Raw genomic sequence first — 81,840 nt, forward strand, 5'->3', positions numbered from 1 at the left:
CTCGCACGCCTGCAGGACCATCCGGCCAAACGCATCGACGAACTCATGCCCTGGAACTGGAGACAACAGCAGGATCAGCGCGCTGCTGCTTGATCTCTCCGCGTCAACTCCTCAGGCCGCGGCCTTCACCGGATGCGTACGTCTTACGCAAGTTCGGTGCGCCGTTGACCGTGGTTAAGTGACCTGCCGTCCGGTTTCCGGCCCAGTATAATATTGATTTGTCTGCGATTTTACCCAGCACGAGCAGGGAGATCATCCATGGACACAATCGTCGGCTTCATTCTTGCCGGCCTCCTTGTCGCACTCTGTGTCGGATTCGGGTCAGCCGTGTCGACGGGGGTTACGAGGCTTCTGAGCGAGGAGGATCCTGGCGATAAAGGGGCGCCGGATTAGACGCTAGCTCCTCACAAGATAGTGCCCCAGCGAGCCGAGGGGGTATCCAGAGAACCGTAGACCGTTCGATTATTGTAGGCTTCGTCGCGTTCGCGATTTGCACTACTTGCGAGAGCGTACATACCCCAAGTACTTTTAGAAAGAACTGCATGGGGTTGCCTCTGAGGAGCTAGTCCTACGCAAGCCAAGCTCTCGTCATACAGTTCGCCATGTTGCAGCCGTGAGCCACCGTGCAATCGCCACTTAACATCCATCATTAGAGCCGCCGGAGCCTCTCTTCCAAATAGACCTGATCTGTCTCAAATGTTCTGACGACGGACACGCGGCACTCGAGCAATGTCTCGAAACGGCCACGCCATTTCCGTTCATCGTTGACGATCTGTTCGTCAATTTTGACGATGCGAGATCCTTGGCCGGCTTCAAAATCCTAGCACAAGTGGCCCGTAAGACGCAGGTAGTCTTTCTTACGCATCACGAGCACCTCTTGGAGGCGGCTCGCACAGCGATGCCCGAGCACCCGGCTCCCATCCGACTTGCGTGAGGGCGTCCTATCCAGTGACGAAGCGGACTTCGGATTGGGCCGGCCGGCGACGAACGGTACTGCTGGTCAGTTCGGTGTCTTTGTCAGAGGTGATCATCTCCGGTCTGCCACACCACGCGGCACTGACATATAGCTCGCGGAAGACGTTCAACTACCACATACGTAAGTTCGGCACGGTTGCCATGTACTCGCCGTTGAAGACGTCGATCACGTTTGGGAGCCGGATCCTGCGACCATTGACGAAGCTGATCGCTCATGAAGTCTAGCGACCAGCTCGATCTGTCTCTTGGGATTCAACCGCACCGCGATGCATACCGGTCACGGTGCGAGCGCACTATTCGAGAAGAATCGCCACTGAAAGCCGCCAATCTGCCTAACGAGGCCGCCGTCTGCCGTAAATAGTCCGACACAATAGAGGAGATCGGTCAGATGGCCTATAGATGGACGGTCCGGGACGTGGATGCAGACGCTCTGGAGATGATTCGATTGGTTCGGGCGCATTGTGGTCTCTCGATGGGAGTGCTCCTGTCAGACGCCATTCGCGTTTGGTACGACGCGCTCCCAGAGATCGATGACGATCAATGACTCTCCGCACAGACGTCGGAGGCACCAATGAGTTCATCGTCCTGGATCTCCACCAATAACTCTTCGAGCGTCATCCCCGCCGGCAGATGCTTTGTAAGGAGGGCATCGTTCACAAGACCCATGACTATCGTTTCGACACAACTGGATGTGCGAGCAGCTAAAGCCATTAGCCCAAGCGCTTGCTCATCATTGAGTTCGAGCGTCAACTTAGTCGACATTTAGTCCTCCTACGTTCAGGTCGATCACCGTGACCGCGACGGGTTTGAGTACGTGAACGATTAAGCACTCTGATCCCCGTACCGGACGACTTAGCTCTTGGGCTTCGCGAACCAGCACCAAGTCCCCGGTGCGGTTTAGCTCTCATTGCCGCCACTCGCCAAGGGGCCCACCCACCCGACGCGCCCCGATAGCAGCGCCGTGGCTGCCTTGATCCCGAACGACGAGACCGATGCTGTTCCGGGTGATGTGGCGCATCAGCGAATGCGATAGCGTCGGCTGTGGACGTTCGAATCTAGTCGCCGATGGCCGCGGGGTGCCAACCGGGGCTGCGCCTCCACCCGCAAGGGCTCCAACGCGCCCTCGATGCCGACGAGCGGCTCGTTCTTTGTCATGCTGTCGAGGAACCCGGTCCGATAGATCGGACGCAGCACGGCCTCGCCATTCTTCCATCCCGGGAGTGCACCCCACAGGACCGGCGCTCCAAATCGAAATGGGTCGGAGAACTCCTCTAGCTCGCCGAAGTCAAACATAACGAGCTTCTGACTATTCTCCCATTTGCGCAGTAGCTCGCTGCTTCCCGTGGGCACAATGTACGTTCTGAAACTACCCGGTACTAACCGTCCAAGGTGCAGCGCCGTAACGAACTTCTTCCTGTCATTCTTCGACCGCATGCCGTCTACGACCCAGCACATCTGGCCGTAAATCGCCTCACGCGAAGAACGTTCGTCGTCCGAAATGTTTGAATGCTGAAACTCCAGCACCTGCCCATGTGCAGTCTTCACGTCTGCCAGATGGCGCTCACCGTTCTCGGCACGGTGGCCGACTTCCTGCCACTCCTTCGGAAACGCGTTTTTCCAATTGCGGTGCCATTCGGTCTCTGGCTCCCAACGGTGTTCAAAGTGTCCCGGTGGGTGAGACCAATATGGCACTCGGATTCTGCCACATTTCGGCTTCAGCGGAACTTCGCATATCGGACATTGTCCAATAAGGCCGCGCTCGGCTTCCCGCCGTTCGCCGTTGCTCATTGCGTACTTCAATTCTCGTCTCTCATAGTTGCCGCGAAGCATCTCCGCTAGACTACTTCGATCCTCCCGTGAGGGCTTCGATCAAATCCGGGTATCGCTCCTAATGACGGCGCATCCGTCTCCACCAGCCCATCAGAGTTGATGTTCGTGTAGGAACAGGTCCAACACACTCGATCAGGCACGCTTGTGTACTCCAACAAGAATTAGGGTCACCTCATGCGCCTGAAAAGGGAACGTGACAGCGTCATCGATAAGAAGATCGCGCAATACCACACCGAGTTCACTACCGATGCCAAGGGCAATGAACGAGGCAGCCTGCCGTACTCTCGAATGGAAGAGCGTCATATTCGCGACATCCGCGACGAGAAATCGGATTTTCCGGAAGCCGCAAACGGTCGGCTCAAGGCTCTGCGCCAGCTATTTCGGTGGGCGAAGACCACCGGCCGTATTGCTACGAATCCAGCCGCATCGGTCGAACGACTGGGAAGCTCGTCAGAGGGCTTCCACACTTGGACCGAGGAGGAGGTCGCACAGTTCGAGGCTCGTCACCCCGTCGGCACCAAGGCTCGTTTGGCCTTCGCGCTGCTGCGGTATACCGGCGTCCGCCGCTCCGACGTGATCAAGCTTGGACCGGGTATGGAGAAGGATGGCGCTCTCGTATTCACGATTACTAAGGGGTCCAAGCGCAAGGGACGACCCGGCGAAGCAGCCCCGGGGCCAAAGCGGCTGGCGCTGCCGATCCTGCCCCAGCTACGTGCGATCCTCGACCAGACCCCGAGCAAGCACATGACCTATCTGATCACCGAGTGGGGGAAGCCCTTCACGGCTCCCGGTTTCGGCAACAAGTTTCGTGACTGGTGCAACGAAGCTGGCCTCCGACATTGCTCGGCGCACGGCGTCAGAAAATTTGACGCGACAACCGCTGCGGAGAACGGCGCTACCGAGCACCAGCTTATGGCGATGTTCGGTTGGGACAGCCCCAAGCAGGCCGGTGTGTACACGCGCAAGGCGAATCGTTCGAAGCTCGCGAAGGGAGCGATGCATCTGCTCGTACCCGAGAATGAGAACGAAAAAGTCTGAGAAGTGTCCCACTTTCGAGAAGTGGGACACTTCGCGAAAAATTCCGACGTCAAATCAATGACTTGCGCGGTGGAAAAAAGGTGATGGTGCCCCGAGACGGAATCGAACACCCTGCTATCTCATTGAAATTAATTGTATTTTCTAGAAGAGCACCTTTTTGTGTACCCATCAATGTACCCAGCGCTTAGCCGCCATTCGGCGAGAGCGGTGCGCCGACAGACCACGGGCAGGCGGTCTTGAGGCGGCGGAGGAGCGGAAGCCGTCGCATACAACCGCTGCGTCCGGTGGCCAACGGGCCGTCCGACCGGCGATTCCACTCGCGCGTTCGCACGGCGAGTTGGAGAGTTTAGGTCGAAAGCGCTGGACGGGCTCATACTTGAGAGCCGGGCGACAGGAGTAGAGGACTCGCTGGCCGCGGACGCGAACACCCTGTCCCGGCGTTGGCTTAGTTTGAAACTAGGGGATGACGCGGCCCCCACAGAATGATGGCGGCGCCAACAAGGCAGAAACACGCCCCAATGACATCCCAGTGGTCGGGCCGCACGCCTTCCGCCAGCCAAAGCCAGAACAGAGCGGCGACGATGTAGACGCCGCCATAGGTCGCGTAACTCCTGCCGGCATGCTCCGCGTCAACGAGCGTGAGGAAGTAGGCGAACAGCGCCAGCGAGATCATGCCCGGGACCAGCCACCAGATTGATCTTCCCATTCGGCGCCAAGCCCAGAACGCGAAGCAGCCGATGATTTCGGTACTCGCGGCGCTGACGAACGCAACAAGTGACCAATGCATGCAACGCGCTCCGGATAGTTTACCCGGCCGAAGTAACGCGCTTCTTGTAAGGGCCGCGCTTCTTCGGCGCTGGCGTCAATCAGCGCCACGACATCGTCCATGGTTCACAGGTCTTGGACGCGCCAGCGGCCATACGAGCCTCGTCGATGACACCCAAACCTTGCCGCTAGTACTTTGCAGTTGGCTCTTCCAACCGCAAGTTCACGGCCGCTGGACTTGAGCCTCCTCGGTCTTCCACATCGAAGTGCCATCGCTGGCCCTTCTCTATCGTGTCCAATCCCGCTTTATTCACCTCACTGATGTGGAGAAAGACTTTTGGTTGCTTGTCGTCTCGGGAGATAATGCCGAATCCTCGATCGGCATTGACATACTTGACAGTTCCCGACGGCATTCCAACCTCCCGAATATTTGCGCGCATTCAACGCGGGCAGCATCTGCGCAATCAAACGCAAACCGGAGCCAAGACGTCCTCCATCACACGTGGTCTCCGACGTCGCCATCTGGCGTAAGATCCGGGCATAACGCAGGCTACTGCCGAGTTACGGCAGCAGGAGTGTGCTTTGGTTTGCGACAAATCGAGCATTGCACCGACGGCACAAATATTGCATTCAAAATCTCCGATGTCACCGCCCTGACTGTTGCACTTTTTCGCCGACCTGCTCCGCCCGCATTGCGAGCAGGGTTGGCATGTGCGTCGGCCCATTATTCGACCCAAATCAATCTTCGTTGAATCGTTGCTGCGGCTATGCCCGTAACACGACTGGAGACTATTTCTTGTTCAAGTTTTCTTTCTCCCGCTTGCGTATCGACTGGCTCGGCAACATCAAGGGCGACATCCTTGCAGGCCTCGTGGTCGCTCTAGCCCTGATCCCAGAAGCCATCGCCTTCTCGATCATCGCCGGCGTCGACCCCAAGGTCGGGCTCTATGCTTCATTCTCAATCGCCGTCATTACCGCCATCGTAGGTGGCCGACCCGGCATGATCTCGGCCGCGACGGCGGCAACCGCGGTACTCATGGTGACGCTGGTCAAGGAACACGGACTGCAATACCTGCTGGTCGCCACGGTCCTGGCGGGCGTCCTGCAGGTCGCGGCGGGCTTTCTTCGCCTGGGCTACGTCATGCGATTCGTGTCGAAGTCGGTGATGACCGGCTTCGTCAACGCACTGGCGATCCTGATTTTCATGGCCCAGCTTCCCGAGCTGATCGGCGTGACCTGGATGACCTATGTGTTGGTGGCCGCCGGCCTCGCCATCATTTACGGCTTTCCCCTCCTCACCAAGGCCGTGCCCTCGCCGCTCGTCTGCATCGTCGTGCTCACAGTCGCGGCCATCGTGCTGGGCATCGACGTCCGTACAGTGGGCGACATGGGCGAGCTGCCGTCGACGCTGCCGGTGTTCCTGCTGCCCGACGTGCCACTCACCCTCGAGACGTTCCTGATCGTACTGCCCTACTCGGTGCCCGTCGCCGCCGTCGGCCTGCTCGAATCGCTGATGACGGCGCAGATCGTTGACGAGTTGACCGACACGACCAGCGACAAGAACCGCGAATGCGTCGGCCAGGGCGTCGCCAACATGGCCACCGGCTTCATCGGCGGCATGGCCGGATGCGCCATGATCGGCCAGTCTGTCATCAACGTGAAGGCCGGCGGTCGCGGGCGACTCTCCACCTTCTGCTCGGGCATTTTCTTATTGTTCCTGATCGTCGTGCTGGGAGCCTGGGTCCAAAAGATACCGATGCCCGCCCTAGTGGCAATCATGATCATGGTCTCGATCGGCACCTTCAGCTGGGTTTCGATCCGGAACCTCCAAACCCATCCGCGGTCGTCGAGCATCGTCATGCTGGCGACCGTTGCCGGTGTCGTCCTCACTCACAATCTCGCGGTAGGCGTCGTTCTCGGTGTGTTGCTGTCGGGCATCTTCTTCGCTTGGAAGATTTCCCAGCTCTTCCGCGTCACCTCCGTCGCGTCGCCCGACACCTCCTCGCGCACCTACAAGGTCGAGGGCCAACTCTTCTTCGCTTCGGCTGAGGACTTTGCCAGCGCCTTCGACTTCAAGGAAGCGCTAGAGAAGGTCACGATCGACCTGAGTGCCGCCCATATCTGGGACATCTCCAGCGTCGCCGCGCTCGACATGGTCGTGCTGAAGTTCCGGCGCGAAGGCGCCGAGGTGGAGTTGATCGGTCTCAACAAGGCCAGCGAAACCATCGTCGACAGGCTTGCCATACATGACGAACCCGGGGCGCTCGACAAGCTCCAGGCGCATTGAAGGGGGACCGCACATGACCACAATCGTCGCCTGCATCGACGGCTCGATCTATTCGCAAAGCGTCGCCGACCACGCGGCCTGGGCGGCCGCGCGGCTGCCGGGAACTGTCGAACTGCTGCAGGTGCTGGGACGCCGCGAGGCTTCCTCGCGCGATTTCAGCAGCAACTTCACCATCGACATGCAGGAAAGCCTGCTGACCGAACTGGCAACGCTGGATGCGCAGCGCGCAAAACTGCTGCAGAAACGCGGCCGCCTGGTGCTGGACGAGGCAAAGGCACGTGTTCAGGCGGCCGGTGTCGCCAACGTCACGGTCAGCCTGCGCAATGGCGATCTTCTGGAGACGCTGGCCGAGCGCGAAGCGACGGTCGACCTCATCGTGATCGGCAAGCGCGGCGAGGCCGCCGATTTCGCGAAACTGCACCTCGGCTCCAACATCGAGCGCGTTGTACGCAGTCTCGAGCGACCGATCCTCGTCGCCTCGCGCGCCTTCCGGCCGATCTCGAAGGTACTGATCGCCTTCGACGGTGGCCCCAGCGCGCTCAAGGCGGTCGATCACGTCTCGCGCTCGCCGATGTTTGCGGGCCTCTCCGTCTCTCTGGTGACGGCGGGACGCGACGAGCCGGCGGTGCGCAGTCGGCTCGACGCCGCTGCGGCGCAGTTGCGCGGCGGCGGCCTTGCCGTCGACACGACGATCGAGCCCGGGCCTTCGGAGAAAGCGATCTCGTCCGTGATCGAGCGAAACGGCATCGACCTTCTTGTAATGGGTGCCTACGGCCATTCGCGGGTACGCAGCCTCATCATCGGCTCGACGACAACGGAGATGATCCGGGCGTGCCGGATTCCGGTGCTGTTGTTTCGCTAAACTCGTCCTCAGATTCGCGCTCCGGGTCACTTCTCCCTGATTGAGGCAGCTGCGCGCCGATCATTTTTGGCTACAAACTGGCGTCCAAAAACGCTAAGGAGCTTGTGACGCAGTTGCTTTCTCTAGTCTCCCGCGGTCGATTGCCGACCCTGGGAACGAACCTCCTCAACGGAACGAGGGGGCGGGGCAGCCCTGCTCGATCGCACTGATGCGAGCGCAGTGGTTACGCAGGGGCAAGCTGAGCTTGAGCCCATTCCGCCGCGCCGTTGTGCCGGGAAAGAAATAGCCCTGTACGATCGGCTGGCGTTGGTAATGGTCCCAGTCTCCCAATGCCTGGTTCAGGAAAGCCCTGATCTGCGAAGTTTGCGCCCCGCGTCGACGGACGAGAGGAGCAAGAGCCATGGCAAAGGTTAGACGACGCGATTGCTGTAGGCGCGAAGCCTTATACGAATCTGACGTGGAGAACGATGGATGGATCACGGTCCATCCGAATCTGGCCTCTTCAACGCCGCCGGAGCCGCGCGACGCAGGTTCAAAGTTTCGACATCCTGCGGAGCCGACGACGAAAGGCCCTGCAAAATGAGAGATGCCCATACCCTAAGAGACAGCCTTGAGCGATTGGGCCGTTGCGCGACTGCAGCCCTTCGAACGCCAGTCTGCGACGGAGCATGGCAGGAGTTGGTTCGGACCATCGTGTCCGAAAAAGCCGTTCTCAATGTCCCCCTCGAATCCGTCACGACGGACGCTTTGCGGAGCCAAGTCATCGCCGACGCTGAGTGCATTTCTGCCAGTCTCGTTGCAACCCGTTGCCAAGGGACGCGTCTCGCAGTCACGGCAGAGCGCCATCTCGTGAATTATTGTCAGAACATGAAGAGCGGTATCGAGGCACTTCTGTCAGAGCTTCGACCTCGAACGGGGTCCTCGCCGAACGCCCAGATAGTCAGACCTTCGAGGCAGATCTGATGAATAGGTCCGGCGACGAACCGAATATCTCGCGTCAGCTTCTTCTCGATCGCCTTACCGCGTTGAGCGATCTGCAGGAAAGCGCGGCCGAAAGTCGCCGACCCGTCGAGCTCGATCAGACATCGGTCGGTCGCCTGTCACGAGTGGACGCTATGCAGCACCAGGCCATGGCCCTCGAAATAGAGCGAAGGCGCGGCAATGAGAAGCTTCGTATCGAGGCTGCGTTACGCCGCATGGATACCGGGGACTTTGGTTACTGCATCTCGTGCGGTGAGGAAATCGCGAGCCAGCGACTCGCGGTCGACCCGACCATACCAACTTGCATCCGATGCGCCTCCGAGGCATCCCGTTGAGACCGCACTCAGGCAACTCGCCGGCGAGCGGCATGACTGAGTGCTTGACCCAGAAAGCACACGCAGTCACCCCGCGCGCTACGCCCCTTTGGGGGCGATCGAATAAGATGCTGATCACGGCGACGGACGAGTTCCTTCCACCCTGAAGCGCGCCCCTCCAGAGGACGCGCTTCCGCTCCATGCATCGGCACCTGCGTTTGTCTGGATGCGGAAGAGCGCCGTCCCGCCACGCCGACAGCGCGCATGCGCGTCGCGTGACACTGGTCGTAACTGGCCAGCACGCACTTCATGTATTCCATCGAGCAATTTCCATGACGCCACTGAACGAGGGCCCTACCCGGGTGGAACGCTCCGTCGCACACCAGCGACGCACCTTCGCCATCATCTCTCATCCCGACGCAGGAAAGACAACGCTTACCGAGAAGCTGCTTCTGGTCGGCGGCGCCATCCGGCTCGCTGGACAGGTAAAGGCCCGTGGCGATCGGCGTCGAACGCAGTCGGACTGGATGGAGATGGAGCGTGCTCGCGGGATTTCGATCACGAGCTCGGTCATGACGTTCGAGCATAGCGGCATCACGTTCAACCTCCTCGATACGCCCGGTCATCAGGACTTCAGCGAAGATACCTATCGCACGCTCACCGCCGTCGACTCGGCGATCATGGTGATCGACGCCGCCAAGGGTATCGAGATTCAGACCAGAAAATTGTTCGAAGTCTGTCGGCTTCGCGACATTCCAATCATCACCTTCATCAACAAGGTCGATCGCGAGGGGCGAGACCCGTTCGAATTGCTGGATGAGATCGGGAGTACGCTCGCCCTCGACACTTGTCCGATCGTCTGGCCGATCGGAATGGGCAGTGACTTTCATGGCTGCTACGACCTCCGCCAGAATATGTACCTGACTTCGCGTGAAGGCCGCCGCGGCGCCTTCAACGAATCCCTTGCCTGCAACAGCATCGACGACGGCAAGCTCGAGGATCGCGTTCCCGGACATGTCCTCGGGTCTTTCCGGGAATCCGCGGCTCTGGCCACTTCCGCATTCCCGGAACTCGATCGCGAGGCCTATCTAGAAGGTAGCCTGACGCCGGTCATCTTCGGCAGTGCCCTGCGGGACTTCGGCATAGACGCACTAATCAAGTTGCTGACCGAGATCGCGCCGCCACCCCGCCGGCAACCCGCGAGCCCGCGCGACGTGGATCCCGAAGAGCGCAAAGTCACCGGCTTTGTATTCAAGGTCCAGGCAAACATGGACCCCAATCACCGCGATCGGATCGCCTTCCTCCGGGTCTGCTCGGGACAGTTTCGGCGCGGCATGAAGCTTCTGCAGGTGAGAACCGGCCGCACGATCGCCGTACAGAACCCGATTTTCTTCTTCGCGCAGGAGCGGACGATCGCCGATGAGGCTTTGCCCGGCGACATCATCGGTATTCCCAATCACGGAACGCTGCGTGTCGGCGATGCGCTCACAGAAGGCGAGCTGCTGGCCTTTACCGGCATTCCGAACTTCGCCCCCGAAGTTCTCCGCCGCGTGCGGCTAGACGACCCAATGCGTGCGAAGCAATTGCGCACGGCCCTGGAGGATCTTGCCGAAGAAGGAATCACGCAGGTGTTGCGTCCGATTTCGGGAGGGCAGTCAATCGTGGGCGTTGTCGGCCAGCTCCAATTGGATGTCCTCACCTCGCGGATTGGCGCCGAATACGGCATCCACGTCGGTTTCGAGGCCGCGCCCTATGAAACCGCGCGGTGGGTTTCGAGCGCTGACGCTTCGCAGCTAAAGAGGTTTGTCGAGCGCAGCCGCGTCAGTATCGCCGAAGACCGTGACGGTGCGGCGGTCTTTCTGGCCCGCAACGCTTGGGAACTCGGCCAAACGATCGAAGAATGGCCCGATATCAAGTTCAGCGCGACCCGGGAGCGCTCCTGATCGCGCGGGTCAGCCCCTCTGACCCGCATGGTCGATCGCTCACAACTTCGCGAAGCAAGGAGTCCAATGATGAAGCCAAAACCCGACCGACACAGCAAAGCGATCGAGCGCACCGAGGTAACGCATGGAATCTACCACATCATCGCCGGCCACCAGGCCGACACCGGGCGTGCTATCGCTTACTTGGGAGGCAGACCAATCCATGTCGCGACGGCAACTTCCGTAGAGACAGCCGTAGCTGCGACGACAGCGGCGCTGGACCTGAGGAAGCAGAACCTGAGAAACCAGCGGCAGGACGATGTTCCGAGCGTCGCGGAATTTCAGGAAGCCCTCAATGCCCTGGATCCCCGCACTTTTGCGACGATAGCCCCGCTGTTGCGAATTCATCGGCACCTGCCCCGGCAGGCAGCGTCCATAGCCGACGTGGCACGTGTCAGTGGATTGGAGGAAAGTGCCGCCTTGGCGCTGTACCTGAAACTCGGCAAGGCGATGGCCTCGACCCTGGACATCGTGCCTGAAGGTAATGGTCTCGCCCGCCGGATATTGCCGCTTCTCGTCTTTGCCACGGTCGAACCCGGCGACGGGAGAAAAATCCTTTTGCAGCTTCGCCCCACGTTCGTGGACGCGCTGGATGAATGTGCGGGCCCATTTCGACGGACCGCCGCATGACGGACCTTGACAGCTTCGCGGACATCGAGGCCTTCCACAAATTTGGTCGCGAGGTCGCGCTTTGCAGACGTTACCTGCGCTCACCGGCCAGCGAGCAGTTTCTTCGCGCCGTGGGGGCAACCTGCAAAAACCGACTGCGAACGCTTCGGACGGGCGAGACGTTCTGGCGGGCCCAAATCGGACACAACTGGGTGCTGGACGCCGTCGGGGGCAGCCGAACACCAGGCCCACATCTGGAAACACGTATGAAGCCCCTTCCTGACAGGGCATCCGAAGGACGCATCAACCCCAAGGGAATTCCATGCCTCTACTTCGCCACCAGCCGCGACGTGGCTATGTCGGAAGTGAGACCCTGGATCGGCTCCTACGTGTCAGTCGGCCGCTTTCGCATCACGCGTGATCTCGCCGTCGCCGACTGTTCGCTCCTGCACGATCATGAAATGCCCAAAGTCGAGAATCCATCGGCTGAGGAAATCGAGAAGTTCGTCTGGGCAAGCATCGATCGAGCGTTTTCCCGGCCCATTACCCGAAGCGACAACACCGCCGATTACGCGGCGACCCAAGTCCTGGCCGAGATGTTTCGCGCCGAGGGCTATGACGGCGTCATGTACCAGAGCGCCTTGTCATCGGACGGCAAGAACGTCGCTCTCTTCGATCTCGATTGTGCGGAGCAGGTCGACTCGGCGGTCTTTACGGTTTGCCGTGCCTTTTTCGAGTTCGAGCAGGTGATTACATGACCATTTCGTGAAGGCGCTGCCGTCCAGTCCTTGCAGCTATGGCTATCATCATCCGGAGGCTGGCGATTTGTCGGTCTGCGCATCGTCATCGGCCCACCATGGACCTGTAGGAGGAGTAGATGACTCGCAAGATATCGTCGGTGAAGGTCGACGACGTTTTCGTCAATGTCGCACAGCCGCAGCGGGAGTGGCGCGTTATCCAGTATGACGGCGAGACGTTTACTCTGGAACGCGTCGACCGTCCCAGATCGCTGCGGTTCGTCCAAATCAACGAGCTATTGGATTCCACCCGCTATCTGTCCAGCAGACCGGTTGGCGCGTGACTTGCGACGTAGCGTGCACTTTGGTCGGGCCGAAATCCAATTTTCGGAGGCCTGCTGATTTGTCCTTACTTCCGGCTGTCGCCACAACCGCCTGGAGGATCAAGTGACGATGGAGCCCTCAAGCATTCTGGTCGGTAGATGTTACCAAGACCGCTTTGGTGCGATCTTCAAGGTTACGGGCTACGATGCCCTCCAGATCTCGTTCACGGCTTATATGATGTCGAAAAGTGGCAAACGCACGGAGTTCTCCGGGCGCGAACCGTTACCCCTGTTCATTCGTGACCTCGAGAAGGAAATTCGCTGCCCTTCGTTCGCGGCGTCTCACGTGGAGGCACGCCCGTCTGCAGGGAAGCATCGGTGAACAGAGGGAGGTCCGGCATCAAAGTCTTCGGCCGACCAAGGGGTCGCAACCGGAAAAGTGCGGGTGAATCGTGACCTGGCTTCACGATCAGCGACTCGACGCCGTCAGCCTCGCGCTTCGTCGCAGCGGTTCGCGCACGGTGATGGATCTCGGATGCGGAGAGGGCCCTCTCCTGCGCCGCCTGGCGCGCCAGCCGGATGTGTTGCGGATCGTAGGGCTGGATCGATCGATGGTCGCACTGGAGGCCTTGCGGGCGACCCTGGAGGAGGAGCCACAGTCGATTCGGAAGAAGGTCGAATTGATCCACTCGTTCACGCTTCCGCACAGGTCGCTGATGGGGTTGGACGCCGCCATCCTCGTCGAGACGATCGAACATATCGATCCGGAGAAGCTCTATGCAGTTGAGCGCGTGCTGTTTTTTGACCTGGCGCCGCCTACAGTCGTAGTGACCACGCCGAACAAGGAGTTCAACGCCCTCCTCGGCGTGCCGCGGCATCGGCACCGCCATCCGGACCACCGCTTCGAGTGGGCACGGCCAAAATTTCGCTCTTGGGCAACGCGGCTAGCGCGGCCGAATAATTACGAGGTCGAGTTTGAGGATGTTGGTGGAAACCACCCTCTGTACGGCGGAGCGACCCAGATGGCGAAATTCCAATGGGTTGCCGGCCGCCGAAGGTAACATCCGAAAGCTTCAGCCACGATTCCCGCTCCAGACTTCCGGGCTACGGAGTGCCGTGTTTCATCCCGATCTTCGCCAGCGCGGCAGACGAGAAGCCATAAGCAATGAGGGTGCCGCAGATGGCGCCCACTGTAGTGCCGGAATCTAGCAGGGCACCAACCGCCACGGGGCCGAGAGCGGTTCCGACCACCATCAGCGTGGTGGCAAAGCTGCGGATCGTACCCAAGCGGGTAACCCCATAGACTTCCGCCCAAACCGCCGTGACTGTCGCCTGGGCGAGGCCGGAGGACACTCCCATCAGACCGAGAAACAGCAGCATGGCACCTGGCTGATTCGACATGCCCAGTGCTGCGAGGCCAAAGAGCATTGGGAAAATCATCACAGGCAACAAGGCCTTGGCCCCGAACCGATCGACGAGTCCGCCAAGGAGCAACAATGTGGACGCGTGGCTGACGGCATAGGCGACGAAGCCGAGAGCGACAAGCTCGTGCGACCACCCTTTGGCGCTAGCAATTGCCTGAATATGAAAGACGAGCGCGGTGGAGGCGAAAGGCATGTAGAGCAGTAGAGGCAGCGCAAACCAGAAGAACCGAGAACGCGCCACTATTCGCAGGCCGTCAAGCACCGGCGAGCGGGTGCCGCTCCCGATATCCGTCGGCCGGGTAAAAGTGGGCAGTGATCGAATCAGAATCATCAAAACCGGCAATGCTACGAATACAACACCAAGGCCTATCAGGCCGTAACTACGCCGCCAGTCATCGGTTGCCCTCACTAGGACGACTGCCGAGGGGAGTATGCCCTGGGAGAGCGGGAAGCCCATGGCGATCAGCGAAAGGGCGCGGCCGCGCTGGCGGTGGAAATAGCGGGCAATCGACGTGACGGCGACATGGGTCGTCAGCCCTTGCCCGGTGAGCCGCAGCAACAGGAACCCGAGAATTATACTTGCCGGGCCGCTCGCGACGGACATGACTCCGCACGACACGGCCAGGCCGGCCATCACGAGTATCGTATAGAGCCGCAGATCAAGGCGGTCGATCCAGTGGCCGGTCAATGGCAGCAGGCCGGCAGCACCGATTGTTCCGACCATGTAGAGCGATCCCAACTCGGTGGCGCCCGAACCCATGTCGATCGCCATGCGGCTGATAAAAAGCGAAATGAAAAAAGTCTGGCCGGGACTCGACAAGAAGGCGCAGAGGAGACCGAACGCGAGCGGCCGCCAGTCACCGCGTACCAAGGTGATGTAGGAACGGATCACGTGGCAACGCTCCCAGCGGTCAGCTTAGCCTCACGTTCCCTGCTGCGCGGCGCGGGCGACATAGACTGTATTCGCAGCCTCCCGATCCTGCAGCGGATTGTGGAAGGCCACGACGTGCGCGTCGACATTGGCAAAGACGGTGGCAAGCGTTGCGACGAACGCTGCATCGGGCGGATCGTCCGACCAGAGCGCGAAGACGCCGCCGGGGTACAAGTGTGTCGCCAGGGTATGCAATCCGTCGACCTCATAGAACGGAGCGTGATCGGGGTGCAGCACCTTCGTCGGCGAATGATCGATGTCCACCAATATTGCGTGGACCCGACGCTTGTCGCCGAATGAGAGAGCCGCGTTCATGAGCACAAAAAAATCACCATGGACGAGCCGACAGCGTGGTTCGTTTGTCAGGCGCGTGCCAAGCGGAAGCAATCCTCGTTTGTGCCATTCGATAACCGGCGACAACGCTTCGACTACGGTGAGCGAGCGCACGTTGGCATGATTGAGAACGGCCTGCGCGGTGTATCCGAGCCCCAGACCACCGACCATGACGTCGATGTCCTTGTCAGCATGAGCCGCGAGCCCCAGATCGGCCAACGCAATCTCGGCCACCGTAAACAGGCTCGACATGAGAAAATCATCGTCGAGCTTTATTTCATAAACGTCGTACTCCAAGCTTGGTGGCCTTCGTCGCCGAAGGCTCAATGTACCGATTGGGGTCGAACAATAATCGAGTTCCTCGAAAGCCAAGCTCATGGGTAAACGCCTATTCGAGTGCAATGCGACCTGCAGACACTAGAGACTTGTCCGTCCCGAAGACCTCCCGGCATCTGCTCGTCTGAAATCCGTCTTAGCGAGGCAAGGCATCGTGGAGGTTCTCGATAACACGCTCTTTTGCGCTTCATACCAAGTGTGATTTCTGTCTTAATCCACCTGTATCCACGCTACGTTTGATCGGAATCACTTCGCGATTCCTGGCGGTAGCCTCCGTTGTTGACATCGGGGTGGTGGGAGAAATCAAGGAAGACTGTGCGCGGCGCCCGCTTTTGTACGGGCGTTCTCGACATGCGCGAACATCAGGAAGCAGGACAGACGATGGTTCACATTTGGGGCCCCGTGATTTCGCCGACTAAAATCGCACACGACGACCCGCTCAGGCGCGTGGTGGCGGCACGGCCCATCCTCGACGTCGACGCAGCGCCGCGCCCCGCTTCCGAGATCCGAGCCATCCCTGGCCACTATTTGAAGGGGCTGATCGTTGCTATCAGGCGCTTCGGAAGCAGTCTTTTCAAAACATCGACGAAGCCCGGATAGTCGCAGTCCCGTGCACGGCAGTCGCCCGCCAATGCCGCGCTCGCTGCCGATCGAAGCAGTCGAAGTCCGACGGTTCCGCCATTGGAAATCCTTCTACGGCGTGAGGTGCACGGGCTGCTGCGCAACAGCGCGTATGCCGAGACGCTTGCGCCATTGGATCGGTCGTTTACCTTCGGCGAGGGGGATGGCGGGAAACCGCACAAGGATGCGTTCGAATGCGATCGTCATTTCGAGACGCGCCAGCTGGAAGCCCGGGCAAAAGTGCGCTCCCGTACCGAACGAAAGCTGCGGATTGGGGTGGCGCGCGATGTCGCGGTCGTCGGGCATATCGAACTTGGCGGGATCGCAGTTCACCGCCTCAAGAATTCCGCAAGCATGTCGCCACAGTGGAATAGGCGGACCCTGCCCGACCAGATCGCGGACCGCGAAGCGCGGTTTAGTCAATTGGACGGGCGAAACATCGCGCAGGCACACCTCAACACAAGCCCACATCAGCCCGGATTCGTCGTCTTCGTTGGGGCCATTCCTTCTGTTTCAACGTCGCGCAGAGTGGCGATCAACGCCCCCGCCAACGCGCCGCCCCCCGCCCAGAGACGCGGCCGCGGGGCTAGTCGCACTTCCGGCGTAACGGCCACAATGCGAGCGTAAATTTGCTTGATGCTCCGTCGAAGCACGGTCCGTCTGAACTCACAGGTGGAGGCTAGCCATCACGACCCATCGTTGCAATGTCCTCCTGGTGTCGCCGCAGTTTCCTGTGGCCACCTTCTGGAACAACAAGGGCCTCTGCGAAGTCGGAGGTGCGCGCCATACCGCGATTCCGCTCGGACTGCTGACGGTTGCGGCACTGCTGCCGGCCGAGTGGAGCTCCCGGCTGGTCGATCGGAACGTGGCAGACGTCACCGACGCCGATTTCGCCTGGGCCGATCTCGTCATGACCGGCGGCATGAACGTGCAGCGTCCCGATTGCCTCAACTTGGTCGCGCGCGCTCAGCACCTGGGCAAGCCGGTAGCGGTCGGCGGGCCTGACGTCACCTCGGAGCCGCATGTCTATGCCCAGGCCGACTTTGTCGTGGTCGGCGAGGCCGAGACGATCATCCTGGATTTCGTCGCCGCCTGGAACGCCGGCCAGCGTCGCGGCACGTTTACTGCGGAGAAGTTCAAGGTCGACGTCACCACGACGCCGGTACCGCGCTATGACCTGCTGAAGCGCAGCGACTATTTGTATCTCGCCGTCCAGTTCTCGCGCGGCTGTCCGTTCAACTGCGAGTTCTGCGACATCATCGAACTCTACGGCCGCCGGCCTCGCGTGAAGACGGCGGAGCAGATGTTGACCGAGCTGGAGGCGATCCGTCGCAGCGGCTATCGTGGCCACATCGATTTCGTCGACGACAATTTCATCGGCAACAAGAAGGCGGTGAAGGCCTTCCTGCCCGAGCTCATCGCCTGGCAGAAGGTGCACAACTACCCGTTTGCATTCTCGACCGAGGCGTCGGTGAACCTGGCCGATGACGACGCGCTGTTGGCGCTGATGCGCGAGGCCGGCTTCTTCGTCGTGTTCGTGGGGATCGAGAGTCCGGACAGCGACACGCTGGTGGCCATGCAGAAGAAGCAGAACACCCGACGCAGCCTGACCGACAGCATCTACAAAATCCATCGCGCCGGCATGTTCGTCATCGCGGGCTTCATCGTGGGGTTCGACACAGAGAAGGACGGTATCGCCGATGGCATGGTCGACTGCATTGAGGACGCGGGCATCGCGATCTGCATGGCAGGGCTTCTAACAGCACTGGCGAACACGCAGCTCGCGACTCGGCTTAAACGGGAGAACCGCATGTTCCCCGAAGACTGGACGATGCGGAAGCTCGCCGAGGGCGGCGATCAATGTATCCTCGGGCTCAACTTCGAGACGCTGCGGCGCCGACGTGACGTACTGGCTGACTACAAGAACGTGATCGACCGGATCTATGCGCCGGAGGCCTATTTTGGACGGGTGAGTCGCGCGGCGCGGCAGCTGAACCGCTACTGGCCCGACAAGAAGCCGGAGGTCAAGCCGCCGCGCCGCATCGCGGGGCTGTCATCCAACGATTGGCGCCAGCTGTTCCGTCTCCTGAAAGCAGCGCTCTTCAAACATCCTCTGCTGATCGGTCACTACCTCAAGGCGCTTGTCTCCTGCGCGCGCGAGAATCCCGCCTCGCTCGAGGCGGTGGGAACGATGGCCGCCTTCTACCTCCACCTCGGTCCGTTCTCGCGCGTCGTCTCGAAGGAGATGGCGCGGCAGATCAAGGAGATCGACAGCGGAGAATGGCGATCCCCCGTGGTTGCGAACCAGTCGGTGCAGCCGAAGGCGGCTCCCGAGATGGTCTCTATCGGGAAGCGCGAATTGGTCCCGTTTACCGAGCCGATCCGGTTAAAGGCGAACCTCAGCTCGACCCGAGAACAGAAATAAATCGCAAATCCCGCTGCAGATTCACTTCTGGGGTTAGCGGCGGCAGAAGTCGACGACATCTCGCTTGCCGCACATGTGGAGGCGCTATCACCACCGCTCCTTCGTGCAAGGCCGCCGCATGGGTCCCCCGTCGCAATCACCGTCGCGCTCGAATTGCGCCGCAGCAGCGCCATCTTGTTGCGTGCATGCTGCGGTTCTGGCGTCGTGGGGCGCCGTTGAGACGGGGATACAAATGCTTTCGGTTCGAACCTTTGCCACGCTGTTCGGCGCGACCGTGCTCGCTTCCGTATCGCTATCCGGCGCGGCGGCCCCGGCCCTGTCGCAAAGCGCCATGACGCCCGGTGGCGGGGCGATGGCCCCTCAGCCTCGTGTAGCGCCGACCGTCGCACCCCCGGCAGCCCCGCAGGCTCCCGTCATGACGCCCCAAGCTCCCCTCGTTGCACCGCAAATGCCGGTGGCGACCCAGCCGATCCCTCAGCCCTCGACCCGAAGCACGACCAGCTCAAGCAATCGCGATCACATCGATCAGGACGCACAAACAGACATCAAGAAGTGACGAGCCCTCTCATCCTTACCAATCGGCCTCGTCGGCGCCCCGGGAAGCTTAGCCGCGGGCAAAGGCACGACCGACGCAAGCGGTAACGTGACTTTCAAGGAGCTGAAGCCCGGGAACTACAGCGTCGAGCTGCCGAACGCGGGAGCCCCGGGGCGTGGTGAGCATGACGACGTTCGTTAATGGCAAGCTTGCCTCGCGCACCGTCTTTCCGGTCGCCAGCTCGGTCGGCACCTTTGCGGTCGCCAGCGCCCGGGACACCATCACCCTCAAGTTCGAACGCAGCATTGGCTCTACCCCGGTCAACGGCATTGGCGGCACGGGCGGCGGCAGATAGACCGGCAATCTCGGCCCAGCGCCGCGGCCGCCGATCCATCGTCCCGACTTGCGCGCGCGTCGGCGGGGCGCTTGAAGGCGAGGTCAAGGTATCCGACGAGGATGCGAGGGCTAAGACCCTTCGCCTGCGGATCTCGGCCGACGTCTCAACCTTGCGCGTACGGTAATCTTAGGGAAGCCCGCCTCGATCACGGGCTGCGAGAACGAGTGGACTTCGCGCCACTTCGCCTGGGCTGTTAACTTGCCGCACATGGTGGAACGCTATCATTTGCGCTCCTCCTCCTCATCATCGCTTCGAGCACAATGGTCTGACCGAACAGAACAGCTCGCACCTAGTGCGACGGCGTTGACTAGCTATTGGCCGGATTTGGGAGAGGGCGGGCGGGCAACTTGGCGGGCGCGGCCTAGCTGTTTGATCCCGGGATTTGATAGTGCACCCTTGTCGGGCGATTTGAGGGATGCGCTATGGGACAGGTTCTTCACGGCTGCGCCACAACGACAGCGGCGATCCGTCGAGTGATACAGCATAGTCAAGAGAGCCTGAGGAGCCTTTCCAAACGATACGGCATCAATCCCAAGACCGTTGCCAAGTGGAGGAAGCGCGGCTCTGTCGCCGATCTGAAGATGGGGCCGAAGGAAGCGAAGTCGACAGTGCTGTCGATCGAGGACGAGGCGATCATCGTCGCCTTCCGCAGGCACACGCTCCTGCCCCCTCGACGATTGCCTCTACGCCCTTCAGGCCACGATACCACACCTGACCCGTTCATCCTTGCACCGCTGCCTCCAGCGCCACGGCATCTCGCGGCTGCCGGATGTCGAAGACGGCAAGGTCGAGAAGCGCAAGTTCAAGGCCTATCCCATCGGCTACTTCCACATCGATATCGCCGTTCTCTACGTCCAAGAAGACGCAAATCATTTCTGGCCAAGTCCGTTTCCACCGTCGCCTTCCCTCTAAGACTTCGACAGAACTATTCGAAAAGGTTCCTCAATCGAGTGAGATCATATTAGACAACCGTTTGTACTTGGGGCGGTACAACGCGCGGCTGACGCCCCTCTGGATTGGGCGCACACAATCATCTCGGCAGTAACGACGTCGAAATCGGTCGTCGAGCTCGTATTCTATATCACCATGTTGACCCTGTGCTGGCTGCCGCGGGCTCGGATTGACCACCGGACGGAGTTACTTTCATGGCCCTGCGATCGATCAACCACCGGCTCACCCGGTGGCTATCAGATAGCATGGGGTAAAGATGGCATCGTGCGACGCTATTCGGCGACAAGTCGAGATTGCAGGAATGTGTATTGGGCGCAATCGGCTAGCCACCATTCAAGCCCTAAAAGAGCTTACGCCACTCTCGGCAGCAGCCCTGCAACCGCCCGGCCGGAACATGAACCTCGATCTGAGTTCCTTGCGGAGCGTAATTGCGGCGGCCGAGCACGGAAGCTTCCGGCAAGCCGCGACTGCCCTTAACATCAAGCAGTCTGCACTTAGCCGCCGCATACGACAGCTTGAAGAGCAGCTTGGCGCCTCCTTATTCGAGCGATCCAGCGGAGGAGTGCGCCTTACCCCGGCCGGTGCGAGCATGGCCCAAGCAGGCCGCCGTCTGTTCGAAGAAATAGACGACATGATCAAGGCTTCGCAGCTGGCCGGCCGAGGGGAAGCCGGTGTCCTCAAAGTAGGTTTCGGGACGGCGGTATCGACCAGCAAGGTACGTACCATCATAGCAGATCACATCAGGTCATTTCCCGAAGTCGCCATACAGGTTACCGAACGATCTCCGGCTCACCTGATGACGGCCCTTGGGACAGGAGATGTGGACCTCGCCATCATTGCAGGCGAGGCACGGCAACATAACGGACCTTCGATGTCCTTATGGTCGGAGCGCATTGTTGCGGCTTTGTCTTCGCGGCACCCGCTCTTCAACAACGAGGTCATCGATTGGAGTGATCTCAAAAACGAGACATTTCTTCTAAGCCAGTGGGACCCGGGTCTTGATCTTCGCAATCTGATCCTCAGGAAACTCGCAGCGCCGGGTGATACCCCCAGGATCGAGACCTGGGACGCCAGCAATGAGAAGGTTCTCGGGATGGTGGAAGCAGGACTTCATGTCAGCGTTCATTTCGAGTCATGGACCAGTCTTGCCTATACCGGCGTCCGCTTTCGCGAGCTTCGCGATGCGTCGGGTCCGAGCCACATCACGTTCACGGCGTGCTGGGAGGAGCAGAACCGAAACCCTGCGCTCGCCCGGTTCCTGGACACGCTCCGACAAACACACCATCCAACCACCCTCACCTAGCGTCCACTTTCTGCGCCGACACTTTTGCCGAACGCCGCGCTTTGGCAAAGGCTCGATCAGCCGACATGAACCGGGCCAACATCGGCCCGACGAGCTTTGCCGGATCGATGGTCTGCCCCGTTTCACGGCCGAGCGTCTCCGCGTAAACAATGAGATCCCGGTGGATGGCCGCCGGCAAGTCCACCGTCAGCTTTACAGGCTTCTCGTCCAGGATGGCGCCAAGTTTGAGCTTGGACATGACGTTTCTCCTATCCTCGATAAGGCTGAAGCACGAGATCGCGGGTCACGATGACCCGGACCGGGTAACCAGGACGGATGGTCAGGGTCGGCTGGATGTTGAGGTTGCGCCGCACCACTTGCTGCCCAGCCTGATTCAGCGTGTCGCCCGCACCACGGCGTAGGGCGCGCACCAGATCGCTGTCGTTCTCATCCGAGCCCAGTTCGGTGCCAACCGCGAGGATGGTCGACAGAAGCGCGGCCTTGAACAGGGATCCCCAGTGGTGGTCGACGCCGTCTTCCAGACCGGCCTGCCCGCTAGAATCGGCCCCGGGCTGGCGCTCGAGCACGATCGAAAAGCCATTGGGCAGAAGCAATCGCGTCCAGACCAGAAGAAGACGCGACTGACCGAAGGTGACCTGGCTGTCGTAGATGCCGATCAGCCGTGCCCCTTGAGGGATCAGCAACGCGCCGCCAGTTGGCGTGTCGTAGACGTTCTCCGTCACCTGCGCGGTGATCTGTCCCGGTAGATCGGACCGTAGGCCGGTAATGAGGGCCGCGGGAATGACGGCGCCGGCCTGCAGCACAAACGGTGAACCGGGCCGCACCAGACGATCGGGACTCGTCGTCTTCCGATCGACAGGCGCATTCATGAAGGCGACTTTGCGGTCCTGTCCGTTCTGGATCGAGGCTTCATCTGTCGCCGACGCCGCTGCCGACATTGAATGCTGAGACGGGGGAATACTTGCGGCGCCAGGCTGTGTCTGACGATTGCCGGGAGCGAACAGGCGGCTGACGCGGGCGGCTTCCGTCTCCTGAGCCCGGCGCTGCTGCTCGGCGTCGGGCGACGATGGGGCGGCTTGACCTTGGGCTGCTACGATCGGTCGGCCGAGGTCGCCCGGCAGCGGCGGTCCGAGAACCGGCACATCCCGAGGAACGCCGGTGTAATCTCGCGGCAGTGCCGCCAGACCGTCGGCCATGCGCGGCCGGTCGGTCGTGTAGAGTTCTTGCGGCGTGACGCCAAGCAGCCGGTCTCTTTGCAAAGCCCACAGCACGGCGCCGCAGACTAGGATAAGGCCTAGCGCCGTTCCGCCAATCAGCACAGTGCGCGACAGACGGGTGACGCGAGGCCCCTCCGATCGCAGCCGGAAGGGCTGAGCGGTCGTCGAGGGTGTGGAATCTGACAGCGACTGATCGGTCATCGCGGCGGCCTTCCATCCGTGCGGACGATCCGGACGATCTGCTGGCTCTCGCCCCCCAACCGTAATTCGGCCGCAGCAAACAGGCGGTCGACGATCAGGACGTTGCCGTATGCACGGGAGTTGACGAGCTCCGGCTTGCCATCCGTGCCGACGACGAAGAGAGGCGGCATCTCGCCCTGCACGATGCCGGGCGAGAACTCGACATAGACCTTGCGTCCATCGTCGTAGGCATTGACCGGTCTCCAGGGCGGCTTGTCGCCCTCGATCGAGTAACGATAACGGCGCTGCGCAATCTCGGGGAGGACCGGCACCGGCGGCAGAGCGCGAGGGCTCTTGCCTCGGCTCTCCGGGTAGAACCACGCGACCGACGGCATATAGGGCCGCTCGTGAGCTCGCAACTCAATGAGATAGGTGCGCCGGTCGGTGTTGACCACAAGGTTCGTCTCGATGGCCGGCCGGGTCGGCTTGACCAGAATATGCACGCGACGCGTCTCGCCGTTACCGCTCTCTGTGTCGCCAATGATCCAGCGCACCGTGTCGCCAGCCGCCACCGGGCCTGAGCCGGTCAGTTGCTCGCCGGGCTCCAGGGCGATGTCGGTGACCTGTCCCGGCGCGACGTAGACCTGATAGAGGGCCCCCGGGCTATACGGAAACACCTGCACGGCGTTGAAGTAGCCCTCACGGCGCGGCTCCACCCGCGCGGCGCCATTGGCGGCCTCGACGCGCGCCACCGGATCCCTCGCGTCGCCCGGGCCTCCGCGCGCCGGCGTCCAGGCCGGTGGAACATGCAGAGGCCGCGGCGGTGGATCCTCGGCAGGCGCCGAGGACACCGGGAGCGGCGGCACGCTCTCGTCGTAACTGATCTGCGGCGGCTTGGTGGATGCGCATCCGGTTATCGCCAGCAGGGAAATGAAGAGGGCTGGCCGCATGCTGCGGTACTTCATTGTGCGAGCTCCTTCGACCAGTTGATGGCGTTGACGAAGACGCCGAGCGGATTCTTGCGCAAGCGATCTGCATCGCGTGGCGGCTCGATCACGATGGTGAGAATGGCGGTCCAGCGCTCAGTGGCAGCAAGCTGGCCGCTTTCGTAGCGTCGCTCGGTCCACGCCACCCGGAAGCTGTCCAACGATGCCCTGATGACGCTCGAGACCTCGACGGAGATCTGCATCTTGCCGAGTCTGGCGAAAGGATCGGCGCGGCGGGCATAGTCGTTCAAGGCTGCGGCGCCGCGATCGGTCGTGAACTCGTATGCCCGTAGCCAGCCCTGGCGCAGCACGACCGCGTCGGACGGCAGCCCGCGCACGTCCTCGATGAAGCGCGCAAGATGAAAGGCGATCTGCGGATCGGTCGGCCGATAGGAAGCATCGGCCGGGGCGATCGCCTGCGCCTGGCCCAGCCTGTCGACCTGGACGACCCAGGGCGTGATCGTCCCCCGCGCCGCTTGCCAGACGAGTCCACCGGCAAGACCGGCGGCAAGTGCCAGGCAACCGAACGCCATCAGGCGCCAGCTCCTGGCCTGCACGCGCGCGGAGCCAATCCGGTCGTCCCAGACCTGCGCGGCCTTCTGGTAGGGCGTCTCCGGCACAGGTGTGTGGCCGTAACGGACGGACGAACGCTTGAACATCAATGGTTCCCTTCAGAAAGGTCGATGGAGGAGCCGCCACCAGCGTGATCGCCGGAACGGATGGCGTGCGTAGCCGCGGAAGCGCCGTGGCTGGCGGCCTGGCTCCGCCTCATGCGCCGCGCCCAGGCGGGCGGTGCGTCCGGCGGAGCCGCCGCAGTGCCGGGCTCGGCACCGCCGGCAGCGGCGCGCCCGCCGGCCGCAAAGCTGCTCGTAAAGCTTTCTGCCGCCCGGCGGAGCGGGCTGGCCGCCGCAGATGCGCCCGCCCCGGCCACGCCGGACAGACCACCGGCGCGGTAAGCAGTAGCGGCGCCACCTGCCAGGGCGGCAGTTCCCCGGGCGGCTGCGCCCGCTGCACCGGCCAGCGCACTTGCACCACCGGTCGCGAGGGCTCCGCCTGCGGCGGCAAGCCCACCGGCTGCCAACCCGGTCCCTACGGCCGCACCGGCCCCCAGCTGGGGTCCGCCCGAGACGATGCCGTTGGCGATGCCTGGTCCGAAGATGCCAAGGCCCAGCAGGGCCAGGGAGGCCAGCACCAGCGACATGGCATCCTCGATGGAGGGCTGAGCACCGGTGCCCGAGGTGAACTGAGAGAAGAGCGTCGAGCCGATCCCGACGATGACCGCCAGCACCAGCACCTTCACGCCGGAGGACACGACATTGCCCAGAACGCGCTCGGCCAGGAAGGCCGTCTTGCTGAACAGTCCGAAGGGGATCAGCACGAAACCGGCGAGTGTCGTCAGCTTGAACTCGATCAGGGTGATGAAGAGCTGGACGGCGAGGATAAAGAAGGCGAGCAGCACCACGACCCAGGCGAATAGCAGCACCACGATCTGGATGAAGTTCTCGAAGAAGCTGATGTAGCCCATCAGTCCCGAAACCGACTCCAGGAGCGGCCGTCCGGCATCGAGACCGACCTGGGCAACCCGCCCCGGTCGCAGAAAATCCGCCGCCGACAGGCCGGTGCCGGAGGCCTTGAGCCCCAGGCCTGCGAAGCTCTCGAACACGATGCGGGCGAGGCTGTTCCAGTTGCCGATGAGATAGGCGAAGACGCCGATGAACAGGGTCTTCTTGACGAGCCGGGCAATGACATCCTCGTCCCGGCCCCACGCCCAGAACAGCGCGGCCAGCGTCAGGTCGATGGCGGCCAGGGTGGCGGCCAGGAAGCCCACTTCGCTGCCCAGCAACCCGAAGCCGCTGTCGATGTAGCTGGTAAAGACTTCGAGGAACCGGTCGATAACGCCTGTGCCGCCCATCGGCCTTCACTCCGTTCCTCTTGCCCACGCGGCGGCGGGCTTATTCATGGAACATGCGGACGGTGGACGGCTGATAGCCCGTGTTGGGCGCGAGGAAGCGGCGGAGCTGCTCCCTCGCCTGGTCCTGGGCGGCCACCCGCGCGGCCGCCTCGAGGCTCTGGGCCCTGCCCTGAGCAGCGACCGTCGCTGTGAGATCGGCAAGCTGCTGCGCTTGTAGGGCGACCAGCTGGTTACCGGCCTGCGCCGCCTCCAGTGCCCCTGCAGCGCCCTGGCTGGCATCGACGAGCGCGGACAGTTCTGAACGGTTGGTGTCGAGGTTACCGACAACGGTCGCCTGGATGCGCAGCGCATCCTGCAGGCCCGCGACGGAGTTCTCCCAACGTGTCCGGGCATTGGCGATCAACGACTGGGCCGACTGGTTCTCCGACGCCGGCGCATAGGTCGTCGAGAACGCCCGATCGATCTGCTGGACGTCGTAGGCGATGTTCTGGGCCTGACCCAGGAGTTGCCGAGTCCGCCCGATCGACTGCTGAAGCTGCTGCAGCGAGGAGTATGGGAGGCTCGTGAGATGACGCGCCTGGTTGATCAGCATCTGCGCTTCGTTCTGCAGCGACAGGATCTGATTGTTGACCTGCTCGAGCGTGCGCGCCGCGGTCAGCAGGTTTTGCGAATAATTGGTGGGATCGAACACGTGCATCTGCGCCGAAGCCGGGAGCGCGCTGCCGGAGAGGGCGAGAATGGCTGCGAGCGTAACGCCGTAACCACGGAGAGAGGTCATGACGATTCTCCTGTGCTGAGGTCGGGGATGAGATCGGCAGCCCACGGCACGCCGCGCGCCTGAAGCCAGCCGGCCAGGAAAGCCTTACGGCCGTGCTCGCCCAGAACGCGTTCGATCAGGGCCTGGTCCGCCTTCGACGAAGCCGCCGTGAGGGCAATCGTGACCTCGCCAAGGCCGAGCTCGAACAGGCGATTGCCGCGGCGGGACTGGCAGTAGTAGTCACGCTTGGGCGTCGCCCGGGCGAGAATCTCGATCTGACGGTCATTGAGACCGAAGCGGCGATAGATCTCTGTGATCTGCGGCTCGATCGCCCGCTCGTTCGGCAGGAAGAGCCGGGTGGGGCAGCTCTCGATGATGGCCGGCGCGATGGCGGAGCCGTCGATGTCCGAGAGCGACTGGGTCGCGAAGACGACGGAGGCGTTCTTCTTGCGCAAGGTCTTCAGCCATTCGCGCAGCTGGCCGGCGAAGCCCTCGTCGTCCAGGGCGAGCCAGCCCTCGTCCACGATCAGCAGGGTCGGGCTGCCGTCCAAACGGGCCTCGATCCGATGGAAGAGATAGGCGAGCACGGCAGCCGCGGCGCCGGTGCCGATCAGCCCCTCGGTCTCGAAGACCTGCACCGACGTACTGCCGAGCCGTTCGGCCTCCGCATCCAGCAGACGGCCATAGGTCCCTCCCAGGCAATAAGGCTGGAGGGCCCGCTTGAGGGCGGCCGACTGCAACAGGACCGACAGGCCCGTCAGGGTGCGCTCTTCCAGCGGTGCGGAGGCCAGCGACCCGAGAGCCGACCATAGATGGTCCTTCACCTCGGGCGTGAGGACGATCTTCTCCCGGGCCAGGAGAGCTGCAATCCAGTCAGTGGCCCAGCCCCGCTCCGCGACATCGTCGATGCCGGCCAGCGGCTGGAGGGCAACGGGCTCCCTCTCCTCTTCGCCGAGCGCGCTTCCGAGGTCGTGCCAATCCCCACCCATCGCGAGCGCCGCGGCGCGGATGGAACCGCCGAAGTCGAAGGCGAATACCTGCGCCTTGTCGTAGCGCCGGAACTGCAACGCCATGAGGGCCAGCAGCACGGACTTGCCCGAGCCCGTCGGGCCGACAACGAGCGTATGGCCGACATCTCCGACATGCAGGGAGAACCGGAACGGCGTCGCCCCCTCGGTCCTGCCGAAGAACAGCGGCGGCGCACCGAAGTGCTCGTCCGTCGCGGGACCGGCCCAGACCGCCGACAGCGGGATCATGTGCGCCAGGTTGAGCGTCGAGACCGGCGGCTGGCGCACATTGGCGTAGGCATGCCCGGGAAGGGAGCCCAGCCACGCATCGACGGCGTTGACCTTCTCGACCATGCAGGTGAAGTCGCGGCCCTGGATCACCTTCTCGACCAGACGAAGCCGCTCGTCGGCGACTCGCGGATCCTCGTCCCATACCGTGACGGTCACCGTGCAGTAGGCCGCGCCGACCGCGTCCGAACCGAGTTCCTGCAACGCCACATCGGCGTCGATCGCCTTGTTGTGCGCATCGGTGTCGACGAGCGTCGACGCCTCGTTGGTCATCACCTCCTTGAGGATGGCCGCGATGGACTTCCTCTTGGCGAACCACTGACGGCGGATGCGCGTCAGAAGTCGGGTGGCGTCGGTCTTGTCGAGCAGGATCGCCCGCGTCGACCAGCGGTAGGCGAAGGCCAGGCGATTGAGTTCGTCGAGCAGTCCGGGCGTGGTGGTTCCCGGGAAGCCGACGATCGTGAGCACCCGCAGGTGGCAGTCGCCGAGCTTCAGCTCCAGGCCACCCGTCAAGGGTTGATCGGCCAGCACCGGAGTAGCGTGCCGACGTCGGGGGCCATGCTGAATGATGCTGGAAACGATGTTGGATCGTCGGCAGGAATGCGATCGATAACGGTGAGTCGGGTCTCGACCGCGGTACCGTGGCGTGCGTAGACACGCCCATCGATGGCGGCGGAGAACACGACACGGCCGCGTTCCTGGAGGCGGACGAAGGCCTCGCGCCATGACGGATGGTCCGGCGAGAGGCTGGCGCCGGTGATCGCGACCAGGCGCCCGCCGTCGGCGAGCCGCGCGAGCGCAGACGAGATGTGGCGAAGGGCGGCGCCAGCGACGGTGCCGTCGACATGTGCAGCAGCCGAGAATGGCGGATTCATCAGCACGACGCTCGGACGCACGGCATCGTCCAGATGGTCGTGGATGTGAGCCGCGTCGTAGCGTGTCGTCGCAGCACTAGGAAAGAGTTGCCGGAGCAAGGCCGCGCGGGTTTCCGCCAGCTCGTTCAGGACGAGTCGGCTGCGAGCGAGCTCCGCGAAGATGGCGAGTAGCCCCGTCCCTGCTGAGGGCTCGAGCACGAGATCGGCCGGGCTGATCGCGGCAGCGCTGGCGGCGACAAACCCGAGCGCGAGCGGCGTCGAGAATTGCTGCAGTGTCTGGCTCTCTTCGGAACGGCGCGTATGGGTGGGAAGAAGTGCTGCGATCCTGCCGAGCAGGGACTGCTCGGCAGCCGATGACTCCGCCCGCTTCCGAATGGCCGGGCCGAACTTGCGCATGAACAGCACGGTCGCCGCCTCGCAGGCGTCGTAGGCGGTCTTCCAGTCCCAGGCGCCCGCTGCGTCGGAGCCGCCGAAGGCGTGCTCCATGGCAGCGCGCAGGATGACCGCGTCGATGCGGTTGCCACGCTCGAGGTGAGGAAGAAGAAGGTGTGCCGCGGCGGCAATGCCGGTAGACGGATCCGCAGGAGCGCCGGTGAGCGAGCGTAGCGCTGGCGCCGCCGCCGAGAAGAGGACGTCCGACATGGAAGAGACCTCGGAGAGCGGGAACGGTTCCGAACCGGAAGGCGCTCTCTCTGGACCTCGCCGGCTCAAACCCGTCCCGGCCGTCCTCTCCCTCTCGCTTACGCCTCGGAGGTGAGGAAGCCCTCGATGGAAAAAGCCCGGCACGGCGCCGGGCTTAACCAGGGATTGGCGGCGAGAACGCGGGGCGGCCGAGGCCACTCCGCTATTTTCCTGCTACTCAGCGGCAATCGCAGCCGGCTCAGACTCGTCCGTCGCGGCATCCCCGCCGGCGCCGACGAGGAAAGCGGGAAGCTCTCCGGCCGGCTCGGCGGGCGTGACCGGCACCTCCTCGCCGTCGGCGAGCCGCAGCGGATCTGGCAGCCACCCCGTGCCGTCGAGCAGCCGCTCGGCCTCCTTTGCCATCTCGGCCTTCTTGAGGTGGTCGATAAGCTGCGCTGCCTGATCGCCCTTGGCCTCGCGCACGGCCTCCAGGATGCGGGGCTTGGTGACGCGTCCAAGGTAGTTGTCGACCGTCGGCCGCCAGCCGGCTTCCACCATGTCGAGGTGGACGGCACGGGCCAGCCGGTCGGCCTGGGCGATGCGCTGCTGCATGCCGTGCGCCGAGACACCCGGCCCACCGTAGCGGTCGCCCTTCTCGTAAAGCGCATTCACCCCGAACGACACGCAATGCGCCAGCAGCGCAGCACGACGGGAATCGCCGAGGGAGACGAGCCAGTCCCACAGTGCGGCTTCGTCTTTGGGCAGCTCGGCGTTCCAGGCGTCATGCCGGTCGGCGACCGCCCGGGCGGAAGGACTGTCCTTCAGGTCGGCCGCCTGGACGGGAAAGAACACATGCCGCACCGAGGCCTCCAGGCACGCGCCGGGCGCGCTGTGCTGGAAGGTGTCGCGGCAGAGCTTGTGCAGCAACGCCGTGAGGGCGACCTGCGGGTTGTTCGCCACCGCGTCCCGCAGCGCCAGCGTGCGATGAGCCGTCAGCTCACTCACGAGCCGTTCTGGCAGAGGCTTGATCGCATCGTCGTCGCCGTCGTCCTCCGGCTGGTCGCCTCCGATGGTGATGACGGTGCGGTGGGCGGGAACAGCAGGCGCCATCTCATTCGCCCCGCCGATCTCGTCTTGTGTCGGATCTTCGCGGCCCGCCGGCACCGGCTCGTCTTCCGGCCGGACATAGCCGCGATCCGCCGCAAGGCGTCCGTCGACGCCGATGCTGACGAACACACCGGCACGGGCGGTCTCGGCCGGCTCGTAGCGGACCGGACGATTCTCGAAGGCGGCAAGCGCTTTCTCGATCTCGCCCAGCCTCGCATCGATCTCGTCGGGCAGCTCGTCGGCGCCTTCGTACTCGCTCTCGAGCTTGGCCTGCTCGGCGGTCAGGGAGTCGAACGTCGCCTGTTCGTCGGGCATGAGCTCGACCACCACGCCGTCGAGCCGCCGAAGCTGATGGGCATGGCCGTACCGCAAATCGACCGCCACCTCGATCCACTTCCAGCCTTCGACAGCGATCTTATCCGCCTCGGCTGCCAGCTTCTCGCTGGCCAGGCGATCGAGCAGGGCAACGTCCTGAAGCCAGCCTCCCCCGTCCTCCTCGAACAGGTCGCGCAGGACCATACCACCTGCTGCCTCATAGGCATCGAGCCCGACAAACCGCGCACGGCGCTCCGACGTGCGCACGGCGCTCTCGGTGAGCTGGCGGCGGATCAGGTAAGGCTCCTTGTTGTAGGACTGCTGCAATGCCTCCCAGACCTGCTCCTGCCGCGCAGGGTCGGCGCTGACGGTAAAGGCCATGAGTTGCTCCAGGGTCATGCCGTCCTCGGCATAGATCTCGAGCAGCTTCTCGGAGACCGAGGCCAGCCGCAGCCGCTGCTTAACCACGGTCGGCGCAACGAAGAAGCGGGCGGCGATCTCCTCCTCGCCGGCGCCCTGCTCGCGTAGCGCCTTGAAGGCGCGGAATTGATCGAGCGGATGCAGGGCGACACGCTGGAAATTCTCGGCCAGCGAATCCTCCTCTGCCGAGATCTCCGTCCCGAGATTGCGCACGATGCACGGGATCGGCGCCGTTTTCGACAGGCGCTTCTGCTTCACCAGCCGCTGGAGGGCCCGGTAGCGGCGACCGCCGGCCGGGATCTCAAACTGGCCGGCCTCGGCGCCATCGACGTCGAGGACCGGCCGGACGTTAAGGCTCTGCAACAGCCCACGCCGGGCGATGTCCTCGGCCAAGTCCTCGATCGAGATGCCGGCCTTCACGCGCCGGACGTTGGACTGGCTGAGCGCCAGCTTGTTGAAGGGAATGTCGCGCGATGCGCTGAGGGTGATCTTCTGAAAGGCCTTTGCCATGAGTGGACTCCGAGACGGACAATCGAGAGCCGCTCTCTCGATTTCCAATCCGTCACGAACTCCAGCGGAGCCCTCTTACTCTGTCATTAGAGAGCTAATGCCCTCACGAATGCATCACGACGGCAAGACCTCGGAGACGCTAAGGGTCGCGCATGCAGGCCCCGCCTTCCGCCCGAAGGGGTTGGCCTTGGCGCGAAAGGGGCGGCACGCCCCTCCTCAAGAAATCAATGTCAGCCAGCAGGCTGTCACTGTGTCATCTGCGCGAGAGATCGTTACCCGAAGGGTGAAGACGCCTTCGTGAGGCCGCTCGACTAGGCGACCCGAGTAGAGCCCGGTCCGGATTAGCCGGACGCGCCCATATAGAAGCTGCACATTTTACAAAGAATGCAATTTCAGTCCAGAAGCGGGCGTCCCTCCTCGCACAACCACTGTCTTGCGCATATCGCGGTGCCGCTATGTTGCACCGGAGCGGGAATCCCATCAGGCGACCCCTGGCGGGCTCCCCGCGTGGAACACCGGCAATCGCTCGGGATCTGCCGTTTCGAGAGCCGTTCTGCGCGAGGTCCTAGACTAGGCGGCATTGGAGCTCTCAATACCTTGTGGCGGCAAGAGCTCGAAGTTATCGAAGAACATAGATAACTCTCTTTCTTGGTGAGTCAAAGTGATGCACTCTGTTGCAATTCGACTCACAAGCCGCCAAGGTGAACAATAAGAGAACATTTAGCAGGTCTGCCATGAGTGATCGATCAAAAAAGCTCGGCCCCCGCGTCACCGTCAGCGTCACGCCCGGAGACTACGACACGCTTAATGCGCTCGCGGACAAGGATGATGTGTCCGTTTCGTGGGTCATACGGCGCGCAATCCACGAATATCTGCAGCGGCATTATCAGCCGGCGCGGCCACTGCGGCAGCCGGCCTCCGAAAGGCGACCGGTGGCGCCGGAGCGCGCATGACACAAATGAAAATGCCGGGGAAGTTCGATCGCATGCCATACAATCAGCCCAGGCCGCGTAAATCCGCGCCCTCGATGCCGGAAACGTCTCTGAACGCGCTGTATCGACGGCCGCTGGCCGCAAAGCGCACCGGTGCCCTTTATGGGGCCTTTCCGTATCCGACAAAAATTTCGCCCGAGGCGATTGCCCTCTATATCGCCGCCCACACAAAACCCGGCGACACGGTGTTCGACGGATTTGGAGGCAGCGGGACCACTGGCCTCGCCGCATTGCTTTGCGAAAAGCCGACAGCCGAACTGCGCGCCGAAGCGATCCGGTTGGGCCTGAATGTACAATGGGGCGCCCGCAATGCCGTATTGTACGAACTGGGTGCGCTCGGCGCATTTGTGGGGCGGACACTGACCAATCCGCCCGATCCCATCGCCTTCAGGAAGGCCGCCGAAGAGGTGTTGGCCGCCTCCGAGAGCGAAGACGGCTGGATGTACGAGGCGCGTGACCCGTCCGGTGCGAAGGGCTCTATCCGGCATCTGATCTGGAGTGACAACCTGCGCTGCCCCGGCTGCAACCGCGTCGTCGCGTTGTGGGATGCCTGCGTTTCACTCGACCCGGCGGAAATTTCCTCGACCTTTGCTTGCCCGAAATGCCGTCATGAAAGCCCGATGGATGAGGTGCAGCGGGTCACTGTGCAGGAGCGCGACGATGTTCTGGGCGACAACCGCGCCCTGCGCGGACGCACTATGGCTCGTGTGTATGGTGCAACCGGGAAAAAACGCTGGTCGCGTCCGGCCACACCCGCCGACCTGGCCCTCCTGAAAAAGATAGATGCCGAACCGATCCCGTCTTCCGTGCCGCAGGCGCTCATTCCTTGGGGTGACCTCTACCGGAAAGGCTACCATCAGGGGATCACGCACGTTCATCATTTCTACACGCGGCGCAATCTCATCATTTTCGCCCGTATGTGGGATCGCGTGGAATCGTATCGCGGCGCGCTCCGCGAAGGGTTGCGGTTCTGGCTGCTGAGCTACAACGCGGCCCACGGCACGATCATGACGCGCGTCGTGGCAAAATCCGATCAGAAAGACCTGGTCGTCACCAGTGCGCAGCCCGGTGTTCTCTATGTTAGCGGTCTGCCGGTTGAGAAGAATTTCTTTGCCGGATTGCGGCGTAAGCTGACAACGATTTCGCAGGCGTTTGAGATCATTCACGGCAGCAGCGGAAAGGTCGAAGTCGTTCAGGGCTCAAGCTGCAAAGTCGGGCTGCCTTCCGGGAGCATCGACTATGTGTTCACTGACCCGCCCTTTGGGGCCAATATACCGTATGCGGAACTCAGTTTCATAAACGAAGCATGGCTCAAGAGATTCACTGACCGGACGGACGAGGCCATTGTCAGTCCCGACCAAGACAAATCTATCAACGAATACCAGGAGCTGCTTACCCGGTCATTCAGCGAGGCGCGCCGGATATTAAAGCCCTCGGGCAAGGCCACAATGGTCTTCCATTCCGCCTCCGCCGACGTGTGGAATGCGTTGCAACGCGCCTATCAGGATGCCGGTTTCGATGTCGAGTATGCGGGGGTTCTTGACAAGAAGCAGGGCAGCTTCAAGCAAGTCACGACGCAAGGGGCCGTGCGTGGTGATCCCGTGCTTCTGCTGGGGCCGCGCCGCAAGGCCGTGAAGAAGGCCGAGGGGGACGATTGTGTCTGGACGGTTGCCACAGCCCTGCATCGCGCCGCGTCCGCCGCGCATGACCCGGACGAAGTGACCGCACAGAGGCTTTACTCGCGACTCGTGACGCACTTCCTCAGCCGTCACAAGCAAGTGCCGCTCGACGCTGATGTCTTCTACCGCTGGTACGCGGAACAATCGATGCCGGGAGTTTTATGCAGTGTCGGCGACTGACGCTGTCGGCGCGATCAGGTCCTCCGCCCGGTCCTTTGAAGAAAGCCTGCCGCCGGCCCAGCGGAAACGTCTGGGGCAGTTTTTCACCGGCCTGCCGCTAGGGACGCTTCTGGCGCACCTTGCGGTTGATCAGGATTGCCGCACCGTGATCGACCCGATGGCCGGTCACGGCGACCTTCTCGACGCTACCGCCATGGCGGTACGGTCGCTGGGATTTCAGATCGACCGGCTGGACGGCATAGAGCTCGATCCCAATACAGCCGCCTTCTGCGAACGCAGGATGACAGTCTTGCAGGAAGATGGCGCTGTCACCGGCTCCCGCATCGTCACGGGCGGCGCTTTCGATCCTTCAAATGTGGCCGCGTTGCATGCTCCCGGCTACGATCTCGTCATTACCAATCCTCCCTACGTGCGCTATCAGTCGCAAAACGGCGACGGCGCGGGCGTTGATGACGTGCGCCGGGGCCTTTCCGCTATCGTGGACGCGCGCGTATCAGGCGACGAGCGCGCGCTCTGGCAGACGCTCGTTGAAGGTTATTCCGGCCTTGCCGATCTCTCGGTGCCGTCCTGGCTCCTGTCCGCCCTGCTGACGCGGCCCGGCGGCCGCTTGGCTCTAGTCGTTCCCGCCACATGGCGTTCGCGAGATTACGCCGATGTCGTGCGTTACCTGCTGCTGCGCCTCTTTCGCCTTGAGTTCATCGTCGCCGATACGCAGCCGGGCTGGTTTTCCGATGCGCTGGTACGCACGCATCTTGTAGTCGCGCGGCGGCTGCCGTGGGATGAAGCGGCAGCGCCGCTGGTTGGCCGCACGTCATGGCCGTCCGCTTGCTGGCTGCAAGTTGCGCCGGAGGCGGCCAGCGGGGCGTCTCTTGTCGGCGGCGCTTTTCCCGGACCGGAACCAGAGCGGGACTTCGCAGAGTGGACGGTCGCGATGACCCGGGAGGTGCAGGGCATCGAGAGCCGTCCGTTCGCGCTGCAAGAGGAATGGCGCACACTGGAACAACGGCTGGGGCGCAAAGGCTGGTTTCAAAAAGCAGAGGACCGGCGCGACACGCTGCCGCTTTTTTCATCTGGCGCTGCGAGACCGGCGGCGGTGCCAGAAGGGTTGCGGGACATGCTGCCCACCGGCGCTGCCCCTGCACATCTCCAGACGCTCGAACAAGCAGGCATCCGGGTCAGTCAGGGCCTGCGTTCGGGATGCAACCGATTTTTCTATGTGACGCTTGCCAGCGATGATGATGGCAAGACCGTTGCCGTTGAAGCATCCGACAGCTTCCAGAATGTGCGGTTCCGGGTTCCTGCGGAAGCGTTACGGCCCGTTCTCCATCGCCAGGCCGATATGCCGGCCTTTATACGCGGTCACTTGCCGCCGACCCGTGCGCTTGATCTGTCGCAGTGGGTTCTGCCGGAAGACCAGACCATGGTCGCGCGTGCGGCAGAGACATACCGCAAGCGTGGCGAATCCGCGCCCCGTGTCATGCCCGCCGAATTGGCGGCCTTCGTCACGCGGGCGGCCCGCCTTGCACCGGACCCGAAAGAGCCCGCGCATTTCATCCCCGATCTATCCGCCGTTCGCACCAATATCCGCCAGCGGGTCAACGGACGCGATATCCCCCGTTTCTGGTACATGCTGCCGGCTTTCACCCCCCGCCATCTGCCCGCGATCTACACGCCGCGGATCAATCACGGGACGCCGGTGGTCGGGCTCAATACGCAGCCGCCGATCCTGATTGACGCCAATTTCTCGACGATGTGGCCGGAGCAGAAGCGGTGGACGCGTCACGCGCTCTACGCCTTGTTCAACAGCAGCTGGTGCCGCGCGGCCATGGAATCTGCAGGAACGCCGCTTGGCGGCGGCGCGCTCAAACTGGAAGCGACGCACATCCGTCAGGTCCCGGTTCCCGCATTGTCTGACAGCGACTGCCAGATGCTTGACGCGCTCGGACAGCAACTGGCGGCATCCGCGCCGTCAGCCCAGCACCAGATCGACATGTTCATCCTGGGCACGGTGCTGCCCGGCCTCAATGAAAAAGACCTGAAAACGGCGGCGCGGCATATCCAGGCCCGCCTCCAGGCCGCCTGTGCTGCCCGCCAAAGGATCGCGTCATGACCGCTGATATCGCCCGCATAAGTGAAACGATCGGACGTTGCCGCATGCTGCGCGACGCGGGTCGTGTCGAAGCGGTACTGCGCGCGGAATTCCAGGGCAGGTTGCGGCAGATGTTTCCAGACACCGCCCATGAAAACTGGATCAACAACTATACAGAAGGCGCGGAAGCGCACACCAAGGTCGGCATGGCCTCCGGTAAGGCGGCCTCCCGATTCATCGATAACCTCGTGGGTTCAACCACGATCGAATACGAATCCGACCTGCGCAACAATGTGAAACGCGACACCGGATACGCGCAGGTGCAGGAGCAGGCCGCAGGGCTCGTACGCGCCGGCATGCCGGTTTCGACGGTGCGGGGCGTGCTGTCCGATACCGTCGAATGGTACGCCTATGATGCCGTGCTGACGCCCGGCGTCGATGCGTCCGCCTGTACGGCCGCCGATATTTCGCTGGTCGTTATTGATGAGCTGAAGCTGGCCGATGACAGCGCCGTCTCCGCCGAACGGCTCGGCGCTTTCATCCGAAAGCACCTGGCGCGCGAACAGTCCCGGCCTTTGCGCGCTGAATTCCTCGCTTCCGATCTTGGCATGGACTCGGTCGCGTACAAAAGCAGTGCCGCGCCCTTATCGGCGCTGGTGGACGAGGGGCGGACGGCCGAGCCGTCAGCCAGTCTGGCCACCGAACTCTGGTCCCGGTTTGTCGATCACCTTGAGGGGCCGACGGGCACCTTCCGCACGGCCGCGTATGTCGACGAAGCCTACGTGACCATTCTGGCGCGGCTCCTGAGCGCGAACGTCCTGACGGGAAAGGCTGTGCTGAGCACGGACGACGAGCTGCGCGCGATTCTCAACGGCGACTTCTTCCGCCACAATTTCCAGCTCGAGAATGTCGTCGAGCAGGATTATTTCGGTTGGCTTTTAGGGTCTGCCTACATGGACCGGCTTGTGGCAGTGGCCCGCGACCTCCAGCGTGACCTCTATGCATATGATTTCAGCTGGTATCCTGAAGAAGATTTGTTTGGCCGCCTTATGGCGCAACTCGCCCGTCGCAGCCAACGCAAGCTGCTCGGTCAGGAATGGACGCCGCACTGGCTCGCCCGGCTGCTTGCCGATCGCTGCCTCGACGGCCTTCCCGAGGGCGAGAGCCCGCGCATCGTCGATATGTGCTGCGGGTCCGGCACGATGCTCGCCGAAATCATCAAGGCCACAAAGGCGCGTTTCGGGTTTTCCACCATCGACAAGCTGGAAGATGTCGCGACCGGCTTTGATATTGACCCGCTGGCCGTCAGCCTGGCCAAGACCACGTGGGTTGTCAGCCTGTCGGCCGAGATCAAGGCGGCGACGAAACCGATTGTGATCCCGGTCTATCATGCGGATTCGCTGTTCGCCGTTACGCCGGTTTCAGCCTCAGTGCCGCTGGTCGGCGAGAGCGATATGATTCCCGTGTCGCTTGACGGTACGACGATTCAGCTGCCGACGGCGCTGGTGCAGCCGGCATATCGCGACTTTTTCGACCGTATCGTTGACTGGGCCTACGACGAAGCGCGCGAAGCGCAGCGGCGTGGCACGGTTGCGGGTTTCAGCAAGGCGGACGCCGACAGCTTTCTCGACGGCGCCATCGCGGCTTTCAGCGTCAGCCTGTCGCCGGAGCTTCACAAACAACTCTCTGCCGCGCTTTACCCGCTGGCGCATCGCATGGCCGAACTGGCCGTCGCCGGGCGCAACGGCATTTGGGCCTTCATCCTGCGGAATACATACAGGCCGGGTCTTTTGACCGGCCACTTTAACGGGCTTGTTTCCAATCCGCCGTGGCTGGCGATGAGCGGGCTGGCCGATAATCCATACAGGAACCTGCTCAAAGGCAGAGCCAAGCTCTACGGAATCCAGCCTGCGGGGCAGTCATTTCTCCATCTTGAGCTGGGAACGATGCATCTGCTTCATGCCATCGACCGGTATCTCGGGCCGGATGCCTCCGTCGCCTGCCTTGTGCCGGGTACGGTGCTGAACGGAAATCATCACGAGCGACTGCGGCAGCACGAATTCCTGAACAGCGAACGCCCCGTGCCATTCGACATTGCCGAGGTGTGGCAGGTCGCGCCCGGAACCTTCAAATATCCCGGTGCGGCGCTGATCGGCCGTAAGAGGATGGACACGACCGGGCTTCCACGACCTGCCTTTGCCGGTCTCGTCGCGACAGGCGCGGGACTGGACAGCGCCGATCTTTCTATCCGCAATATTGGCACGGCCCGAAGCGCATGGGTGCTCGAAAAGGGCGGCAGTCCGGCGGCGACCGGTGGCGGAGGACGTTTGCCGCAGCAGGGGGCCGATCTCATGCCGCGCACAGCCGTGTGCGTCGACATCATCCAGGATTCAGGAGCGGAGTACCGTGTCGATACGCCGACACGCGCGTCCCCCTGGGGTTTTACGATCAAATCAGCCAAGGAAATGGCCGCCGAACGCTTTCCGGGCCATGTCGCCCCCCGCTTCATCTTCCGTATGGCGCAGTCGGAAAACTTGCTTCCGTTTGTTCTCGGCGTCCATCGTGCTCGCCTGGCCCTGCCGGCGCTGCGCGCGCCAGATGGTACGTGGAGCATTCTCGACGAGTCTGAAATCCGGCGGCTGGGATTTACTCAGACCGCGCGGCGCTTCGCGGCGATAAATGCGAAGCTCAAGACGGTCGGAAAAGGGAAATCGCTGCAAGAGCGCGTCGATGAGAGGGGCAAGCTGTCCAAGCAGGTCTTCGGTGCGGACGGGTATCTCATACTGGCCGGTGCCGGCGGCAAGATCATATGTGCCGCGTGCGCTCCGCTCGCGCAGGCGCAGGATATTGTCGTTGACCAGACCCTCTACTGGAAGGTCGTCACGGATGAGCGGGAAGCGTGGTTCCAGGTCGGCATGCTCAACAGCGTGGCCTTGACCAACGCCACCCTCGCGTTCAACCCGAAGGGGGATTTCGGCGAACGGCATCTCCATACGCTGCCATACCGAATGATGCCCGCTTACGACTCCGGCAATGACGATCATAAGAAGATCGCCGATCTGGCACAGGACCTTGCTGCGCTTGCCGCCGGTCATTGCACGACAGACGCTTATTTGAGCGATCCCGCAAAGGCCCTGCCGGCCCGCCGCCGGAAATTGCGCGCGCTGCTCGAAGCGTCGCCGCTGTTGCCGCAGCTTGAAACAATCGCTGCGCTTGTATTGGACGCGACTCCGACGGCAACGATCGATTCAGATGTGATCGAGGAAGGGTGACGCGTGCTGATCGTACAGAATGCCGCGACGCCTGCCAATATTCGCAATGCCGTTGTCGATATGATCGCGGGGGGCGCGACCGACGTGCGCGTGGCATCAGCCTATGTCACGCTCGGCGGCGCCAGTATCCTGCTTAACGCGCTCGCCGATTCCGTCACCCCTGCGGCGTTTGCCGCCATGCCAAAGTCGCTGGTAACATCATTCGACTTCGGCCTCACCGAGCCGCAAGCCCTGCGCCGTTGGCAGGAGTCAGGAAATGCGACCGTGTATGTCTCGGGGGCACAAAGGCTTGCCCAGGGATCATTGATGCCGCTGCGGGCCTTTCACTCCAAGCTCTACACGTTCGGCAGGAACGCGCAGAGCTGTAGCGCGCTGATCGGATCTGCGAATCTCACCAGTCGCGGGTTCAGCGTGAACACGGAGGCCGCGTGGCTTCAGCAGGATGTTCCGCGCGCATCTATCGATGCCGCTATGGCGAGCGCGCGTTTTGATACGACGCCGCTGACTGAGGAATTGCTACAGGCGTATGCGGCGCTGCGGCAGGCGCAACCGCCGCCGGCAGAAATAGAACAGGAAGCGCAGCCCGTAGCGCCGCCCACACCGATAGATGTTGGCCGGCTACCCTTGTTCAGGGTCGCCATAGAAACAGGCGCTGTTAATCCCGCAAACTACAGCGCGATGTGGATTCACGGCGAAGACCTGCAAGGCGGGTCACGCAACCAGCTTGAACTGCCGCGCGGCGGTCACAGGTTTTTCGGTTTCGTGTTCACGCAATACGACTACCCCCACAATTTGACGATCGGGGAGCCGGTTCTTCGCAGCGGTGCGCGCGCATGGAACGACCGCCGTCTGACATGGCACGGCAATAATCGTATGGAGCGCATCAATTTGCCGACCGCTGCACAGGGCGGCTTCGAGTATGCTGACACGGCTGTTATGTTTCGCCGTCTGGCGGACGGCTCATTCGAGTTGATTGTCACGCCGTGGGATTCAGACTTGGCGCGTTCGTGGCGGCAGGCTTCGGCACAGCGGCAAGCCTTGTTCCGGCTCGGCACAGTCGCGACGAGCCGGATCGTCGGGCTGTTGTAGGAATAGGGCGCGCCGAGCGCGTCTCCGGTCTTCGTCGAAGATCCCGGGTCCGCCCTTCTGTCCGCCTCCGCCTTCACGGCGAACACCTGTTTTGCGAAGGCTATCAAGCAAGGGCATTCTGCCTTGTCCTGATCGATTCCGCCCAGTCGGCGAGGATATTGACATCGGCGAGAATATCATCGGGTGGAGGGACGGACCCGTCTCGCGCGCGCGACGGGTCATGAGCCTCCACCAAGTCGCTGCATTTCTTGAAGTTCTTGCGGAAGGTTTCCACATCCGCGCCTTCAATGACCGTGACCCTTTTCAGGTTCTTGGTGTCGATGTAGTCCCGGTGCCGGTGGATGACCCCGGCAAAGGCCACGTCTTCGAGCCCGCGCTCCCACGTTGCCCGGAGCCGGTCGTAAATCTTCACGGCGCTGTCGCGATATCCTTCTTCATCGTTCGCGTCATAGAGCTTGCGCGCTTCCCTTGCCGCCTTTTCCAGCTTGTCGATCCGGTCGCGGATGCTGGCATGCTGCCAGGGCAATCCCTCGCTGACGATGCCTGTGCCGGCAGGGCCGCGTGCCAGGCTGACAAGCTTCATGGGAAGGCCCTCGCGGACACCCTTGTCGTGCAGGTCGTTCACAAACACCATGTCGTGGGTAAAGACTATGATCTGGCGCGCCTTGGATTCCTCGACCAGCCGTTCCGCCACTTTTTCGCGCCAGCGATGATCGAGCGATGTCACCGGGTCATCAAAGACGAGCGCGGATTTATGGGACGCCGTTGCCAGTTCGGTGAGGAACGCAGCGAGGGCGACGCATGTTTGCTCACCCTCGCTCAGGACCATGTGGACCTTGGCTTTCGGGTTGGCAAAGAGGCGCACCTGATAATTGGGCGAGCCGTACCGCCCGCCTGACCGCACGATTTCCACGCGCACTTTTTCGGCCGCGAGACGGACGATTTCCGACTGGAACTGGTCGCGCATCTTCGGGGTGATGACGTTGTCAGCGATGTCATTCCCGAGCTTGGTGATGGCGTTTGTCGCTGTGTCCGCGATGCAGGCGCGCAGAATCCGCAGATCGTCGAGGCGCTTTATTTCTTTCTTTGCGGTTTCAAGCATGTCAGGGACGGCGGCTCGGTCCTTCAGAGCGTCGCGTTCCAGAAACAATTTATTGCGGCCTTCCATGCCGGCAGCTTCATCAAGCTCCACGGCATAGGCTTCAAGCGTGCCCGCCAGCGTCTCCAGTTCGGCCTTCGGCGAAGGCGCGAGCGGCGGTAGCACGAGCGCGTCAGGAGACGAAAGCGCGCGGAGGCATTTAAGGCGCCGCAAATCCGCGCTGGCAACGAGGCGCAGGACGTTGCGGGCGAGGTTCGCATGTTGAAGCGCTATGCGCTGCCGCGCCTGCGCCATCACGCGCACATCCAGCTTGCGCGTTTGGAACGCTGCAAGCGCGTCGCAAAATTCCTGCTCGGCGCTGGCCGCCTGCGACTCGGCATCAGCCTGGATGAACGCCTCGAAACCGCCCATGCGGCTCTTGGCTTCGGCGCTGAGCGCCTGATGGCAAAGGATGCACGCTTCATCCCCCGCAGGCGGGAAAGGAGAGCCGGGATAAGCTGTTTGTTCAGAATAGCAGCGCGCCGCTTCCCACAAGGTCCGCCACGTTTCCGCGCCGACGCCGGGAATGGCAAGGCCGTCGAACGTATCGCGCGCGGCGAGATTGGCCGCTGCCCGCTTAGCTCTTGCCGCGTCGGCCAGTGCCTTAAGTCCGACCAGCGGCTTGTCGGCATAGGTGGTGGCGATCCTGTCCAAGGTCGCTATCAGTTGCCGCACGTTGCCGGCAAAGAGCCGCTGTTCGGCGGCGGCGTCCGCCGGGTTCTTCAGAAGGTCCTCATCAAGGCGCGCTAGCCTTGCGCGTTCATCGGCGGTCATCTCGCCAAGTTTCTCGAACGCCGCCAAGTCGGTGTTATGGCTCAGGGCCGACATGATCGTGCCCACCGGCGTGGACGTGTTCCACGTCGGCTTTTCAAACGCCGGGTCACGCACAGCCTGAAGCTGCGCTTCTTCAACGCCTAGCTTTTGCTTGAGCGCCTGGCACACACCCGCGAGGTCGTCGGGAATATCTAGCCCGAAGGGCCTGAAAGCCACTTCGTTCTTTTCCTGCACATGCACCGATCCGCAGTCCCGATCAAAGACACTGACTGCCGACAGCACCGCGTCCGGCTTGCCGTCATCCGTCCAGCTGACTGGCGGCTCGGCTGTTCCGTCCTTAAGGATTGTGAAGGTGCCTGTAGCCTTACCCGCCGCCGGCGGGTTGTAGGCATCGGGCATGATCTCGCCGGCTTTGCGGGCGCGGCAGGCCCGCTTGAGCACGCGCCCATAACCGGATTTGCCGGACCCGTTCGGCCCGTAGACGATAGTGAGCCCGACCGGTTCAAACGACAAAGTCTGGCCAGGGGCAAGCTGATTCACACCGGCAATGTCGCCGACACTCACGAGAGCTATCGCTTCACCGCCCACGAGGGTTGCCGGCAGATGTGCCGCTTCGAGCGGCGCCGCTTCCAACGTGATGCCAGCGGTCCCATGCTCTTTTTTGCACAAGGCCAGTACGTCGGTGACAGCCGCGTCATCGGCAGTCCCACCGATCACGATCCGGCGCAGCGCATCCCTTTGCCAGAGAGGACGTTCACCCGACCAGTCAAGTATGGCTTCGAGCACTGTCTTGTTTGCTTTAATGTTCACCCTTAGCCCCCAAGATGAATCAACACTTGATGCAGTGAAGTTAGCGCATGTAAGCCTCAATCTGGCGAACGATAGATGTTCTCTCTCTGTCAGCTCTACCAGTTCCGCCCCACCGTCTCGCGGCAATGAGTCGGCCTTAGGCGGTCGATCCGTCCGAATTGCACTCTATAACACGCTGGAGTTAGCGTCGGCATCTCAGGCTCTTGGCTCGGTAAGCATCGAAGCATAGATCGATAAAAACTAGGCGATGGGAGCCGTTTCGATGACGTCAAGACAACATCGGCCGGAGCGCGATCAACGTCACCCCGGACGCCGTCTGTCCAGCGGGTGCACTTCAACACCTTGTCGCGAGATGGAAAAGTCCGCTGGTGCAGCTCGGCCTGATCATCCGATCATGGCAGAAATTCTCGACGCACTTGCGCGAACCGTGATTAACAATGACATCGGTAAGCAGCGTCGTCTCGTCGAATTCAAGGACGGTTGCCGCTATGGAAAATTCGGAAAGACCAAGGCTTACGAATTGATCGCCCAGGAGCGGATCAAGGCCTATAAATTGGGAGGCAAGACCATGATCGACCTGGACAGCGTGGACCAATTTCACGCCTCGCTGCCCAGGGTCGAATCAAGAGCAAGCTAGGCCGCGGACCCGCTTAGCAAGACGGAGCGCCGCCCGTCGCGAAGGCTGTCGAGCCGATCAGCCCAATACTGCATCAAACGCACACGCTCGGACCAATAAGCCGCGCGGTTATAGATGCCGCGAATCCTATTCTTGTCGCCCTTGCCAAGTTGGCGCCGCACCACCTCGTCGCGTCGCCGCCGCTTTTTTTCTTCCGTGGAATGGGCAAGCTGGGATTCAACGACATCGCCGTCGAACGCGCCCTCCTCGTTGAGCAAGGTCGACGCGGTCGAGCGGAAGCCGTGCGCGCAGTGGTCGCCCCCGGGAGCAGTATCGTAGCCCATGATCCGTAGAGCCTTGTTGAGCGTGTTGTCGGACATAGGCACATCATCATCGTAGGAGAACAAGTAACGGCATCGGCTGCTCAACGGCCGCAGCTTCGAAAGGATAGCAAGCGCCTGGCGGGAAAGTGGCACTTCGTGATCATCGCGCATCTTCATCTTCTCGGCGGGGATCAGCCATATCCGGTTCGCCTCGTCGAATTCGGTCCACTCCGCTAGCCGAAGCTCGCCCGGCCGCACCATGGTCAAGGCGATCAGCTTGAGCGCATAGCGCACTAGTCCGCCGTTCTTGGCGTCGTAAACTTCAATCCGGCGCATCAGGTCGCCAACGTCGTCCGGGTCGGTCAGGGCCGGGCGCGGGTTCGCCTTGGGGGCCTTGGTGAGCGCGTGCTTCAAGTCGCGGGTCGGGTCGCTGCTGCAATACGATGCTCCAATACCAAATTGGAAGACCCGCGAGGCCGTCGAGCGCAACCGGCCAACTGTATAGTAGCGGCCGCGGGCTTCGACGCGTCGCATCGCCGTCAGCAAATCGGGTGGCTCGATCTCGCACAACCGTCGATCGCCGATCTCGCGATTGAGCTGGCCGAGATTCCAGCGTTCCCGCTTGATCGTCGCTTTGGCCTTGTTTTCCTTCTCGAGCTTCTTGCTCACCCATTCCTCGCCGACGGTTCGAAAGGTGTGCTTGTGATTCTCATCGTCCTTTCGCTGCGCCTCGCGCGCTGCGGCCGGATCGTGCCCCTGGTCGAGCAATTTATCTGCGTCGTGGCGCTTTTCCCGAGCGGACTTCAGTCCGACGCCGGGGAAGGTGCCAAAGGACATGTTCTTGCGTTTGCCGCCGAAACGGTAGCGGTAAAGCCACAGCTTGGTCCCATTGGGTCGCACCACAACGCTTAGGCCCTGGCCGTCAGCGAGCGTGTATTCTTTGTCGGCCGGCTTGGCATTGCGGATTTTGGTGTCGCTCAGTTCATCCATGGGAGAGGTCCCTCGTAAACTGCGAAGCGCCAGTGTACCCGGCCTTTCAGGCGTACCCACAGTGTACCCAGAGAAGCCGGATTCCCTCGGACGGCCGCGAACGGCGTCGAGCGCAAATATACGCTCAAATCCTGATTTTACGAGCGTTCTGAGTGGTCGGCGAACGAGCGCGGACGACAAAGAACCAGGCCGGATGGAAAATGGTGCCCCGAGACGGAATCGAACCGCCGACCCCATCATTACGAATGACGTGCTCTACCAGCTGAGCTATCGGGGCAATGGCGGCGGGTTTAAGGGAAAGGGGGCGCGGGCGCAAGGCGCCGTTTCGCCCCCGGCCGCCCCGACCGGCGCCACCTTTCGGCCGAAACCGAAGCATGCGGCGCGCGGGAAGGCTATAGAACGGCCGCCATGACCACGCTGCTCTCGCTCCTGCCCCTCCTCCTCGTGCTGGGCCTGCTGGCCTCGGGCCGCGCCAGCGCGCTGGTCGCGGGCCTGGCGGGGCTGGCGGCCACCCTCGCCGCCTCGGCGACGCTCGTCCTGCAGGCGGAGGGACCGGCCGCGGTGGCGCTGCTGTTCCGCCGCGAGGTGCCGGCGGGCCTGTGGCTGTCCTGGCACGTGATCGCCATCATCGTCACCGGCGTCTTCTTCCATCGCGCCACCCTGGCCCGCGGCGGGGCGCTGGGCGCCGGCACGCTCGAGGCCTCGCCGCGCCGCCTGTTCTCGGTCTGCTTCCTGCTGGCGCCCTTCGCCGAATCGGTGACCGGCTTCGGCGTGGGCTACATCATCGCGCTGGCGGCGCTGCGGCGGCTGGGGATCGGCGGCATGCCCGCCCTGCTGCTGGGCCTCTACAGCCAGTCGCTGGTGCCGTGGGGCGCGCTGGCCATCGGCACCACCGTGGGCGCCACCCTGGCCGGCCTGACGCCCGGGCAGCTCGGCCTCAGCTCGGCGGTGCTGCAGGTGCCGATCCACGCGATGTACCTCCTGCTCTACTGGCGCTTCGCGCGCGAGGCCGGCGTCGCGGTGCCGGCGCTGCAGAAGCTCGACGATCTCCTGTGGACGGCGGCGCTGCTGGCGCTGGTCTGGCTCGCCAACCGCTTCAGCGACGTGGAAATCGCCGCCGCCGCGCCGACCGCCCTGCTGCTGGCCGTGCGCTTCTGGCGCGACGAGCGGCCCGACGGCGCGCGGCTGCGCACCACCCTGCGCACCGCCGCGCCCTATGTGGCGCTGACCCTGGCGCTCTGCGCCACCCGCCTGGTGGCGCCGCTGCGCGACCTGCTGAAGCCCTTGTGGGCGATGCGCCCGTTCGACAACCAGCCGGCCTTCGCGCCCTTCTACGCGCCGGGCTTCTGGCTGCTGGCGATCGGCCTCGCCGTGGTGCTGATGGCGCGCGCCCCGTTGGCCAAGGTCGCGGCCGAAGCGGCGCGCGGCGCCTGGCGCGCCTGTGCCGTGACCCTCGCCTTCGTGGTGATGGCCGAATTCTATGTCGGCTCCGGCATGGCGACCTCGATCGCCGAGGCGCTGCGGGCGGTCGCGGGACGCGGCGCGGCGCTGGGCGTGCCGCTGTTCGCCGCGGTCGGCGGCTTCCTGACCGGCAGTGGTGCTGCGGCCAACGCCATGCTGATGCCGATGGAGACCGCGCTGGCCCATGCCCTCGCCCTCGACCCGGCCTGGATCGCCGCGGTCCAGAACAGCGTCACCGCCAACCTCACCATGCTGTCGCCGATCCGCGTCTCGATGGGCGCCGCGATCCTCGCCCTCTCGACCTCCGACGCCGTACTCTACCGTCGCGCGTGGCCGCTGGCCCTGCCGCCGCTGCTGACCGGCGTCGCGGCGGTGCTGGTGCTGCTGGCCCTCGGAACGTGAAGGAACCCATGCACCGCCTCGCCCTGTCTCTCGCCCTCGCCCTTTCCTTCGCGACGACCGCCCTGGCCCAGGCGGACAGCCCCTCCTTCGACTGCACCAAGGCGCGCGACGGCAGCATCGAGAAGCTGGTCTGCTCGGATGCCGCCCTGTCGTCGCTCGATCGCAAGCTGGCCGAGGTCTATGCGGCGGCGACCCGGAAGGCCGTCAACGAACACCCGCCTACCCTGAAGGCCGAGCAGATCGGCTGGATCCGGGGGCGCAACGACTGCTGGAAGAGCAACGACAAGCGGTCCTGCGTCGAAGCCGAGTACCGGCAGCGAATTGCCTCGCTCCAGGCCCGCTATCGACTGGTGGCCGGCAGCGGTCCGGCAACCTTCTTCTGCGACGGCGACCGCCGCAACGAGCTCGTCGTGACGTTCTTCCCGACGGACCCGAAGACGCTGATCGCCGAGCGCGGCGACGCGACGTCGCTGATGTTCCGCCAGTCCGCCGGACCGGAGGCGGGATATGTCGGCCGGAACGAAACCTTCACCGAGAAGGAGGGCACGGCCGTGGTGACGTGGGGATACGGCGCCCCGCCGATGCGGTGCACCCGGGCACCCTGAACGGTCCTGCGGGCCCTCGGGAAGTGAAGGAAATCATGCGCCGACTCGCCCTGTCTCTCTCCCTCGCCTTTTCGGTCGCGACGACCGCCCTAGCCCAGGAGGCGAAGCCCGTCGATCCGGCAGCGCTGGCCCAGGCCCGGATCGTCTTCGAAAGGTCCAACGCCTCCGAACTCGGTCTGCAGGTCGCGAAGGCCGTCGAGGAGCAGCAAAGGGCCGCCCTGGAGAGGTTCAATCCCGCCCGTGCGGCGCAGATCGGCGAAGTGGTCGATCTCATGCGCGCGGAGTACGCCAAGTATCTGCCGGCGCTGATGGATGCCATCGTCTCTCTCTATGCGCAGCGCTTCACGGCCGAGGAACTGGCCCAGATCGCCGCGTTCTACGACACACCGGTGGGACGCAAGGTGATCCGGGAAATGCCGACCCTCCTGTCCGAGACCATGAGCGTGGCGCAGACGATGGCGCTCAAGGCGGCGACGGAGGTGATGATCAAGCTCCGGCCCGAGATCGAGAATCGCAACCTGAAGCTCGGCCCGGGCCCGAACTGAGAAACAGCCACGAGAAGCCCTCGCTTCCGGGTGGGCGGCGAGCCACCGACGCCGCGCTCTACCGCCGCGCCTGGCCGCTCGCTCCGCCGCCGCTGCTGACCGGCGTCGCGGCGGTGCTGGTGCTATTCGTCCGCGCTTGAAGCTCATTTGGCTGGCGCGGAGACGCCAGCACTGCTGGCCACTAGATGATGCTGACGATACCGGCATGCTTCCGGACGACATTACACACGCATGAAATCACGGTACGCTGTACGGCACATGACGTTGGGAACATTCTTCCTAGACGCACTAGCGTCGTCAGCACTGGCCGCCGCCATACTGGCGTGTATTGCTTTCGCCTTCCGCCACTATGCTGCGCGGTGGGTGAACCACCAGTTCGACGAACGCTTAGAAGCGGCAAAGGCCGAATACAAACGGCAAGAGGAGGTGCTTAAGGACGCCCTCACCCAGCATCGTCTTAAGATTGAAGCACTGCAATCGGGGGCGCTGTCTGGCATGGCCGCACGCCATGTGTTGTTGGACAAAAAACGTATTGAGGCGCTGGAAAGCGTATGGGCCGCCGTAGCGTACATGCACGCGTATCATAATCTTTCCGTAATGTGCGCCGCTATTGGCTTTGACACATTGTCCAAGGTGGCAAGAGACAGCCCCAATGGAGCGGCGATCATCGACTCGTTCCTTAATATGGCACCCCCTTTTGCTGAACTTAGTGAGCCGGACAACCCCCACTATCGGATCGAGAGGCAACAATTGTTCGTGCCGCCACTCGTGTGGGCCATGTTCGACGCCTATCGAAGCATCATCTTCCTTCCAATGATGATGTTGATCGCAGTAAAGGGAGGCATGGATGTTTCGGGTATGTGGGACGCAGCGCGTGTGCAAAACCTAATCAAGGTTGCACTACCCGACGCTCAATTCGACTTGGGAAGTCGAGGCGCGGCCGATCTTGCCAAGGTCGCGGGACCGCTTAAGAATCGACTGCTTGCGGTCGCCTTAGAATCTCTGGAAAACCCGGCTACGGATACAAAGAGCGTCGAGCAGGCAGGGAAAATCCTGCGCTCCGCCGAAGAGCTGCAGCTAGCAATAGCTGCCGCTGGGAACTCTTCGGTTGCAGTACTTGCTCAGAAGGGCCTGTAGGTCACCGTAAGCGGACGATCGGTAGGCCGGCTCCCGTGACGCTCGAAAGGGGAAGGGTCGATCACGTGGCAAAGGTGGCTATCAGCACATGCCCCGGAAAGCGGGAGTGGAGGGAGAACAATCATGACCGATAAAGTCGTCAAGGGACCGGCCTCCTACTTTCCGTCGATCGAAAAGAAGTACGGGCGTCCTATCCACGAGTGGCAGGCCCTGGTCCGTCAGGCACTTCCCGCGAAGCATATGGAACTGGTCGCGATGCTGAAGAACGACCACGGAATGGGCCACGGGCATGCCAACGCCATCGTGGCGCAGACGCTGGCAGAGGACGCGAAGTAGCCCGCCGGACGGCGGCTGGATCCCGCTAACGACTGCGGTCCCTTCCGCCCCCCACTTCACACCCTCTGGCATGGCCCCATTTTGCCTCTATGATCGCCGCCGCCCCTCGGACGGGGCGGATTTCGCGGGAGGGAACGATGGCCAAGGTGGCATTTCTGGGACTGGGCGTGATGGGCTTCCCGATGGCGGGGCATCTCGCCGCCAAGGGCCACGAGGTCACGGTCTACAATCGCACCTTCGCCAAGGCCGAGGCCTGGACGCAGAAGCACAAGGGCAAGGCCGCTCGCACGCCGAAGGAGGCCGCCGCCGGCCAGGAAATCGTGTTCTGCTGCGTCGGCAACGACGACGATCTGCGCTCGGTCGTGCTGGGGCCCGACGGCGCGTTTGCCGGCATGGGCAAGGGCACCATCTTCTTCGACAACACCACCGCCTCGGCCGACATCGCGCGCGAGCTCCATGAAGCGGGCCGGAAGCTCGGCATCGACTTCATCGATGCGCCGGTCTCGGGTGGCCAGGCGGGCGCCGAGAACGGCCAGCTCACCGTGATGTGCGGCGGCGATGCCGCGCCGTTCGAGCGCGCCAAGCCGGTGGCCGACGCCTTCTCCAAGGCGGTCACGCTGATCGGCCCGTCGGGCTCGGGCCAGATCACCAAGATGATGAACCAGATGTGCATCGCCGGCATCGTGCAGGGCCTGGCCGAGGCGCTGAACCTCGGCCAGCGCGCCGGGCTCGACATGGAGAAGGCGCTGGGCGCCATCTCCAAGGGCGCGGCGCAGAGCTGGCAGATGGAGAATCGCTGGCAGAACATGGTCGCCGGCAAGTTCGACTACGGCTTCGCCGTCGACTGGATGCGCAAGGACCTGGGCATCGCGCTGGCCGAGGGCAAGCGCCAGAAGGCCGGCATGCCGCTGGTCGCGCTGGTCGACCAGTTCTACGAGCGGGTGCAGGCGCGCGGCGGCGGCCGCTGGGACACCTCGTCCCTGATCCAGCCGCTGCAGAAGCCGTAGGGCCGGGTCGGTGAGCGGCGGCTACACGCTGTGGGGCCGGCCGGGCTGGGGCTCGGCCCTGGTCGAGGCGCAGCTCGACTGGTACGGGCTGCCCCTCGCCTATGAGACGGTCGGGGATCTGTTCAAGGACCCCGACGCCAAGGCCCGGCTGCAGAAGGTCAATCCGCTGGCGCAGGTGCCGACCCTGGTGATGCCCGACGGCAGCGTGATGAGCGAGAGCGCGGCGATCACCCTGCTGCTGGCCGACGTCACCGGCAGCGAGCAGCTGGTGCCGGGGCCGGGCGCGCCGGAGCGGCAGAAGTTCCTGCGCTGGCTGGTGTTCCTGGTGGCCAACATCTATCCCACCTTCACCTATGCCGACGATCCGGCGCGCTTCGTCGCGGTGAACGCCGCGCGCGATCCGTTCCGCGCCGCCGCCGACGCCTATGCCCAGCGCCTGTGGCGCCAGGTCGAGAGCGAGGCCGGCGCGCCGTGGTTCCTGGGCGAGCGCTTCTCCGCCCTCGACATCTACATCAACGTCATGACCCGCTGGCGCCCCAAGCGCGGCTGGTTCGAAGGCGAAGCGCCCCGGCTCTTCGCCATCGCCCGCAGGGCCGACCAACGGCCGGAACTCAAGCAAACCTGGAGGAGGAACTACCCATGAAACGCCCCATGAGACGCCGCAGCTTCGTCGCCCTCGCGACCACTGGCCTCGCCACGACCGCCCTCGCCGGCACCGCTTTTGCCCAAGCCAACTATCCCGACAAGCCGATCACCATGGTGATCCCGGCGCCGCCGGGCGGCGGCACCGATCTCGTCGCGCGGCTCTATTCCGACCTGCTGAGCCAGGAGCTGGGCGTGCAGGTCCTCGTCGACAACAAGGGCGGCGGCAACGGCAATATCGGCACGGCCCTCGTCGCCCGCGCCAAGCCCGACGGCTACACGCTGCTGATGCAGTATTCGGCCTACCATTCGGCCAACCCGGCGCTGATCAAGGACCTCAACTGGAAGCCCGACGATTTCGTGGGCGTGGCCATGGGCGCAATGGCGCCGCACGTCATCGTGGTCGCCAAGAAGGTGCCGGTCGACGATCTCAAGAGCTTCATCGCCTACGCCAAGGCCAATCCCGGCAAGCTGAACTACGCCTCGGTGGGCGCGGGCTCGGTGCCGCATCTCGGCGGCGTGCTGCTGAACAAGGCGGCCGGCCTCGATCTGGTGCACGTGCCCTACAAGGGGTCGGGACCGGCGACCGCCGACATCGTGGCGGGCCAGGTCGAACTGCTGATCGTGACGCCGCCCGCCGTCTCCGGCCACATCCGCAACGGCAACCTGAAGGCGCTGGCGCTGGCCAGCGACACGCGCCTGCCGGCCTTTCCCGACATCCCGACGACCGCCGAAGCGGGCCTGCCGGGCTTCATCCTCGACGGCTGGTTCGCCCTGTTCGCGCCGGCCGGCACGCCGCAGCCGATCGTCGACAAGCTCAACGCCGCGATGCGCAAGGTCGGCAAGATGGAAGCCGTCGTCGCCCGTGCCAACCAGCTCGGCATCGTGCTGAAGGACTGGACCCCGGGCCAGATGAACGACTTCGCCAAGGGCGAGGTCGAGACCTGGGGCAAGGTGATCCGCGACAACAAGATCACGTTCACGGAGTGAAGCGACCGCCGGCTCAGCCTCGCCCCACCTCATCCTGAGGAGGCCGCGCAGCGGCCGTCTCGAAGGATTGGCCGCATGCGTGGTGCTCGTGCCCACCCTTCGAGACGCGCTCCTGCGGAGCGCTCCTCAGGGTGAGGTCGTGTCTGCGAAGACCGACGGAGTTCCAGTTCAGAACACGTGCCGCACGCCGACGATCTGGCCGAGCGAGCGGCCGACATGTTCGGCGACGGCCGGCTCCAGCCCTTCCACTTCGATCTCGACGGTGAGTCCGTCACCGTCGGCCTGGGCGAAGACGCGGGCCGGGACGAGGCCGCGCTTGGCGATCAGCTCGAGCGCGCGCGGCAGCACGCCGGGCTCGGCGTCGGCCTCGAAACAGTAACGGACGGCGGAATTGCTACGCTTGAGGGAGAGAACGGCAGACATCGGATGAATCCTTGGACGAATGACAGGCGAACGCGGCAACGCAACGGTTTGCAGTGCAAACCGTGGTGCTAATTCGCCGTCCAAGGAGGTCCGTGCGGGCCATCTCGCCACTATAGCGCCGGAGCCGGCCGGCGCGCTAGGGTCCCGCCAACGAACCCGCCGGGAAGGAAACAAAGATGCGTTCGACGCCGATCTACGAGGTGCATGCGGTCAAGTATGCCCACCTGCCGCGCAAGGCATGGGAAGTGCAGATCAACCCCGACCCGCACGACGCCGACTTCCCGATGGACTATTTCGTCTGGGTCGCCATCCCCCTCGACGAGAGCGGCCACCGCACGATCGGCGGCAAGCCGATCGTCATCGACACCGGCTTCAACGCCACGGTGGGCAAGCAGCGCGGCCGCGAGGTGAAGAAGAATCCCGCCGACCTGCTGAGTGAGATCGGCATCGACGCGAAGGAGATCGAGGACGTCATCGTCACCCACCTCCACTACGACCATATCGGCAACTGGGACCGCTTCCCCAAGGCGCGCTTCCATCTCCAGGACAAGGAGATGAACTTCGCCACCGGCCGCCACATGTGCAAGGGACCGTTCCGCCACGCCTACGAGTGCGAGGACATCGTCGGCATGGTGCGCGCGCTGTACGGCGGCCGCCTGGTGTTCCACGACGGCGACGAGGAGCTGCAGCCCGGCATCTCGCTGCACCTGATCGGCGGCCACACCGCGGGCATCCAGTCGGTGCGCATCAACACGCGCAACGGCTGGCTCGTGCTGGCCTCCGACGCCAGCCACTATTTCTGGGGCGTCAACAACGACAAGCTGTTCTCGATCGTCTACTCGGTCGCCGACATGCTGGCGGGCTACGACAAGCTGAAGAAGCTGGCCGACGGCCGGGTCGAGATGGTGATCCCCGGCCACGATGCCGAGGTGATGGTGCGCTATCCCGCGTCGGGCAAGGGACTGGAAGGCATCAGCGTCCGGCTCGACTAGGGATCGCGGCAACGAACAAGGCGCCCTCCGAACGAGATCGAATCGCCCGATGACCTCGCCATACGCCGACCTCCCTGCCAGAAATTTCTGGAAGGGAGCCGTGTCCCGGCGGTCTCCCGAGACCGTCTCCGGATTATGGCAGCCAAAGTTCAGTTTCGCCCGGGAAACGCGTATTGCGACCGCGGGCAGTTGCTTCGCCCAGCATATTTCCCGATATCTGCGCGCAAGGAAGGCCATCGTCGTCGACCTCGAGCGGGGCCCTCCCGGCCTGTCCGCGGCCAACGCCGCCAAATACGGCTACGGCATCTATTCGGCCCGATACGGCAACATCTATACGGTTCGCCATCTCCTGCAACTCACCGAGGAAGCCCTTGGCCGGTTCGCGCCGTCCGATGCCGTCTGGGAACGGGACGGCCGCTTCTTCGATGCGATGCGGATCGGGGTCGAACCCGCAGGATTGCCTTCCGCCGAGGCTGTGAGGCGACACCGCGTGCAGCATCTCGCCCGGGTGCGAACCCTGTTCTCCAAGGCAGATGTCTTCGTCTTCACGCTCGGCCTTACGGAAGCCTGGACCCACAGGGAGTCGGGCACGGTGTATCCGACCGCACCGGGTACGATTGCCGGCTCCTATCAACCCGAAGTGCACGCCTTCAGGAACTTCGATTTCCTCGAGGTGTACCAGGACTTCGTGAAGTTCCGCCGGTTCGCGATGAAGCGGAATCCCGGGCTGAAGTTCCTGCTCACCGTCTCGCCGGTTCCGCTCGCGGCCACGGCCAGCGACAAACACGTCCTCGTCGCGACGACCTATTCGAAGTCGGTGCTGCGTGCGGTGGCCGGAAAGCTGGCCGAGGCGTTCGAGAACGTCGACTATTTTCCGTCCTTCGACCTCCTCTCCAGCGCCTCCACGCGGGGCGCGTTCCATTCGGATGACGCACGACAGATCACCGAGCCGGGCGTGGAGGCGGTGATGCGGATCTTCTTCGAGGCGCAACCGGGCCTCGCGCAAGCGTCCGTCGCTGCCGTTGCGGACGCTCCGGGCGGGCCCGCCAGCGAGAAGGGCGAGGGCCGCGCGGAGGGACGTACGCCCGGGGCCCCGGCTTCCGACGCGGTTTGCGAGGACATCCTTCTCGATGCCTTCTCCCGATGATCCGCATTGCCCTGCTGGGCAACTCTCATCTTTTCAACTGGAAGCGCGCCTGGAATTCACTCGGCAAGGCCTATCCCGACGTCGATCTCGTTTTCTTCGGCGCACCGGGAGGGCACCTGGAGTGCTGCGAACCGCAGGGCGACCGGCTCGTCTTCAAGAGCGAGGAGGTCGCGCGATGGGTCGAGATCACCTCTGGCGGCCGGCGCGAGCTGGTCGCAGCCGACTACGACGCGCTTTGTGTCGTGGGCCTGGGATGCGGGGTGAGGACCGTCGCCGGACTCTACTCAAGATGGCGGGCCGATGCTCACACGGGAGAGGGAGGCAGGTTTCACCTGGTTTCCGACGCCTGTTTCCAGGATACCATTGTCGACCTGTTGAACGCCTCACTGGCAATGGCCACCGTCGGCAAGCTCCGCCAGATCACCGACAAGGTGATCTGGCTGGCGCCCACCCCTGCCCCCTCCGAAATCATCCTGACGTTGGACAATTCCCCGGAGGGCGTTGAAATGGCCGCTGCAGCGACCGATGCACCGTCTCTTCGCGCAGCCTATGACGAGGCATGCCGCCGCCTGGCCGCTGAAAATGTGATGGTGCTGGAGCAGCCCAAGGCGACTCTCGCCTCGCCCCTTCTGTCGAAGAAGGAATATCGCCACCCGACCTGGACGACGCCCGACTGGGATCATCTGAACGACGCCTACGGCAAGATTGTCATTCGGGAATTCCTGTCTCGTCTCGACCCCTCTCTCGGCGGCCGAAGCGACGGCGATTCTTCCGGCAGCCTTCTGCGTCTTGCCGACCCGCTCCTGGGGGCGCTGCGGAACAAGGTTTTGCAATTGTCGATTCGCAGAAGCTCGAAACGCTGAATGCCGAGAGGTGAAGGGCATCAGCGTCAGGCTGGATTGACGGCACACGCTCGAGGAAAGGAAACGGAGTGGCCAGACTCGTCTTCGGCATGAACCAGTCGCTGGACGGCTATGTCGACCATATGTCGTTCGGGCCGAGCCCGGCGCTCTTCCGCCATTTCATCGAAGAGGCGGAGGCGCAGGCGGGCAGTGTCTACGGCCGCCACGTGTACGAGCTGATGCGCTACTGGGACGACGATCAGCCGGACTGGGATGACGATCGACGCGCCTTTGCGGCGGCGTGGCGGCGGCAGCCGAAATGGGTGGTCTCGCGCTCGCTGGACTCGGTCGGCCCCAACGCCACGCTCATCCGGGGCGATCTCGAGCACGCGATCCCCAGGCTGAAGGCCGAGCACGAGGGCGAGATCGAAGTCGCCGGCCCGACCCTGGCGCAAAGCCTCACCGGACTCGGCCTGATCGACGAGTACCGGATCTACCTGCACCCGGTCGTGCTCGGGCACGGCACACCCTACTTTGGTGGCCCCCGGCCGCCGCTTCGCCTCATGACCCACGACCGGATCGGCGAGGACGTGATCCGGCTGGCCTACGTTCCCGCCTGATCTACCGTCGGCCGCCTACGCCGCGATGGAAGCGCGGGCTTTGCCGATCATCAGCGCGGCGCGCGCGGCTTCGCGGCCCTTCTCGACGAAGTGCGCGCGGAAGATCTGAGTGTGGTGGTCGGTCTCCTGGTAGTGATGCGGTGTCAGCGACACCGACAGGACGGGCACGCCCGTGTCCATCCCGGCGCGCATCAGCCCATCGACGACCGCCTGGGCCACGAAGTCGTGGCGATAGATTCCGCCATCGACCACGAAGGCGGCAGCAGCGACGGCGGCATACCGGCCCGTTGCCGCGAGGTCGCGCGAGAACAGCGGCAGCTCGAACGCGCCCGGCACGTCGAACACGTCGACCTGCTCCGCGGGAATCAGTTCGAGGAATCCGTCGAGCGCACGGTCGACGATGTCGGCGTGCCACCTGGCTTTGACGAAGGCGTAGCGGGCTTGTGTCATGGCAATCTCCTTTGGCGAACAGACACGTCACCCAAGGCGATCACGCGCGGACCCGCTGCTCGGCGCGAAGCAGCGGGACACACGTTCTCTTTCATCCGGACTATGACCGTCGGCTCAGGCCTCGCACCTGATCTGCTGACCCTTCCCTGCGGAAGGCGCTCGCGGGCTCGCAGCTCGCGCTGCATACCGCCGGTAGGGAGTTTCACCCTGCCCTGAGAACACGAAAACCATAAGGGCAGGGTCGGGAGCTGGCAATCTTCGGGTCGCGGTCACTTCTTCTCGACGTTCCACAGCGCCAGGGCGGGCGACGGCAGCAGGCCGGAGGCCTTGCGACCGACGGCGGTCGGCGTGGTGAACTGGCCGAGGGGGGCGTGCGTCGGATACACGGCGGCGCGCGCCTGGACCTCGGCGGCGATTTCCTTCTGCTTCGCCGGGTCGGTCTCCTTGGCGAAGGCGTCGCGCAGCTTCTCGAGCTCGGGATCGCACGGCCAGCCGAACGTCGCCTTGTCGCAGGACGCGTTGAGGAATGCCGCCGCCACCGGATCGAGCACGTCGACGGCGGCCCAGGAGGTGAAGAAGGCGCTCCAGCCGCCGGCGCTCAGCGGATCCTTCTTGGCGCGGCGCCCGACCAGCGTCTGCCAGTCCATCGACTGCAGATCGACCTTGAAGCCGGCCTTCTCGAGCTGCGGCTTGGCCACGGTGGCGAGGTTGTTGTGTCCGGCGATGTCGGTCTGGTGCATCAGCACGATCGGCGTTCCATCGTAGCCGGCTTCCGTCAGCAGCTGTTTGGCCTTGACGGCGTTGCCCGCGAGCTTGTCTTCCCAGCCCCGCGTCGTCTCCAGCGGCGAGCCGCAGGGGAACAGCGACTTGCACTCCTTGTAGAACTCGGGATTGCCGACATTGGCGTCGAGGAAATCCTTCTGGTTCAGCGCATAGAGCACGGCCTGCCGGATCCTGGCGTTGTCGAACGGCTTGTGCAGCACGTTAAAGCGCATCGCGTACTGGCGGCCGGCCTGGTTCACGACCTGGATCTTGATGCCCTTCTCCTTCTGGATCAGCGGCAGCAGGTCGGGCGGCACGATCTCGATGAGATCGACCTCGTCGTTCAGCAGCGCGTTGACCTGCGTCTGCGTGTCGGGGATCCAGACCCATTCGACGCGATCGACCTTCGCCACCTTGCCGCCCGCGAGGCCGGCCGACGGCTCGGCGCGCGGCTTGTAGTTGGCGTTCTTCAGGTAGACCGCCTTCTCGCCGGGCTTCCACTCGTCCTTCTTGAAGACGAACGGGCCTGACCCCGTGGTGTCGGTGATCTGCGTGTTGGGATCGGTGTCGGCAACGCGCTTGGGCATCATGAACGGCACGTTGGAGCCGGGCTTGCCCAGCGTGTTGAGCACCAGCCCGTACGGCTCCTTCAGCACCATCCTGATGGTCTTGTCGTCGGGCGCCGACAGCTCGGTCACATAGGACATCAGCTTCTGGCCCATCGCGTCCTTGGCGCCCCAGCGCTTGAGCGAGGCCACGCAATCCGCCGCCGTCACCGGCTTGCCGTCGTGCCAGGCGAGCCCGTCGCGCAGGGTGAACGTCCAGGTGAGCTTGTCGGCCGAGGTGTCCCACTTCTCCACCATCTGCGGCTTGACCTGCAGCTTGTCGTCGAGCGCAAACAGCGTGTCGTAGATGAGATAGCCGTGGTGCTGGGTGATCAGCGCCGTGGTCCAGACCGGATCGATGATCTTGAGATCCGAATGCAGCGCCGCCTTGAGCGTGGACGGCGCGGGTTGCGCCGAGGCGGGCAGGGCGAACGGCACCACCGCGGCGGCGGCGACGAGCGCGCCCATGAAACGACGACCGAACTTCATCATGGAAACTCCTGTACTCTTTGACCTTCCCCGTAGGGCGCAAGGTATAGAGCCGCGGAGGGTCACGCGCGACAGGCGAAATGCCCGCGCCCCGCGAGGAACGATCAGTCGCCCTGCGCGATGTCGAGGAGCGCCTGCCACTCCACGAACTTCACCCGAGGCCGGCCCTGCACGGCGCCGGCCGCGACCTCGGCCTTGTCGATGCGGCGCCAGCCCTCGGCATCGACGCAGAGCGGCAGGATGTCGGGGCCGCTCTTGGGGTCGCGGTCCTCGAGGAACTCGATCACCTGCTTCGCCACGGCGTGACTGTCGGCGCGATTGGTCGGGATGGTGCCGCTGGGACCGCGGCGTGCCCAGCCCACCGGGAACACGCCCTCGGCCTGCGGGAAGGCCTCGCTGGTATAGCCGATGCAGGTGACGACCAGGTCGGCGGCAAGGGTTCCCGTCGAAAGTTCGACCTCCCCCGGGCGGATCGCCGTCGGCACGGCATGGAAGCGGAAATGCACCGTCACCGGCTTCTCGCCCGGCGTCTGCGCGGCGAAGCGCTTCAGCGTCTCGATGTTCTTGGCCTTGCGCAGCCGCTCCGGCGTCGGATCGGCGGCCGGCGCCTCGGCGGTCAGCACGCTCGCATCGGCAACCGACACGGCGCGCGCCAGCCGGCCCATCTCGGCCAGCTCATTGGTGGTGAAGGAGGCCTCCCCGGCGCCACGGCGGCCGATCACGTGGATGTCGGTGAGCGGCGCCGCGGCGATCGCGGCGCCCGCCTCGGGCAGGATGTCGGACTTGGTCATTTCCTCAGGGCTCTTGGCCAGCAGCCGCGCCACGTCGAGCGCCACGTTGCCGTTGCCGATCACCGCGACGGATTTCACGCCCGAGAGATCCGGGCCCGTGCGGAAATCGGGATGGCCGTTCAGCCAGCCCACGAAGCGCCACGAGCCCCAGACATGCGGCAGATCCTCGCCGGGAATGCCGAGCTTGCGGTCGACCACCATGCCGGTGGCAACGACCACTGCGTCGTAGGACTGGACGACCTCGTCCCAGGACAGGTCGCGCCCGATCTCGATGTTCCCCGCGAAGCGCAGGTCGGGCTGGGCGAGCAGCCGGTCGAACTGGCGGACCACGGCCTTGGTCCCCTGGTGGTCGGGGGCGACGCCCGCCCTCACCAGGCCGAACGGCGTCGGCAGACGGTCGATGATGTCGATGCGAAGGTCGGGCCGGCCGCGCAGCAGCCCGTCCGCGGCGTAGAAGCCGGAAGGCCCGGCGCCCACGATGGCAACCCTGTGAGTCATGGCGGCCCGCTTAGCATATGATGGGCGCATGGCTAAATATGCAAAACTCCGACAGCTCGGGCACGAGACGCCCGTCCCCGCCTCCCCCGCCGAGGCTCTCCTCGAGACGGTGCCCAACCCGCACCCGGGTACGCTCTATCTTGCACGCTTCACGCAGCCGGAATTCACCTCGCTTTGCCCGGTGACCGGCCAGCCCGATTTCGCACACCTCGTGATCGACTACGTCCCGCGCGCCAGGCTGGTCGAGAGCAAGTCGCTGAAGCTCTATCTCAACAGCTTCCGCAACGAGGCCGCCTTCCACGAGGATTGCACCGTGGGCATCGGCAAGCGGCTGGTGAAGGAGCTGGCGCCGCGCTGGCTGCGCATCGCCGGCTACTGGTATCCGCGCGGCGGCATGCCGATCGACGTGTTCTGGCAGACCGCCTCGCCGCCCAAGGGCCTGTGGCTGCCCGACACCGGCGTGGCGCCCTATCGCGGCCGGGGTTGATGGCCGGACTGCCGCCCCGCCCCAAGCGTCCGCCGAAGCCGGCAACGCCGCGCGAGCTGCGCGACGCGATTGCCGCCAAGGCGCTGGAGCTCGGCTTCGACGCCGTGGCCTTCGCACCGGCCCAGCTTTCGCCCGAGGCCCGGCAGCTGCGACGGGAACGGATGGAAGCGTTCCTGGCGCGCGGCTTCCAGGGCGACATGGGCTGGCTGGTCGACCGCGCCGAGCAGCGCATCGATCCCTCGACCCTGTGGCCCGAGGCGCGCACGGTCGTATCGGTCGCGCTCAATTACGGGCCGGCCGGTGACCCGCGCTTCACGCTCGAGGAGCGCGAGCGCGGGGCGGTCTCGGTCTATGCCCAGGGACGCGACTATCACGACGTGATGAAGAGCCGGCTGAAGCAACTCGGCCGCTTCATCTGGGACACCTATCACCACAGTCTGAAGGTCTTCGTCGACACCGCGCCGCTGATGGAGAAGCTCGCCGCGCAGCAGGCGGGCCATGGCTGGCAGGGCAAGCACACCAACCTCGTCTCGCGCCGCTTCGGCTCGTGGCTGTTCCTGGGCGAGCTGCTCCTGTCGATCGAGTTGCCGCCCGACGAGCCCGAGACCGATCACTGTGGCCAGTGCCGCGCCTGCCTAGACTCCTGCCCGACCAATGCCTTCCCGGCGCCCTACCAGCTCGATGCGCGGCGCTGCATCTCCTATCTCACCATCGAGCATGCCGGCCCGATCGATCGCGAGTTCCGGAGTGCGCTGGGCAACCGCATCTATGGCTGCGACGACTGCCTCGCGGCCTGCCCGTGGAACAAGTTTGCACAAAACGCACGCGAGGCCGCCTTCACGCCGCGCGCCGAACTGCAGGCGCCGCTGCTGGCCGAGCTGGCGGGCCTCGATGACGCGACCTTTCGCACGCGCTTCTCGGGCACGGCGGTGAAGCGCATCGGCCGCGACCGCTTCCTGCGCAACGTCGCCTATGCGCTGGGCAACAGCGCCGCGCCCGCCACCGCCTTGCCCGCCGTCGAACGCCTGCTGACCGACGCCTCGCCCCTGGTGCGCGGCGCCGCCGTCTGGGCCCTGGCGCAGCTCGCCCCCGACGCGGCCGCGCGCCGCGGCCCGCCGGCGGACGAACCGGATGACGGCGTCCGCCGCGAATGGGCGCAGGCGATGATGGGCCTGGTGTCTACAGACTCGGCAGATTGAGGCCCTTCTCGCGGGCGCAGTCGATGGCGTCCGGGTAGCCGGCATCGGCGTGGCGCATGACGCCGGTCGCCGGGTCGTTCCACAGGACGCGCTCGATGCGCTTGCCCGCTTCGGGCGTGCCGTCGCAGACGATCACCATGCCGGCATGCTGGGAAAAGCCCATGCCGACGCCACCGCCGTGATGCAGCGACACCCAGGTCGCACCCGAGGCGCAGTTGAGCAGGGCATTGAGCAATGGCCAGTCGGACACCGCATCCGAGCCGTCGCGCATCGCCTCGGTCTCGCGGTTGGGACTGGCGACCGAGCCCGAATCGAGATGGTCGCGGCCGATCACGATCGGCGCCTTGAGTTCGCCCTTGGCGACCATCTCGTTGAAGGCGAGGCCCAGCCGATGGCGGTCGCCCAGCCCGACCCAGCAGATGCGCGCCGGCAGGCCCTGGAACTTGATCTTCTCGCGGGCCATGTCGAGCCAGTTGTGGAGATGCTTGTTGTCCGGCAGCAGCTCCTTCACCTTCGCGTCGGTGCGGTAGATGTCCTCGGGATCGCCCGACAGCGCGGCCCAGCGGAACGGCCCGACGCCGCGACAGAACAGCGGGCGGATGTAGGCCGGCACGAAGCCCGGGAAGCTGAAGGCGTCGGCGACACCCTCTTCAAGCGCCATCTGGCGGATGTTGTTGCCGTAGTCGACCGTGGGCACGCCGAGCTTGTGGAACTCCAGCATGGCCCGCACGTGGCCGGCCATCGACTGCTTCGCCGCCTTCGCGACGCCGGCCGGGTCGCTGGCGCGCCTGGTTTCCCAGTCGGCCAGGGTCCAGCCCCTGGGCAGGTAGCCGTTGACCGGATCGTGGGCCGAGGTCTGGTCGGTGACGCAGTCGGGCCGCACGCCGCGCCGCAGCAGCTCAGGCAGGACGTCCGCAGCGTTGCCCAGCAGGCCGACCGAGACCGCCTTCTTCTCCGCCACCGCCTTGCCGATGATCGCCAGCGCATCGTCGAGATCCTTGGCCTGGACGTCGAGATAGCCGGTGCGCAGGCGGAACTCGATGCTGCTGGGGCGGCACTCGATGGCAAGGCACGAGGCGCCGGCCATCGTTGCCGCCAGCGTTTGCGCGCCGCCCATGCCGCCCAGGCCCGCGGTCAGGATCCAGCGGCCGGCGAGGCTGCCGCCGTAATGCTGGCGCGCCATCTCGACGAAGGTTTCGTAGGTGCCCTGAACGATGCCCTGGCTGCCGATGTAGATCCACGAGCCGGCCGTCATCTGGCCGTACATCATGAGCCCCTTGCGATCGAGCTCGTTGAAATGCTCCCAGGTCGCCCAGCGCGGCACGAGGTTGGAGTTGGCGATCAGCACGCGCGGCGCATCGACATGGGTGCGGAACACGCCGACCGGCTTGCCCGACTGCACCAGCAGCGTCTCGTCGGCTTCGAGCTTGCGCAGCGACGCCACGATGCGGTCGAAGCTCTCCCAGTCGCGCGCCGCGCGGCCGATGCCGCCATAGACGACCAACTCGCCCGGTTTCTCGGCGACGTCGGGATCGACGTTGTTCATCAGCATGCGCAGCGGCGCCTCGGTGAGCCAGCTCTTGGCCGTGAGCTCGGTGCCGTGCGGCGCCCGGATGGTGCGGGCATTGTCGATGCGATTCATGGTGTCTCCTGAAGGGCGGGCAGGAAGCCGGGGCCGACGGTTGCGACGAGGGTGCCATCGGCGACGAGAGAAGTGGCCTTCTCCATGTCGGGATGGAAATGACGGTCGTCTTCGAGAGGCGGCACGTCGCGGCGAAGCAAGGTGCGCACCGCTTCGAGCGGCGGGCTGGAGGCCAGCGGCCGGTGGAAGTCGCAGCCCTGCGCCGCCGCCAGCAGCTCGATGCCGATGACGGACGAGACATTGGCCGCCATGTCGAGCAGGCGGCGCGCGCCGTGCGCGGCCATCGAGACATGGTCTTCCTGGTTGGCCGAGGTCGGAATCGAATCGACGCTGGCGGGATAGGCGCGCTGCTTGTTCTCGGACACCAGCGCCGCCGCCGTCACCTGCGGGATCATGAAGCCCGAGTTGAGGCCCGGCCGTGGCGTCAGGAAGGCCGGCAGCCCCGACAGCGCCGGATCGACCAGCATGGCGATGCGGCGCTCGGCCAGGGAGCCGATCTCGCACAGCGCCAGCGCGATGATGTCGGCGGCGAAGGCCACCGGCTCGGCGTGGAAGTTGCCGCCGGACAGCGCCTCGTCGGGATCGGTGAAGATCAGCGGATTGTCGGTGACGCCGTTGGCTTCGGTCGCCAGCGTGGCCGCCGCCTGGCGCAGGATGTCGAGCACGGCGCCCATCACCTGGGGCTGACAGCGCAGGCAGTAGGGATCCTGCACCCTTTCGTCGCCCACCAGATGCGAGGCGCGGATCGACGAGCCCGCCATCAGGCCACGCAACGCCTCCGCCGTCGCGATCTGGCCGGCGTGGCGCCGCAGCTGATGGATGCGCGGATCGAAGGGTGCGTCCGAGCCGCGCGCGGCATCGGTCGAGAGGGCGCCGGTGACCAGCGCCGCGCCATAGAGATTTTCGGCCTCGAACAGGCCCGCCAGCGCATAGGCAGTCGAGAACTGTGTGCCGTTCAGCAGGGCGAGACCTTCCTTGGCGCCCAGCACCAGCGGCTTCAGACCGGCATCGCCCAGCGCCTGGGCGGCCGGCACGACCTCGCCGTCGACGATGAACGAGCCAACGCCGATCATCGCCGCGCTCATATGCGCGAGCGGCGCCAGGTCGCCCGACGCGCCGACCGAGCCCTGGCAGGGCACGACGGGCGTCAGCCCTTCCGCGAGCATCGTCTCCAGCAGCCGCACCGTCGCGGGCTGCACGCCCGACGCACCCTGCGCCAGGCTGCCGAGCTTCAGCGCCATCATCAGCCGGACCACCGGCACGGGCATCGGCTTGCCGACGCCGGCGGCGTGGCTGAGCACGATGTTGCGTTGCAGGGTCTCGAGATCGGCGGCCTCGATGCGGACGCTGGCCAGCTTTCCGAAGCCGGTGTTGATGCCATAGACGGGCTGTCCCTTGGCGAGGATCGCCGACACCGCCTGTGCCGACTTCTCGATTGCCTCGTAGGCATTGGGATCGAGGCTCACCGCGGCACCGCGATAGATGTCGCGCCAGGCCGAAAGAGGAACCGTTCCCGGTGTGATGACGACCGCCTTCATTTGCCCCTCCACACCCGCGCGTGCAGCGGATTGAAGCCCATGCGGTAGACCAGCTCGGCCGGCCGCTCGATGTCCCAGATCGCGAGATCGCACCATTTGCCCGCTTCGAGCGTGCCCACACTGTCGAGACAGCCCAGTGCCCGCGCCGCCTCGCGCGTGACGCCGGCCAGGCATTCGTCGACCGTGAGCCGGAACAGCGTCGCGCCCATGTTCATCGCCAGCAGCAGCGAGGTGAGTGGCGAGGTGCCGGGGTTGCTGTCGGAGGCGAGGGCAATCCTGACGCCGTGGCGGCGCAGCAGCTCGACCGGCGGTTTGTGGGTCTCGCGCACGAAATAGAAGGCGCCGGGCAACAGCACGGCGACCGTGCCGACCGCCGCGAGCGCCCTGACGCCCGGTTCGTCGACATGCTCCAGGTGATCGGCCGAAAGCGCGCCGTACCGCGCCGCCAAGCTGGCGCCGTGCAGGTTGGAGAGCTGCTCGGCATGCAGCTTGACGCGCAGGCCCTTCGCCTTCGCCGCCTCGAACACGCGTTCGATCTGTTGCGGCGTGAAGGCGATGCCCTCGCAGAACCCGTCCACCGCATCGGCCAGCCCGGCCTTGCCGACGGCCGGCAGCATCTCCTCGCAGACCGTGGCGATATAGGCATCCTTGTCGCCGTTCGCTTCGGGCGGCAGCGCGTGCGCACCGAGGAATGTCGTCTTGACCGAGAGCGGTCGCACCTCGCCGATGCGGCGTGCCGCCCGCAGCGACTTCAGTTCGGTGACGAGGTCGAGCCCGTAGCCCGACTTGATCTCCATCGTCGTGACGCCCTCGGCCATCAACGCATCGACCCGTGGCAGGGCGCCGGTGACCAGCGCCTCCTCCGTCGCCGCACGGGTCGCCCGCATGGTCGACACGATGCCGCCGCCGGCGCGCGCGATCTCCTCGTAGCTGGCGCCCGCCAGACGCAGCTCGAACTCGTGCGCGCGGTTGCCGCCGTAGACGATGTGCGTATGGCAGTCGACCAGGCCCGGCGTGATCCAGCGGCCGCCGCAATCGATCGTCTCGACGGCGTCGATCGATGGCGCATCGGCCGCCGCACCGGCAAAGACGATGCGGCCGGCGCGCGCAGCGACGAGTCCACTCTCGACAATACCCAACCCCTCGCCGGTCAGGGTCGCGAGACGTGCATTCTTCCAGAGTCGGTCACATTGCATGCGGCCCTTATTATGACTATACATAATAATATGTCCAGAACCGCCCTCTGGTTCCGCTCCCTGCTCCTGCCCGACGGCTGGGCCGACGGCGTGCGCCTCGTCATCGTGGATGGCCGGATTGAAGGATTGATGAAGGACGCCCCCGCCGAACCCGGGGACGAACGCCATGAGATCGGCCTGCCGGGCCTGCCCAACCTGCACAGCCACGCCTTCCAGCGCGGCATGGCGGGCCTCACCGAGCGGCGCGGCAGCACGGAGGACAGTTTCTGGACCTGGCGGGAGGCGATGTACCGCTTCGTCGACCATATGGGACCCGACGAAGTCGAGGCGATCGCCGCCCAGGCCTTCCTGGAGATGCTCGAAGGCGGCTTCACCCGCGTCGGCGAATTCCACTACGTGCATCACGATGCGAGCGGCGCGCCCTATTCGAACATCGCCGAACTGGCGACGCGCATCGCCGCCGCCGCGGGTGAAACCGGCATCGCATTGACGCTTCTCCCCGTCTTCTATCTCCATGCGGGTTTTGGCGGCCTGCCGGCCGCGCCCGCCCAGCGGCGCTTCGTCAACGACGTCGGCCGCTACGGAAAGCTGATCGAGGCGAGCCGCAGGTCCGTCTCGTCATTGTCCGGCGCCGTGGTCGGCATCGCGCCGCACAGTCTGCGCGCGGCGACGCCCGAGGAGATCGCGCAGATCCTGCCGCTGGCCGAGGGTGGACCCGTCCACATCCATGTCGCCGAGCAGACGAAAGAGGTCGAGGACTGCCTCGCCTGGTCCGGCAAGCGGCCGGTTGGGCTTCTGCTCGATCGTCTGCCGGTCGACGAACGCTGGTGTCTCGTCCACGCCACGCACGTCAGCGAAGCCGAGATCGACGGCGTTGCGGCACGTCGTGCGGTGGTGGGCCTTTGTCCGATCACCGAGGCCAACCTCGGCGACGGTCTCTTTCCCGCGCAGTCCTTCCTGGATCGCGGCGGCCGCTTCGGGGTCGGCTCTGATTCCAACGTCCTGATCGACGCCGCGGAGGAATTGCGCCTTCTGGAATATGGTCAGCGGCTCTCGCTGCGCACACGCAACGCGCTGGCCCGGACGGCAACACCGTCGGTCGGACGCAGCCTGTTCGACACAGCCCTGGCCGGCGGCGCCCAGGCGCTTGGCGCACCCGCGACCCTTGCCGTTGGACACTCTGCCGACATCGTCAGCCTCAAGGCCGAAGACGAGGCGCTCGCCCATCGCCACCACGACCAGTGGCTCGACGCCTGGATCTTCGCCGGCGGCCGCCGGACCGTGGACTGCGTCTGGCGGGTCGGCGCCAGGCTCGTGAGCGGCGGCCGGCACATCCATCGCGAGTCGATCGGCCGGCGCTATCGGCAGGCGCTTCACCGGGTGCTGCAGTCATCGTGACCGCCCCGCCGGCCTCCCTGCACCAGAAGATCCTCGGCGACCTTCAGGGAAAGATCCTGTCGGGCAAGCTGGCGCCGGGCGCCCGGATCGCCACCGAGCACGAGCTGGCCGAGGCGTACGACTGTTCGCGCATGACGGTGAGCAACGTGCTGGCCAAGCTCGCGCGCGCCGGCCTGGTCGAGCGCCGTCGCAAGGCCGGCACCTTCGTCAAGCGCCCGCAGTCACAGGCGGCGGTGCTCGAGATCCACGACATCAAGGCGGAGGTACAGGCGCTGGGCCTCGCCTATCGCTTCGAACTGGTGTCGCGAAACGCGCGGCGCAGCACCGTTGCCGATCGCGAACGACTCGACACGAAGTCGACAGGCCGCATCATCGATCTTGTCGCCCGTCATTTCGCGGGGCCGAAGGTCTTTTGCCTTGAAGAGCGATTGATCAACCTCGAAGCGGTGCCCGAGGCCGCCCGCGAAAGTTTCCAGGACTTGGCACCCGGCCGATGGCTGCTCGACAGCGTCCCCTGGACCGCGGCGGAACACCGGATCAGCGCCAGCAACGCGTCGGGCTCGGTGGCCTCATCCCTGTCGGTCCGGTCCGGCACCGCCTGCCTGATCGTTGAACGCCGCACCTGGCGCGCCGCCCTGCCAGTGACCCACGTTCGCCTGACCTATCCCGGCGACTCGCACCAGCTCGTCGCGCGCTTCACGCCCTCCTCCGTCTGACCAGCAGCCTCCCTAGCGATTGGCCCGGGTGACGGCGGCATTGAGGAGCAGGTTGGCGCCCGGCACCGAGCGCGTGAGTTCGATCGCCTCGTTGACGTTGTGGCTGATGCCCTCGAAGCAGGGCGTGAAGATCATCGCCGTCGGCGCCATCGTCGCCACCGCATAGGCGTCGTGGCCGGCCTGGCTCCTCATCTCGCGATAGGGCAGGCCGAGCTCGTTCGCCGTCGTCTTCAGCAGCTCGATGCATTCCGGCGCAAACAGCTCGCTGCCCCAGCTCCAACCCTCGGCGACCTCGATCTCGACATTCGCCTTCTTCGCCGCAGCGGCGATGGCAGCGTCGACCTCGGCACGCATCGACTTGAAACGGCCTTCGTCGATATGGCGGAAGTCGATGGTGAGCTTGACCTGCTCGGCATAGGTGCCGGCCAGGTTGGGGAAGCTCTCGATGCGCGTCGTCGTGGTACGGCCCTCGTCGACGGCATAGGCGAGGCCGATGTCGTTGACCGCGGCGATGACATACCCGGCGCCGACCAGCGCGTTGCGCCGTTGCGCCATCGGCGTGCCGCCGGCATGCCCGGTGTCACCGTTGATCGTGAGACGCAGCGCCTGGGTCTTGTAGCCGCCGACGACGATGCCGACGTCGCAGCCCTCGCGGTCCAGCACCGGCGCCTGCTCGATGTGCAGCTCCAGATAGGAATCGAATTCGCGGCCCACCGGGGCGGGCCCCGCATAGCCGATCTCGTCGAGCGCCTCCGCGACCGTGATGCCGGCATCGTCGGTGGTGGCCAGCACGCTCTCCAGAGGCAGGACCTTGGCGAAGGCCATCGAGCCCATCATCGGCGGGTTGAAGCGCGCGCCTTCCTCGTTGGTCCAGCAGATCACCTCGATGCCGCGCCTGGTCTGCAGGCCACGATCGTTCAGGGTCCGCACGACTTCGAGGCCGCACAGCACGCCCAGGATGCCGTCGTAGCGGCCGCCGCAGATCTGCGTGTCGAGATGGCTGCCGATCGCGACCGGCGGCAGCGAAGGGTCGGTGCCGGGCCGGCGCGCGAAGATGTTGCCGAGACGATCGATCTCGACCGTGCAGCCCGCCGCCTTCGCCCATTCCACGAACAGGTCGCGCATCTGCTTGTCCTCGGCCGAGAGCGCGAGGCGGCGCAGGCCGACATCGCGGAAGCGCCCGATCTCCGCCGACCGTTCGAGGCTCTCCCACAGGCGTTCGGGATTGATCTCCAGGACGTTTGCGACCATGCGGCGCTCCTTTTGCGTGCGGCTTTCTGAACGGGCGGTGGCATTCTAACCAAGAAGCGTGCCAGCGACCGAGGGCGAAGAAGCGATCATGGACGACGATTTCGACTACATCATCATCGGCGGCGGCTCGGCCGGCGCGACCCTCGCCGCCCGGCTGAGCGAGCATCCTGCGATACGTGTCCTGCTGCTCGAGGCCGGCCGCGATTTCCGCACCGCCGAAACACCGCACCATTTGCGCATTCCCAATCCGCTGCGCGCCATCGGCGACGACAACTACCGCTACCCGAAGCTGCTGGCGCGGCGCACCGAGCGCCAGGAACCCAAGCTGCTGTGGCGCGGCCGGGCGATCGGCGGCAGCTCGACCATCAACGGCCAGATCGCCATACGGGGGATCCCCGAGGATTTCGAGGACTGGGCATCCATGGGGGCCGCGGGCTGGGGCTGGGAGGCCTGCCTGCCCCATTTCCGCACGCTCGAGACCGACATGGATTTCGGCGATGCGCCCTATCACGGCAAGGACGGCCCGCTTCCGGTCTATCGCGCTCCGGTCGATCAGTGGGGACCCGTCGATCGCGCCCTGCGGGAGGCTGCCCTCGGTCTCGGCTATCCCTGGTGCGATGACCACAATGCGCCGACCGGCAGCGGCGTCGGACCCTACGCGATCAACAGCCGCGAGGGCCTGCGCATCTCGACCAACGACGGCTATCTCGAGCCGGCGCGCGGCCGCGCGAACCTCACGATCGTCGGCGAGGCCGTCGTCGACACGCTGCAGTTCGAGGGCAACCGGCCGCATGTCAGCGGCGTGCGCGTGCTGCTGGGCGGCGAGGCCCGGCAGGTGAGGGCGCGTCGCGAAGTCATCCTGTCGGCCGGCGCGATCCATTCGCCGGCCATCCTGCAAAGGTCCGGCATCGGCCCGCGCGACTGGCTCGGCACCCTGGGGATCGAGGTCGTGGCCGACCGGCCGGTCGGGAAGCACCTGCTCGATCATCCGATCCTGGGCCTCATGCTCGAGCTGCGCGACGATGCGCGCGTGAGCACCTTGATGCATCGCCACACCAACTGCTGCCTGCGCTACTCGTCGGAGCTGGCGGGCGCGGGCGTCAACGACATGATCATGATCGCCGGCAATCTGCGGCCGGAGGAGGATGGCGGCACGACGCGAGCACGCCTGGCCGTCTCCGCCTTCCAGGCCTTCAGCGAGGGCACGGTCCGCATCACCACCCGCGAGGCCGGCATCGACCCGCAGGTCGACGAACGGATGCTGTCGGATGAAAGCGACCTTGTTCGCATGCGCGATGGCGTAAGCCGGATGCGCGCTCTCTGCCTTCAGCCTGCCTTCAAGGCGATCTCGACGCGGGTCGAGTACGGCACCACCGGCCGCTCGATCGAGGAACCGTTCGAGCCCAGGGAGCTGGATGACTGGATGTTCGCCGAATGCTCCGACGCCCAGCATGCCAGCGGCACATGCCGGATGGGCGCGGCGGATGATGCGCGGTCAGTAGTCGATCCGGAATGCCGCGTGATCGGCGTCTCAGGACTGCGCGTCATCGACGCGTCGATCATGCCGACCGTCGTGCGTGCCAACACTCACTTCACGACGGTCATGATCGCGGAGAAGATGGCGGCCGAGCTGAAACGGTCTCTTCCGCGCGGCGACGGCTAGGACGGGAGCGCCTTCGACCGGGCCCGGTTGATCGCGTCGGTGCAGTTCTGGCCCCGCAGCGGCGCACGGAGCTTCCAGCACATCGTCTCGTCGTCCCTGGTGACGCCGGAGTTGCAGTAGAAGACGTCCTTCTTCCTCTGCAGCCAGACGCCGCCCGGAACCGCCGCCTTGATCTCATAGCTGTCGGCCAGCAGGTCCGACGTCGACAGGCCGGGTTGCTCCAGATGCTGCGACGCACAAGTCGCTTCTCCCGGCATCACCGAAGACTGCGGCATCGCTGCAGATTGTTGACCGACGTATGGCCCCGTCGACTCAGGAAATCTGGCAGTCTGTGCATAGGCAATAGCCGCAATCGACAGCACAACGGCCAGCGCACCCGAAACGATGAATTTCGTGTTCGTATTCATTTGTCAGACCCCAAGCTTTCCGAACCGGCGCCCCACGCGCCGGCCGGAACTCGTTTCCCACGCCCCTTAATTGCATCATTACGGCAATCTTTCAAGTGGCATCTGCAGTGAAAGAATCCGCAGGGGTCAGGCGAGACTCTTGGACGCGATCTCGAAGACGTCGCGCGACAGGCCGGGCTCCGCGACGATGCGCTCGAGTTCCTGCCTCATCAGGTCCCGGCGATCCTTGTCGTAGCGGCGCCAGGAGCCGAGTGGGCCGAGCAGGCGAGCCGCGATCTGCGGGTTGAGCCGGTCGGTGGCCAGGACCTGGTCGGCGAGGAAGCGATAGCCGGCGCCTCCAGCCTGATGGAACTGGACCGGGTTGCCCGACGCGAAGGCCCCGATCAGCGAATAGACCCGGTTGGGGTTCCTGCGGTCGTAGGACGGATGGTCGACGAGACTCTTCACACGTTCGAGCGTCCCCTCCGTCGGCGTACGCGCCTGGATTCCAAACCACTTGTCGAGGACCAGCGCCTCGCCCTTCCAGCGCTCATGGAAGGCCGCCAGCGCCGCCGCGCCTTCTCTGCCGCCGAGTTCCGCCAGCACGCTCAACCCCGAGATGGACTCCGTCATGTTGCCGGCGCTCTCGAAATAGGCGACCGCCCGGCGCCGTGCTGCTTCGCCCTTGTCGGTCGAGAGATAGGAAAGCGCCGTGCTGCGCAGGCGGCGGCGTCCCACCTCCCCGGGCGTGAAGCGATAGGGACCGGTCGCGTGGTTCGCGTCATAGACGGAGCCCCAGCGATCGGCGAGCCGGTCCGACAGAACCGAACGAATGCGTTGCTGTGCGGCCCACAGCCCTTCGATGTCGATCTCCGGCATCAGTTCGCCGAGGAAGGCGAGACCGGGCAGCGTGACGGCGTCGGCGATGAAGGAGCGGTCGAGCCGCTGGTCGTCGAGCGTGCGGCGGATGGCATCGACGAAATGGTCCGGGACGACCATGGGGCTGCCGGCCTTGCGCGCCTCGACGAGCTCGAGGATCAGCCGGGCGCCGAGCTGCTGGCCGGCCTCCCAGCGGGCGAACGGATCGCTGTCGTGCGCCATCAGGAAGGTCAGCTCGTCGTCCGAGCGCGGCGCGTCGAGCTTCACCGGCGCGGAGAAGCCGCGCAGCAGCGACGCGACCGGCTTTTCCGGCACGTCCTCGAACACGAACACGTCGCGCGGCGTGCGCAGGTCGAGAACGCGCGTCGCGCCGCCCGCCGCCGCTTCGCCGGCAAGCCGCAGCGGCAGGTCGCGACCGGCGCCGTCGAGCAGTCCGACGGCCAGCGGGATGTGCATCGGCTTCTTTCCGGGTTGACCGGGCGTCGGCCGCAGGCTCTGCGTGACCGTCAGCGTATAGCGCCGGCCGGCCGCGTCGTAGCGGCCCTCGACCCTGACATCCGGCGTGCCGGCCTGCGCATACCACAGGCGGAACTGCGCAAGATCGACGCCCGACGCATCTTCCATGGCGCTGGCGAAGTCGTCGCAGGTGACGGCTTGGCCGTCATGGCGCTGGAAGTAGAGATCCATGCCCTTGCGGTACCGCTCCGGCCCGAGCAGCGTGTGCATCATCCGCACCACTTCGGCCCCCTTCTGGTAGACCGTCGCGGTGTAGAAGTTGTTGATCTCGATGTACGAGTCCGGTCGCACGGGATGGGCCATCGGCCCGGCATCCTCCGGAAACTGGCTGGCGCGCAGACGGCGGACATCGTCGATGCGAGCATCGGCGGCGGAGCCCATGTCGGCTGAGAATTGCTGGTCGCGGAAGACGGTCAGCCCTTCCTTCAACGAGAGCTGGAACCAGTCGCGGCAGGTGACGCGGTTGCCGGTCCAGTTGTGGAAGTATTCGTGGGCGACCACGGCCTCGATCGAGTGATAGTCGAGATCGGTCGCCGTCTCCGGATTGGCGAGCACGAGCTTCGAATTGAAGACATTCAGCCCCTTGTTCTCCATCGCGCCCATGTTGAAGTCGTCGATGGCGACGATCATGAACGTGTCGAGGTCGTATTCGAGGCCGTAGACATCCTCGTCCCACTTCATCGACTTCTTGAGCGACTCCATCGCATGGCCGCAGCGCCCGACATCGCCGGGACGAACGTAGATGCGCAAGGTCACCTCGCGGCCGGAGCGCGTGGTGAACCGGTCCTCGAGGCATTCGAGCGGACCCGCGACCAGCGCGAACAGGTAGGACGGCTTGGGGAACGGATCTTCCCACCTGGCGAAGTGCCGCCCGTCGTCGAGAGCGCCGCTGTCGACCAGGTTGCCGTTGGACAGCAGCACCGGCGCCAGCGCCCGGTCGGCCACGATGCGCGTCGTGTAGCGCGCCATCACGTCGGGCCGGTCGAGGAAATAGGTGATGCGGCGGAAACCCTCGGCCTCGCATTGCGTGCAGAAAAGATCGCGCGACTTGTAGAGGCCCGTCAGCTCGGTATTGTCCCGTGGACGCAGGCGCGTCTTGATCTCGAGCGAGAAGCTGTCAGGAACGGCGCGGAGGATCAGCGTCTCCGGTGTCATTTCGTGACTTGCTGGCTTGCCGTCGAGCCGGACCGAAACCAGACCCATCTTCTTGCCGTCGAGGACCAGATCGGCAGGCCGCGACACCGCCGCCGGATTGCGGCGTACGGCCAGCCGCGCAACGACGCCGGTCGTCTCTTTCCCAAGCTCGACATCCAGGTCGACGGTTTCGATCAGGAACGGCGGCGGCGTGTAGTCGATCCGGCGAATCGTGCCGGGCGGGGTGGTCATGTCCTTGCTGATATCCATGGTTTCTCCATACGACGGCGCGTCGCTCCACGAAATCGGGCTTGCCCCGGGTGACCGTTCGCCGCAATCCTGAGGGATCGATAGCGACCTTCCCATGGGAATCGCGCGCTCTTGGCACGGCATCGTGCCGCAAACCCGCCACATGGCCTCTTTAGGCCTGTCAGCAGGCTTTTCTTGGATGCGGATGACGATCGGATCTCTCGCAACACGGACCTTCGGCGTCGGATTGGGACTGCTGCTCCTGTCCGGCTGCGATGTGATGCGTGCGGCGCGCGACGATTTCGCCAGCCTCAACGCGCCGAAGCCACCGCCTCCCGCCCCGCGCGTGCGCAAGCCCGCACCGCAGCCGGTTACCGCGACCCGGCCCGCGAAGCCGGTAACGGCCGCGGCCGCAGCCGACGTTGCGGCTACCCCCGTACCCGCCGTCGAGACCCCGGTGCCCGTGCTGACCGGCTATCGCGAGTCCGAGTTACGAACCCTGCTCGGGCCGCCGACCAGCGTGGAGGAGCGCCCTCCGGGCAAGCAGTGGCGCTACCGCACCGGCAAGTGCACCCTCGACATCCAGCTCTATCCGGATGTCGAAACCAAGCAGTACGGAACCCTCGCGTACAAGGTGAAGAGCGATGACGACACAGACGAAGGACGACGCCTCTGCCTGGCCCAGCTCCAATCCCGGATACCGGCCGGACGCTGAGGTCGAGAGCGGCCGGCGGGTCCGCATCGCCTTCGTGGAGGACGATGACGATTTCCGCGAGGCCGCGAGCGGCGAGCTCGGGGACTACGGCTTCGACGTCGCTGCCTTCCGCGACGGCACCGGCCTGGTCGAGTTCCTGGAGACGGCCGGCGACATCGAGATCATCGTCCTCGACTGGGGCCTGCCGCGCGTCTCCGGCATCGACCTTCTCCCCAAGCTGCAGCGCGCCGGCATCAACCTGCCGGTCGTGTTCCTGACGGGACACAGCGAGCCCAACTACGAACAGCTGGCGCTGGATCGCGGCGCGATCGACTTCGTCGACAAGTCGCGCGGCGTACCGATCCTGGCCCGCCGGCTGCGCCTGATCGTCGACCGTGCCGACAAGCCGATGTCCGCGGACGGCGAAGGCAATTTCCATTGCGGTCGCCTGCTGCTGAAGCCCGCGGTCAGCCGCGCGTTCTGGGACGAGACCGACCTCAACCTGACGGTGACGGAGTTCAAGATCGTGCATACGCTCGCCGCCCATGTCGGCAGCTATGTGAGCTACCGCGCCGTCTACGACTGCATGCACTATGTCGGCTTCATCGCGGGGAGCGGTGAGAATGGCTACCGAACCAACGTCCGCTCCTGCATCAAGCGCATCCGCAACAAGTTCCGTGCCATCGATCCGGAGTTCGCCGAGATCCAGAACTACCAGTCATTCGGCTACCGCTGGGGCAAGGACTAAGCTCCCGGTGCTGCGCCGCCTCGCCGCCTCGCTCACGCTGAAGCTGGTGGTGTTGATCGGCCTGTTCGTCGCGCTGCCCATCGTCCTCTACGGGCAGTTCGAGAGCGCCGACAGCCAGATGCAGGTCCTGGTGACGCGCGCCATTCAGGACCGCAGCGCGCTGATCGCCGAGGCGCTCGCCCCGGTTCTGCGCGAGACCGACCCGTCGGAGCCCATGAACCTCAACCGCGAACTCGCCAAGTACGCGAGCAGCGGCACGGTCCTGAAGCTGATGTTCCAGCCTCCGGCAGCCCGCACGGCGAGCCGCTTCTTCCTGGTCGCTTCGGCGCCGCCGCTGGCGCCAGAGGCGGTGACGGCCGAACTGGAGGAACTCAGTCAGCGCGGCATCCTGCAACGGCTGTCGGAAGCCTGCACCTGGAACGCGTCCGACGAGATGCGCTACAGCCGTGCCGACGGCACGGTCGAGCTGCTGACCTCGATCATCCCGATCCGCGCCCGCGGCAACTGCTGGATCCTGACGACCACGCACGTCGCCTCGGATTTCCTCAATACGTCGATCGGCCGCCCCTACTGGCAGACGCGCGAAATCCGCATCGCCGCGGCGATCTATCTGGTCGGTGCCTTGCTGGCGGTGCTGGTGGCGCTGGGCATCCGCCTCAGCCTGCGCCGCTTCCGCAACGTCGCCGACGAGATCGCACTGGGCCGTGCGGCGGACGCAACCTTCGTCCAGCGCAACACCGTGCCCGAACTGTCGGGTGTCGCCCGCGACTTCGACCGGCTGGTGCACGAGCTGCGCCGCGTGTCGCGCGAGATCCGCCAGTCGGCCGAGGACAATGCGCATTCCTTCAAGACGCCGCTCGCCGCCGTGCAGTCGGCGTTGCGTCCGGTGCGCCGCGCCGTGGCCGAGGAAGACCAGCGCGCGCGCCGCGCGCTCGAGATCGTCGATTCCTCGCTGGCGCGCCTGCTGAACCTCGTGAATGCGGCCCAGCGCCATGACATGGGGACCGCCGACCTGATCGACGCGCCGCGCGTGCCGACCGACCTCGCGCTGCTCGTCGAGGACTCGGCGCGGCACTTCCGGGAAATCCTCGCGGCCCGCGAGATCGGCCTCGTGGTCAAACTCGACCGCGGCGCCATCGTCCGCACCGCGGCGGGCATGATGGAAATCGTTCTGCAGAACGTTCTGGAGAATGCCATCAGCTTCTCAGCCCCTGGCTCGAAGATCGCCGTTTCGCTGCGCGTCTCCGCCGATACGGTCGACCTGACGGTCGACGACGAGGGGCCGGGCATCGACGCCGAGAAGATCGACAGCGTCTTCCAGCGCTACTTCTCTTTGCGCCCCGAGGATGGCATAGGCAGCGACCGTGCCGTCGAACATTCGGGCCTCGGCCTCTGGATCGTGCGGCGCAACGTCGAGGCATTGGGCGGCCAGGTGAGCGCCGCCAACCGTCCCGGCGGCGGCCTGTCGATCAACATTCTGCTGCCGCGGGTCGTCATTCACTAGCCGGCTTTCGAAAGGACTGGACTCATGAGCGCCGTCACCGCAGCCAAGAGAGTGAGCACGCCGCAGATCCGTGCCCGCAAGGGCGGCGAGCCGATCGTATGCCTTACCGCCTACACCACGCAGATGGCGCGCTGGCTCGATCCGCATGTCGACCTGCTGCTGGTCGGCGATTCCCTGGGCATGGTGGTCTACGGCTTCGACAGCACGCTCCCGGTCACGCTCGACATGATGATCGCCCATGGCTCGGCCGTGATGCGCGGCGCGAGCCGTGCCTGCGTGATCGTCGACATGCCCTTCGGCAGCTACCAGGCGAGCTCCGAACAGGCGTTCCACAGTGCCGCGCGCATCATGTCCGAGACCGGCGCCAGCGGCGTGAAGCTCGAGGGCGGCGAGGTCATGGCCGCGACGGTGCGCTATCTCGTGCAGCGTGGCATCCCGGTCTGCGCCCATGTCGGGCTGATGCCGCAGGCCGTGAACGTGGCTGGCGGCTTCAAGGCGACCGGCCGCTCCGACGAGGAGGCGAAGCAGGTGACGCGCGACGCCGAGGCGATGGCCGAGGCCGGCGCCTTCGCGGTCGTGCTGGAAGGGACGCTGGAGCCGGTGGCCGCCGCCATCACGAAATCGCTTCCGATCCCGACCATCGGCATCGGCGCCTCGCCGGCCTGCGACGGCCAGATTCTGGTGTCGGAGGACGTGTTCGGCCTGTTCAGTGATTTCACCCCACGGTTCGTCAAGCGCTACGTCGACCTCGGCGGCAGGATCTCCGAGGCCGCGGCCGCCTATTCAGCCGATGTGCGGGCTCGACGTTTTCCCGCGATGGAGCATTGCTTCCTGCCCAAATCCGGTGGTCAATCCCGACCCTAGGCCTGTTCAGGAAGAGAGAAAGCAACCGGATGGAGAGTTTCGACTACGTGATCGTGGGAGCGGGTTCGGCGGGCAGCGTGCTGGCCAACCGGTTGAGCGAGGACCCCAACGTCACGGTCTGCGTGCTCGAAGCCGGCCCGCGCGACTGGCATCCCTTCATCCACATACCGGCCGGCTTCATGTACACGCTGGTCGATCCCAAGGTGAACTGGCTCTACAAGTCCGAGCCCAGCGAATGGACCGGCGGCCGTGCCATCGCCGCCCCGCGGGGCAAGACGTTGGGCGGCTCGAGTTCGATCAACGGCCACATCTACAATCGCGGCCAGCGCCTCGACTTCGACGGCTGGGCGCAGCGCGGCAATCGCGGCTGGGGCTATTCCGACGTGCTCCCCTACTTCCGCCGCAGCGAACACCGCATGGCCGGCGACGCCGACGCGACCTTCCGCGGCAGCGAGGGCAACCTGCCCATCACCGACCTCGAATGGCGCGATCCCCTGTGCGAGGCCTTCATCGAAGGCGCCGTGGAACAGGGCATCCCGCGCAACCCCGACTACAACGGCACGAAGCAGGCGGGCGTGAGCTACGTCCAGCGCATCATCAAGAACGGCCGCAGGATTAGCGCCGCCCGCGGTTACCTGCATCCCGCCATGTCGCGACCCAACCTCACGGTGCGCACCCATGCGCAGGCGACGTCGATCGTCCTCGAGGGCAAGCGTGCCGTAGGTGTGCGCTACCGCAAGGGCGGCCGCACCGGCACGCCGATGGAGGTCCGCGCAGCCAAGGAAGTGATCCTGAGCGGCGGCACGGTGAACTCGCCGCAACTCCTGCAGCTCTCGGGCATCGGCCCGGGACCCTTGCTGAAGTCGCTCGGCATCGAGGTGAAGCACGAGCTGGCGGGGGTCGGCGAGAACCTGCGCGACCACTATGCGCCGCGCTTCGTCGCGCGCGTGAAGAACGCCACGAGCATCAACGAGCGTTCCAAGGGTCTGCGCCTGGCGGGCGAGGTCCTGAAATACGTCACGACGCGCAAGGGCCTGCTGACGCTCAACCCGACGCTCATCTACGTCTTCTGGAAGTCCGACGAGAACATCGAGAATTACGACCTGCAGCTCACCTTCACGCCCGCCAGCTACAAGGAAGGCGTTCAGTCGACACTCGACGATTTCCCCGGCATGACCATCGCCTCGTGGCAGCAGCGGCCCGATTCGATCGGCTATGTGCGCGCCCGCTCGGCCGATCCGTTCGAGCACCCGGTCATCCAGCCGAATTACCTGGGCGCCGAGAGCGACCGCCGCGTGCTGCTCGCCGGCATGAAGCTGGCAAGGCGGCTGCTGGGTTCGAAGGCGCTCAGCAGATACTACGACCGCGAGGAGTTCCCCGGCTCCGAGAAGCAGTCGGATGCCGAGCTGATGCAGGCCGCCAAGGAACGCGGAACGACGACCTTCCATCTGATGGGTTCGTGCCGCATGGCGCCGGACAACGACCCGACCGCCGTCGTCGACGACCAGCTCCGCGTGCGCGGGCTCGAAGGCCTGCGCGTGGTCGATGCCTCGATCATGCCGACCATGCCCTCCGCCAACCTCAACGCCTCGGTGCTGATGATTGCCGAGAAGGCGGCCGACATGATCCGCGGCAAGCCGGCGCTCGAAGCAACCATGTTGAAGGACTGATGGCCGAAGAGGCCGCCATCGACGCCCTCTCCGCGCTGGTCCCTGCGACCCTGCGCGCCCTGCACGCCATCGAGTTCGCCAGCCGGCATCTCTCGCCGCAGAGCCTGGCGCAGATCGTCGAGGCCCTGGCCGGCCGCAACGACGATCTCGCGCCCGCCCTCGCTGCTTCGCGGGCGCTCGACTGGCCGGGACGGCTGGCGCCGGTGCGCGATCATCTCGAACGCGCGGCGGTGTTCGCCGGGGAGACGATCCAGGGTCTGCTCGCCGCTCCGGAAGCGCCGCAGCCGATCGTGGCCGCCTATCGCAGCCTGCGCGGCTATCCGCGGGCCTGCGAGGCGCTCTATCCGCTGTCGCCGTATCTTCGACCCGTCGGCAACTTCTTCCTCGAACAGCCGGCCCGGAGCGACGAAGCCCTGCAGGCGCGCCTGGCCGCCGCCGACCCGACGCGCGAGGGCGTGGGCTTCATGCATGTCGCCGGCCCGTCCGGCACGCGCGGCGCCTTCTCGCTGTACGTGCCCGAGTATTACGACCCTGCGAGGAGCTGGCCGCTGGTCGTGGCGCTGCACGGCGGCAGCGGCAATGGCGGAGCGTTCCTCTGGAGCTGGGTGCGCGAGGCGCGAACGCGCGGCTTCATCGTGCTGGCGCCCACGGCGTCGGGCAATACCTGGTCGCTGATGGAGCCGGAGATCGACGGGCCGCGCATCCAGCGCATGGCCACCGATGTCGCCAACGACTGGAATATCGATGCCTCTCGCCAGCTCCTGACCGGAATGAGCGACGGCGGCACCTTCACCTATGTCATCGGCCTGCGCGGCGATTGCCAGTTCACGCACCTCGCGCCGGTCGCCGCGAGCTTCCATCCGATGCTGATGACCTTCGCCGATGCCGATCGCATTCGCGGTCTGCCCATTCACATCGTTCATGGGACGCAGGACTGGATGTTTCCCCCGGAAATGGCGCAGGGCGCTGAACGGGCGCTGAAGCAGGCTGGCGCCGATGTGGTCTATCGCGAGATCGCGGACCTGTCGCATACATACCCCCGCGACGAGAATGCGCGGATCCTCGACTGGTTCCTGCCGCCCGCGACTTAGGTTCAGTTCTAATCCAAATGAACTCCGTCGTCTCGACCGGAGCCTCGCGCAGCGCGGCGGAGTGGAGCAACTGTATTGTTTAGAGCAGGGTGAATCGAGCCGGCTTTAAGCGAGAGCGTGCCTGTTTGGGTCCCATTTCTCGCCGCGCTGGAGCATGGTGTTTAG

68 protein-coding genes, 1 tRNA gene, 3 pseudogenes and 1 riboswitch are annotated in these 81,840 nt (G+C 64.5%); of the genes and pseudogenes, 43 read left to right on the top strand and 29 right to left on the bottom strand.

Going from position 1 to position 81,840, the window contains the following annotated elements; translation table 11 throughout:
- Positions 1-1,512: 1,512 nt before the first annotated feature.
- Entirely contained in the window at positions 1,513-1,737 is a 225-nt protein-coding gene (locus Q7V45_RS08030; protein ID WP_304849793.1) for a hypothetical protein, read from the bottom strand.
- A 255-nt stretch (positions 1,738-1,992) separates the two neighbouring features.
- A complete protein-coding gene (locus Q7V45_RS08035) occupies positions 1,993-2,763 on the bottom strand; it encodes a hypothetical protein (RefSeq protein ID WP_304849796.1) in 771 nt (256 codons plus the stop codon).
- A gap of 216 nt (positions 2,764-2,979) precedes the next feature.
- Between Q7V45_RS08035 and Q7V45_RS08040 the strand changes: the two genes are divergently transcribed.
- Complete coding sequence (locus tag Q7V45_RS08040; RefSeq protein ID WP_304849800.1) at positions 2,980-3,843, top strand: tyrosine-type recombinase/integrase; 864 nt, start codon at positions 2,980-2,982, stop codon at positions 3,841-3,843.
- 445 nt (positions 3,844-4,288) lie between these two features.
- Here Q7V45_RS08040 and Q7V45_RS08045 read toward each other — a convergent pair whose 3' ends face one another.
- Positions 4,289-4,630, bottom strand: coding sequence for a YnfA family protein (locus tag Q7V45_RS08045; protein WP_304849803.1), 342 nt, complete (start codon positions 4,628-4,630; stop codon positions 4,289-4,291).
- A gap of 166 nt (positions 4,631-4,796) precedes the next feature.
- A complete protein-coding gene (locus Q7V45_RS08050; RefSeq protein ID WP_370692566.1) occupies positions 4,797-5,048 on the bottom strand; it encodes a cold-shock protein in 252 nt (83 codons plus the stop codon).
- Between the two features lie 356 nt (positions 5,049-5,404).
- Between Q7V45_RS08050 and Q7V45_RS08055 the strand changes: the two genes are divergently transcribed.
- The 8 genes from Q7V45_RS08055 to Q7V45_RS08090 all read left to right on the top strand — a co-directional run bounded on the left by Q7V45_RS08055 (position 5,405) and on the right by Q7V45_RS08090 (position 13,764).
- Positions 5,405-6,895, top strand: a complete 1,491-nt coding sequence (locus Q7V45_RS08055; RefSeq protein ID WP_304849809.1) for a SulP family inorganic anion transporter — start codon at positions 5,405-5,407, stop codon at positions 6,893-6,895.
- 13 nt (positions 6,896-6,908) lie between these two features.
- Positions 6,909-7,757: a universal stress protein gene (locus Q7V45_RS08060; RefSeq protein WP_304849812.1), complete on the top strand. Its 849-nt coding sequence runs from the start codon at positions 6,909-6,911 to the stop codon at positions 7,755-7,757.
- A 1,196-nt stretch (positions 7,758-8,953) separates the two neighbouring features.
- The gene (locus tag Q7V45_RS08065) at positions 8,954-9,073 is read left to right on the top strand and encodes a TraR/DksA C4-type zinc finger protein (protein WP_304849993.1); all 120 of its coding nucleotides are present in this window, start codon (positions 8,954-8,956) and stop codon (positions 9,071-9,073) included.
- Positions 9,074-9,384: 311 nt separating this feature from the next.
- Complete coding sequence (locus Q7V45_RS08070; RefSeq protein ID WP_304849815.1) at positions 9,385-10,995, top strand: peptide chain release factor 3; 1,611 nt, start codon at positions 9,385-9,387, stop codon at positions 10,993-10,995.
- 69 nt (positions 10,996-11,064) lie between these two features.
- Entirely contained in the window at positions 11,065-11,664 is a 600-nt protein-coding gene (locus Q7V45_RS08075; RefSeq protein ID WP_304849818.1) for a hypothetical protein, read from the top strand.
- Complete coding sequence (locus Q7V45_RS08080) at positions 11,661-12,401, top strand: RES family NAD+ phosphorylase (protein ID WP_304849821.1); 741 nt, start codon at positions 11,661-11,663, stop codon at positions 12,399-12,401. The genes Q7V45_RS08075 and Q7V45_RS08080 overlap by 4 nt, the downstream gene beginning before the upstream one ends.
- 119 nt (positions 12,402-12,520) lie before the next feature.
- On the top strand, positions 12,521-12,724 hold the full coding sequence (locus Q7V45_RS08085) for a hypothetical protein (protein WP_304849824.1): 204 nt from the start codon (positions 12,521-12,523) through the stop codon (positions 12,722-12,724).
- Positions 12,725-13,155: 431 nt separating this feature from the next.
- A complete protein-coding gene (locus Q7V45_RS08090) occupies positions 13,156-13,764 on the top strand; it encodes a methyltransferase domain-containing protein (RefSeq protein ID WP_304849827.1) in 609 nt (202 codons plus the stop codon).
- Between the two features lie 43 nt (positions 13,765-13,807).
- Here the strand turns inward: Q7V45_RS08090 and Q7V45_RS08095 are convergent, their stop codons facing one another.
- The 3 genes from Q7V45_RS08095 to Q7V45_RS08105 all read right to left on the bottom strand — a co-directional run bounded on the left by Q7V45_RS08095 (position 13,808) and on the right by Q7V45_RS08105 (position 16,819).
- The gene (locus Q7V45_RS08095; protein WP_304849830.1) at positions 13,808-15,019 is read right to left on the bottom strand and encodes an MFS transporter; all 1,212 of its coding nucleotides are present in this window, start codon (positions 15,017-15,019) and stop codon (positions 13,808-13,810) included.
- 30 nt (positions 15,020-15,049) lie between these two features.
- Positions 15,050-15,688, bottom strand: coding sequence for a spermidine synthase (locus tag Q7V45_RS08100; RefSeq protein ID WP_304849833.1), 639 nt, complete (start codon positions 15,686-15,688; stop codon positions 15,050-15,052).
- Positions 15,689-16,420: 732 nt separating this feature from the next.
- Entirely contained in the window at positions 16,421-16,819 is a 399-nt protein-coding gene (locus tag Q7V45_RS08105) for a cytochrome P450 (RefSeq protein ID WP_304849836.1), read from the bottom strand.
- Between the two features lie 262 nt (positions 16,820-17,081).
- On the opposite strand from Q7V45_RS08105, the gene Q7V45_RS08110 reads away from it, so the two are divergent.
- The 5 genes and pseudogenes from Q7V45_RS08110 to Q7V45_RS08125 all read left to right on the top strand — a co-directional run bounded on the left by Q7V45_RS08110 (position 17,082) and on the right by Q7V45_RS08125 (position 21,959).
- Positions 17,082-18,773 (top strand): B12-binding domain-containing radical SAM protein, encoded by a 1,692-nt coding sequence (locus Q7V45_RS08110; RefSeq protein WP_304849839.1) that lies wholly within the window; start codon positions 17,082-17,084, stop codon positions 18,771-18,773.
- Positions 18,774-19,350: 577 nt separating this feature from the next.
- Positions 19,351-19,509 carry a SpaA isopeptide-forming pilin-related protein gene (locus Q7V45_RS27030; RefSeq protein WP_370692567.1) on the top strand — a complete coding sequence of 53 codons (159 nt, stop codon included), beginning with the start codon at positions 19,351-19,353 and terminating at the stop codon, positions 19,507-19,509.
- Entirely contained in the window at positions 19,493-19,663 is a 171-nt protein-coding gene (locus Q7V45_RS08115; RefSeq protein ID WP_304849842.1) for a hypothetical protein, read from the top strand. Before Q7V45_RS27030 ends, Q7V45_RS08115 begins: the two co-directional genes overlap by 17 nt.
- A gap of 464 nt (positions 19,664-20,127) precedes the next feature.
- Positions 20,128-20,566, top strand: a pseudogene (locus tag Q7V45_RS08120) (IS481 family transposase); the annotation flags it as partial.
- A 484-nt stretch (positions 20,567-21,050) separates the two neighbouring features.
- Positions 21,051-21,959 carry a LysR family transcriptional regulator gene (locus Q7V45_RS08125; RefSeq protein WP_304849845.1) on the top strand — a complete coding sequence of 303 codons (909 nt, stop codon included), beginning with the start codon at positions 21,051-21,053 and terminating at the stop codon, positions 21,957-21,959.
- Here Q7V45_RS08125 and Q7V45_RS08130 read toward each other — a convergent pair.
- The 9 genes and pseudogenes from Q7V45_RS08130 to Q7V45_RS08170 all read right to left on the bottom strand — a co-directional run bounded on the left by Q7V45_RS08130 (position 21,952) and on the right by Q7V45_RS08170 (position 32,154).
- Positions 21,952-22,197, bottom strand: coding sequence for a DUF2274 domain-containing protein (locus Q7V45_RS08130; protein WP_304849848.1), 246 nt, complete (start codon positions 22,195-22,197; stop codon positions 21,952-21,954). The genes Q7V45_RS08125 and Q7V45_RS08130 overlap by 8 nt on opposite strands.
- 10 nt (positions 22,198-22,207) lie before the next feature.
- On the bottom strand, positions 22,208-23,377 hold the full coding sequence (locus tag Q7V45_RS08135) for a TrbI/VirB10 family protein (protein WP_304849851.1): 1,170 nt from the start codon (positions 23,375-23,377) through the stop codon (positions 22,208-22,210).
- Complete coding sequence (gene trbG / locus Q7V45_RS08140) at positions 23,374-24,321, bottom strand: P-type conjugative transfer protein TrbG (RefSeq protein ID WP_304849854.1); 948 nt, start codon at positions 24,319-24,321, stop codon at positions 23,374-23,376. The genes Q7V45_RS08135 and trbG overlap by 4 nt, the downstream gene beginning before the upstream one ends.
- A complete protein-coding gene (trbF, locus tag Q7V45_RS08145; RefSeq protein ID WP_304849857.1) occupies positions 24,318-25,001 on the bottom strand; it encodes a conjugal transfer protein TrbF in 684 nt (227 codons plus the stop codon). Before trbF ends, trbG begins: the two co-directional genes overlap by 4 nt.
- Positions 25,001-26,254, bottom strand: coding sequence for a P-type conjugative transfer protein TrbL (gene trbL / locus Q7V45_RS08150; RefSeq protein ID WP_304849860.1), 1,254 nt, complete (start codon positions 26,252-26,254; stop codon positions 25,001-25,003). Before trbL ends, trbF begins: the two co-directional genes overlap by 1 nt.
- Before the next feature lie 40 nt (positions 26,255-26,294).
- Complete coding sequence (gene trbJ, locus Q7V45_RS08155; protein ID WP_304849863.1) at positions 26,295-27,032, bottom strand: P-type conjugative transfer protein TrbJ; 738 nt, start codon at positions 27,030-27,032, stop codon at positions 26,295-26,297.
- Positions 27,029-28,837: pseudogene (gene trbE / locus Q7V45_RS08160) on the bottom strand (conjugal transfer protein TrbE); the annotation flags it as partial. The gene trbJ and the pseudogene trbE, both read right to left, overlap by 4 nt.
- A 2-nt stretch (positions 28,838-28,839) precedes the next feature.
- Positions 28,840-29,823, bottom strand: a pseudogene (locus Q7V45_RS08165) (methylase); the annotation flags it as partial.
- A gap of 213 nt (positions 29,824-30,036) precedes the next feature.
- A complete protein-coding gene (locus tag Q7V45_RS08170; RefSeq protein WP_304849866.1) occupies positions 30,037-32,154 on the bottom strand; it encodes a ParB/RepB/Spo0J family partition protein in 2,118 nt (705 codons plus the stop codon).
- A gap of 734 nt (positions 32,155-32,888) precedes the next feature.
- Here Q7V45_RS08170 and Q7V45_RS08175 point away from each other — a divergent pair.
- The 5 genes from Q7V45_RS08175 to Q7V45_RS08195 are packed head-to-tail and all read left to right on the top strand — an operon-like array spanning position 32,889 to position 41,455.
- On the top strand, positions 32,889-33,107 hold the full coding sequence (locus Q7V45_RS08175) for a ribbon-helix-helix protein, CopG family (RefSeq protein ID WP_304849869.1): 219 nt from the start codon (positions 32,889-32,891) through the stop codon (positions 33,105-33,107).
- A complete protein-coding gene (locus Q7V45_RS08180) occupies positions 33,104-35,005 on the top strand; it encodes a DNA methyltransferase (protein ID WP_304849873.1) in 1,902 nt (633 codons plus the stop codon). Before Q7V45_RS08175 ends, Q7V45_RS08180 begins: the two co-directional genes overlap by 4 nt.
- Positions 34,992-37,115 (top strand): N-6 DNA methylase, encoded by a 2,124-nt coding sequence (locus Q7V45_RS08185; protein ID WP_304849876.1) that lies wholly within the window; start codon positions 34,992-34,994, stop codon positions 37,113-37,115. The genes Q7V45_RS08180 and Q7V45_RS08185 overlap by 14 nt, the downstream gene beginning before the upstream one ends.
- On the top strand, positions 37,112-40,366 hold the full coding sequence (locus Q7V45_RS08190; protein WP_304849879.1) for an N-6 DNA methylase: 3,255 nt from the start codon (positions 37,112-37,114) through the stop codon (positions 40,364-40,366). The genes Q7V45_RS08185 and Q7V45_RS08190 overlap by 4 nt, the downstream gene beginning before the upstream one ends.
- 3 nt (positions 40,367-40,369) lie before the next feature.
- Positions 40,370-41,455 carry a phospholipase D family protein gene (locus Q7V45_RS08195; RefSeq protein ID WP_304849882.1) on the top strand — a complete coding sequence of 362 codons (1,086 nt, stop codon included), beginning with the start codon at positions 40,370-40,372 and terminating at the stop codon, positions 41,453-41,455.
- A gap of 103 nt (positions 41,456-41,558) precedes the next feature.
- Here the strand turns inward: Q7V45_RS08195 and Q7V45_RS08200 are convergent, their stop codons facing one another.
- Positions 41,559-44,177: an AAA family ATPase gene (locus Q7V45_RS08200; protein ID WP_304849885.1), complete on the bottom strand. Its 2,619-nt coding sequence runs from the start codon at positions 44,175-44,177 to the stop codon at positions 41,559-41,561.
- Positions 44,178-44,439: 262 nt separating this feature from the next.
- Between Q7V45_RS08200 and Q7V45_RS08205 the strand changes: the two genes are divergently transcribed.
- Positions 44,440-44,814 carry a helix-turn-helix domain-containing protein gene (locus Q7V45_RS08205; RefSeq protein WP_304849888.1) on the top strand — a complete coding sequence of 125 codons (375 nt, stop codon included), beginning with the start codon at positions 44,440-44,442 and terminating at the stop codon, positions 44,812-44,814.
- Here the strand turns inward: Q7V45_RS08205 and Q7V45_RS08210 are convergent.
- Entirely contained in the window at positions 44,811-46,106 is a 1,296-nt protein-coding gene (locus Q7V45_RS08210; protein WP_304849891.1) for an integrase arm-type DNA-binding domain-containing protein, read from the bottom strand. The genes Q7V45_RS08205 and Q7V45_RS08210 overlap by 4 nt on opposite strands.
- A 201-nt stretch (positions 46,107-46,307) precedes the next feature.
- Positions 46,308-46,383 (bottom strand) — tRNA-Thr (locus tag Q7V45_RS08215).
- A gap of 131 nt (positions 46,384-46,514) precedes the next feature.
- Between Q7V45_RS08215 and Q7V45_RS08220 the strand changes: the two genes are divergently transcribed.
- The 8 genes from Q7V45_RS08220 (at position 46,515) to Q7V45_RS08255 (ending at position 53,231) form a co-directional block, all read left to right on the top strand.
- The gene (locus Q7V45_RS08220; RefSeq protein WP_304849893.1) at positions 46,515-47,969 is read left to right on the top strand and encodes an L-lactate permease; all 1,455 of its coding nucleotides are present in this window, start codon (positions 46,515-46,517) and stop codon (positions 47,967-47,969) included.
- A gap of 8 nt (positions 47,970-47,977) precedes the next feature.
- Positions 47,978-48,574 carry a lysozyme inhibitor LprI family protein gene (locus Q7V45_RS08225; protein WP_304849896.1) on the top strand — a complete coding sequence of 199 codons (597 nt, stop codon included), beginning with the start codon at positions 47,978-47,980 and terminating at the stop codon, positions 48,572-48,574.
- A 35-nt stretch (positions 48,575-48,609) separates the two neighbouring features.
- Positions 48,610-49,119 (top strand): DUF2059 domain-containing protein, encoded by a 510-nt coding sequence (locus Q7V45_RS08230; protein WP_304849899.1) that lies wholly within the window; start codon positions 48,610-48,612, stop codon positions 49,117-49,119.
- A gap of 258 nt (positions 49,120-49,377) precedes the next feature.
- Positions 49,378-50,256, top strand: a complete 879-nt coding sequence (locus Q7V45_RS08235; protein WP_304849903.1) for a hypothetical protein — start codon at positions 49,378-49,380, stop codon at positions 50,254-50,256.
- 123 nt (positions 50,257-50,379) lie between these two features.
- Positions 50,380-50,592 carry a DUF4287 domain-containing protein gene (locus Q7V45_RS08240; RefSeq protein WP_304849906.1) on the top strand — a complete coding sequence of 71 codons (213 nt, stop codon included), beginning with the start codon at positions 50,380-50,382 and terminating at the stop codon, positions 50,590-50,592.
- A 137-nt stretch (positions 50,593-50,729) separates the two neighbouring features.
- Entirely contained in the window at positions 50,730-51,599 is an 870-nt protein-coding gene (locus tag Q7V45_RS08245) for an NAD(P)-dependent oxidoreductase (protein ID WP_304849908.1), read from the top strand.
- 10 nt (positions 51,600-51,609) lie between these two features.
- Positions 51,610-52,242 (top strand): glutathione S-transferase family protein, encoded by a 633-nt coding sequence (locus tag Q7V45_RS08250; RefSeq protein WP_304849911.1) that lies wholly within the window; start codon positions 51,610-51,612, stop codon positions 52,240-52,242.
- Positions 52,239-53,231, top strand: a complete 993-nt coding sequence (locus Q7V45_RS08255) for a tripartite tricarboxylate transporter substrate binding protein (protein ID WP_304849914.1) — start codon at positions 52,239-52,241, stop codon at positions 53,229-53,231. Before Q7V45_RS08250 ends, Q7V45_RS08255 begins: the two co-directional genes overlap by 4 nt.
- 168 nt (positions 53,232-53,399) lie before the next feature.
- Here Q7V45_RS08255 and Q7V45_RS08260 read toward each other — a convergent pair whose 3' ends face one another.
- Positions 53,400-53,654, bottom strand: coding sequence for a hypothetical protein (locus Q7V45_RS08260; RefSeq protein ID WP_304849917.1), 255 nt, complete (start codon positions 53,652-53,654; stop codon positions 53,400-53,402).
- 176 nt (positions 53,655-53,830) lie between these two features.
- On the opposite strand from Q7V45_RS08260, the gene Q7V45_RS08265 reads away from it, so the two are divergent.
- The 4 genes from Q7V45_RS08265 to Q7V45_RS08280 all read left to right on the top strand — a co-directional run bounded on the left by Q7V45_RS08265 (position 53,831) and on the right by Q7V45_RS08280 (position 57,255).
- A complete protein-coding gene (locus Q7V45_RS08265) occupies positions 53,831-54,646 on the top strand; it encodes an N-acyl homoserine lactonase family protein (protein WP_304849920.1) in 816 nt (271 codons plus the stop codon).
- Positions 54,647-54,746: 100 nt separating this feature from the next.
- A complete protein-coding gene (locus Q7V45_RS08270) occupies positions 54,747-55,793 on the top strand; it encodes a GSCFA domain-containing protein (protein WP_304849923.1) in 1,047 nt (348 codons plus the stop codon).
- A complete protein-coding gene (locus Q7V45_RS08275; RefSeq protein WP_304849927.1) occupies positions 55,790-56,656 on the top strand; it encodes a hypothetical protein in 867 nt (288 codons plus the stop codon). The genes Q7V45_RS08270 and Q7V45_RS08275 overlap by 4 nt, the downstream gene beginning before the upstream one ends.
- A 68-nt stretch (positions 56,657-56,724) precedes the next feature.
- Positions 56,725-57,255, top strand: a complete 531-nt coding sequence (locus tag Q7V45_RS08280) for a dihydrofolate reductase family protein (protein ID WP_304849930.1) — start codon at positions 56,725-56,727, stop codon at positions 57,253-57,255.
- A gap of 15 nt (positions 57,256-57,270) precedes the next feature.
- Here the strand turns inward: Q7V45_RS08280 and Q7V45_RS08285 are convergent, their stop codons facing one another.
- The 3 genes from Q7V45_RS08285 to Q7V45_RS08295 form a co-directional block, all read right to left on the bottom strand.
- Entirely contained in the window at positions 57,271-57,705 is a 435-nt protein-coding gene (locus Q7V45_RS08285; RefSeq protein WP_304849933.1) for a 6,7-dimethyl-8-ribityllumazine synthase, read from the bottom strand.
- A gap of 79 nt (positions 57,706-57,784) precedes the next feature.
- Positions 57,785-57,929, bottom strand: a riboswitch (FMN riboswitch).
- A gap of 45 nt (positions 57,930-57,974) precedes the next feature.
- Complete coding sequence (locus Q7V45_RS08290; protein ID WP_304849936.1) at positions 57,975-59,564, bottom strand: ABC transporter substrate-binding protein; 1,590 nt, start codon at positions 59,562-59,564, stop codon at positions 57,975-57,977.
- Positions 59,565-59,665: 101 nt separating this feature from the next.
- Positions 59,666-60,850 (bottom strand): FAD-dependent oxidoreductase, encoded by a 1,185-nt coding sequence (locus tag Q7V45_RS08295; protein ID WP_304849939.1) that lies wholly within the window; start codon positions 60,848-60,850, stop codon positions 59,666-59,668.
- Between the two features lie 28 nt (positions 60,851-60,878).
- Between Q7V45_RS08295 and queF the strand changes: the two genes are divergently transcribed.
- Both queF and queG read left to right on the top strand, forming a co-directional pair.
- A complete protein-coding gene (gene queF, locus Q7V45_RS08300) occupies positions 60,879-61,337 on the top strand; it encodes a preQ(1) synthase (RefSeq protein WP_304849942.1) in 459 nt (152 codons plus the stop codon).
- A complete protein-coding gene (queG, locus tag Q7V45_RS08305; protein ID WP_304849945.1) occupies positions 61,337-62,536 on the top strand; it encodes a tRNA epoxyqueuosine(34) reductase QueG in 1,200 nt (399 codons plus the stop codon). The genes queF and queG overlap by 1 nt, the downstream gene beginning before the upstream one ends.
- Here the strand turns inward: queG and hutU are convergent.
- Genes hutU through hutI form a run of 3 tightly spaced genes read right to left on the bottom strand, consistent with a single transcriptional unit; the run spans position 62,517 to position 66,912 of the window.
- On the bottom strand, positions 62,517-64,178 hold the full coding sequence (hutU, locus tag Q7V45_RS08310) for a urocanate hydratase (protein ID WP_304849948.1): 1,662 nt from the start codon (positions 64,176-64,178) through the stop codon (positions 62,517-62,519). The genes queG and hutU overlap by 20 nt on opposite strands.
- Positions 64,175-65,716 carry a histidine ammonia-lyase gene (gene hutH, locus Q7V45_RS08315; RefSeq protein WP_304849951.1) on the bottom strand — a complete coding sequence of 514 codons (1,542 nt, stop codon included), beginning with the start codon at positions 65,714-65,716 and terminating at the stop codon, positions 64,175-64,177. The genes hutU and hutH overlap by 4 nt, the downstream gene beginning before the upstream one ends.
- The gene (gene hutI, locus Q7V45_RS08320) at positions 65,713-66,912 is read right to left on the bottom strand and encodes an imidazolonepropionase (protein ID WP_304849953.1); all 1,200 of its coding nucleotides are present in this window, start codon (positions 66,910-66,912) and stop codon (positions 65,713-65,715) included. Before hutI ends, hutH begins: the two co-directional genes overlap by 4 nt.
- A 30-nt stretch (positions 66,913-66,942) precedes the next feature.
- Between hutI and Q7V45_RS08325 the strand changes: the two genes are divergently transcribed.
- Positions 66,943-68,310 (top strand): formimidoylglutamate deiminase, encoded by a 1,368-nt coding sequence (locus Q7V45_RS08325; protein ID WP_304849956.1) that lies wholly within the window; start codon positions 66,943-66,945, stop codon positions 68,308-68,310.
- Positions 68,304-69,026, top strand: a complete 723-nt coding sequence (hutC, locus tag Q7V45_RS08330) for a histidine utilization repressor (RefSeq protein ID WP_370692568.1) — start codon at positions 68,304-68,306, stop codon at positions 69,024-69,026. Before Q7V45_RS08325 ends, hutC begins: the two co-directional genes overlap by 7 nt.
- Before the next feature lie 12 nt (positions 69,027-69,038).
- Here hutC and Q7V45_RS08335 read toward each other — a convergent pair whose 3' ends face one another.
- Positions 69,039-70,277, bottom strand: coding sequence for a Zn-dependent hydrolase (locus Q7V45_RS08335; RefSeq protein ID WP_304849962.1), 1,239 nt, complete (start codon positions 70,275-70,277; stop codon positions 69,039-69,041).
- 88 nt (positions 70,278-70,365) lie between these two features.
- On the opposite strand from Q7V45_RS08335, the gene Q7V45_RS08340 reads away from it, so the two are divergent.
- Positions 70,366-71,940 carry a GMC family oxidoreductase gene (locus Q7V45_RS08340; protein WP_304849965.1) on the top strand — a complete coding sequence of 525 codons (1,575 nt, stop codon included), beginning with the start codon at positions 70,366-70,368 and terminating at the stop codon, positions 71,938-71,940.
- Here Q7V45_RS08340 and Q7V45_RS08345 read toward each other — a convergent pair.
- Together Q7V45_RS08345 and pepN are read right to left on the bottom strand one after the other, a co-directional pair.
- Entirely contained in the window at positions 71,937-72,215 is a 279-nt protein-coding gene (locus Q7V45_RS08345; protein ID WP_304849968.1) for a hypothetical protein, read from the bottom strand. The genes Q7V45_RS08340 and Q7V45_RS08345 overlap by 4 nt on opposite strands.
- A gap of 258 nt (positions 72,216-72,473) precedes the next feature.
- Positions 72,474-75,125 (bottom strand): aminopeptidase N, encoded by a 2,652-nt coding sequence (pepN, locus tag Q7V45_RS08350; RefSeq protein WP_304849971.1) that lies wholly within the window; start codon positions 75,123-75,125, stop codon positions 72,474-72,476.
- A 184-nt stretch (positions 75,126-75,309) separates the two neighbouring features.
- Between pepN and Q7V45_RS08355 the strand changes: the two genes are divergently transcribed.
- Genes Q7V45_RS08355 through Q7V45_RS08380 form a run of 6 tightly spaced genes read left to right on the top strand, consistent with a single transcriptional unit; the run spans position 75,310 to position 81,675 of the window.
- Positions 75,310-75,819 carry a hypothetical protein gene (locus Q7V45_RS08355; protein ID WP_304849975.1) on the top strand — a complete coding sequence of 170 codons (510 nt, stop codon included), beginning with the start codon at positions 75,310-75,312 and terminating at the stop codon, positions 75,817-75,819.
- Complete coding sequence (locus Q7V45_RS08360) at positions 75,749-76,546, top strand: response regulator transcription factor (protein WP_304849978.1); 798 nt, start codon at positions 75,749-75,751, stop codon at positions 76,544-76,546. Before Q7V45_RS08355 ends, Q7V45_RS08360 begins: the two co-directional genes overlap by 71 nt.
- A gap of 7 nt (positions 76,547-76,553) precedes the next feature.
- Positions 76,554-78,050 (top strand): HAMP domain-containing sensor histidine kinase, encoded by a 1,497-nt coding sequence (locus Q7V45_RS08365; protein ID WP_304849981.1) that lies wholly within the window; start codon positions 76,554-76,556, stop codon positions 78,048-78,050.
- A gap of 24 nt (positions 78,051-78,074) precedes the next feature.
- The gene (gene panB / locus Q7V45_RS08370) at positions 78,075-78,914 is read left to right on the top strand and encodes a 3-methyl-2-oxobutanoate hydroxymethyltransferase (protein WP_304849984.1); all 840 of its coding nucleotides are present in this window, start codon (positions 78,075-78,077) and stop codon (positions 78,912-78,914) included.
- A gap of 29 nt (positions 78,915-78,943) precedes the next feature.
- Entirely contained in the window at positions 78,944-80,584 is a 1,641-nt protein-coding gene (locus Q7V45_RS08375) for a GMC family oxidoreductase (RefSeq protein ID WP_304849987.1), read from the top strand.
- Entirely contained in the window at positions 80,584-81,675 is a 1,092-nt protein-coding gene (locus tag Q7V45_RS08380) for a phospholipase (protein ID WP_304849990.1), read from the top strand. Before Q7V45_RS08375 ends, Q7V45_RS08380 begins: the two co-directional genes overlap by 1 nt.
- Positions 81,676-81,840: the final 165 nt, after the last annotated feature.

It is taken from the genome of Reyranella sp. (assembly GCF_030651995.1).
Lineage (GTDB): Bacteria > Pseudomonadota > Alphaproteobacteria > Reyranellales > Reyranellaceae > Reyranella.

Bases quoted from the DNA above. Each gene is read 5' to 3' on its own strand.
- Q7V45_RS08030 (WP_304849793.1), bottom strand. From the start codon at position 1,737: ATGTCGACTAAGTTGACGCTCGAACTCAATGATGAGCAAGCGCTTGGG.
- Q7V45_RS08035 (WP_304849796.1), bottom strand. From the start codon at position 2,763: ATGAGCAACGGCGAACGGCGGGAAGCCGAGCGCGGCCTTATTGGACAA.
- Q7V45_RS08040 (WP_304849800.1), top strand. From the start codon at position 2,980: ATGCGCCTGAAAAGGGAACGTGACAGCGTCATCGATAAGAAGATCGCG.
- Q7V45_RS08045 (WP_304849803.1), bottom strand. From the start codon at position 4,630: ATGCATTGGTCACTTGTTGCGTTCGTCAGCGCCGCGAGTACCGAAATC.
- Q7V45_RS08050 (WP_370692566.1), bottom strand. From the start codon at position 5,048: ATGCGCGCAAATATTCGGGAGGTTGGAATGCCGTCGGGAACTGTCAAG.
- Q7V45_RS08060 (WP_304849812.1), top strand. From the start codon at position 6,909: ATGACCACAATCGTCGCCTGCATCGACGGCTCGATCTATTCGCAAAGC.
- Q7V45_RS08065 (WP_304849993.1), top strand. From the start codon at position 8,954: ATGGATACCGGGGACTTTGGTTACTGCATCTCGTGCGGTGAGGAAATC.
- Q7V45_RS08070 (WP_304849815.1), top strand. From the start codon at position 9,385: ATGACGCCACTGAACGAGGGCCCTACCCGGGTGGAACGCTCCGTCGCA.
- Q7V45_RS08075 (WP_304849818.1), top strand. From the start codon at position 11,065: ATGAAGCCAAAACCCGACCGACACAGCAAAGCGATCGAGCGCACCGAG.
- Q7V45_RS08080 (WP_304849821.1), top strand. From the start codon at position 11,661: ATGACGGACCTTGACAGCTTCGCGGACATCGAGGCCTTCCACAAATTT.
- Q7V45_RS08085 (WP_304849824.1), top strand. From the start codon at position 12,521: ATGACTCGCAAGATATCGTCGGTGAAGGTCGACGACGTTTTCGTCAAT.
- Q7V45_RS08105 (WP_304849836.1), bottom strand. From the start codon at position 16,819: ATGTGGGCTTGTGTTGAGGTGTGCCTGCGCGATGTTTCGCCCGTCCAA.
- Q7V45_RS08115 (WP_304849842.1), top strand. From the start codon at position 19,493: ATGACGACGTTCGTTAATGGCAAGCTTGCCTCGCGCACCGTCTTTCCG.
- Q7V45_RS08125 (WP_304849845.1), top strand. From the start codon at position 21,051: ATGAACCTCGATCTGAGTTCCTTGCGGAGCGTAATTGCGGCGGCCGAG.
- Q7V45_RS08130 (WP_304849848.1), bottom strand. From the start codon at position 22,197: ATGTCCAAGCTCAAACTTGGCGCCATCCTGGACGAGAAGCCTGTAAAG.
- Q7V45_RS08135 (WP_304849851.1), bottom strand. From the start codon at position 23,377: ATGACCGATCAGTCGCTGTCAGATTCCACACCCTCGACGACCGCTCAG.
- trbG (WP_304849854.1), bottom strand. From the start codon at position 24,321: ATGAAGTACCGCAGCATGCGGCCAGCCCTCTTCATTTCCCTGCTGGCG.
- trbF (WP_304849857.1), bottom strand. From the start codon at position 25,001: ATGTTCAAGCGTTCGTCCGTCCGTTACGGCCACACACCTGTGCCGGAG.
- trbL (WP_304849860.1), bottom strand. From the start codon at position 26,254: ATGGGCGGCACAGGCGTTATCGACCGGTTCCTCGAAGTCTTTACCAGC.
- trbJ (WP_304849863.1), bottom strand. From the start codon at position 27,032: ATGACCTCTCTCCGTGGTTACGGCGTTACGCTCGCAGCCATTCTCGCC.
- Q7V45_RS08170 (WP_304849866.1), bottom strand. From the start codon at position 32,154: ATGGCAAAGGCCTTTCAGAAGATCACCCTCAGCGCATCGCGCGACATT.
- Q7V45_RS08175 (WP_304849869.1), top strand. From the start codon at position 32,889: ATGAGTGATCGATCAAAAAAGCTCGGCCCCCGCGTCACCGTCAGCGTC.
- Q7V45_RS08180 (WP_304849873.1), top strand. From the start codon at position 33,104: ATGACACAAATGAAAATGCCGGGGAAGTTCGATCGCATGCCATACAAT.
- Q7V45_RS08190 (WP_304849879.1), top strand. From the start codon at position 37,112: ATGACCGCTGATATCGCCCGCATAAGTGAAACGATCGGACGTTGCCGC.
- Q7V45_RS08205 (WP_304849888.1), top strand. From the start codon at position 44,440: ATGACGTCAAGACAACATCGGCCGGAGCGCGATCAACGTCACCCCGGA.
- Q7V45_RS08210 (WP_304849891.1), bottom strand. From the start codon at position 46,106: ATGGATGAACTGAGCGACACCAAAATCCGCAATGCCAAGCCGGCCGAC.
- Q7V45_RS08220 (WP_304849893.1), top strand. From the start codon at position 46,515: ATGACCACGCTGCTCTCGCTCCTGCCCCTCCTCCTCGTGCTGGGCCTG.
- Q7V45_RS08225 (WP_304849896.1), top strand. From the start codon at position 47,978: ATGCACCGCCTCGCCCTGTCTCTCGCCCTCGCCCTTTCCTTCGCGACG.
- Q7V45_RS08230 (WP_304849899.1), top strand. From the start codon at position 48,610: ATGCGCCGACTCGCCCTGTCTCTCTCCCTCGCCTTTTCGGTCGCGACG.
- Q7V45_RS08235 (WP_304849903.1), top strand. From the start codon at position 49,378: ATGACGTTGGGAACATTCTTCCTAGACGCACTAGCGTCGTCAGCACTG.
- Q7V45_RS08240 (WP_304849906.1), top strand. From the start codon at position 50,380: ATGACCGATAAAGTCGTCAAGGGACCGGCCTCCTACTTTCCGTCGATC.
- Q7V45_RS08245 (WP_304849908.1), top strand. From the start codon at position 50,730: ATGGCCAAGGTGGCATTTCTGGGACTGGGCGTGATGGGCTTCCCGATG.
- Q7V45_RS08255 (WP_304849914.1), top strand. From the start codon at position 52,239: ATGAAACGCCCCATGAGACGCCGCAGCTTCGTCGCCCTCGCGACCACT.
- Q7V45_RS08260 (WP_304849917.1), bottom strand. From the start codon at position 53,654: ATGTCTGCCGTTCTCTCCCTCAAGCGTAGCAATTCCGCCGTCCGTTAC.
- Q7V45_RS08265 (WP_304849920.1), top strand. From the start codon at position 53,831: ATGCGTTCGACGCCGATCTACGAGGTGCATGCGGTCAAGTATGCCCAC.
- Q7V45_RS08275 (WP_304849927.1), top strand. From the start codon at position 55,790: ATGATCCGCATTGCCCTGCTGGGCAACTCTCATCTTTTCAACTGGAAG.
- Q7V45_RS08285 (WP_304849933.1), bottom strand. From the start codon at position 57,705: ATGACACAAGCCCGCTACGCCTTCGTCAAAGCCAGGTGGCACGCCGAC.
- Q7V45_RS08290 (WP_304849936.1), bottom strand. From the start codon at position 59,564: ATGATGAAGTTCGGTCGTCGTTTCATGGGCGCGCTCGTCGCCGCCGCC.
- Q7V45_RS08295 (WP_304849939.1), bottom strand. From the start codon at position 60,850: ATGACTCACAGGGTTGCCATCGTGGGCGCCGGGCCTTCCGGCTTCTAC.
- queF (WP_304849942.1), top strand. From the start codon at position 60,879: ATGGCTAAATATGCAAAACTCCGACAGCTCGGGCACGAGACGCCCGTC.
- queG (WP_304849945.1), top strand. From the start codon at position 61,337: ATGGCCGGACTGCCGCCCCGCCCCAAGCGTCCGCCGAAGCCGGCAACG.
- hutU (WP_304849948.1), bottom strand. From the start codon at position 64,178: ATGAATCGCATCGACAATGCCCGCACCATCCGGGCGCCGCACGGCACC.
- hutH (WP_304849951.1), bottom strand. From the start codon at position 65,716: ATGAAGGCGGTCGTCATCACACCGGGAACGGTTCCTCTTTCGGCCTGG.
- hutI (WP_304849953.1), bottom strand. From the start codon at position 66,912: ATGCAATGTGACCGACTCTGGAAGAATGCACGTCTCGCGACCCTGACC.
- Q7V45_RS08325 (WP_304849956.1), top strand. From the start codon at position 66,943: ATGTCCAGAACCGCCCTCTGGTTCCGCTCCCTGCTCCTGCCCGACGGC.
- Q7V45_RS08335 (WP_304849962.1), bottom strand. From the start codon at position 70,277: ATGGTCGCAAACGTCCTGGAGATCAATCCCGAACGCCTGTGGGAGAGC.
- Q7V45_RS08340 (WP_304849965.1), top strand. From the start codon at position 70,366: ATGGACGACGATTTCGACTACATCATCATCGGCGGCGGCTCGGCCGGC.
- Q7V45_RS08345 (WP_304849968.1), bottom strand. From the start codon at position 72,215: ATGCCGCAGTCTTCGGTGATGCCGGGAGAAGCGACTTGTGCGTCGCAG.
- pepN (WP_304849971.1), bottom strand. From the start codon at position 75,125: ATGGATATCAGCAAGGACATGACCACCCCGCCCGGCACGATTCGCCGG.
- Q7V45_RS08355 (WP_304849975.1), top strand. From the start codon at position 75,310: ATGACGATCGGATCTCTCGCAACACGGACCTTCGGCGTCGGATTGGGA.
- Q7V45_RS08360 (WP_304849978.1), top strand. From the start codon at position 75,749: ATGACGACACAGACGAAGGACGACGCCTCTGCCTGGCCCAGCTCCAAT.
- panB (WP_304849984.1), top strand. From the start codon at position 78,075: ATGAGCGCCGTCACCGCAGCCAAGAGAGTGAGCACGCCGCAGATCCGT.
- Q7V45_RS08375 (WP_304849987.1), top strand. From the start codon at position 78,944: ATGGAGAGTTTCGACTACGTGATCGTGGGAGCGGGTTCGGCGGGCAGC.
- Q7V45_RS08380 (WP_304849990.1), top strand. From the start codon at position 80,584: ATGGCCGAAGAGGCCGCCATCGACGCCCTCTCCGCGCTGGTCCCTGCG.